Raw genomic sequence first — 115,343 nt, forward strand, 5'->3', positions numbered from 1 at the left:
CATTCCGCCCCTCGCCTGCGTCCTGCCGGGCGGTTCGCCCGGTATTTGGATTGCAGCATGCTCAAGCTGTGAACTGCAGGGCAACCCGACAGCGGCCGCCTCCGCAACCGCAGCGCAAACGGAGCCCGCGACCGGTCAAAAGTCAAGACCGGCAGATAAAGCCAGAGCCACTTCCTCTAAGGCCAGATGCAGCGAGCGGGTGCGCTCCGGTCAGGGCCAAGTGCCGGAAAACCGGACGGATTCTCAGCAGGCTGCCGAGCCGGCCTTGGTGCAATAGAGCCCGTGCAGCACCTCGAGCACGGCGCTGACTTCCTTGCCCTTGAGCGAATAATAAATCGTCTGGGCATCGCGCCGCGTGGCAACCAGGTCGGCATCGCGCAATTTGCGCAGATGGTGCGACATCGCCGGCTGCGAGAGCCCGGCCATGTCCGCGAGCTTGAGAACGCTCTGTTCGCCATCGAGCAGGATGCACAGAATCCGCAGCCGCACCGGTTGCGACAGCATTTCCATCAGCTTCGCCGCCTCGCTCATGCGCGGCTCCATCTCAAGCATGTCTTGTGCATCCAGCATGATCGGCATTCCCGTCCGAGAACATTCGTAATCTCTTATATAAAGAGCCGGGACGCCGTTTTCAAGATTTGGGCGCGCTGGTGGAGTTGCGGATGATCAGTTCGACTTCGAGGATCTTGGTCTCGATCGCCAGGCTGCAGGTCGAGCGAATATGGCCCAGCAGCATTTCCGCAGCCGAGAAGCCGAGCCGGTAGCGCGGCTGGTGCAAGGTGGTCAGCGCCGGAATGTAGCGGCTCGCAATGGCGATGTCGTCAAACCCGACCACAGAGACCTCGTCGGGAACCGGCACGCCGTGCCGGGCTAGCTCGGATATGAAGCCGAAGGCCATCTGGTCGGAATCGCAAAACAGCGCGCTGGGCGGATCGGTCAGCTCGAGCCAGGCAAGGGCGGCGCGGGCGCCGGCATCGAGGCTGAAATCGCCCTGAAACAGATGCCGCGGATCAAAGGCCAGGCCGAGCGAGTCGAGCCGGGCCAGCACGCCGGCGCTTCGGCTGAGCGTCAGCACATTGTCCTTCGGCCCCGAAATCATCCCGATCCTGCGGTGACCGAGCCCGGCCAGGTGCGAAATCGCCAGTTCGCCGCCGCGCGCATTGTTGGCGCGGACCGAGGAAAACTCGCCCCTTGGCGACCATTCGCAGGCGAAAATGATCGGCGGTGCGCCATTGCCGGAGGTCGCCGCCGACAGCACTTCGCCGGGCAGCGACCCATCCAGCGCGATGATGCCGTCGGCGCGGGTGGCGTGCAGATATTCCGAGACCAGATGCGGCTTGACATGCACCAGCTTGGTGTCGACCACAAACATGTTGAAGTCGGCTTTCGATAGCGCCGTCTCGATGCCGGCCAGGATTTCCGAGAAAAACGGATTTCCGAGATTCGGCACCAGAACCACGATCGTGCCGGTGCGCTGGCGCCTGAGGTTTCGGGCCGAGAGATTAACTCTGTAGCCGGCTTTCTCAGCCGCAGCGATCACGGTGTTGCGCGTTGATTCCGCAACGGTTTCCGGCTTGCTCAGGGCCCGGCTGACGGTCGCGGTCGACACCCCTGCAAGCCGGGCGACGTCGGTAATTCTGGGCGCTTTTGGTTCCATGATCGGCGGCAGTCCCGGTTGTGCGCCGCGGCGTGGGATCGCCCTCGGCAAATATCCCTTGACTCCAATTCACATCGCGGTCAACCTTTATGTAATCGATTGCAGCGCAGCATTGCCATGCCCGATGTAATCGATTGAAAACGGTGTGAGGACACCGGTAGGCCCGGGCTGTTGCGGGAGTGCGATGGGGTCGGGAGGAGGCTCAATCCTGGGAGGGAATTCGAATGAACACATTCAAGCTTTTTCTGGCTGGCGCGTCCGCGCTGGCGCTTTCCACAGCTGCAAACGCAACGGATCTGGAGGTCACCCACTGGTGGACATCCGGCGGTGAAGCCGCAGCCGTTGCCGAATTTGCCAAGGCGTTCGACGCCACCGGCAACAAATGGATCGACGGCGCCATTGCCGGTTCCGGCGGCACCGCGCGTCCGATCATGATCAGCCGCATCACCGGTGGCGATCCGATGGGTGCCACCCAGTTCAACCACGGCCGCCAGGCCGAGGAACTGGTCGAGGCCGGCCTGATGCTCGACCTCACCGACATTGCCGAGAAGGAAGGCTGGAAGGATGTCATCCGCCCCTCGAGCCTGCTCGACAGCTGCACCCTTGACGGCCGCATCTATTGCGTGCCGGTCAACATCCACTCGCAGCAGTGGCTCTGGCTGTCCAATGCCGCCTTTGAAAAGGCCGGCGTGCCGGTGCCCAGCAACTGGGACGAATATGCCGCCGCCGCCCCGCAGCTCGAAGCTGCAGGCATCATTCCGCTCGCCGTCGGCCAGCAGCCCTGGCAGACAACACTTGCCTTCCAGGTTCTGCTCGTCGCTCTCGCCGGTCCCGAAGCCTATACCAAGATCTTCGGCGAAAAGGATGCCGAGCTCGCGGCCGGTCCTGAGCTGGCAAAGGTTTTCCAGGCCGCCGACAAGGCCCGCTCCATGTCGGCCGGATCGAATGTGCAGGACTGGAACCAGGCCACCAATCTGGTCATCACCGGCAAGGCTGCCGGCCAGATCATGGGCGACTGGGCCCAGGGTGAATTCCAGGTCGCAGGCCAGGTCGCCGGCACCGACTACACCTGCCTGCCCGGCCTTGGCGTCAATGAGGTGATCCAGACCGGCGGGGACGCGTTCTACTTCCCCAAGCTCGACGATGCAGCCCAGACCGAAGCCCAGGGCGTGCTCGCCTCGGTAATGCTGTCGCCTGAAACCCAGGTCGCCTTTAATCTCAAGAAGGGCTCGCTGCCGGTGCGCGGCGATGTCGATCTGGCCGCTGCCAATGACTGCATGAAGAAGGGTCTCGACATCCTGGCCAAGGGCAACATCATCCAGGCCCCCGACCAGCTGATGTCGCCGGATTCGCTGCAGCAGATCAACGATCTGTTCGTGCAGTTCTTCAACGACACCTCGATCACCGCCGAGGGCGCGCAAAAGACCTTTGTCGACCTCGTCGCTTCTGCCGATTGATCCTGACCGGATCATTCTCGAGCGCTGGTCCTGTCTCGGCCGGACCAGCGCATCTCGATATCATTTGAACTGATGAGCAGGAGAGTGGACGCGATGGCGCGAAACAAACGCCCCTCGAACTGGTTCCGCAACGCCAACGCCAAGATCGCCGCGATCCCGATGATCCTGACCGTGCTGGTGGTGTTCGTCGGCGGCACGCTCTGGACCGTCCTTTATTCCTTCACCAATTCGAAACTGCTGCCGCGCGAAAAATTTGTCGGCTTCGACCAGTATGAGCGGCTGTGGTCGAGCAGCAAATGGCTGATCTCGATCGAGAACCTGGCGATCTACGGCGTGCTGTCGCTGATCTTCGTGATGATCGGCGGCTTTCTGCTGGCGGCGCTGCTGGATCAGAAGATCCGCTTTGAAAACACCTTTCGCACCATCTTCCTCTATCCCTTCGCGCTGAGCTTCATCGTCACCGGTCTGGCCTGGCAATGGATTCTCAACCCGGATTTCGGCGTTCAGAACGTGGTCCGCTCACTGGGCTGGACCAGCTTCGCCTTCGACCCGCTCTACAATTCCGACATCGTCATCTATGGCGTGCTGATCGCCGGGCTCTGGCACGAGACCGGGCTGATCATGTGCCTGATGCTCGCCGGCCTGCGCGGCATTGACGAGGACATCTGGAAGGCCTGCCGCATCGACGGCATCCCGACCTGGAAAACCTATGTCTTCGTGGTCATTCCGATGATGCGCGGCATCTTCATCACCGCGCTCGTGCTGGTCACCTCCGGCATCATCAAGGTCTATGACCTGATCGTTGCCCAGACCGGCGGCGGACCGGGCATAGCCTCGGAAGTGCCGGCCAAATATGTCTACGACACCATGTTCCTGTCGCAGAATCTCGGCCAGGGCTTTGCCGCCTCCACCATGATGCTGCTCACCGTGGTCATCGTTGTCGTGCCCTGGGCCTATCTCGAATTCGGAGGCAAGGGACGCCGTGTCTGATTCCGCATTTACCACGCCATCGGGCGCCCCGATCAGCCAGTCCGTGATCCCGCTTGACGGGCCGCGGGGCCGCAAGCCGCGCAAGCGCTTCACCCGCCGCAACATCATGCTCTACAGCACGCTGATCGTGGTGGCGCTCTATTACCTGCTGCCGCTTTACGTGATGGTCGTCACCTCGCTCAAGGGCATGCCGGAAATCCGCATCGGCAACATCTTCTCGCCGCCGATGGAAGTCACCTTCCAGCCCTGGGTCAAGGCCTGGTCGGAGGCCTGCACCGGGCTCAATTGCGACGGCCTTTCGCGCGGCTTCTGGAACTCGGTGCGCATTCTGGTGCCCTCGGTGATCCTGTCGATCATCATCGCCTCGGTGAACGGCTATGCCATGGCCAACTGGCGCTTCAAGGGCGCCGAAACCTTCTTTGCCATCCTGATTGTCGGCGCCTTCATTCCCTATCAGGTGATGATATACCCGATCGTCATCATCCTGCGCGAAATGGGCCTTTATGGCAGCCTCACCGGCCTGGTTCTGGTCCATACCGTCTTCGGCATGCCGATCCTGACGCTGCTGTTCCGGAACTATTTTTCCTCGATTCCGGAGGAACTGTTCCGCGCCGCGCGCATTGACGGCGCCGGGTTCTGGTCGATCTATTTCCGCATCATGCTGCCGATGAGCCTGCCGATCTTCGTCGTGGCGATGATCCTGCAGGTCACCGGCATCTGGAACGATTTCCTGTTCGGCGTCATCTACACCAAGCCCGATCTCTATCCGATGACGGTGCAGCTCAACAACATCGTCAATTCGACCCAGGGCGTGAAGGAATACAACGTTAACATGGCGGCAACGATCCTCACCGGTATCGTGCCGCTCTTCGTCTATTTCGTTTCCGGAAAACTGTTTGTACGCGGCATCGCGGCCGGTGCGGTGAAGGGATAACAACATGACCAGTGTATCGGTCCGCGACCTGACCCTGAAATTCGGCGCCCTGGAAGTGCTCAAATCGCTGAGCATCGACATCGACGAGGGCGAGTTCCTGGTGCTGCTCGGGCCCTCGGGCTGCGGCAAGTCCACCTTGCTCAATTGCATTGCCGGCCTGCTCGACGTGTCCGACGGCCAGATCATCATTTCCGGCCGCAATGTCACCTGGGAAGAACCCAGCAACCGCGGCATCGGCATGGTGTTCCAGTCCTACGCGCTCTATCCGCAGATGACGGTGGAGGGCAATCTCGGCTTCGGGCTGAAGAATGCCCGCCTGCCCGGGGACGAGATCGCCAGCCGCATCGCCCGCGCCGCCGAAGTGCTGCAGATCGAGCCGCTGCTCAAGCGCAAGCCGGCGCAGCTGTCGGGCGGCCAGCGCCAGCGCGTCGCCATCGGCCGCGCCCTGGTGCGCGACGTCGAGGTGTTCCTGTTTGACGAACCCCTGTCCAATCTCGACGCCAAGTTGCGCGCCGAATTGCGGGTCGAGATCAAGCGGCTGCACCAGAAACTCAAGAACACGATGATCTATGTCACCCATGACCAGATCGAGGCGCTGACGCTCGCCGACCGCATTGCGGTGATGCGCGCCGGCACCATCCAGCAGCTCGACAATCCGCACGAGATCTACAACCGTCCGGTCAATCTCTATGTTGCCGGTTTCATGGGTTCACCGGGAATGAATTTCATCTTCGGCAAGATCGAGGCCGGCGCCAGTCCCGGCTTCCGCTTCGGCGGCCAGACCATCGACTTGTCGAGCTACCCGTTCTCGGGGCCTGCCAGATCCGGGTCCGGCATTTTCGGCATCCGCCCCGAGCACATCGTTGCCGGCGAAGCCGCCGCTGCCGAGCGCTATTCAGCGGAAGTCGAGGTCGATGTTGTCGAGCCGATGGGCGCCGATACGTTGGTCTGGTCGATGCTTGACGGCTGTGAAATCCGCTTTCGCGTCGACGGCCAGACCAGCATGCGCGTCGGCGACCATGTCCGCATCGGTTTCGATCCGGCCCGCGCCAGCGTGTTTGATGCAGCTTCCGAACTTCGTCTCTAATTCCCGCACAGAAAGACAAGGCCATGACCTATTCCTTCCAGCTCTACAGCGCCCGCGATTTCCAGCCATGGGCGGATGTGCTCGCCATGCTCGCCGGGGCCGGCTACCGCCAGGTCGAGGGCTTTGGCGGCGTCTATGCGGACCCGGCCGGTTTCCGCGCCATGATGGATGAAAACGGCCTGTCGATGCCGTCGGGCCATTTTTCCATCGATGCGCTCGAGACCGATCTCGACGGCGTCTTCGCCACCGCGCGAACTCTGGGCATCAGGACCATCTATTGCCCGCATCTGGCCGAGGACCAGCGGCCTGCCGACCGGGCCGGCTGGGAGGCTTTTGCTGCCCGGCTCGAGGCCGTGGGCGAAAGGGTCCGGGCCGAAGGTCTCGGCTTCGGCTGGCACAATCACGCCTTCGAATTCGCAGCACTCGCCGACGGCACGGTGCCGATGCAGGTGCTGCTCGACGAGGCGCCGAGCATCGAATGGGAAGCCGATATCGCCTGGATCATCCGCGGCAATGGCGATCCCGCCGACTGGATCAGCCGTCATGGCAGCCGCATCACCGCCGTCCACGTCAAGGACATCGCGCCGCAGGGCGAATGCGCGGATGAAGACGGCTGGGCCGATGTCGGCCACGGCACCGTCGACTGGACCGCACTGCTTTCGCAGCTGCGTGCCTCCGGGGTGGACCGCCTCTACGTCCTGGAGCACGACAAGCCCTCGGATGCGGCCCGCTTCGCCAGGCGCTCGATCGACTGGCTTGAAGGCAAGGGAGAATAATCGTCATGGCAAAGATTCTTGGCATCGGCATCATCGGCTGCGGCAATATTTCCACCGCCTATCTCACCCTTGCGCCGCTGTTCAAGGGCATCGAGATCCGCGCCTGCGCCGATATCAATTCCGATGCGGCAAAGACCCGCGCCGAGGAATATGGCATTCGCGCCGAAAGCGTCGAGGGCCTGCTGGCGGCGTCCGACATCGACATGGTCGTCAATCTGACCGTGCCGGCCGTGCATTATGCGGTCTCGGCGCAGGTGCTCGATGCCGGCAAGCATGTTTACTCCGAAAAGCCCTTCGTGCTCTCGGTGGAGGAGGGCCGCGATCTTGCCGAGCGCGCCGCCCGGCAGGGTGTCAGGGTCGGCTCCGCGCCCGACACCTTTCTCGGCGGCGCCCATCAGCTGGCGCGGCATCTGGTCGACACCGGGGCGGCCGGCCGCATCACCGGCGGTACCTGCCATGTGCTCAGCCCCGGCATGGAGCACTGGCACCCCAATCCGGATTTCTTCTTCAAGCCCGGCGGTGGCCCGATCCTTGATCTCGGCCCCTATTACATTTCCAATCTGGTGCAGCTGATCGGCCCGGTCGTGCGCGTGGCCGCCATGACCTCGGTTCCCAGCCCGGAGCGCAGGATCACCTCCGAGCCGCGTTTCGGCGAGATGATCACGGTCGAAACCCCGACCACGGTGCACGCCATTCTCGAATTCGCCAATGGAGCGCTGGTCACGCTTGGCGCCAGCTGGGACGTCAAGACCCACGGCCATCGCCCGATGGAGCTCTACGGCACCGAAGCCAGCCTGATCGTTCCGGATCCGAATTTCTTCGGCGGAACGGTCGAACTGATCGAATCCGCCGGCAGCGAGAGCGCGCTTCCGGACTGGGATCATCCTTTCAGCGTGCCCAACCAGGACCACAAGCAGGGCATGATGGCCAATTACCGCACTGCCGGTCTGGCCGACATGGCGCTTGCCATTCTCGAGGACCGGCCGCACCGCTGTTCACTGGAATTTGCACTGCATGTGGTGGACGTAATGACCGCGATCCTTCATTCTGGGGAAACCGGCAAATTCATCGAGCTGACCACCAGCTGTGACCAACCTGCTCCGCTGGGACTCGAGGAAGCAGCTTCACTCCTGAACACGAAAGACTAGCACCCATGTGGACACCTGCATCCAACCGCTATGACACAATGAGCTACCGGCGTGTTGGCCGGTCCGGCCTGAAGCTGCCTGCGATCTCGCTTGGCCTCTGGCACAATTTCGGTGGCGACACGCCGCATGAGCTCAAGCGTGAACTCTGCCGCACCGCCTTCGATCTCGGCATCACCCATTTCGATCTGGCCAACAATTACGGCCCGCCTCCCGGCTCAGCCGAAACCGCCTTCGGCGAAATCCTCAAGACCGATTTCCATGGCCTGCGCGACGAGATGGTGATTTCGTCCAAGGCCGGCTACGGCATGTGGCCCGGACCCTATGGCGAATGGGGCAGCCGCAAATATCTGGTCTCGAGCTGCGACCAGAGCCTCAAGCGCATGGGTCTCGACTATGTCGATATCTTCTATTCGCACCGCTATGATCCCGACACGCCGCTGGAAGAAACCATGATGGCGCTCGATCACATCGTCCGTTCGGGCCGGGCGCTCTATGCCGGGATCTCGAGCTACAATTCCAAGCGCACCAAGGAAGCCGCCGCCATCCTCAAGCAGCTCGGCACGCCCTGCCTGATCCATCAGCCGAGCTATTCGATGATCAATCGCTGGGTCGAGGATGACGGCCTGCTCGACACGCTCGACGAGGAAGGCATCGGATCAATCGTCTTCTCGCCGCTGGCCCAGGGCATGCTGACCGGCAAATATTTGGGCGGCATTCCCGAAGACAGCCGCGCAGCACAGGAAAAGTCGCTCAATGCGGGCTTCCTCAACGAGCGCAATCTCGACAATATCCGGGCGCTCAACGCCATCGCCGGGCGCCGCGGCCAGACCCTGGCGCAAATGGCGCTGGCCTGGGTGCTGCGCGGCGGACGGGTCACATCTGCCTTGATCGGCGCCAGCAAGCCGCAGCAGATCATCGATTGCGTCGGCGCGCTCGACAATGGTGCGTTCACCGAGGCGGAACTCAAGGAGATTGACGGCTACGCGCGCGACGCCGACATCAATCTTTGGGCGGCGTCTTCAGAGCGCAAGGGACCGTCGAGAAAATGACGGCGGCTGGCGTGGGCATATCCGGCGGCTGCCTGTGCGGACAGACCCGCTACCGGGCCGAGGGGCCCGTGCTCTTCTGCCTGCTGTGTTACTGCATGGATTGCCAGAAGGCCTCCGGGACGGGCCATGTCCCGATCATGGGCGTGCCCAGATCGGGCTTTTCGGTGACAGGCCCCGCCATCGCCTCCGCGACCCCCGGCGGCAGCGGCCTGATGGCGGTCAGGAACCACTGCGGCAAGTGTCACAGCCTGCTGTTCGGCACCCCTGAGGCTGCTCCGGACCTTGTCACCATCTATGCCGGGAGCCTCGACACGAACGAGATGTTCGTGCCGGAGAAAGCCCAGTTCACGCGCGCCCGGCAGGCCTGGGACTTAGTGCCTGCCGGGCTGCCCGCCTATCAGGAGGCGGCGCCATGAGCGCGATCATCAATCCGATTCTGCCCGGCTTCAATCCGGACCCGTCGATCTGTCGGGCAGGACCGGATTATTACATCGCCACCTCGACCTTCGAATGGTATCCCGGCGTGCAGATCCATCACTCGACGGATCTGGTCAATTGGCGGCTTGTCGGCCGCCCGCTTGATCGCGCCAGCCAGCTCGACATGCGCGGCAACCCGGATTCCTGCGGCATCTGGGCGCCCTGCCTGTCGCATGCCGACGGCCTGTTCTGGCTGGTCTATACCGACGTCAAGCGGCTCGACGGCAATTTCAAGGACAGCCACAACTACATCGTCACCGCGCCCGACATCGCCGGTCCGTGGTCGGATCCGGTCTATGTCAATTCCTCGGGCTTCGATCCCTCGCTGTTTCATGATGATGACGGCCGCAAATGGTTCGTCAACATGGTCTGGAACCACCGCTCCAACTCGATCGGCGGCAGTCCCAAGCACCCGGCATTCGCCGGCATCCTGGTGCAGGAATATGATGCGCAAGCGGGCAAACTCATTGGTGAGCCGGAGAACATCTTCCAGGGCAGCCCGCACGGGCTGGTCGAAGGCGCGCATCTGTTCAAGCGGAAAGCCTGGTATTATCTCACCGTGGCCGAAGGCGGCACCGGCTATGATCACGCCGTCACCATGGCGCGCTCGCGCACCTTGACCGGCCCGTATGAGCTGCACCCCGACATTTTCCTGATGACCTCGAAGGACACGCCCGACGCGCCGCTGCAGCGCGCCGGCCATGGCCAGATGGTCGAGACACCCGGCGGCGCGGTCTATCACACCCATCTGTGTTCGCGGCCATTGCCCGGAACCCGCCGCTCGCCGCTCGGCCGCGAGACCGGGCTGCAGAAATGCGTCTGGGGCGAGGATGGCTGGCTGCGTCAGGCCCAGGGCGGTCTTGTGCCGGCTTTAAAGGTGGATGCGCCCGACCCGGCCAGCCGCAAGCGGTCCTCAGAGCCGGTGCGACGGACGTTTGATGGCACGGAATTGCCGCCGGAATTCCAGTGGCTGCGCACACCTTTGCCGGAGCGGATCTTTTCGCTCACCGGCTCGGCGCTGCGGCTGATTGCGCGCGAATCCATCGGCAGCTGGTTCGAGCAGTCGCTGGTGGCCCGCAGGCAGGAGCATCTGCATTTCCGCGCCGAGACAACGCTCTCCTTCGCGCCGCAAAATTTCCAGCAGGCGGCCGGACTGGTGCATTATTACAACCGCCACAAGTTCCATTTCCTGGCCGTCACCTGGCATGAGGATCTGGGCCGCGTTCTCACCATCCTGAGCTGCCCCGGAGACTGGCCGGATGGCCGCCTGCAGTTCCCGCTCGATCCGCCGGTGCTGCTGCCGGTCGATGGCGCGGTCGAACTTGCCATGGAGATCGACGGCGCCGATTTGCAGTTCTTCTACAGGATCCCCGGCTCTGACTGGACGCAGGTCGGCCCCGTGCTCGACGCCAGCGTGATTTCTGACGAGGGCGGACGCGGCGAGCATGCCTCGTTCACCGGCGCCTTCGCCGGAATGGCGGCCTTCGACACTTCCGGCGATGCGATTTCCGCCGATTTCACACAATTCACCTATATCCCCGAGGACGCGTGATGCGCAGCGAGTTGTGCATCTATCAGCTCGCCAGCGGCGCGGTGGAACAGGTGCTGGCAACCGGCCAATTGATCGAGGCGCCGAACTGGACCCCGGATGGCGCGTCGCTGGTCGTCAATGGCGATGGCCGCATGTTCCGGGTTCCGCTTGAGGCGCCGGAGCTTCTGCCGATCGACACCGGCCATGCGGTCAATTGCAACAATGATCACGGCATCTCGCCCGACGGCAGCCAACTGGTGATCAGCGATTCGACTGATACCGGCCAGTCCTGCATCTGGGTGCTGCCCATCGCCGGCGGCGCGCCCCGCCGCATTACCGGTCAGGTCCCTTCCTGGTGGCATGGCTGGTCGCCCGACGGCACGACGCTTGCCTATGTCGGCCGTCGCGACGGCAAGTTCGGCATCTACACCATAGAGGTCGAGGGAGGCGACGAGACCCTGCTGATCGCCGGCGGCGGCCATTATGACGGCCCGGATTACTCGCCCGACGGCACCTGGATCTGGTTCAATTCCGACCGCGGCGGCAGCATGGATCTGTGGCGGATACCCGCCTGCGGCGGCGCGGCGGAACAGATGACCGATGACGACCGCGTCAACTGGTTCCCGCATCCCGCACCAGATGGCAACTCGGTGCTCTATCTAAGCTATCAGCCCGGGACAGATGGCCATCCGCGCGACCGCGATGTCGAATTGCGGCTGTTTGATCCGGCCAGCGGCACGGTGCGCCCATTGCTGGCGCTGTTTGGCGGTCAGGGCAGCATCAATGTGCCGTGCTGGTCGCCCGACGGCGCGCGCTTCGCCTTTGTCCGCTACCGGCCGGCAGACGCCTGAAGCCGGCTTACCAGTGCGGCGGCTTTTGCGGCTGCTGCGAGCCGAGTGCTGCTTCCTCGACCTCTTCGAACCGGTTGGTCAGCTGGTCATATTCGTCGCGCAGCCTCTGGGTCAGCTTCCACTGGTCGGCCAGTTGCCGCGACAGATCCTCGATCGCGGTGGATTGATGGGCCACCAGTTCTTCAAGCTTGACCAGGCGCAGTTCCACCGGATCGGTCATTGGGCAATCTCCTCTAGCGTCCGGCGCCAGGTGTCGGGCAGCGGGACAGGGCGTCGTGTGGCGCGATCCACGTAGACATGGACAAAACGGCCATCGGCAAATGCTGTGTCCTCGTCATTGCGAAACAGCGCGATTTTGTAGGTCACCGACGAGCCGCCAAGCCGCGCCACCGCAAGTCCGGCAGCGATCCGGTCGGGAAACATCGCCTCGGCGTGATAGCGGCAACCGGTCTCAACCACCAGCCCGACAATTGCGCCCTTGAGCGGGTCAAGCAGGCCTTTTTCGATCAGCCATTGATTGATGGCGGTATCGAACAGCTGGTAATGCACCACATTGTTCATGTGGCCATACATGTCGTTGTCGGCCCAGCGGGTCTGGAGCTCGGCAAACTCGGCAAAACCGGCGCGCGTGGGAGGTGGAGTGCGTGTCATCGTCGCGCTTTCACCATGCCGCGCGCCGGATCGCAAGCACCCGGGTTGCAATTGTCCCGGACCGGGGCGATGAAAACAAAAGACTGCACAGCCGCTCCCCCAATTGATTCTGGACTTTGCATACAGAACTGTCGAGACTAAGCCAAAGGTCGCGACCGTGACAGGGCGGTGATGACGAACCTGAAAAAAGACGAGGGGCCATGAACGACATTGCCATTGAACTCAAGGGGATCGACAAGAAGTTCGGCCTCGTTCACGCCAACAAGAACATCAATCTGAGTGTTCGCAAGGGCACCATTCACGGAATCATCGGCGAAAACGGCGCCGGCAAATCCACCCTGATGTCGATCCTCTACGGCTTCTACCAGGCCGGCAGCGGCGATATTTTCATCAAGGGCAAGAAGACCGTGATCCGCGATCCCAACGCGGCCATTGCCGCGGGCATCGGCATGGTTCACCAGCATTTCATGCTGGTCGAGAATTTCACCGTACTGGAAAATGTCATGCTCGGTGCGGAAGAAAGCCAGATCCTGACAGCAGGCATCGGCAAGGCGCGGGCGGAACTCAAGCGCCTCGAACATGAATACGAGCTCGAGGTCGATCCCGATGCGATTATCGAGGAGCTGCCGGTCGGCATCCAGCAGCGCGTGGAAATCCTGAAGGCGCTTTATCGCGGCGCCGAGATCCTGATTCTCGACGAGCCCACCGGCGTCTTGACCCCGGCGGAGGCCGATCACCTGTTCCGCATTCTCGAGCAGCTCAAGTCGCAGGGCAAGACCATCCTGCTGATCACCCACAAGCTGCGCGAAATCATGGCGGTTACCGACGAGGTGTCGGTGATGCGGCGCGGCGAGATGGTGGCGACCCGGACTACGTCAGAGACCTCGGTGGAGGAACTGGCTGAACTCATGGTCGGCCGCCACGTGTTGCTGCAGGTCGACAAGGGCCCTGCCACGCCCGGCGAGGTGCTGCTGTCGGTGGAAAATCTCAGCGTGCGCGACAGCCGCGGCGTCGACATGGTCAAGAATGTCTCCTTCCGAGGTCCGCGCCGGCGAGATCGTCGGCATCGCCGGCGTTGCCGGCAACGGCCAGTCCGAATTGCTGCAGGCCATTTCCGGCATTCGCCGCGCGGTCAAGGGCAAGGTGCTGCTGCAGGGCGAGCCGATCCACGTCACCGGCAAGGCCGATGCGGCGGAGCTGCGCCATCGCGGCATGGCCCATGTTCCCGAAGACCGGCAGCACATGGGCCTGGTGCTGAAATTCGACGAGAGCGAGAACTCCATTCTCGGCTATCACGACGATCCGAAATATCTCAACGGCGTGTTTCTCAACATGGATGCGATCCGCAAGGACGCGGTCGACAAGATCGAGAAATACGACATCCGTCCGCCCAACCCGCGGCTGAAGACAGCCAATTTCTCCGGCGGCAACCAGCAGAAAATCGTGCTGGCGCGCGAGATGGAGCGCGATCCCGCCGTGCTGATCATCGGCCAGCCGACCCGCGGCGTCGATGTCGGCGCCATCGAGTTCATCCACAAGCGGATCATCGAGATGCGCGACGCCGGCAAGGCGGTGCTGCTGGTCTCGGTCGAACTTGACGAAATCCGCTCGCTATCGGACAGGGTGCTGGTGATGTTTGACGGCCGCATCGTCGGCGAGCGCTCGCCTGATACCGGCGAAGGTGAACTCGGCCTGCTGATGGCCGGTGTGGAAGATGCCAAGGAGGCAGCGGAATGAGTGCGCCCTATGCAAAATTGCCCGCATGGGTGGACTACGGACTGATTCCGCTGATCAATCTCGTCGTGGCCTTTCTGGTCGCGGGGCTCGTGGTGCTGGCTGTCGGCCAGAGCCCGCTGCGCGCCGCAAGCCTGCTGATCGAGGGCGCCTTCGGCTATGGCGAAGGCATCGGTTTCACGCTTTACTATGCCACCAATTTCATCTTCACCGGCCTTGCGGTCGCGGTCGCCTTTCATTGCGGCCTGTTCAATATCGGCGGCGAGGGCCAGGCCTATGTCGCGGGTCTCGGCGTGGTGCTGCCCTGCCTCTGGCTTGACCAGTTCGCCCCCTGGTATGTGATCTTTCCGGTCGCCATCCTCGGCTCGGCGCTGGCCGGCGGGGCCTGGGCGCTGATCCCGGGCTGGCTGCAGGCCAAGCGCGGCAGCCATGTGGTGATCACCACCATCATGTTCAATTTCATCGCCTCGAGCCTGATGGTCTATGTGCTGGTTGATGTGCTCAAGCCGGCCGGTTCGATGGCGCCGCAAACCCGCAAATTTGCCGAAAACGGCCAATTGCCGCGGATGGACTGGCTGCTCTCGCCCTTCGGTCTCGATATCGGCGGCGCGCCCTTCAACCTGTCATTCCTGCTGGCGCTGGTTGCCGCCTTTGTCGTCTGGCTGGTGATCTGGCGCACCAAGCTTGGCTATGAAATCCGCACCATGGGCCACAGCCCCTCGGCCGCCGTCTATGCCGGTATCCGCGAACACCGCATCATCATCATCACCATGATGATGTCGGGCGCGCTGGCCGGCATGATGGCGCTCAACCCGATCATGGGCGACCAGCATTCCATGCAGCTCGATTTTGTCGGCGGCGCCGGCTTTGTCGGCATTGCCGTGGCGCTGATGGGCCGGTCGCATCCCGCCGGCATCATCCCCGCAGCCATCCTGTTCGGCATGCTCTACCAGGGCGGCGCCGAGATCTCCTTCGAGATGCCGGAGATTTCCCGCGACATGATCACCATCATCCAGGGCCTTGTAATCCTGTTTGCCGGTGCGATGGAAAACATGTTCCGGCCGGCCATCACCACGTTTTTTGCAACTCTGGGGTCGGTCCGTGCCGACAAGCCCCAGCCGGCGGCTGAGTAGACCCATGGAATATTTCGACACGCTGATCGTCATTTTGCAATCGACCGTGCGGGTTTCCGTGCCGCTGATCCTGGCGGCACTGGCCGGGCTCTATTCCGAGCGCGCCGGGATCTTCGACATCGGGCTTGAAGGCAAGATGCTTGCCGCGGCCTTTGCCGGCGGCGCCGCGGCCTCGGTCTTTGGATCGGCCTTTATCGGGCTTCTGGCCGGGATCCTGGTCTCGGTCTGCCTGGCACTGGTGCATGGCTTTGCCTCCATCACCCAGCGCGGCAACCAGATCGTCTCCGGCGTGGCGATCAATTTCATCGCGCTTGGCGCCACCGTGATCCTCGGCCAGGCCTGGTTCCGCCAGGGCGGCCGCACGCCGCAATTGCGCGATGGCGAGCGCTTCACCACCGTCGAACTGCCCTTCGCCGCCGAAATCGCCGATATTCCGATCCTTGGCTCGATCTATTCCAACCTGCTCTCGGGGCATTTCCTGCTGACCTATCTGGCCTTTGCGCTGGTGCCGATCACCTGGTGGGTGCTCTACCGCACCCGTTTCGGCCTGCGGCTGCGCGCAGTGGGCGAAAACCCCGGCGCGGTCGATACCGCCGGCATTTCGGTGATCTGGATGCGCTACCGCGCGGTGATCTGCTGCGGCATTCTCTGCGGCATTGCCGGCGTCTATCTGTCGATGGCCATGACCGCCGGCTTCGTCAAGGGCATGACCGCGGGCAAGGGCTTTATCGCGCTGGCAGCATTGATCTTCGCCAAGTGGAAGCCGGTCAATGTCATGTTCGCCTGCCTGCTGTTCGGTTTTCTCGACGCGATGTCGATCCGCATGCAGGGCAATGAGCTGCCCTTCATCGGCGCGGTGCCGGTGCAGTTCATGCAGGCGCTGCCCTATATCCTGACGGTGGTCTTGCTGGCCGGATTCATCGGCAAGGCCATCCCGCCGCGCGCCGGTGGCGTGCCCTATGTCAAGGAGCGTTGAGATGGCCCGGGATCTGTTTGAAGCCGCACGCGAGGCCATGGCGAAGTGCCACGCGCCTTACTCGAAATTTCCGGTCGGTGCGGCGATCCGTGCCGCGGATGGCTCGATCCATGCCGGCGCCAATATCGAGGTGATCGCCTTTCCGGAAGGCTGGTGCGCCGAAACCACGGCGATCGGCCACATGGTCATGGCCGGCTCGACCCGGATCCGCGAAGTGGCGGTGATCGCCGAAAAGCTCGATCTGTGCACGCCCTGCGGCGGTTGCCGGCAGAGACTGGCCGAATTTTCCGACGCCGACACGCTGGTGCATCTGTGCGATGCCGAGGGCGTGAAGAAAACCCTGCGGATGGACGAGTTGCTGCCCTATGCGTTTGAAACCAAGGTGCTGGGATGAATGCGGCTGTTGATGTGCTGACCGACCGGCTGCGCGGCCTGATGCCGCGCCATGCCATCGTGCTGGGCTCGGGCCTCGGATCGCTGGTCGAAACCGTCACCGACCCCGTGCGCATCCCCTATGGCGACCTGCCCGGTTTTCCGGCAAGCGGCGTTTCCGGCCATGCCGGCGAGATCGTCGCCGGTCACATCGGCAAGACGCCGGTGATCGTGCTGTCAGGCCGGGTGCATTATTATGAACATGGCCAGGCCGATGCGATGCGGGCGCCGCTGGAGGCCTTGCAGGGCATTGGCGTGACCAATCTGTTCCTGACCAATTCGGCCGGCTCGCTGCGCCAGGACATGCCGCCGGGATCGGTGATGCGGATTTCCGACCACATCAATTTCTCCGGCGCCAATCCGCTGTTCGGCGAGCCCAGCGACCGTCGTTTCGTCGGCATGACCAGCGCCTATGATCCGGCACTGGCCTTGCGGCTCGAGGCAGCGGCCGCGGCGACCGGAACCGTGATGCATGAAGGCGTCTATATGTGGTTTTCCGGCCCGAGTTTCGAAACCCCGGCGGAAATCCGCATGGCGCGCGGCCTGGGCGCCGACGCTGTCGGCATGTCGACGGTTCCCGAAGTCATCCTCGCCCGCTTCCTCGGCATGAAGGTGGCGGCGGCCTCGGTGATCACCAATTACGGCGCCGGCATGACCGGCGGCGAGCTGAGCCACCAGGAGACCAAGGACATGGCTCCGGTCGGCGGCCGCCGGCTTGCTTCAATCCTGACACACGCCATCGGAGATCTGGCATGAGTACCAAAACCGTTGAAGCGGCGGCGGCCGGACGCGAAGCCCGGGGGTCGCAACTTGTTTCGCTTGCCCCGTCGCACGCGCGCAATGCCGGCACCGAGTTCCTGCCGGCGATGTTCGAGAACATGTCGGTCAACCTGTCGGCAACCGAACGCCGCGTCTCGACGCTGACCACTCGCCGCACCGTGAAGAAGAGCTGGCAGGCTGCCTGGCTGATCCGCGCCATCGAATGCATCGATCTGACCACGCTGGCCGGCGACGACACGCCCGGCAAGGTCGAGCGGCTCTGCGCCAAGGCGCGCAATCCGCTGCGGGCCGATCTGGTCACGGCGCTGGGCCTGGAAGATTACGGCCTGACCACGGGCGCTGTCTGCGTCTATCCGATGATGGTCGCCACCGCGGTCAAGGCGCTTCAAGGCTCCGGCGTGCCGGTCGCCTCGGTGGCCACCGGCTTCCCCGCCGGTCTCACCCCGATGCCGCAGCGGCTGGCCGAAATCACCTATGCCGTGGGCGAGGGGGCCGATGAAATCGACATCGTCATTTCGCGCCGCCATGTGCTCACCGGCAACTGGACGGCGCTTTATGACGAGGTCCGGGCCATGCGCGAGGCCTGTGGCGAGGCCCACATGAAGGCCATTCTGGCCACCGGCGAGCTCAAGACCCTGTCCAATGTCTACAAGGCGTCGATGGTCTCGATGATGGCCGGCGCCGATTTCGTCAAGACCTCGACCGGGATGGAAGGCGTCAACGCCACCTTGCCGGTCAGCCTGACCATGGTGCGCGCGGTGCGCGACTATCTCGACCTCACCGGACAGATTTGCGGCTTCAAGCCGGCCGGCGGCATCCGCACCACCAAGGATGCCATCGCCTGGCTGATCCTGATGAAGGAAGAGCTCGGCAATGACTGGCTCAAGCCGGACCTGTTCCGCTTTGGCGCCAGTTCGCTGCTTGGCGATATCGAGCGCCAGATCGAACACAATGTGACCGGCCGCTACGCGTCCGCCGACCACCACGGCATGGCGTGAGGAGCATATGATGAACAAGATCAGGGACATTCTCAACACGATGGACTACGGACCCGCGCCGGAAGACAGCAAGGATGTGCGCGCCTGGCTCGCCAGCCACAAAGCCGGCTTCGGCCATTTCATCGGCGGCGCTTTCACCAAGCCCAGGGGCGAGACTTTTGAGGTCCACAATCCGGCCAACAGCGAAAAGCTCGCCGATGTCGCCATTGCCGACGCCAAAGACATCGACAAGGCGGTTGCTGAAGCCTCCAAGGCGCTGAAGAAATGGCAGGCACTGTCGGGCAACCAGCGTGCCCGCCACATCTATGCGCTGGCCCGTCACGTGCAAAAGCACGCGCGCTTTCTGGCGGTCCTCGAAACGCTCGACAACGGCAAGACCATCCGCGAAACCCGCGACATCGATATCCCGCTGGTGGCGCGGCATTTCTATCATCACGCCGGCTGGGCCGAACTGCGCGACACCGAATTTTCCGGCTACGAGGCAGCCGGTGTCTGCGGCCAGATCATCCCGTGGAATTTCCCGCTGCTGATGCTGTCGTGGAAAGTGGCGCCGGCGCTCGCAGCCGGCTGCACCGTGGTGCTCAAATCAGCCGAACACACACCGCTGACCGCGCTGGCATTTGCCGAAATCTGCGTCGAGGCCGGGCTTCCGGCGGGCGTCTTCAATCTCGTCAACGGCGCCGGCGACACCGGTGCGGCGCTGGCCGCGCATGATGATGTTGCCAAGCTGGCTTTCACCGGCTCCACCGCCGTTGGCCGGCTGCTGCGCCGCCAGACCGCCGGATCGGGCAAGAAACTGTCGCTTGAGCTCGGTGGCAAGTCCCCCTTCATCGTCTTTGACAATGCCGATATCGACGCGGCGGTCGAAGGCGTGGTCGATGCGATCTGGTTCAATCAGGGCGAGGTCTGCTGTGCGGGGTCGCGCGCCATCGTGCAGGAAGGCATTTCCGCCCGCTTCCATGACAAGCTGCGCGCCCGGATGGAAAAGCTTCGCATCGGCAATCCGCTCGACAAGTCGATGGACATGGGTGCCGTTGTTGCACCGGTGCAGATGCGTGAGATCACCGCCAAGGTCGAGGCCGGGATCGCCGAGGGCGCCACGATGTGGCAGCCAAGCTGGGCGAAAAGCTTCGAGAATGCCGATGGCTGCTTCTTCCCGCCGACGCTGTTTACCGATGTGGCGCCGTCCTCGACCCTGGCGCAGGAGGAAATCTTCGGGCCCGTGCTGGCTTCGATGACCTTCCGTACCCCGGGCGAAGCGGTGCAGCTTGCCAACAATTCCCGCTATGGACTGGCGGCATCGGTCTGGTCGCAAAATCTCGACGAGGCCTTTGATGCGGCGCGGACGCTCAAATCCGGCATTGTCTGGATCAACTCGACCAATCTGTTCGATGCCTCGGCCGGCTTCGGCGGCTACAAGGAAAGCGGTTTCGGTCGCGAGGGCGGCCGCGAAGGCATGCTCGAATATCTGGTGCCGACCTGGCAGAAAAAGGCCAAGGCCTTGCCCGAAAGCGAGCCGGTTCCGGCGCCCGTACCCGGCCTTGGCAGCGACACCGCCGCGCTCGACCGCACGGTGAAGCTCTATGTCGGCGGCAAGCAGGCCCGTCCGGATTCGGGCTACTCCTATCCGGTCACCGGCAAGGGCGGCAAGCATCTGGCCGAAGTCGGGCTCGGCAACCGCAAGGACATCCGCAACGCCGCCGAGGCGGCGCACAAGGCGTCCGGCTGGAGCGGCATGACCGGCCATGCAAGGGCGCAGGTGCTCTATTTCCTGGCCGAGAATCTCGAACTGCGTGCCGATGAGTTCGCCGCCCGCCTGGCTGACGCCGGCGCTTCGTCCTCGGCCGCCAGGCGCGAGGTCGAAGCCTCCGTCGCACGGATCATGCATTACGCGGCCTGGGCGGACAAATATGATGGCGCGGTGCGCGCGCCCGACAAGCGCATGCTGACACTGGCGCTCAACGAGCCCTGGGAGGTGATGGGTCTGTCCTGCCCCGATGAGGCACCGCTGCTTGGCTTCGTCTCGCTGGTCATGCCGGCCATTGCCATGGGCAATCGCGTCGTGGTGACGCCATCGCCGCGTCAACCACTGGCGGCCTGCGATTTCTACCAGGTGCTCGACACTTCCGATGTGCCCGGCGGTGTGGTCAACATCGTCACCGGCGATCGCGACACGCTGGCCGACACCATGGCCAGGCATGATGACATTGCAGCACTTTGGTATTTCGGCGGCGCCAGCGGAACCGAACTGGTCGAGCGCGAATCGGCGGGCAACCTGAAGGCGGTCTGGGCCAACAATGGCAAGGCGCGCGACTGGTTCGATGCCGGACAGGGCCAGGGCGAGGAGTTTCTGTTTCGCGCGGTCCGGATCAAGACAATCTGGACGCCGTTCGGCGTATAGGACGGATCATGCTTCCTCAGGAAATCATTCGGACCAAGCGCGACGGCAATGAGCTCGATCCGGCCGATATCGCCAGCTTCGTCCGCGGCCTCACCGATGGAAGCGTCAGTGAAGGCCAGGTCGCGGCTCTGGCCATGGCCATCTTCTTTCAGGGCATGAGCCGCGCCGAGGCGGTGGCGCTGACTTTGTCGATGCGCGACTCGGGCGAGGTCCTGTCCTGGCCCGAACTCGACCGTCCGGTGGTCGACAAGCATTCGACCGGCGGCGTTGGCGACAATGTCTCGCTGATGCTGGCGCCGATCGCAGCCGCCTGCGGTCTCGCCGTGCCGATGATCTCCGGCCGCGGCCTTGGCCACACCGGCGGAACGCTCGACAAGATGGAATCGATCCCCGGCTACACGGCGATGCCGGACAATGCCCTGTTTCGCAAGGTCGTCGGCTCCGTTGGCTGCGCCATCATCGGCCAGACCGGCAATCTGGCGCCCGCCGACAAGCGCTTCTACGGCATCCGCGATGTCACCGCGACGGTGGAATCGGTTCCGCTGATCACCGCCTCGATCCTGTCCAAGAAACTTGCCGCCGGACTGGGCGCTCTGGTGCTCGATGTCAAATGCGGCAATGGCGCCTTCATGGACAATCCCGAGCGGGCACAGGAGCTGGCACGCTCGCTGGTTGAAGTGGCCATCGGCGCGGGCATGCCGACCTCGGCGCTGGTCACCGACATGAACCAGCCGCTGGCCAGTGCGGCCGGCAATGCGGTGGAAGTCATCAATGCCGCCGATTTCCTCACCGGCAAGGCCCGCGACAGCCGCCTGCAAGAGGTGACGCTGGCACTCGCCGCCGAAATGCTCGTATCGGGCGGCCTGGCAGCCAATTCCGACGAGGCATTTGTCCGGGCGCTGAGCGCGCTGGAAGACGGCAGCGCCGCCGATCATTTCAACCGCATGGTTGCAGCACTCGGCGGACCATTGGATTTTTTGGCTGACCCGGAAAAGCATCTGCAAAAGGCGCCGCTCGTCGCGGTCTGCACAGCGCAGCGCGAGGGCTATGTGACAGGCTATGACACCCGCGGCATCGGCCTCTGCGTCGTCACGCTCGGCGGTGGCCGCACCCGTCCCAGCGATCCGGTCGACCATGCCGTCGGGCTCACCGGCCTGCTGCCGATCGGCACACGGGTCGAAAAGGACACGCCGATTGCCATGGTGCATGCCCGGACCGAGGATCAGGTGACGATGGTGCGGGCGCAATTGCGCGGCGCAGTTCAGATCAGTGAAGCCGCAACTGCCGCCTCAGCGGTCATTCTCGGCCGCCAGGGCTGACCGGCCGGAGCAGGCGTCAGTTGATCAGTTCGAGCTTGTTGTTGCTGACCTGATAGGTGCGAAGCTTCGACATGAAGCTCATGCCGATCAGGGTGGCCGACAGCGCCGAATCCGTCAGCACGAAGGCCTCGACATTCTTGATCGAAACCGCGCCGACTTCGATGCGGTCGATCATCACCAGCGCTGCATTGGTCAGACCGTTGGCGGTGCTGACCTGATGATTGAAATCGGAGGCTGCCAGGCCCAGGCCGATGCTGCGGGCCGTCGACTGGTTCATCGCGACATAGGTTGCGCCGGTATCGATCATGCCGCGCACATGGCGGCCATTGATATGGAAATCGGCGGAAAAATGGCCGTCCTTGTTCATCGGAATGCTGGCGGTTCTGACACCGCTGGCATAATGCGCCAGCTGTCTTGCGGCGACCTCCTTTTCGGGAGGCTCGACCGGCGTCGCCGTTGCAGCTTCCAGACCGGCGTCCTGCGGCAGGAACGCGTCAAGATCCTGGGCATAGTAGGGCAGGCTGGAGACCGCCAGCACGGCACAGCAGATATAAAACAGATTCCTGAACATGCCGGTACTCCGAGGTGACCGGACCATTCAACAGCTTAACGCCTAACGGCGAGTGAATCGGCCCCGGCTTTGCCGCGACGACCGGCATGGAAGGTTAACAGGATCCAAATGCCTGGAGCGTGTTCCGAAAAGTGGGAACCGGTTTTCGGATGCAAGATCTACTTGGTGCCGTACATACGGTCGCCGGCGTCGCCCAGGCCGGGAACGATATAGCCCTTCTCGTTGAGATGGCTGTCGATCGAGGCCGTGTAGATCGGCACATCGGGATGGGCCTCCTGGAAATTGCGGATGCCTTCGGGGGCGGCCAGCAGGCACAGGAAGCGGATATTCTGGGCGCCGCGTTCCTTCAGCTTCTCAATCGAGGCGATGGAGGAATTGCCCGTGGCCAGCATCGGGTCGACCACGATCACCAGCCGGTTGCTGACATCTTCGGGCGCCTTGAAATAATACTCGATGGCTTCCAGCGTCTCGTGGTCACGGTACACGCCGATATGGGCGACCCGGGCCGATGGCACCAGATCCAGCATGCCTTCCAGCAATCCGTTGCCGGCGCGCAGGATCGAGGCGAAAACCAGTTTCTTGCCTTCCAGAACCGGTGCGTCGATGGCTTCGATCGGGGTCTCGATCCGCTCCATGGTCAGTTCGAGATCGCGGGTCACCTCGTAACACAAAAGCGTTGAAATCTCTCTGAGAAGCCTGCGGAAACTCGCCGTGGAGGTTTCCTTCTTGCGCATGATGGTCAGCTTGTGCTGCACCAGGGGATGATCAATGACCGTAACGCCGTTCATGTTGTCCTGCCTTGAAGCTTTGACCGGGCGTCGCACTGATTTCGACAATCAATGCAGGGGACGCCTGTCGCCTGAAACATCTTCGCCGGCCCCTTGCCGGAGATGTCCGGGAGCGCGGTTTGAACCAGCCCGATTTAGACACCGATTGTCCCGCCCCGGCAACCGCCGCGGCCTGATTCAGTCAAGTTGTCCCAAGAGAATCGCGCGCGTGGGCTCGTCGATGAAGGCCGCCTGGATGGCGGTGCGGGTAAAACCGGTCAGATCGGCCGCATCATAGCCCCAGGCATCCGCCACAAGCTGGTATTCATGGCCGATGGAGGATCCGAAATGCGGCGGGTCGTCGGAGTTCAGCGTCAGCTTCACCCCGGCGCGCCGCAAATGGTCAAACGGGTGGCTGGAAATGTCCGGATAGACCTTCAGTGCCAGGTTCGACCCCGGGCAGGCTTCCAGCACCACGCCCTGCTCGGCAATCCGCCGGACCAGCGCCTCGTCCTCGGCAGCGCGCACCCCGTGGCCGAGCCGCGAGGGACGGACATGATTTAGTGCGTCGCGCACGCTTTCGGCGCCGGCAAGCTCTCCGGCATGGATGGTGATGCCAAGCCCGGCATCGCGGGCGATGTCGAAGGCGCGGGCGAAATCGGCCACCTTGCCGAAGCGTTCCTCTCCGGCCATGCCGAATCCGGTGATCAGCGGATGCGGTCGCATGCTCGCCAGCCGGGCGGCGGCCTCGACCTTTTCCGCCCCGAGATGGCGCACTCCGACAATGATCATCCGGCACTCGATGCCGCTCGACAGTTTCGCCTGGGCAATGCCATCCGCCAGCCCGTCGAAATAGGCTCCCGGTGACAGGCCGGCAGCAACCGCGTGGTCGGGGGAGACGAAGATCTCCGCATAGATGGCGTTTTGCGCAGCAATGCCTTCGAGATAGGTGCGCGCCAGCAGCGCATAGTCTTCCTCGCTGCGAAACAGTGTGGCCGCGCCGTCATAGGCCACCAGAAATTCGGTGAAATCGGACCAGACATAGCTGTCGCCCTTGATGAAGCCCGAGACATCGGCGCCGTACTTCTGCGCCTGTTGCCGGACCAGCGCCGGCGAGGCGGCGCCCTCGATATGGCAGTGCAGTTCCGCCTTTTTCACATGTTGTGTCACAGGAAGCTCTTTCCATTGGCTGTCGCGGGCAGCCCCAGATGCTTTGCCAGCGTGGCGCCGATATCGGAGAATGTGGTGCGAACCCCGATGTCGCGCGGGGCGACGCCGGGGCCAAATCCCAGGATCGGCACCCGTTCGCGGGTGTGATCGGTGCCGCGCCAGGTCGGGTCACAGCCGTGGTCGGCGGTCATCAGCACCAGGTCGCCCGGTTTCAGCAGCTTGGCGAAACGCGGCAGCATCTCGTCCAGCGCTTCGAGTGCTGCGGCATAGCCGGCGACATCGCGGCGGTGGCCGTAGAGCATGTCGAAATCGACGAAATTGGTGAACACGAGATCGCCGTCGCCGGCATCCCGGGTGGCCTGCAGCGTGGCCTCGAAAAGTGCTGCATTGCCGCTGGCCTTGCGCAGATCGGTGACGCCCTGATGGGCAAAGATGTCGCTGATCTTGCCGACACCGAACACCCGGTGACCGCTGTCCTTGACCTGGTCGAGCAAAGTCGGTCCGGGGGCGGAACCGAGAAATCGCGGCGGTTGCCGGTCCGGTCGAAGCCGGTTTCGGCCGATCCCACGAAAGGCCGGGCGATCACCCGGCCGATATTGAGCGGATCGACAAGCTTGCGCACGATCTGGCACAGCTCGATCAGCCGTTCCAGGCCGAAACTTTCCTCGTGGGCGGCGATCTGGAACACGGAATCGGACGACGTGTAGCAGATCGGCTTGCCGGTCTGCAGATGCTCGACGCCGAGCCGGGAGATGATCTCGGTGCCCGACGCGTGGCAATTTCCCAGGATGCCCGGCAGTTCGCCCTCTTCGACGATTGTGTCGACCAGCTCGTCGCTGAATGCCGGCCCGTCATCGGGGAAGTATCCCCACTCGAACATCACCGGCTGGCCGCAGATTTCCCAATGTCCCGACGGCGTATCCTTGCCGCGGGATATCTCGCTTGCCGCGCCGTGCAGCCCGCGTGGCCGGGCGGTGCGTGACCATCCCGCCGGCATGTCGCCACAGGCCGCCTGCGCCGCCGAGGCAAGCCCCAGCGCCTGCATGTGCGGCAGTGACAGGGGGCCCTCGCGCAGTCCCGGGCGGTCTGCGAGACCGGCGGCGCATTGCTCGGCAATATGCCCCAGCGTGTTGGCGCCGAGATCGCCATAGGTTTCGGCATCGGGGGCTCCGCCAATGCCGAAGGAATCAAGTACAAACAGGAAGGCACGCGCCATGAAGCAATCTCCGAGGGAGGCACAGGTTAGCCGGAATCGAACGTCACCGGAAGGGACGAAGCCTGCCCCGGCGCGGTAACTTTGTTTTCACCCGGTCCGTGCGGTTTCGCCCGATTGTGATACTGATTCTTCATGTTTGCGATCAAGCCTGCTGCCCGAATTGCCGCCACCCTGGCCAGCCGCTCTGCCCGCCTGCTTCGCGGGGCCGGGCTGGGGGCCGCTCTGGGCATGGCCGGCGCCGCACAGGCCGATTACCGGGAAAGCGTTGCGGTGCTGCGGATTGGTCTGGTTGAGGCCCATTCTGCGGTGGCGGACCCGCTCAAGCTGGAGGCGGTGCGCCATGCATTCGCCTCCGGCACTGGGAATCCCTGTCGAGATCGTCAGGATGGGCAGCTATGCGGCGCTGATCGATGCGCAGGCCAGCGGCCGGGTCGGTTATGCCATCCATTCCGCCCGCTCCTTCGCTGCCACCGAAGTCGTCTGCGGTTGTGTCCGGGCCTTTCGAAGCCCCGTGGCAGCCGACGGATCAACCGGATTCCGCTCGGTGCTTGTCGTGCGCGAAAGCGATTCCAGGCCGGTCTCCGAGCTCAGGATCGCCTATTCCAGCGAAGAGTCGGTGTCCGGGTGGCAAATTCCCCACCAGGCGATCAGTGCAGGCAGTCTGGCGGCACCGCAGCTTGTCCGCGCCGGCAGCGTCGCCGCGGTGATTGCCATGTATGGGGCAAGTGAAGTCGACGGCTATTTTGCATGGCTGCCGCATGTCCCGGCGGATGCCGGGTCGGATATCGAGCGCCTGTTCGGCGGCTGGAACCGGGCCGGTGTCGAGGCCGGGGATCCGCTGCGGGTGCTGTGGTCGTCCCAGCGCATTCCCTACGGTCCGCACGCCGCGCACAATTCGCTGCCCGACGATCTGGTCGAGGCCCTGGGAGGGTTTCTCGATGACATGCCGACCCGGACGCCGGGATTGCTCGATCTGTTCGAACCGGTCTATGGCGGTGGCTATGTCACGCCGGAGCCCGGCGATTACCGCAATGTCCGGGGTCTCGTAGAAGGCCTCCCAGAGAGCTTCGCCACATCGCAGTCACGCTGACCGCGGGTCACAGATGCGCTAGCATTTTTCGCAGACCACGCTGTCGCCGATGCGCTGGCGCAGATGATAGGTCTTGGTCATGTGGATGGTGCGAAAATCAACCCCCTTCAGACCCGACATGAACAGCATCAGATCATGATCGAACGCGATCTCGGTACGGACAAGAAAGGTGTTCGGAATCGCCAGATCCTGCGGCAGGGTCTGGGTCGAATTAATGGCATAGGGCTTTGTGCCGTCCTCCTGCCAGGACCATGTCACCTTGCCGACGCCTGCGCCATTGATCTCGATTCCCGTGATCTTGAGCTTCAGGCCGTCGGACTGGAACGGCGTCATCACGCTTTCGGCCACATTGAGCATGGACTCGAGAAAGGGCTTGTTGATCGATTCGTCCTGGGTCACCAGATCGGCCACGGTGCTTGCTGCACGTGACAGTTTCTTGTTGACCGACATGGCGATGGAGACTTCCAGCGACCCCATGTACAAGACGATGAGCACCGGCGCGACCAGCGCGAATTCAACAGCGCCGACGCCGGTCCGGTCGCCACGCAGCTTCCGGATTGTCTGGCGCAGTTCAGTCAAAAAGCCCGTCACGACCGTGCTCCCTTTTAATGTCCGCCCGGCTTCATGGTTGGTCTCGCCGGTCACGGGTAGTTCTCGTTGCGAAATGCGGCGGTCGCGACCATCAGATAGTCGCGCGGCATTTCGCCGGCTTTGCGGATGTTGCTGATATAGGGCCGGACAAGATCGGTCATGACCTCCCAGCGGTAATAGGCCCGGACAATGTTGATCGTCTGCGGCCCGCCGGGATCATAGGCAAATCCGCTGTCATCCAGGTCAGCGAACTGGTCGTTGCTCACCTTGGGAATGAAATTGGGGATGTCCGAGAAATCCGCGAACTCGCGGACATCGAGATAGAGCTTCTGATCATCCGGATCTTCTTCGGCAGCGCATTTGATCATCAGGACGATTTCGGCGCAGAACCGGGTGCGGAACTCGTCCTTGTCCAGATAGGTCGCGCGCGCCGGATCATATCCGGTGATCTGGCCGGTCCGGATTTGCCGGCCCATCGTGTCGACGGCGTTTTCCAGCAGCTGCTCGCCGGCAAAGGCAATGAAGGCCTCGATGATGGCGAAGATCAGAATGAAGAAGGGGAATGCCAGCATGGCGAATTCGATCGCCGCCGAGCCGTCCCGCGATCGTCTCAATCGGGCGAACAGCCGGCGCCACCGCTGCTGAGGCGGCGTGTGCAGTTCATTCGCTGGTTTATCGAGATTCATCGTTCGCTCCCGCACATTCGGTGGATCGACGATAGATCAAACTAGTTGAATATTCGTAACGTGGTCCCGGGCAAGATTCTCGGCAGGGTTAATCATCAATAAACCACGCCGATATTTCCCTGCTGGTAAGTATCAGGGTGTTGCCGCAGCCGTCGGGACATGTTCTTCGCAGGATGGCGAGCAGGAATAGACCGACCGGGATGTCTGCTTGAACACGCGAAGCGTGTTGGCTTCATCGACGGAGACCAGGATCCGCTCATCGACGATTGCCGCGCCTTCCTGGTCGAGAATGACCAGATTGGTCGTGCCGTAGGATTTGCCGGTCAGCACGATGGTCTGCGGATCTGACACCGTGACATCGGCCACGTCGGAATTGCCGATGATGACCTTGCTGATTGTGCGGTCGAGCTTGAGAATACGTGCGTGATCCATGAAGACCCGGATGACATCATCGGCCGCATGGGCCGGAAGCGCCGACATCGTGGCAAGAGCCAGGCCGCATGCGGCGTGCATGAACCGGCGTAAAACTGGATGGGAGTGGGGCATGCCGTTTCCTCGGGATTTCGGATGTGGCCCCTAAAATCGCCTAGTTTGGTGAACGAAGCCTTAAGGCCGCACAATCAGTGCGATTTGGCATCTCACCGCGGATGGTCCGAATCCGGATGACAAACACCCGTTTCTGCGAGCGGGCTATTTGCACTTTATAATAGGAGCGGCAGAACAGGCCGCCCGCGGCAGCTTTCACCTGGCTGTTCTTCATGCAATATGGCATTGTTTCGAAACAGGTGTTCGGCCGTTTCTTATCTTGCTGTTTACTATGACTGCGTTTGAGATGGTGAAAGGTTTTGCTAACCCTGTTCATTAAGCAGTTTGAAAAGTCCCTCTCCTATGATCGTCTCATCCGACCAACCGAAGCGCTGGCGGAGTGCTGAAAAACATAAGTGGATGAAGGAACAAACCCATGAAGAACCTTTTCGAACGTTTCGTACAAGACGAATCTGGCGCCACCGCAATCGAGTACGGTCTGATCGCAGCGCTGATCTCTGTCGCGCTCATCACCGGTGCGTCCACTTTGGGCAACACGCTGAACAACCAGTTCCAGTTCTTGTCCGACACGATGAACAACTCGCAGTAATAACTGCTTCTTGTTGAACAAGCTGATCAATAGGCCGCCTTTAGGGGCGGCCTTTTCCGTTTGCGCGGGAAGCGGTTTTTTAAGGACTGCCATTTAGACTCCTGCCGAACCCAGGAGCGTTGAGATGGTTGAGGCCGCAATTTTCGTGATATTTCCGCTTTGCATCGCCATGGCGGCATTTTCCGACATTCTGACAATGAAGATCCCCAATCGCGTTCCGCTCGTGCTGGCGGCGTCGTTTTTCGTGGTCGCTCCGTTGAGCGGCATGGATCTTGTCACTCTGGGCTGGTCCGTCGCTGCGGCCGTGGCGGTGTTTGCCGGCTGCTTTGCCATGTTCGCCTTCAACATCATGGGCGGCGGCGACGCCAAGATCCTCAGTGCTGCGGCACTGTGGTACGGCTTCAACCCGGAACTGGTTGCCTTTCTCGGCCTCACCGGCATTTTCGGCGGCTTCCTGGCGCTCATCGTGCTGGTGATTCGCGCCAATCAAAACCTGTTGCTGGCTTCGCCACTGCCGATTCCGATGCATTTTTTCCAGGAACGCGCCGGCATTCCCTATGCGGTTGCCATTGGCGCGGCGGCATTCTGCACTTTCTCCCAGACTGAAATCTTCGGCCAGGCGCTCGCCCGCCTGCACTGATGCCAGTTCGAGCATTCGGGGCGGTACACCGCCGGCATGCCGCCGCCGCACCGGCCCGGATGCACGATTTCGCGCGTCTAAAGCGCTGCATCACGGCTTGCCGGCCTCCGTGGCTCTGTCCGTCCGCTCTGCGCTTAAACCGGCCAACTTGCCAGCCTGCAAACAAGATTTGACCGGGTCCGCGTGCCGTCATTTGCCCGGTAGAAGGCAATCAATCTTGCGTTAACCCTGTTTGCTACCGAGTCATTAACTATAATTACACGATTGCACATGCATTCTGCGGCGAGCCTATCCAATACTCGCTTGAGGAAACAGCATGAAACCCGCCCGCGTCGTCATCATGGCAGTGGCAGTCCTGGCAGCCGGACTTGCCGGTTACCTGGCCTTGAGCCTGACCTCACCCACGGTACAGGTCAATGAGATCGCCTCTGCGCCGATCATTGAAAAGATGCCGACCATCGATGTTCTGGTGACAACCGCCAGTCTTCCGGTGGGCGCGCGTCTCAACGAGGAAAACATCGAGTGGAAGGGCTGGCCCGAAGACGGTGTGATCGAAGGTCTGGTCCGTCGCGATGCCCGCCCCGAGGCGATTGCCGAACTCACCGGTGCGGTGGTTCGTCTGCCCATCTTTGCCGGCGAGCCCCTGCGGCCTGAAAAGATCGTCGATTCCTCCTCGCGCATCATGTCGTCGCTGCTTCCGTCCGGCAAGCGCGCCATTGCGACGGAGATCTCGGTGGCCACCAGCGCCGGCGGCTTCATTCTCCCCAATGATCGGGTGGATGTCATCATGGTGCGGCGCAAGACCGCCGACGAGGGATTCCTCACCGAAGTCATTCTGTCCAACATCCGGATCCTGGCCATCGACCAGCGGATCGAGCAGGACGCCGAGGGCAACCGCACAGCGGTCGGAACCACGGCAACGCTCGAGCTGACCCCGGAACAGGCAAAAATCATCACCGTTGCCCAGCAAATGGCCGACCGGTTGACCCTTGCCTTGCGCAGCGTCGCCGATGTCCAGGAACCTGACATCGACGGGGCAAAATATCTACTGAGCGGCGAAGACGGCTCCACGGCCATCCAGCTGATCCGCTCCGGCACCATAACCAAAGTTGGCGCCACCAACTGAAGCGGAGAATGAACGTGCGTCACATTGCAAAATCGCTCCTGTCATCCATCGCCAGCATTGCTCTGGTGGGAACAGTCACGGTCGCAGGCCTGAGCCTGGACCCGTCCAGTGGCCGGCTTCTGCCCGCAGCACAGGCGGCTGAAAGCGTCATCAAGATCAAGGACACCGGCCGCGGCGTCAGCAAGCGGGTCAAGCTCGGGCTGAACAAGGCCATCGTCATTGACCTGCCCACCGATGCCCACGACATCCTGGTCGCCGATCCGGCCATGGCCGATGCGGTCACCCGCACCTCGCGCCGGCTCTATCTGTTCGGCAAGACGGTCGGCCAGACCAACATCTTCATCTTCGGACCGAATGGCGAGGAAATCGTCGCCATCGATCTCGAGATCGAACGCGATGTCTCGGGTCTGCAGGGCCACCTTGCCCGTTTTCTTCCCGATTCCGACATCACCGTCGAGATCATTTCCGATAACATTGTCCTGACCGGCGCGGTCCGCACCCCGCAGGATGCGGCACAGGCGGCACGGCTGGCGGAAATCTTCCTCACCGGCGGTGAGGCGACGACGCGGGTGACGACTGCGACCAGTGAGGGCGGCGACGCTGCCATCAATGCCGAGGCGCGTCAGAAATCCCAGATCGTCAATCTGCTCAAGATCGATGGCGAAGACCAGGTCACCCTGAAGGTGACCATCGCCGAGGTCAGCCGTCATGTTCTCAAGCAGCTTGGCTTCAACTCGTCGATTTCCAATCCCGCAAACGGCGTGTTCGACTTCTCCAACAACAATCCCAGCCCGCTCGGCAAGCCGCTCAGCTCCAACACCTTTGGCCGCCTCGCCGGATCCATCGGCGGGCGCAGCATCGATGCCTATGTCAATGCCATGGAACAGGCCGGCGTGATGCGGACCCTGGCGGAACCGAGCCTGACCGCGATTTCCGGCGAACAGGCGACGTTCTATGTCGGCGGTGAATTCAACCTGGCCGAAAGCCAGAATGTCGATCCTGACACCGGCCAGATCACCTATTCCATCCAGCAGGTCGAATACGGCATCCGGCTCAATTTCACCCCCGTGGTGCTGTCGCCGGGCAGGATTTCGCTCAGGGTTCGCACCGAAGTGTCCGAACCGAGCTTCGAGGCCGCCACATCGCTGGCGGGCGCCGTGCCGCAATCAAACGGCAGCGGAACCCAGCTCGGCATGACATCGCTGTCGATCAAGCGCCGTGAGGCCGAGACCTCCGTTGAACTGCCCTCGGGCGGCTCGATCGTGCTCGCCGGGCTGGTCAGGGACGACATCCGCCAGGCCATCTCGGGCTATCCGGGCCTGTCAAAGCTTCCGATCCTGGGCACGCTGTTCCGCAGCCGCGATTTCGTGCGCAACGAGACCGAGCTGGTCATCATCGCCACGCCCTATCTGGTCAAGCCGGTGGCGCGCAACGAACTGGCCCGGCCGGATGACAATTTCAACGCCGCCGGCGATGGCGCAGGCTTCTTCCTTGGCCGGGTCAACCGGGTCTATGGCCGCATGGAAACCAAATTGCCGCCCGGCCGCTACCACGGCGTTGTCGGCTTTATCTACAAGTGATCAGGAACCTCACCATGTCGAGCAAGATCTCAGTTCCCGTCCATCCTGATCTTCACAAGGTCCGGTCCGCAGTCTTCCCGATGCTGCTTGCGGCAACACTTCTGAGCGGCTGTGCCGGTTGGGGTGGCAAGAGCATTACCGTTGGCGCGGTTCCCGATGATTACCGCATCAACCACCCCATCATCGTCTCCGAGCAGGAACGCACGGTCGATATTCCGGTTGCCACCGGCGACCGCAAGCTGACCATCTCGATGCGCGAAACCGTGCGCGGGGCGGCCAACAATTACCGTTCAAGCGCTTCCGGCGCCATCCGCATCATGGTGCCGGTCGGCTCACCCAATGCCGGCGCCGCCTCGGTGCTGGCAACCCAGGTGGCCGATATCCTGCGCAAGCAGGGCATTCCCGGCGACCGCATCCTGTCGTCGCCCTACCCCGTGTCTTCACCCGATGACGCGGCGCCGATCCGCATCGCCTATCTGGCCATCACCGCCTCGACCAATGAATGCGGCCGCTGGCCCGAGGACATGCTGGCCAACAGCACCGAGAACAAGAACTGGGCCAATTACGGCTGTGCCAGCCAGAACAACCTGGCCGCTCAGATCGCAAACCCGGGTGACCTGATTGCACCGCGCGGCATGACCCCGATCGATGCTGAACGGCGTTCGGAAGTGATCGAGACCTACCGCACCAATGGCGCAAGCCTCGGAAACTGATGAAACGGCCGAAATGCAACGCGCTTTTTGAAGCAGGACAATGCAATGACCAACCTTGATTACCAGCTCGAGCAGGAAACGCAGTCAGAGCACGGCGACATCGATCAGCAGCGCGGCGATTTCGAACGCGTTCGCCCCTTGCCGCGCATTTCGGTGCACGTGTTCTTCGAATCCGAAGGCCTGGCCAAGACCATGGAGCGCTGCTCCCAGGACCGGCGCATGGCCAAGGTCAATCTGCGCATCAATTCCGGCGGCGTATCGGCTGCGGCCAACATGTTCGCCGGCTCTCCGACGCCCAATCTGCTGATCCTGGAAACCCGCGCGGACGCCCAGACCCTGATCGACGAACTCGGCGAGCTCGCCGGCGTCTGCGATCCCGATACCAGGGTGGTCGTGGTCGGTCACGTCAATGATGTGTCGCTGTACCGCGATCTGGTGCGCAACGGCGTCTCCGAATATATCGTCGCCCCGGTCTCCATGGCCGATGTCATCGGCGTGATCTCGACCATCTTCGTCGATCCCGATGCCGCGCCGCTCGGCCGCTCGGTGGCCTTTGTCGGCGCCAAGGGCGGTGTCGGCTCGTCGACGCTGGCGCACAATTGCGCCTGGAGCATTTCCAACCTGTTTTCCAGCGAGGTCATCCTGGCCGATCTGGATCTGGCCTTCGGAACCGCGAATCTCAATTTCGACAATGACCCGACCCAGGGGATCGCCGAGGCGGTGTTTTCGCCCGACCGGCTGGACGAGGTGTTTCTGGACCGGCTGCTGACCAAGTGCTCGGAGCATCTTTCCATGCTCGCCGCGCCGTCCATGCTCGACCGGACCTATGATTTCGACAGCGAGGCCTTCCTGCCGATCCTCGACATCATCCAGCGCAATGCACCGGTCTCGATCCTCGATGTTCCGCATGTCTGGTCCGACTGGACCCGCAAGCTGCTCTGCGCCGCCGACGAGATCGTCATCACGGCTACGCCGGACCTGGCCAATCTGCGCAACACCAAGAATCTGTTCGACACCTTGCGCAAATTGCGCCCCAACGATCATCCGCCGATGCTGATCCTCAACCAGGTCGGACTGGCCAAGCGCCCGGAAATCGCGCCGGATGTCTTCTGCGATCCGCTGGAAATCGAACCGCTGGCCATCATTCCCTTCGATGCGCCGCTGTTTGGCGAAGCGGCAAATTCCGGCCGGATGATCGCTGAATCCTCGGCCAGATCGCCCATCGCCGAATCCTCGGCCCAGATCGCCCATGTCGTCACCGGCAGGGCCGAAGCCAAGAAGCGCAAGAAGGCCGGCCTGGCCTCCCTGATGGGTCTGCTGGGTCGCAAGTAACCGAGAGTCTGGAGTGTACTGAACATGTTCGGCAAACGCAGCAACAATGCACCGGGTAAGCCGCCGCTCGCCGCGGCAGCCAATAAACCTGTCAGTACGGACGCAGCAGCCGCTCCGGCTCCCGAACCCAAGGCGTCGCAGCCTGCTTCCGCAGCTCCGGCTGCAAAACCTGCAGCCTCGCCGCAGCCCGCTGTGGCAAGCGCCAAGGCTGCGCCGCGTCGCGAAGAGCCGCAGACCAAGCGCAAGACGTCTCGCAACGAGGCCTATTACGACACCAAGAGTCAGGTCTTTTCGGCGCTGATCGACACCATCGATCTGTCGCAACTGGCCAAGCTCGATGCCGAAAGCGCGCGCGAGGAAATCCGCGATATCGTCAATGATATCATCACCATCAAGAATTTCGCACTGTCCATTGCCGAGCAGGAAGAGCTGCTTGACGACATCTGCAACGATGTCCTGGGCTATGGTCCGCTCGAGCCGCTGCTGGCCCGCGACGACATCGCCGACATCATGGTCAATGGCGCCGGCATGACCTATATCGAAGTCGCCGGCAAGGTCATGGAGACCGATGTCCGTTTTCGCGACAATGGCCAGCTTCTGTCGATCTGTCAGCGCATCGTCAGCCAGGTCGGCCGCCGCGTCGATGAATCCAGCCCGATCTGCGACGCCCGCCTTCCCGACGGTTCTCGCGTCAATGTCATCGCGCCGCCGCTGGCAATTGACGGCACCGCACTGACCATCCGTAAGTTCAAGAAGGACAAGCTCACGCTTGACCAGCTGGTCAAGTTCGGCGCGATCACGCCCGAGGGCGCTGCGGTGTTGCAGATCATCGGCCGGGTGCGCTGCAATGTGGTGATCTCGGGCGGTACCGGTTCCGGTAAGACGACGCTTCTCAACTGCCTGACGGCCTATATCGATCCCGACGAGCGGATCATCACCTGCGAAGATTCGGCCGAGCTTCAGCTTCAGCAGCCGCATGTGGTGCGGCTTGAAACACGCCCTCCCAATATCGAGGGCGAGGGCGAGATCACCATGCGTGACCTGGTCAAGAACTGCCTGCGCATGCGGCCGGAACGGATCATCGTCGGCGAAGTCCGCGGCCCGGAAGTGTTCGACCTGTTGCAGGCGATGAACACGGGCCATGACGGGTCGATGGGAACGATCCACGCCAACAGCCCGCGCGAGTGCCTTAGCCGCATGGAATCGATGATTGCCATGGGCGGCTTCACGCTGCCTGCCAAGACCGTGCGCGAAATCATCTCCGGATCTGTCGACGTGGTCATCCAGGCGGCACGTCTGCGCGACGGATCGCGACGGATCACCCATATCACCGAAGTCATCGGCATGGAGGGCGATGTGATCATCACCCAGGACCTGATGAAATATGACATGTCGGGCGAAGACGCCAATGGCAACATCATCGGCGAGCACGTCTCGACCGGCATCGGTCGGCCGCATTTCTGGGATCGCGCCCGTTACTACGGCGAAGAAAAACGCCTGGCAGCATCGCTCGATGCGATGGAAAAAATCACCGCGTAAGGAGTATGTCGCGTGTTTGGTGTGGATACAGTGGTACTTGCCATCATCGGCCTGTCCGCGCTCGCAGCGGGCGCCCTGGGCTATGGCGTGCTCTACAGCCGGATCGAGGACGACCGGAAGGCTGAAAACCGCGTCAAACGGGTCAAATCGGCTGAAACCGACCGGAGCAAGGCGACGGCGGCCCGCGACAGGCTGAATGAGGTCAACAAGCGCCGCAAATCCGTCCAGGATTCCCTCAAGACGCTGGAAGAGAAGAACAAGGAAAATGACCGTCGCAATTCCCCGCCGATGAAGGACCGGATCGGTCAGGCCGGGCTCGGGATTTCGGTCAGGCAGTTCTACCTCATCTCCTTCATCTTCGGCGCCATCATGGGCCTGCTTGCCTTTGTCGCCTATGGCAGCCCGCTGGTTGCGGCCGGGGTGATGATCGTCTTCGGCGCCGGCTTTCCGCGCTGGGTTATCGGCTTTCTGCGCAATCGCCGCTTCAAGGCCTTCCTGTCCGAATTTCCCAATGCGCTCGACATCATGGTCCGGTCGATCAAGTCCGGCCTGCCCCTGAATGACGCGATCCGGATGATCGCGTCGGAAGGCCAGGAGCCGGTCCGCACCGAGTTCAAGCGCATCGTCGAAGCCCAGCAGATGGGGCTCAACATGTCGGAGGCCTGTTCGCGGCTCTACACCCGCATGCCGCTGTCGGAAGCCAATTTCTTTGCCATCGTCATCACCATCCAGGCCCAGGCCGGCGGCAATCTCTCGGAAGCGCTCGGCAACCTGTCCCGGGTGCTGCGCGACCGCAAGAAGATGAAGGCCAAGATCAATGCGATGTCGATGGAGGCGAAGGCCTCGGCGGCCATCATCGGCGCCTTGCCCTTCATCGTCGCCACGCTGGTCTACCTGACCTCACCTGAATACATCATGATCCTGTTCACAGATTCCCGCGGCCATCTCATTCTCGGCGCATCGGCGGTCTGGATGTCGATCGGCATCCTGGTGATGCGCAACATGATCAACTTCGATATTTAGCGGCGGATGAAATCTGATGTCTGATATTGCCTCTACCCTGACAGATCCGGCCTATCTGGTCCCCTTGCTGGTGGCCGTGGCGGTTTTCGCAACGCTCTACACCATCATGGCGCCCTATTTCGAGCGCGGCGATCTCGATGCTCGGATGAAATCGGCTGCCATTGAGCGCGATGAGATCCGCGCCCGCGAACGCGCCCGGCTCAATGCCGAGCAGTCGCGCGAAAGCACCAAGAATGCCGGGCTCCGGTCGCACAACAACGCCTCCGTGCGCGGCATTGTCGAGCAGCTCAACCTGAAGGATGCGCTGGCCGATGACGCCACCATCGCCAAGCTGCGGGCGGCCGGCTACCGCACCCAGAATGCGCTCAACATGTTTCTGCTGGCGCGCTTCGTGCTGCCCTTCGTGTTTCTTTCGGCCTCGGTCGTCTATGTCTTCGTTCTCGAAAACCTGACCGACAAGCCGTTCACCGTTCGTGTGCTGGCCTGTATCGTCGGCGCCTATGTCGGCTTCTACACGCCGAACCTGTTTGTCTCCAACCAGTCGAAGAAGCGCCAGGCGTCGATCAAGCTGGCCTGGCCGGATGCCCTCGACCTGATGCTGATCTGCGTTGAATCCGGGATCTCGATCGAGGCCGCGATGAAACGCGTGGCCGAGGAAATCGCCGTGCAGTCGACCGCTTTGGCCGAGGAATTCGTGCTGACGACGGCGGAATTGTCCTATCTGCAGGACCGGCGCGTGGCCTTCGAGAATCTGGGCAGCAGAACCGGGCTGGAGACCGTCAAATCGGTCACCCAGGCCCTGATCCAGTCCGAACGCTACGGCACGCCCATCGCCCAGGCCTTGCGCGTCCTTGCCGCCGAAAGCCGGGACCAGCGCATGAACGAGGCCGAGAAGAAGGCCGCGGCCCTGCCGCCGAAGCTGACCGTGCCGATGATCCTGTTCTTCCTGCCGGTGCTCATCGGCGTGATTCTCGGACCGGCAGCGATCCAGGTCGCCGATAACTTCTAGGCGGGCCGCGATCTGAACCTCGCCCCGGGTGTGACGACGCCAGGATCAGCCAGCGGCAATGCTGCTGCCCGGTCGCGGCATTCTGACCGGGCAACGACTTGACCAAAGCCGTTGCCACCGCCCGATCATCCGGCCGCCATGACTGTCATTTTCCAGGGCCTGATGTGCCATCAAAAAACGCCACGTTCGGTTGAACGTGGCGTTTGCTGTATCATGCATTTAAGCTCTCTCGCTTGAGAGTCTCAGGTATCCTTGAGCTTGTTCCAGGCATTCTGCTGGGTCAGCATGGCGCGCAGATAGGTGATGTTGGCGCTGGCCTGTTCGGCGGAAATTTCCGCGCTGGCAATTTTTTCGGCCTCGTCGAAACGGCCCTGAAGACCGACGACCAGGGCCAGGTTCTGCCGGACCCGGCTGTCGGCGCCGGGCTGCCGGATGGCCGAAGCCAGATAGGATTCGGCGGTCTTGAGATCGCCCTGCAGCACATAGGACATGCCGAGATTGGACAGGATCGAGGATTCATTGGGCTGCAGATCCAGCGCCTTGCGGTAGCGGGCGCGCGCGGTGGCGGGGTCCCCGAGCTGGTCGTGGATCGCGCCTTCCGCGGAAAGCAGCTGCCAGTCGGGACGGTCCGGGGTCTGGGCCCGCTGGATCGCGTCCAGTGCCTTTTCGAGCTGGCCCGCGCCGGCCAGCGCCTTGCCATAGGCTGCAAGCACCGCGCGGTCGGTCGGATTGTGGATCGCCACCTGCTGCATCACCGCCAGCGCCTGTTCGGAACGGCCGCCCATGGTCAGCACCGAGGCGTATTTCATGCCGACGGATGCGTCCTTGGGGTTCTTGTCATAGGCCCTGCCAATGGTATCGGCCGCCGAATGCAGCTCGGCCGCATTCATGGTCTCGAGCGGCTTGTTCATCGACGGGATCGAGCCGGTGGTCAGCCTGCCCTTGGACGCGCATCCCGCAAGCGAGATGCCGAGCGCGGCAATGCAGACTGCGCTGAGCAGCCGCCGCGGGAGGAGTGCACGTGAAGGGGTCGCTGACATGGCCTGGTCCCGTAAACTGAGGTGCGTGGCGGCCCGGCAGGGGTGGCGCCACAGTCTTCGTTCAAGCAATAATCTGTTAACCCTAATCAAGAGTTAACATCTGATTCTCCGCCGGCCTGCCGCGGAGAGCCCAAGGAGAAAAATGTCGCCCTATGCCAGGATTGACCGCCCGTCGCCCTTCGCACCCAGTTCCGCCCAGGCGCTGCCCGTCTGGGCGGTGACACGAACCGACATCGAGAACGGCCATCTTGACGAGGCGGCCCTTGCCTGGGCTGCGGCGGCCGGATTTCAGGCGGCGGAAGGCGTGCTGCTGCTGGTGCCTGACCGCCAGGGCAAGCTGTCGGGCGCGCTGTTCGGGCTGGGCGAGGAGGGCGAGTGCCATCCGCTTCTCGGCGGCAAGCTCGCGCGCACCCTGCCCGAGGGCGACTGGCGCATTGCCGCCTCGTCCATTCCGGGCGATGTGATGGCGCTGGCGTTCGGCATGGGCGCCTACCGGTTCGAAAGCTACCGCAAGCCTTCGCCGGACGGGCCGCGGCTGGTGATTCCGGAAGGGGCGGACGCTGCTGCCATCGAGCGCACCGTCACCGCGGTCGGCCTTGCGCGCGATCTCGTCAACACGCCTGCCAACGACATGGGACCCGACACGTTGGAAGCTGTGTTCCGCGGATTGGCCGATCACTACCAGGCCAGGGTGACTGTCATTGCCGGCGATGACCTCGTCTCGCAGGGCTTTCCGATGATCCACGCAGTCGGTCGCGCCGCGCAGGAGGCGCCGCGGCTGCTCGACATGCGCTGGGGCAAAGAAGGCGCGCCCAGGATCACGCTGGTGGGCAAGGGGGTCTGCTTCGACACCGGCGGCCTCGATATTAAGCCGGCCTCCTCGATGCTCAACATGAAGAAGGACATGGGCGGTGCGGCCAATGTGCTGGCGCTGGCCATGATGATCATGGATGCCGGGCTGCCGGTCGATCTGCGCGTGCTCGTTCCGGCGGTGGAAAATTCGATTTCGGCCTCGGCATTCCGGCCCGGTGACGTGCTGGTGAGCCGCAAGGGCCTGAGCGTGCAGATCGACAACACCGATGCCGAGGGGCGCCTGGTCCTGGCCGACGCGCTGGCCTTTGCCTGCGAGCAGGATCCCGGCCTGCTCATCGACATGGCAACGCTTACCGGTGCCGCAAGGGTGGCGCTCGGCCCCGATCTGCCGCCGTTCTATACCGATGATGATCAGCTGGCCGGCGAGCTGACGACCGCGTCGGCACAGGTCGTCGACCCGCTGTGGCGGATGCCGCTGTTCAAGCCCTATGAAGCCGACGTCAAGGCCCGGATCGCCGATCTGACCAATGCGCCGGCCGGCGGTTTTGCCGGCTCGATCACCGCGGCGTTGTTTCTCAAGCGCTTCGTTGCGCCGGGGACAAGCTGGGCACATTTCGACATTTTCGCCTGGACGCCAAAGGACAAACCGCATGCGCTGACCGGCGGCGAGGCCCAGGGCATCCGCGCCCTGTTCGACGTGATCAGCACCCGCCATCCGGCCTGACCAGAGACGGGGGCTGCACCGGCGCCGACTTGCGCCTTGATTCGGTTTCGGTCAATGTAAACCGGTACCGTAACGATACAGGCCGCCGCTATGTCACTTGACCTCAGGCCCTCGGATGCGCTCGGGCTGTGGCACGCCGCCACGCTGGAGCATGTGCGCGTGATCGGGCCCGATCTGACCATCCGGCAACTGGCGATCCTGCTGCACATCTACCTCGCGGCGCCGCCGCACACGGTGCGCGGGCTCGCCGCCACGCTTGGGGTCACCAAGCCGGTGATCACCCGGGCGCTCGACACCATGGGCCATATGGGGCTGGTGCGCCGGGTGCGTGACGAGCGCGACCGCCGCAATGTCATCATCAAGCGCACGGTGGAAGGCGCGCTCTTTGTCGAAAGGCTCGGCGACATCATCATCGCCGAAGGCCGCAAATTGTCGCTGGCAAAGGATCAGACCCATGAGTGAGACACTGGACCATCGGCTGCACGCCTACCGGGACGACCTGGCCGATAGCCGGCTCAGGGGCCGGGTCGAGGCCGCGCGTTTTGCCGACGGCACGCCGGGCGAGGTGATCCTGCCGGTGGCCCCGCTGCGTCCCCGGCCCGATGACAGTTGCAGCATGGATAGCGAGGCGCTTTTCGGAGAGGCGCTGACCGTGTTCGACCGCCGCGATGGCTGGGCCTGGGTCCAGCTCGCAGTGGACGGTTATGTCGGCTATCTGCGCGAAGAGGCGATCAGGGAAGGCTCGACTCCGGCCACCCATCTGGTCTCGGTGCCGCGCAGCTTTGTCTATCCCGGTCCGGACCTGCGCTTTCCGCATCTCATGGCTTTGTCGATGGGCAGCCGCGTCACCGTGACCGGTGCGGCTGAGACCCGCGCAACCCCCTATTCAGTTTTGAAAGATGGTTCTGCCATCATCGCCACTCATCTGCGACCGATAACCGAAATTGCAGCGGAAGACGCCGTCTCGGTCGCCACCCGGTTTCTGCACACGCCTTATCTCTGGGGCGGCCGCTCGGGCTTCGGCATTGATTGTTCGGGTCTTGTGCAGATGGCGCTGGCCATGACCGGCAAGCCGGCGCCGCGCGATTCCGACCTTCAGGCGGCAAATCTCGGCCATGCCATCGATCCCGGGACGGATGGCCTGCAGCGCGGGGATCTGGTGTTCTGGAAGGGCCATGTCGGCTTTGTCGAGGACGAGCACACGCTGCTCCACGCCTCCGGCGGCACCATGTATGTGACCCGTGAACCGCTGCGCGAGGCCATCGACCGCATCGCCAGGCTCTACAGTCTGCCGACTGGCTATCGGCGGCCTTGATCCGGCTCAGTATCCGGCCGCGCGGTCGACCAGATTGACCAGCGGCTCGCCGCGCTCATAGGCGTCCATCTGGCGCACAATCGGCCCGATCAGCGATGACGCCATCGAGGCTGCGGCTGCGTGCGGGGTCAGCGTCACCTTCGGATGGGTCCAGAACCGGCTTTCCGGCGGCAGCGGTTCCTGCTGAAATACATCAAGCGAGACGGCTGACAACAGACCATCATCAAGCGCAGACAAAATATCGGCTTCGTTCTGCAGCCCGCCGCGCCCGGCATTGATCAGCACCGGCGCGCCCAGCGGCCCGCGCCGGGTCATTCTTGCAAACAGATCGCGGTTGAGGATTTCGCGGGTGTCGTGTGTCAGCGGCAGCAGCACCACGAAGATATCGGCTGAGGCCAGAAACGCATCAAGGCCCTGCGCGCCGGCATGGCAGGCAACGCCTTCGACCTGTTTTGCGGTCCGCGACCAGCCGGAAACCTTGAAGCCCATCACCTGCAGCTTGGCGGCTGCATCACGGCCGAGCTCGCCCAGCCCCATGATGCCGACGGTCAGATCGGCGGCGGCGGCCTGGGTCTTGTCCTCGAGCCAGGTCCGGTTCGCCTGCTGCGCCCGGTAGCGCGGCCCGTGTCGATGGTGGTCAAGCACCTGCCAGATCACATATTCGCTCATCCGGGTGGTCAGGTCGGGCGACACCACGCGCACGATCGGCACATCGGGCATGCTGGTGTCGGAAAACACGTGATCGACACCGGCGCCGAGCGAGAAGATCACCTTCAGATTGGGCAGTTTCGACAACAGGCCCTTCCGCTGCTTCCACACCACCGCATAATGAATGCTGGGATCGGCCTCGCCCTCCGGCTCCAGCGTCACCGCGCGGTCCGGTGCGGCCCCGGCCAGTTCCTCGATCCACTGCTGCGACGACCAGCCGGTCGGGGCCAGCAGGATGCGGCCTGTGTCGGTGCGGTTGTCAGTCATGAAGTTGCCTATTCGCTGATCACGGCGCTGTCGACGGCTTCGAGATTGAAGGCCGCTGCCATCAGCGCTTTGGTGTAGTCGGTTTCCGGATGGTCGAAGATCTTGTCCGCCGTGCCCTGCTCGACCACCTTGCCGGCGCGCATGACGATCACGTCATTTGCCAGTGCGCGCACCACTTTCAGGTCGTGGCTGATGAACAGATAGGCCAGATCATGCCGCTTCTGCAGATCGCGCAAGAGATCGACGACCTGCGCCTGCACGCTCATGTCGAGCGCCGAGGTCGGCTCGTCCAGCATCACGAAGCGGGGTTTGAGCACCATGGCGCGGGCAATCGCGATGCGTTGCCGCTGGCCGCCGGAAAATTCATGCGGATAGCGCCAGCGGGTCGAGGCGTCGAGCCCGACTTCCTCCAGCGCTTCGGCAACCCGGCGGTCGCGGTCGCGCGCCGAAAGATCCGCGGCATGGATCGCCAGCCCCTCGCCAACGATGTCGGCAATCGACATGCGCGGGCTCAGCGATCCGAACGGGTCCTGAAACACCACCTGCATCGAACTCCTGAGCGGCTTCATCTCCTTGAAGGATCGCTCATGCAATGCCAGCTTGTTGAAATAGATCTCGCCCTCGCTGCGGATCAGACGCATCAGCGCCAGCCCCAGCGTGGTCTTGCCCGACCCGGATTCGCCGACGACGCCGAGTGTCTGGCCCGATTTGAGCGACAGCGACAACCCGTCCACCGCCTTGACGTGATCGACGGTGCGCCTGAGAAACCCCTGTTTGACCGGAAACCAGACCTTGATGTCCTTGGCCCGCATCACTTCGGGCGCGGCCTCGTTGCGCTCGGGCGGCTGGCCCTTGGGCTCGGCGGCAAGCAGGTGCTTGGTATAGGCGTGCTGCGGATTGGCGAAGATCTCCGCCGTCGGCCCGGTCTCGACAATCCTGCCGTCCGTCATCACGCAGACCCGGTCGGCAAATTTGCGGACAATGCCGAGATCATGGGTGATGAACAGCATCGCCATACCGTGCTGGTTTTTCAGATTGCTCAGCAGCGCGAGGATCTGCGCCTGGACCGTGACATCGAGCGCCGTCGTCGGTTCGTCGGCGATCAGCAGTTCCGGGCGGTTGGCCAGCGCCATGGCAATCATTACCCGCTGCCGCTGACCGCCGGACAATTGATGCGGGTAGGAGGCCAGCCGCTTTTCCGGATCGCGGATGCCGACCTGGTCGAGCAGTTCCAGCACCTGCCGCCGGGCTTCGTCCGGCTTGATCGGCTGGTGCAGGTGCAGGATTTCCGAAATCTGCTTTTCCACCGACTGCAGCGGATTGAGCGAGGTCATCGGCTCCTGGAAGATCATGGTGATGTCGTTGCCGCGCACGTCGCGGATCACCTGTTCCGGCGCCGAGAGCAGGTCCCGGCCCTTGAACAGGATCTTGCCGGAGGGGTGGCTGGCCGCCGGATAGGGCAGCAGCCGCAGCACCGAGAGCGCCGAGACCGACTTGCCGGAACCGGATTCGCCCACCAGCGCCACCGTCTCGCCGCGCCTGATGTCGAAGGAGACATGATCCACCGCCGTCTGGCTTTCGCCGGACTGGTGGAACTCCACCGAGAGATCGCGCACCGACAGCAGCGGCTCGCCGGTCCGGTCTGTCACACTGCTCATCGGAAAGTCTTTCGCGGGTCGAAGGCGTCACGCGTCGCCTCGCCGATGAAGATCAGCAGCGACAGCATGATCGAGATGGTGAAGAACGCCGTCATCCCCAGCCAGGGCGCCTGCAGGTTGCGCTTGCCCTGGGCGATCAGTTCTCCCAGCGAAGCCGATCCCGGCGGCAGGCCGAAGCCGAGGAAGTCGAGCGAGGTCAGCGTCGTGATCGAGCCAGACAGGATGAAGGGCAGGAAGGTCAGCGTCGCCACCATGGCGTTGGGCAGCAGGTGCCTGAACATGATGGTGGCATTGCCGACCCCGAGCGCCCGGGCGGCGTTGACATATTCGAAATTGCGGGCGCGCAAAAACTCCGCCCGCACGATGCCGACAAACGAGACCCAGGAAAACAGCAGCATGATGCCGAGCAGGATCCAGAATCCCGGCGGCAGCACCGCGGCGATGATCAGCAGGATGTAGAGCACCGGCATCGAGGACCAGATCTCGATGAAGCGCTGCATCAACAGGTCGGTCCAGCCGCCGAAATAGCCCTGCACCGCGCCGGCGGCGACACCGATCAGCGCCGAGAAGATGGTCAGCGTCAGGCCGAACAGCACCGAAATCCGGAACCCGTAGATCATCCGCGCGGTGACATCGCGGGCTTGGTCGTCGGTGCCGAGCCAGTTCATGTTGCCCAGCGTGCAGCCCGGATCCTCGTCCTTCAGCGGATAGGCGGAACAGGCGACGCCGTCATCGAGCAGCCAGAACGGGGCCGTCGGCGCCGAATGCGGAATATAGGAATTGGCGGTGGTGTAGGAATAGCGGATCGGTGGCCAGATCATCCAGCCATTGTCCTTGATCTCGTTCTGGATGAAGGGATCGCGGTAATCGGTGCGTGCCAGGAACCCGCCGAATTTCTCCTCCGGGTAGTCGATCAGCACCGGATAGAGGATCTCGCCCTTGTAGGAGGCCAGGATCGGCCGGTCATTGGCGATGAGTTCGGCCATCAGGCTGGCGATGAACAGGAACAGGAACAGCCACAGCGACCAGTAGCCGCGCCGGTTGGCCTTGAAATTGGCCCAGCGCCGCTTGTTGGTCGGCGACAGCCAGCCCTTCGGCCGGCCGTTGACATCATAGGTCTCGGGATTGCTGGAAGCCGTCACGCTCATCCGACATCCCTTTTCTCGAAGTCGATGCGCGGATCCACCCAGGTATAGACCAGGTCCGAAATCAGCCCGACGATCAGGCCCATCAGCGAGAAGATGAACAGCGTCGCAAAGACCACCGGATAGTCGCGCCGGATCACCGATTCAAAGCCCAGCCGGCCCAGCCCGTCGAGCGAGAAGATCGTCTCGATCAGCAGCGATCCGGAAAAGAAGGCGGAGATGAAGGCGCCGGGAAAGCCGGCAATGATGATCAGCATCGCATTGCGAAACACATGCCGGTAGAGCACCTGGCTTTCGGTCAGCCCCTTGGCCCGCGCCGTGGTGACATATTGCTTGCGGATTTCATCGATGAAGGAGTTCTTGGTCAGAAGCGTCGTGGTGGCGAATGCCGCCAGCGACAATGCGATCAGCGGCAGCGCCAGATGCCAGAAATAGTCGACGATCTTGCCGAACAGGCTCAGCTCGGCGAAATTGTCCGAGGTCAGGCCGCGCAACGGAAACCAGTCGAAGAACGAGCCGCCGGCAAACATCACGATCAGCATGATGCCGACCAGGAAGCCGGGCACCGCATAGGCGACGATGATCAGACCGGAGGTCCAGACATCGAAGCGCGAGCCGTCCGACACCGCCTTCTTGATCCCCAGCGGAATCGAGATGATGTAGGACAACAGCAGGATCCAGACCCCGAGCGAGATCGAGACCGGCATCTTCTCGATGATCAGGTCGAGCACATCGATGCTGCGGAAATAGCTCTCGCCGAAGTCGAAGCGGATATAGTCCCACATCATCTTGCCGAAGCGCTCGAGCGGCGGCTTGTCGAAGCCGAACTGGGCCTCCAGCTTGGCGATGAATTCGGGATCAAGCCCCTGTGCGCCGCGATATTGCGAGGATGCGGAATCGCCGAAATCCTGCTGGGCGGTGCCCATCGTGTCGCCACCGCCGGAAATCCGGTCGATTGCCGAATCGCCTTGCCCGGTCAGCTCGGCAATCACCTGCTCCACCGGTCCGCCGGGTGCAAACTGGATCACCGCGAACGAGATCGCCATGATGCCGACGACGGTCGGAATCATCAAAAGCAGCCGGCGAAGGATATAGGTGCCCATCAGGCCGCTTTCCTGTCTGCCGCAGTGCGCGCGTCATCTGTGCTGGATGGTGGTGTGGTCAATTTTCGCGTCCTTCCAGCCGGATTCTCCGGAATCCGGCTGATTCGTCTCTTTCTCATACAGAATCGAATGTTGCATGGGGTGCAAGGCCGAATGCGCGTCAATTCGCTTCGCTGGACCACCAGACCGAGGGGAATCCCAGCCCGTAATAGGGAAGCTCCTCGGGGTGGGCCAGGGACTTGCGATAGGCCACCTTGACCGCGTCGCTGTAAAACAGCGGCACCACGTAATGATGCGCCAGCAGCACCCGGTCGAGGGCTTTGACGGCCGCGGTCTTCTCCGCGCGGTCCTGGGCGAAGATCACCATCCGGATCAGTTCGTCGACCGCCGGATCGGATATTCCGGCATAGTTCCGCGACCCTTCGCGATTGACCGAGGCCGAGCCCCAATAGCCGGCCTGTTCATTGCCCGGGTTGAGCGATTGCCCCCAGACGTTCCAGATCATGTCATAGTCGAAGCTTCTCACCCGGTTGGTATATTGCGAAGCATCGACCGTGCGGATGCGGGCATCAAAGCCTATTTTCCGAAGGCTGGCGACATAGGGCAGCACCGATCGCTCGAGCGAGGGGCTCGACAGCAGGATCTCGATCTCGAAGGGCTCGCCGGTGGCGGCATCGACAAGCGTGCCGTCCCTGAGCGCATAGCCGGCTTCCTGCAGCAGCGTCAGCGCCTGGCGCAGATTTGCCCGGGTCCTGGTCGGGTCGCCGCCAACCGGGTTGGTAAAGGGCGTGGTGAATACCTCGGCGGGCACCTTGTCTCCGAGGCTTTCGAGGATTTCCTTCTCGCGGCCTTCCGGCAGGCCGGAAGAGGCGAGCTCCGTGCCCCAGAAATAGCTGTCGACCCGCGCCAGCGCGTCAAAGGCCAGATTGTGGTTGAGGTCCTCGAAGTCGAAGGCGAAATTGAGCGCCCTGCGCACCCTTGCGTCCTTGAACTTGTCGCGGCGCATGTTCGGCACCATCGCCTGCATGATGCCGACGGCGCGAAGCGGATTCTCGATCTCCTCGAGGATGACGTCGCCACTTTCGACCGCGGGAAAGTCATAGGCAGTGGCCCATTTGCTGGCCGAGTTCTCCTGGCGGAAATCCACGGTGCCCGCGCGGAATGCCTCGAACTCGACATTGGCGTCGGTGAAATAGACATATTCGATGGCGCCGAAATTGTTGTGGCCGACATTGACGTTGAGATCCTTGCCCCAATAGTCCTCGCGCAGCTCGTAGCGGATGGTCGATCCGGCCTTGAACGCCGCGATCCGGTAGGGCCCCGACCCCATCACCGGCTCCAGCGTTGTGCGCGCGATATCACGCGCATTGCCGGCCGCGTCGGTGCCTTCCCACCAATGCTTCGGCAGCACCAGGATCTGGCCGAGAATCTGCGGCAGTTCGCGATTGTTGTTCTCGTCAAACAGGAAGGTCACTTCCCGCTCGGCGGTCTTTTCGGCGGAGACGACATGGGCATAGTAATTGGCTTGCAGCGGGTTGAGTTCCTTGGCCTTGTCGAAACTGAACACCACATCCTCGGCAGTCACCGGCATGCCGTCGGCCCATTTGGCTTCGGCGTGCAGCCGGAATGTCACCTTTGAAATGTCATCGGGAAAGGCGATGCCTTCGGCCAGCAGGCCATAGGACGAGGACACCTCGTCTTCCGAGGATTTCATCAGCGTGTCGAAGACCAGGCCGAGCCCGGCGGCCAGCTCTCCCTTGGACAGGATCGGGTTGAAGCTGTCGAAGGTGCCTTCCTCCGCCAGTTTCAGCGTGCCGCCCTTGGGCGCATCCGGATTGACATAGTCGAAGCGCGCAAAGCCTTCTTCATATTTCGGCTCGTCGATCATCGCCGTGGCATGCTGCCAGACCTGTTCCTCGGCGGATGCAAGGGTTGCAGTGCCGATCACTCCGGCCAATGCGAAAGCGGGGGCGAGAACGGATGCGGCCAGCATGGATGCGGCAATGCGGATGGTCATGGGTGCGGGGCCTCCTGAGAAAACGCGTTCGGACAAGAATAGGCCACTTCTACGGCACTTGCAGGGCATGATCAAAAAAACCGTGCAGCGCCGACAAAAAAAGCCGGGCACGAGGCCCGGCTTTCCAATTCAATGCAGCGACGTTTTATTCGCTCGGCGCGGCTTCCGCAGCCGGCTCTGCCGCAGGTTCGGCAGCGGGCTCGGCCTCGGCGCCCGCATCGGCAGCGCCTGCCTCGGGCAGCGGCGCCGGCGTATCGCCCAGCGTGCGAAGATAGGCGATCAGGTCAGCCCGTTCCTCGATCTTCTTGACGCCGGCAAAACCCATCGCGGTGCCTTTGATGTATTTCTTCGGTGCAGCGAGGAATCCGCTCAGATGCTCGTAATCCCAGACCACGGAACCGCCTTCGGCAAATTCGACCATGGCATTGGAATATTTGAACCCCTCATGGGCTGCGACCGGCCGGTTGACGATGTCCCACAGGCCCGGGCCGACCTTGTTGGCGCCACCGGCTTCATTGGTGTGACAAGCGGCGCATTTCTTGAACACGCCTTCGCCGCGTGCCGGGTCGGCGCTGGCCAGCAGCGACGCGATCAGTTCCGGTGCAGCCTCTTCAGCCGGCGCGCCGGCGTCGTCACCACCTTCGGCAACCTCGATCAGAAAGCCTTCGGTTTCCGGTTCTGCTGCGTGGTAAATCCCTTCCGACACGATGGAAAGAGTCATCAGAACAAACAGAACACCGAGAAAAGCGCCTGCTGCCGAGTTGAAATATGAGGAGTTCATGTTCCGTCGCTCCGTTTCGGTCCGGCGTCCCGCGCTGTTTTCAGCAATGTCCGAACCAGTCTTGAAATCGCGCGGAACCTATGTCTTTTGCAAGTTCGTTGCAACACCGTTTGTAACGACGGCCATGAGACTTTTTGACACTTGTGCCGAATAACCCGAGGAAGAGACCCCCATGGCAGAAGGCCCGGAGCATACGCTCGTCATCATCCCGGCCAGAATGGCCTCCACCCGCCTGCCCGGAAAACCGCTGGCCGATATCGGCGGAGAGCCGATGATTGTCCGGGTGGCGCGGCAGGCAACCCGTGCCGCTGTCGGTCGTGTGGCCGTCGCCACTGATTCGCGCGAGATTGCCGATGCGGTCGAGGCGGCAGGCTTCGAGGCGGTGATGACCCGCGCCGACCATCCCTCGGGATCCGACCGGGTGTTCGAGGCGGCGATGAAAATGGATCCCGAGGCGCGCGCTCGTGTCATTCTCAATGTCCAGGGCGACATTCCCGCCATCGAGCCCGAAGCCATCCGCAAGTCCGCGCTGCCGCTTCTGACCTCCGCGGCCGATCTCGCCACGCTGGCGGTGGAAATTTCCGACGAGGCCGAGAAAACCAATCCGAGCATCGTCAAGGTGATCGGCACGCCGATCGGCGAGGGGCTGTTGCGGGCGCTGTATTTCACCCGCGCCAACGCCCCTTATGGCGACGGACCGCTCTACCACCACATAGGTCTTTATGCCTGGCGCCGCCCGGCGCTTGAGCGCTTTGTGGCGCTGCCGCCGTCACCGCTGGAACGGCGCGAATCGCTCGAGCAATTGCGGGCGCTTGAAAACGGCATGCGCATCGATGTGGCCATCGTTGACTCCGTTCCCCTCGGTGTCGATACTCCCGCCGATCTCGAACGCGCCCGCCAGATCCTGGCAGCCAAATAGGCACGCATTTCTCAAAACGGACCCCTATCATGACCGCTCCCACCAACCGCATCGCCTTCCAGGGCGAGTTTGGCGCAAATTCAGACATGGCCTGCCGCGACATGTTTGCCGACATGGAGCCGTTGCCTTGCGCCACCTTCGAGGATGCATTCAACGCTCTCTCCCAGGGAGACGCGGATCTGGCGATGATCCCGATCGAGAACACCATCGCCGGCCGGGTGGCCGACATCCACCACCTGCTGCCCGAATCGAAACTGCATATCGTCGGCGAATATTTCATGCCGATCCATTTCCAGCTGATGGTCCTGCCGGGAGTGGACAAATCCGAAGTCCGCACCGTGCACAGCCATGTCCACGCGGTCGGCCAGTGCCGCAAGATCGTCCGCGCCAATGGCTGGAAGGCCGTGGTCGCCGGCGACACCGCCGGTGCTGCGCGGCTGGTCTCGCAAAGCAATGACCGCACCATGGCGGCGCTGGCGCCGCGGCTGGCCGCAGACCTTTACGGTCTCGAGATCCTCGAGGAAAATGTCGAGGACACCGAAACCAATGTCACCCGTTTCGTGGTGCTGTCGCGGGAGGCCAGGATTCCGCCGCGCCCGGTGGCGGGCGAGGTGGTCGTCACCACCTTCGTCTTCAAGGTCCGCAACATTCCGGCAGCGCTCTACAAGGCGATGGGCGGTTTCGCCACCAATGGCGTCAACATGACCAAGCTGGAAAGCTACCAGATCGGCGGCAAGTTTTTCGCCACCCAGTTCTATGCCGACATCCAGGGCCATCCCGACGAGGCGCCGGTGGCGCGCGCTCTGGAAGAGCTTGGCTATTTTTCCAAGGAACTGCGCATTCTCGGCGTCTATCCGGCGCATCCGTTCCGGCTGGTGCAAAATGGCACCCACGCCGAAGAGGCCGAGGGCTGAGCCACCGGCGCATTTGTCAGTGAGCAACCCTGTCGGGAAGCCGCGGCTTTACTTGCCCCAGTCCAGCCAGTCGCGCATCAGCCGGTGCGCGATGGCGCCAGGCGGCGGAGCCGAGGCGTTTTCCTCGCCCAGTACGCTGGCCAGCATCGCCTCGGTTTGGGCGCGGTCGAACCAGCGGCAATCCTCGAGCTCGGCGGTGTCGCGGGCAATTTCCAGGCTTTGCGCCTCGGCATAGACCCCGATCATCAGGGTATGCGGCATCGGCCAGGGCTGGCTGGCATGGTAGCGCACCCGCCCGACCCTGATGCCCGATTCCTCCAGCGTTTCCCGCCGCACCGCGTCTTCCATGGTTTCGCCGGGTTCGATGAAGCCTGCCAGGCATGAAAACATGCCGGGCGGAAAATGCGGACTGCGACCAAGCAGGCAGCGGTCGCGGGCCTCGTCGACCACCAGCATGATGCCGACCGGGTCGGTGCGCGGAAACACGGTGTGGCCGCACGCCGTACATTTGCGCCGGTAGCCACCCGCTTCCGGGGTCATCGGCCCGCCGCAGACACCGCAGAACCGGTGCACGAGCGCCCAGGAGACAAGGCTGGTGCCCTGCGCATAGGCGCCGAGCGTTTCCTCGTCGACCAGCGCCTGGCGATAGACCGAGCGGGTATCGATCGCCTTGAAGGGCTCGGGCAGGTCGTCGGGCGCGACGCCCACCGGCATGGCGATGCGCGCGGCATTGGTGTCGGTCCAGCCGATCAGGATGGCGTCGGCATTTTGCGGATTGAGCGCCGCAAGATCCTCCGCCGCCAGCAGCCCGACCGGCGCTTCGCCATCGATCCGCATGGCCAGCCGGCCCTGGGTGATGGCGAAATAGCGCGTTGCCGGGTCCCTGAGCGCATCGCCGAGCTCGGTTTCGGTGCGGTGTTCGGAGCGGCGGTCGAGCCGGTTGCCGGAAAAAGCCGTCAGACGGCTGGCTTCGCCATGAGGAGCATCATGGTCAAACAGGGAAAATGTCATAAATCAGAGGGCCTCAAGCAGTCTTTCGGTAAATTCGGCGCGGGCGTCCGGGTTCCAGGCGCAGGCGTCGCCATGCCCCCAGACCGGACCGGGCCAGGCGGGATCGCCTTCGTTGCGGGCAATGATGTGAAGATGGAACTGACGCACCTGATTGCCGAGCGCGCCGACATTGATCTTGAGACAGCCCGTTGTCTGTTTCAGCGCCTTGGCGGCGATGGCTGTCTCGAAGGTCAGCATGGTCTGGTCCAGCGGCGTCATGTCGAAAATCTCCGAAATGCCGCTCCTTTGCGGCACCAGCAGCACCCAGGGCCAACGGCTGTCCAGCATCAGTCTCAGCTGGCACAAACCCAGCTTGATCAATAATTTGGAGTCGCGGTCGAGGCGCGGATCGATAACAAAATCAGACATTGGCTATACCGCCGGACACAGTTGAGTGCAAACTCTAGCAGTTTTTTCAGGCTCTGGCTTGCTTTTGCCTGAGTGATTGACGATATGTGCGGTGGGAGGTTGGTGGTGGACGAGCCACTCGCCAACCGGGTCAGGTCCGGAAGGAAGCAGCCCTAACGAGCCAGGCACGGGTCACCGTGCCAGCCTCCCACCCTTTTGCCCGCGCCATTTCAGTGGCAGCCCCCGTCATTGACGGGGTTCGACCGGGGTGCAAACATTCAATTTGAATGGCCATCGGGCCAGCGCGAGGGCGGCACGAGGATCATGGACGACATCACCGGCACCAACACAGCCCCCACGGGCACAGCCCCTGAGGCCAAGGCGCCGTACCGGGTTCTGGCACGGAAATATCGTCCCAGGGATTTCACCGATCTCATCGGCCAGGAGCCGATGGTCCGCACGCTCACCAATGCCTTTTCCACCGGCCGCATCGCCCAGGCCTGGATGCTGACCGGTGTGCGCGGTGTCGGCAAGACCACCACGGCGCGGATCCTGGCGCGGGCGCTGAATTATCAGACCGCCGAGATCGACCAGCCGACCATCGACCTGACCGTTCCGGGCGAACATTGCCAGGCGATCATGGAAGGCCGCCATGTCGATGTCATCGAGATGGACGCCGCCTCGCATACCGGCATCGATGATATCCGCGAGATCATCGAGCAGATCCGCTATCGTCCGGTGTCGGCGCGCTACAAGGTCTACATCATCGACGAAGTGCACATGCTTTCCAACCAGGCCTTCAACGGCCTGCTCAAGACATTGGAAGAGCCGCCGGCGCATGTGAAGTTCATCTTCGCCACCACCGAGATCCGAAAAGTTCCGATCACCGTGCTGTCGCGCTGTCAGCGCTTTGACCTGCGCCGGATCGATTCGGCCCTGCTTGTTGCCCATTTCAAGAATGTCTCCGATCAGGAAGGCATTTCGATCGATGACGAATCGCTGGCCATGATCGCCCGCGCCGCCGAAGGCTCGGTGCGTGACGGCCTGTCGCTGCTCGATCAGGCCATTGCCCATGGCGGCGGCGCGGTCGACGCCGAAGCCGTCCGCTCGATGCTCGGTCTGGCCGACCGGTCGCGCATTGTCAGCCTGTTCGGATCGCTGATGACCGGCGACGTCGCGGCCGCGCTGGCAAATTATCGAGACCAGTATGATTCGGGCGCCAGCCCCTCGGTGATCCTCACCGATCTGGCCGATTTCACCCATCTCGTCACCCGGCTCAAATTCGTGCCGCAGGCCGGTGAAGATCCTTCCTTGACCGAAACCGAACGCCTCAATGGCGCCGATTATGCCAAGACCCTGTCGACCGTGATCCTGTCGCGGGTCTGGCAGATGCTGCTCAAGGGCATCACCGAAACCGAGACCTCGAGCCGGCCGGCAGCCGCCGCGGAAATGGCCCTTATCCGGATCGGCCATGCCGCCAGCCTGCCCTCGCCTGAGGATGCGGTGAAGGCATTCCAGAATTCCGGCGGCACATCATCCGGCGGAGCTTCGACCAGTGGCGGTGGCTCGTCTGGTGGCGGTGGCGCCACGGCCCGCGCCGTCGGCGAACGCCGCATGCCGCAAGGCGGCGGTGGCGGCCAGCCGGCAATGCGGCTTGCCCATTCCGCCGAGCCCACGGTCGCCGCGCCGGCCGTTGCCGAGCCGGTCGAGGAGATCGCCGTCACGTCGCTGGAAGACATGGTGGCGCTGGCCGAGAAATTCCGCGACATCGCCATGAAGGTGCAGATCCGCACCGGTGTGCGGCTGGTCCGCATCGAGCCGGGCCGTCTCGAGATCAGCCTGACTCCCGAGGCAAGCCCCAGCCTGCCGGGCGAACTGATCAAGAAGCTGGCGGACTGGACCGGGGCGAAATGGATCGTGACGCTGAGCCGCGAGGAGGGCGCTCCGACGCTGTCCGAACGCGAGACCGCCAAGCGCGAGGCCCTGGTCAGCGACGCCCGCCAGGACCCCGATGTCGCAGCCATTCTGGCAAAATTTCCAGGTTCCCGGATCACCGATGTGCGCATTGCCGTCACCGAGGAGGAGATCCTGGCCGATACGGTGCTGACGCCGTCCGAGGATGGCGACATCCTGCCGGATGAAACCGATCCCGACGACGATTCCGATTGACCGGCGCGCCGGTGCCGCAGGCTTGCGCCACGGCACCGGGTCAGCGCCGCCAGCCAACATTCAAACAAGGAGAGTGTGATGAAAGACATCATGGGCATGATGGGCAAGATCAAGGACATGCAGTCCAAGATGGAGCAGATGCAGGACGAACTGGCGGCCCTCGAATGCGAAGGCGTTGCCGGTGGCGGCATTGTCTCCGTGCGCCTGTCGGGCAAGGGCCAGATGCTGGGCCTGAAAATCGATCCGTCGATGTTCAAGGAAGACGATGTCGAGATTCTCGAGGATCTCATCGTCGCCGCCCACAATGACGCCAAGGGCAAGCTCGAAACCACGGTGGCCGAACGCACCAAGGAACTCACCGCCGGTCTGCCGATTCCTCCCGGCATGAAGCTGCCATTCTAGGCCTGCCGGCCGAGATCGGAGAACAAGATGCAGAAGCGTGTAACCGGGCCGGAGATCGAGCGCCTGATCCAGCTGCTGGCGCGGGTTCCCGGGCTGGGGCCGCGATCGGCGCGCCGTGCCGCGCTGCACCTGATCAAGAAGAAGGACCAGTTGATGGGGCCCCTGGGCCTGGCCATGAACGAGGCCTTCGACAAGGTCCGCATCTGCTCGACCTGCGGCAATGCCGACACCTCCGATCCCTGCACGGTCTGTACCGATCCGACCCGCGACCAGAGCGTCATCATCGTCGTCGAGGATGTCGCCGACCTGTGGGCTCTGGAACGCGCTGCGGCGATGAATGCCGGCTATCATGTGCTCGGCGGCACCCTGTCGCCGCTTGATGGCATCGGTCCAGACGACCTGTCGATTGCAGGCCTGGTCGACCGGGTCGCCAAGGGCGAGGTCCGCGAGATCCTGATTGCCGTCAATGCCACCGTCGAGGGCCAGACCACCGCGCATTACATCACCGAGCAATTGTCCGGCTTCGACATCAAGGTCACCCGGCTGGCCCATGGCGTGCCGGTCGGCGGCGAACTCGACTATCTCGACGAGGGCACGCTGGCCGCGGCGATCCGGGCGCGCACCGCCTTTTGAGGGGTGGGCCGCCCCGGACTCTGCTCCTTGCGGGTTTGCGGTAGGGGCACCCTGAACGCGCCATTTTCCTGACGTGCTGCCCGGGTTAGATTGCTCCCATGATTCGCACCCTGATTCTTGCCTTTGCCCTCCTCTTCGCCGCGGCTCCGTTCGCGGCCACCTCCTCGCATGCCGCCACCCGGGCCGGCGTCGAGGCCCAGTTCCGGCAATGGCTGGAGACTGATCTTTGGCCCGAAGCCAGGCGCGCCGGCGTCTCCAAACCGGTCTTCGAAAGCGCTTTTTCCGGCATCAGTCTCGATTGGGATCTTCCCGATCTTGAGCCTCCGGGTTTTGCCAAGCCCAAGCAGCGCTCCCAGAGCCAGGCCGAATTTCGCAGCCCCGGCGCCTATTTCGATGAAAAACGGCTTCAGGGCCTTGCGGCTTCGGGCCGCTCCCTGATGGCAAAACACGCCAGCACGCTGCGCAAGATCGAGGACCGCTACGGTGTTCCGGCATCGATCATCGTGGCGATCTGGGGCCGCGAGTCCGGCTTTGGCCGGGCCAAAATCCCCCATTCCGCAGTGCGGGTGATTGCCACCAAGGCCTTCATGTCGACGCGGCCCGAGCTGTTCCGCAAGGAAATCCTCGCAGCACTCAAGATCCTTGAGCGCGGTGATGTGTCCGCTTCGGCGATGAAAGGCTCCTGGGCCGGCGCCATGGGCCAGCCACAATTCCTGCCGTCGAGCTATCTCGATCATGCGGTCGATTTTGACGGCGACGGCAAGCGCGACATCTGGAACTCGACCGCCGACTCGCTGGCCTCTATCGCCAATTATCTGGCCCAGTCGGGCTGGGTGCGCGGCCGCGACTGGGGCTTTGAAGCGGTGATCCCGGAAGGCGTCACCTGCGCACTTGAGGGCCCCGACCGGGCCCGGCCGATCAGCGCGCTGACCGATATGGGCATCATCCGCATTTCCGGACGGCCCTTTCCCGAACATGAACGCCGCGCGGCGGGCATGGTGCTGGTGCCAGCCGGAACCTATGGCCCGGAATTCGTGGTGACGCCGAATTTCTATGTGATCAAGGAATACAACAATTCCGATCTCTACGCCCTGTTCATCGGCAATCTCGCCGATCGCATCGGCCATGGCGGCAGCGCTTTCGTGACGCCCTGGGGCAAGACCGGTTCGATGCTGCGTTCCGACATCGCCAGGCTGCAGGCATCGCTGGAAAGACAGGGCTATGATGTTGGCGGCGCCGATGGGCTGCCTGGCTACAAGACCCGCCGGTCGATCGGAGAATGGCAGGCCAGGACCGGCCAGAAGCCGACCTGTTTTCCGACACCGCAATTGCTTGGCGCGCAAAAATAGGCGATTTGCACGAGACGACAATCAAGCAAGCTTGGCGGGTGGAGCCAGAAAACATGAGTAAATTTGTCAACAAATTCAGATGGCTGTGCCACTGCCAAAGTTTTGCCGATCACCGGCGAAGAGCAGGCGCGCATTGATAAAGTGACGAAAAGCTGTATGTTTACCCGGCTGAGTGGAACCTGGATTTCGGCGCAATCTCCTGATAAGTAATTCGAGTTGAAGAGACGCCAAACTGTGGTGCAATCGCAAACCCTTCCAGTATTTGTCATCAACCTCGCACGCAGCGCCGATCGTATGGCGGAGGTCCGCGCCAGCGCGCCTGACGCCGGCGTAACGCTGATCCGCGTGGACGCCGTTGACGGCCGCACCGTGCCCGCGGGTGACTGGGTGGATGTCGATGTCCCGGAATTTCACCGCCAGAACGGGCGGAAACTTCTGCCCGGTGAATATGGCTGCTACCGCAGCCATATTCTGGCGCTCGAGACCTTCTGCGAGACCGGCGAGCCCTATGGCGTGATCATCGAGGATGACGTGCTGCTTGATGCCCGGTTTCCGGGCCGTGTCCGTTCCATCATTGAGGCCTATCCCGAACTTGATGTCGTCAAGCTCGTCAATCACCGCGCCGTCGGCTTCATTCATCACGTCTCCACGGCAGAAGGCGACGATCTCGGCCGGACCGCCTTCGGCCCTCAGGGGTCGGCTGCGGCCTATCTTGTCTCGCGTGATGCCGCGCAACGGCTTGTCGTTGCCCTGCGGACCATGCAGCTGCCCCGGGATGTCGCCCTTGAACGGTATTGGTCGAGCGGCATCAATCTTCTCACTGTTCAGAGCAATGTTCTGGAATTTTCCAGCTTTCGCAGCCAGACCAATATTTCCGTCGATCACGAGAACACCAAGTTTCCGAAATGGCGGCGGCTTCCCACCGCCTATGCGCGGACATGCGATCACATCGGCCGGTTTTTCCATGCGCTGACCGGTCCGGAAGGGCGCCCGGTCACCCCGTTCCAGCCGGCCGGCGGTCATTACGGCCGGCATTCCGCCGCCGCCCTGATTGCCGGCATCGCAATCCTCCTGTTCATTTCACCGATCTGGTGGGAGAGCGACCTCTATCGCTTCGTCGGGCTTGCCTTGGTGTCATGGGCGCTGGTGATCTATTACGCAAAGGATGCCGCCAGCGGCAACCGGATCCTGATCGGATATGGCGGTCTGCTTTGCCTTGCCTGGGCGCTTTATGCCGCGGCGCGTTTCGGCCTGGATCTGATGCTGCATCCGGAAAATGGCGCCGGCTCGGCCGAGGGCATCTTCATGTTGTCGATCGCCTATCCCACCTTCGGATACGCCCTGTGGCGGTTTTGCCGCTATCCATTCGCTGTCGTCGTGGCCGTTGTCGTGATCAGCCTCGGCGCGCTGATCGCCTCGACAGATTATGCGGCCCTGTCGGAAGGCGTTCTGGCGACGACATTTGCCCATAACAACACCATCCATGCGGCCAATGCATCAGGTTTCATGCTGATCTTCGCGGTCTGTTTCGCCGATCATCTCTTCGCCAGACCAGATCTCGGCGGCAAGATCAGGCCGGTCCTGCTTGTCGTGGCCGCGGCAACGGGCGCGCTGGCTTTCATCAACATTCTCGGCCTCGAATCCAAGGGCGTCTGGCTCGCCCTTGCCGTGGCACTTCCGGTGCTGATCCTCGGCATGGTGTTTCGCGACTGGCGCCAGGCATCGAAGATCAGCGGACGGACGATCTTTCTTGTCCTCGTCCTCGTCCTTGGTGTCGGCATCGGCATCAGCCAGTTCGGCCATGCGCTTCTCAACAAGGCCGGCGGCACCACCCTGGTCGCCCTGACAATGCTCGACAAGGTCCTCCACGGGCAGGGCCTGCTCGCCGTCATGAATGAGATGTCATCCTCCCCCGATGTCCCGGGAAGCGCCCAGCAGCGGCTGATATTGTGGACCAATGCCGCCTCGATCTGGCTCGAAAGTCCCTGGTTCGGCGCGGGCATCGGATGGCGGTCCATCTGGCAGGAAAGGCAGGCTTCCTTCGGTCTGGGCTACGATATTTTCCACAATGGCTATATCGAGATCCTGGTGCGCTACGGCCTCTTCGGACTGGCCGCCTATGCCGCGATGCTCGGCTTTGCCGTGCGCAAGGTCTATCTTGCGGCCCGGCTCAAACTGGTGGGCGCGTCGGCGTTCAACTGCTATCTGACGGCGCTCGTCTATTTCCTGGTGTCCAACCTGTCCAACTCGAATATTCGCCTGGCCATCGGCGAATCCTATCTCTGGTTTGCGGTCGGTTTCGGGTTTTACTGCGCCTATCTGTTGCAGGAAAACGGCATCGAACGACCGAAGACCCTGATCTGAGCCCGGCCTTCCCGTCCTTCCGTGGTTAGCGTCCTGCAGCTGCGTGTCAAAACCCGGAATGGCCGCGTCCGCGCCGGGTGGCCCTGGCCAAGATCCCCGTTTCGTCATCAATGGCCGTCGCAAGCATCCGGCGGCTTCTGTGGTCTGAACCGGGAAAATGAATGGATTGTCTTGCCGAATCGAGGTTGCAATCACCGGCTGTTCCCCCCAAATCAGACGAGGCGATTCCCGGCTGCTTTGCCGGCAAGATACATATGGAGAACGAGATGATTGAGAAGCGTGAATTTTACATCAACGGCGCCTGGGTTTCGCCCGTGTCCGGCCGTGACTGCGACGTCATCAATCCCTCGACCGAGGAAACCTGCGCGGTGATTTCGCTCGGCGGCACCGAAGACACCAATGCGGCTGTCGCGGCCGCCAAGGCCGCCTTTGACAGCTGGTCGCGCACCGATCCCGAAACCCGTCTCGGCTATGTCAGGAAGATCCGCGACATCTATGTCGAGCGCGCCGAAGACATGGCGCAGGCGATCAGCCTGGAAATGGGCGCGCCTATCGACATGTCCCGCGATGACCAGGTCACTTCGGGAACCTGGCACATCGACAATTTCATCACCGCCTTCAAGGACATCGAATTCATCCGCCCGCTCGGGCCGCATGCCCCCGATGACCGCATCGCCATGGACCCGATCGGCGTGGTCGGACTGATCACGCCGTGGAACTGGCCGATGAACCAGGTCACGCTGAAGGTGATCCCGGCGCTGCTTGCCGGCTGCACCATGGTTCACAAGCCGTCGGAAATCGCGCCGCTGTCGTCGATCGTCTTCGCCGAAATCGTCCATGCCGCGGGCCTGCCTGCCGGCGTGTTCAACATGGTCAATGGCGATGGCGTCGGTGTCGGCACGGACCTGTCGACGCACACCGATGTGGAAATGATCAGCTTCACCGGCTCGGCGCGCGCCGGCATTGCCATTTCCGGGGCCGCGGCCGACACGCTCAAGCGCGTCTGTCTCGAGCTTGGCGGCAAGGGCGCCAATGTCATCTTCGCCGATGCCGATGCCAAGGCGGTCGAGCGCGGCGTCCGGGCCTGCTTCAACAATACGGGCCAGAGCTGCAATGCACCGACCCGCATGCTGGTTGAGCGCCCGGTCTATGATGAGGCCGTGGAAAAGGCCATTGCGGCGGCTGCTAAGGTCAAGGTCGGTCCCGCGAACCAGGCTGGCGACCACATCGGTCCCGTGGTCTCGGCGCAGCAGTTCGACAAGATCCAGGGCCTGATCCAGAAGGGCATCGACGAAGGCGCCAGGCTGGTGGCAGGCGGACTGGGGCGGCCCGAGGGCTTCAACCGCGGCTACTTCGTCCGCCCGACGATTTTTGCCGACGTCTCCAACGACATGACCATCGCGCAGGAAGAGATCTTCGGGCCGGTGCTGTCGATCATTCCGTTTGACGACGAGGAAAATGCCGTCGAGATCGCCAATGACACCATCTACGGCCTGACCAATTATGTGCAGAGCCAGGATGGCGCCAAGCGCAACCGCATGGCCCGCCGCCTGCGCTCGGGCATGGTGCAGATGAACGGCAAGTCGCGCGGCGCCGGCTCTCCCTTTGGCGGCGTCAAGGCTTCGGGCCGGGCCCGCGAAGGTGGCGTCTGGGGCATCGAGGAATTCCTCGAAGCCAAGGCGATTTCCGGCTGGGCCAGCGACGCCGACTGACCCGATCCGATCCCATCACGGCCCGCTTCTCACCGGAGCGGGCCGTTTTCGTCTCAAAGCCCGGTGGCTTATAGGGTCACGATGGCATTGCCGATCAGCTGACCGCTTTCCACGGCCTGATGCGCCGAAGCCACATCATCGAGCGCAAAGGTCCTGGCCACGATCGGCGTCAGGGCTCCCTCGGCCAGAAGCGCGTTGATGTCCCTTATCGCGTCGGATTTGGCCGCATCCGACATTGAATAGACATAGACCGGCTGAAGACAGATGTTGCGGAACGCCAGCGGAAAGAACGGCAGCGCCGGGTTCACATCGCTCGCCGAGGCATAGGCGCCGACCGTGGCGTTGAAGCTCAGCGTTCGCGGGTAGAGATTGATATGCGCCGCCAGATCCACCTCGGCGACATGGTCGATCCCGTCAGGCCCAGCCAGTTCGGTGATCCGCGCCTCCAGGTTTTCGGTCCTGTAATTGATGATGGCGTCCGCTCCGGCCTGGCGCGCAACAGCGGCTTTCTCGTCGGAACTCACCGTTGAGATGACGCGCGCTCCCATTGCCTTGGCGATCTGGATGGCCGAATGTCCGACCGCGCCCGCGCCACCCGTCACCAGCACCGTCTTGCCTGCCACCGGCCCGGCCCACAGCACGGCCCGGTGCGCCGTCATCGCCGGCACACCAAGGCAGGCGCCGGTCTCGAAGCTGGCCTGATCGGGCAGCGGAGCAGCAAGCGCTGCGGGCACGCAGGCATAGTCCGCGGCAGTACCATTGGTGCCCTGCTTGACCCCATCGGCCGACCGGTTGACGTTGTAGAGCCAGACACGCTCGCCGACGCGGCTGCCGTCGACACCGTCGCCGACGGCTTCGATGATGCCGGCGCCGTCATTGTGGATCATCACCCTGTCGGCCACCATCGGACCTTGGGCGCCGCTGCGGGTCTTGACGTCCGACGGGTTGACGCCCGACGTCTTCATCGCAACCAGGACCTTTCCCGGTCCGGGCACTGGCCTGTCGGCCTCGGCCAGGAAAAGTGTATCGGCGGCAGGTCCGCGGTCCGTGCAATATATGGCTTTCATCGAAATCTCCCTGTTGGCGAATCGGTGGCTGCAGCGCGCAGGCACGACCATCGCCGGTCCGTTTCCATGCGACCGCTTGCCAGGCGCCGGAGGAATGGTCTTGTGCGCAGCATAGATACCGATCGGGCGTTCAAGGGCAAGCCTGTCCGCCGGCAGCGGCCTTGGGAAAAGAGCCGCGCCGGCGCATGATTCCCCTTTTATAAAAACCGTCCAGACGGTATGTTTGTGCCATGACAACCCGCCCCACCCGCAAGAACAATCCTGAAGCGTTGCGCGCAAAACTGCTCGACTGCGCGGCCGGAACCATCATCGAACATGGTCTGCCGGCGCTGACCCTGGAAAATGTGGCGCGCCAGGCCGGCGTCTCCAAGGGCGGCCTGCTGCATCATTATCCGGGCAAGGATGCGCTGATCGACGGTCTGTTCGAGCAGGTCGTCACCTGGTTCGGCGGCCTGATCGAAGCGGCTCTCGAGCCCGACGAAACCTGTCATGCACGATTCTCCCGAGCCTATCTGCGGGTCATTGCCGGTCTCGACATGGCCCGGCCCGAGGAAAAGCGCCTGTCGGTGCTGATCCTCATGCTCAGCTCCGATCCGCGCTATTGCACCCGTTGGAACAGCTGGGTCGAGGCGCGGCTTGACGATCACCGCCTGACCGACGGCACGCCGCTGGCGCGCAGCCTGCGATTGGCGGCCGACGGGCTCTGGCTGTCCGATCTCGGCGGCGGACCGGATTCCGGCCCCGAGACGCGGCGCGAAATCCTGCAATTTCTTCAAGACCTTGATGCCTTGCCCGCGCTGCGTGGCGGCGGATCCCCCAGCGGAGAGCGATGACATGCCGTGGATTTTTCTGGCGATCGCCATCACCGGCGAAGTGGTCGCAACCACCGCGCTCAAGGCGTCGGACGGTTTTACAAAATGGAACTATGGCAGCCTCTCGATCATCGGTTATGCCGTTGCCTTCTATTTCCTGTCGATCGTGCTCAAGACCATGTCGGTGGGAATCGCCTATGCGATCTGGGCCGGCGCCGGCGTTGCCATGGTGACGCTTATCGGCATTTTCCTGTTCGACCAGAAACTCGATCTCTATGGCTATCTTGGCATCGGCCTGATCGTTTCCGGCGTTGGAGTCCTCAACCTGCTCTCAAAAACCTCCGCGCATTGATTGCCTGAAACATCGCCCGGAGCCCTGGCTTCCGGCCGGTGCCTGAGCGGCTGTGCCGCAAAAGCCCCGGGGATCCAGGGCGGAAGCCAGGCTGCACAGGTGCGCGCCGCAGGGGAACCATCCTACCACCCTGGCGTTGAGGGTGGACGATCACATCTGTTGATTCGGAGCGCTGTTTGCGGATCCCGAAAGAGGTCCGGCGCCGCGCGAACAATATCACTGGAAGGGTATTTTTACCCTATTGCGAGGCATCGGCCGTTTCGGCTTAGTCGCCACGCTCTACGCAATCAGCAGGTGGCCATGGCCAAGGAAACCCCCTTTCACATCGTGACGCGTTCGATGCTTGATGCATGGCTGCAGACCAGTCCGGATCAGGCGGTCACGCCCGAGCTGGTCTATAACGACGTCATGGACAGGCTTTCGATCAAGATGCGCCTGACGGTGATCTCGATTTCGGGTGACGACCCTCTGGGCTGGCACATGCAGCCGGTCCGCCATTCCGGTTTCGTCTCGCGGATACTGGACATCAACAGCATTTTTGCCGGCGGCCCGCTCGGCGAGTTCAATGACCAGACCTATATGCGCGATGCCGTGATTCCGCGTTTGCAGCAGGTTTTTCAGACCCAGCAGCCCTGCATGGAGCTGGTCAAGACGAAGCTTTTCGGGGTCAGTCTCGGCTATGACCGCATTCTGATTCCCCAACGCAACACCGGCCGCCCGGAATGGATCATATCCTCATCCTGTGCCCGGTTTCTTCTCAGCCCGCCGCGGCGGCAGCAAAGGCTCGACGCCGCCGACGAGGCCATCGTGCAGCTGCTGATCGAGGGGGCGACGGCGAAGGAAATCGCCGTGATGCTGACGGTGTCCCACCGGACCGTCGAGCACCGGCTCGACCGCCTGAAGGAGCGGTTCGAAGCCCGCAACACGGTGCATCTCGTGGCGATGCTGATCGCCGCGCATCTGGACCGTCCCGGCTATGGCGATTCGCACGGCTAGGCGGGTTGCCAGCAGGCCCGGTGCCGCAACCTCCGCGGGCTGGCTTTGCTGGGCTCGGGGCCGTTAGGCACTGCCGGCACGGCAAAGCCGCGCGGACATCTGCCAGTACCGCCGGAGCCCCGGTTTTCCCTGCCGCCACAAGAGGTTGGGCGAGCGGAAAGCCCGTCGCCCGGTATTTCTACCCTGTCACTTTGCTTTGCTTGTTAACCATTTGTGAACCATAACAGCAGTGAGCAGCTTAGGCCTCTTTGGTGGTTTCATGGTGTCCATTTCTTCAGTGCCGAATCTTCGCGTGCGGGTGTGACGAGCATCCTCACAAACACGTCAGCCATGGCTGCCCTGCAGAGCCTTCGCATCATTGCGACGGATCTTTCGCAGTCGCAGAACCGCGTCAGTTCCGGCTTGCGCGTGCAGAGCGCGTCGGACAACGCCGCCTATTGGTCGATCTCCACCACCATGCGCTCCGACAGCCAGGCGCTGTCGACCGTAACCGATGCGCTGGGACTGGCCGCTTCCCATGTCGATGTCGCCTATCTGGGCCTGACCTCGGTCATAGAGGTGCTGGACGCGTTCAAGGCGAAGCTGGTCGCTTCGAAGGAACCGGGCGTCGACCGGGGCAAGATCCAGACCGAACTCGACCAGTTGAACCGTCAGGTCCACAGCATTGCCAAGTCGGCCAGTTTCAACGGGGTCAACTGGCTCAGCACCAGCATTGCCGAGATTCAGGACGCCGATACCAACAAGACCTCGATCGTTTCCTCGTTCGGACGCGGCACCTCAGGTATCGGTTCGGTTCGAACCATGGATTTCCATCTCTCGGAAGTCTCGCTGTTCAACAGCACGGGGGGCGGCTTGCTGGAAGCGGATCCCCGCGATGTCAAATCGATCGCCGGTATGCGCCTGAACGACAGTTACAACAGTGTCAGCAGGTGGTCGACCTCCAACACCGACACCGGGTCTCGCGCCTATACACAGTTCAGTTTCTCAGGGCCGCTCACCTTCGACGACCCGGCTGACAGGATCAGTTTCACTGTCACGGTGGATGCGGACGACCCGGCCACCGGCGTGCCGCCGCCCTACAATCCCGGCCATACCACCACGGTGGTGATCGACCGGGCGACGCTCGACGCGGCCAATCCCGGTTTGAACGGGGTGATCGAGACCAACACCGACTATGCCCAGGTGCTCAATCACGCGCTCGGTCAGGCCAATGCCGGTGCGTCCGTCCATGCCAGCCATAAGCTTTGGGACGCCAGCATCAAGGGCTTTGTCCACGACCCGGTGAGGATGTCGCTTTACACCGATGAGAATCGCAGCCTCGGCCTGGACGGCTCCTATGTCGAGATCAGCAATTTCAGCTCTACGGTCGGAAGCGGCGGTTTCGGCAATGTTGCCGATTTCGGAACGCGAGCTCTCCATGAGCTCACCTTCAACTCCTTCACCATGTACAAGAATGGTGAAAGCGAAGACGGCATCGAGATCAATTTCCGCTTCTCGGTGAACGGCGAGCCCTCAACAAGCCATTCCTTCAACCGCACCTATGTCAATGACCTGCTCGGCAAGGACAGCGGCGAGGTGGAGACCGTTGCGGAGATGGTCATCCTGCTGCAGTCGCTGATCCAGCCGGACTGGCCCGATGTCATCATCGAGGACAATGGCGCCGGCAAGGTCAGCATCAAGTTGGATCCGAATGTCGATCGGCTTTCGGGTTTGCAGACAAGTGTCTCCTTTACCGGCATCAGCGTCAGCATCGAGCCGCTGGTGACCATGGATTTCGACACCATCGACATCGTCGCCCAACCCGAACTGACCGACAGCTATATCGGCTATCTCGATGCGGCCACGGCCAAGATCATCGACGGGGCCGCTGCCCTGGGCGCGCTGCGCTCCCGGATCGAGATCCAGTCGGAATTCACCAGGACCCTGATCGATTCGCTCGACAAGGGCGTCGGCCGGCTCGTCGACGCTGACATGAATGCGGAATCGGTAAGGCTCAAGGCCTTGCAGGCGCAACAGGATCTCGCCACCCAGTCGCTGCAGATCGCCAACTCCTCCCCGCAGGCCATCCTCTCGCTGTTCCGGTAACGGCCAAGCAGATCCACCACTCCCCGCTGAACCGCACCGGTAAGGTTTCCGGCCCGCGCAAAGACGCGATCCCATATGTCAGGGCTCGATGAACGGCCTGCTGGCCGATGCAGAAAATGCAATGCTTGCAAGGCGACGATGGCGGAGAGAGAGGGATTCGAACCCTCGAGACGGTTCCCCGCCTACACACTTTCCAGGCGTGCGCCTTCGACCACTCGGCCACCTCTCCGCATATCCGTCTGACGGGCAAGTACCCGGACATGCCGGCCGCTGTCAAGGCGGTCGCCCTGCCGAAAAATCATGGGCCAAAAGCGCCACAAATTCCCGGTCCGGATCGGGCGGCACTATAGCCAAGACGCCTTGCTTGGCAACCGCTATTTGGTTCCGGCCCGCACATTGTCGGATCTGTGCCGCCGCAGCGTGCCGATCAGCCTTGCTGCCATGGCCGGAACCGGCCCCGGGTGCCGGGTCCGTGCTGTTCGAATCGCCGGCGCCGGATTGATCTTGTGTGGCGCTGGCGCGCGGCAACTTGCCATTGCGCCGCGGAGGTGGGGGCTTTATGTCACAGGGGCTGCATGGCTGCCGCGCCGCGCCTGTGCGGCGGTCATGCCGGTGTCTGAGCCTGGTGTCTTTGCGGAGGGTTGCATGCGGTTTGTCGCACGGTTTTTCAGTCTTGTGTTCCTGGTCTTTGCGGTGATTGCCGGACTGGTCGACGCGATCCAGTCGGTGGCCGCCGGCAGGCCGGTGCTGACCCCTATGATGGAGAGCTGGGCCGGCAACAGTCCCGACACGCTGGCGCTTGTCGAGCAGAGCTTCGCCACCTATCTGCCCGCCTGGGTCTGGGATCCCGGCGCGGTCTGGCTGCTGGCGCAACCGGCCTTCGCCGTGTTCCTGATGTTCTCGCTGCTGTTCTATCTGGCCGGTTACCGCCGTGCCAAGCCGGCCGGCCGCTTCGCCGCCTGAACGGCAAAACCGGGCGCGCGCGGGGGTGCGAGGCTTTTGCACAACGGCCCGTGGCAGCGGCCGCCGGCGGGCCGCCGGGTTGACGTAACGGCAACCGGTTTCTGCCGCGAACAGGTCAAATCGGCGTTGGATTTTTGCCCAAAGCCATGCAAGGATGCGCGCTTCCGGCCCCGCAAAGCCGGCAAAATTCCGCAGGTCTGCCCATCCGGGCATGCGGGAGGACCCCTAAAGATCAACACGTAACCTACAGGGCTGCACATCATGAAACGCACGCTTTTGAGCTTCCTCGCAATGGCCGCGATGTCCGCGACCGCCATGGCCGCCGACATCAAGCCGGCAATCATCTATGACCTCGGCGGCAAGTTCGACAAATCCTTCAACGAGGCTGCCTATGGCGGCGCCGAGAAATTCAAGACCGAAACCGGCATCGACTATCGCGATTTCGAAATCGCCAATGATGCCCAGCGCGAACAGGCGCTGCGCCGCTTTGCCAAGGACGGCAACAACCCGATCGTCATGGCCGGCTTCTCCTGGGGCTCCGCGCTCGAGAAGATCGCCGACGAATATCCCGACACCGATTTTGCCATCATCGACATGGTGGTGGACAAGCCCAATGTCCGTTCCGTGGTCTACAAGGAACAGGAAGGCTCCTACCTGGTCGGCGTGATGGCCGCCAAGGCCTCCGAGACCGGCACGGTGAGCTTCATCGGCGGCATGGACATTCCGCTGATCCGCAAGTTCTCCTGCGGCTACAAGGGCGGCGTGCTGGCCGCAAATCCCGAAGCCAAGGTGCTTGAAGCCATGACCGGCACCACGCCGGATGCCTGGAACGACCCGGTCAAGGGCGGCGAGATCACCAAGTCGCAGATCGACCAGGGCTCCGATGTGGTCTATGCGGCCGCCGGCGGTACCGGCATCGGTGTGCTCCAGACCGCCGCTGACGCCGGCAAGCTCGGCATCGGCGTCGATTCCAACCAGAACGGCCTGCAGCCCGGCAAGGTGCTGACCTCCATGGTCAAGCGCGTCGATGTTGCCGTCTACAACGCCTTCATGGATGCCAAGAACGACGCCTTCACCTATGGCTTCAGCTCGCTCGGCCTGGCCGAGGGCGGCGTTGATTACGCCATGGACGACAACAATGCACCGCTTGTCGACGAAGACATGAAGGCGGCTGTGGAAGCGGCCAAGGCCGACATCATTTCCGGCAAGGTCACCGTCCACGACTACATGTCCGACAACAACTGCCCTTACTGAGGCAGCAAGCGGCCTTCGGGCCGGACCGAGACTTCAGGCGGCCGGGCGACATCATGCCCGGCCGTTTTGTTGCGCGCGGCGCCGCAGGCGCGTTATAGAGCATGACACACAGGGACCTTTTCAGCATGGCCGAAATCCGCACCCACCAGGGCGACATTTCCGACGCCGCAATGGCGCTTTACACCGGCGACATCGCCATCGACACCGAGACGCTGGGGCTGGTGCCGCGCCGCGACCGGCTCTGCGTGGTGCAGCTCTCGCCCGGCGACGGCTCGGCCGACGTGGTCCAGATCGCCGGGGGCCAGGCGCATGCGCCCAATCTGGAGACGCTGCTTGCCGATCCGGCCCGGCGCAAGCTGTTCCATTACGGCCGCTTCGACATTGCCGTGCTGTTTCATGCCTTCGGCGTCACCGCGGCGCCGGTGTTCTGCACCAAGATCGCCTCGCGGCTGTGCCGCACCTATACCGACCGCCACGGCCTCAAGGACGTCACCCGCGAGCTTCTCGGCGTCGAGCTGTCCAAGCAGCAGCAATCCTCCGACTGGGCCGCAGAGACGCTGACCACGGCGCAGCTCGACTATGCGGCGTCCGATGTGCTGCATCTGCATGCGCTGACCGAGAAACTCACCGCCCGGCTGCTCCGCGACGGGCGCCAGGCCCATGCCGAGGCCTGTTTCGAATTCCTGCCCACCCGCGCCAAGCTGGATCTGCTCGGCTGGGAGGAGACGGATATCTTCGCCCACAGCTGAGCGGATTGGATGTCGGGGACAGCGACTGTCTTGGTTCAGGTTACGACATTTGTGTGTTTGTATCCCTCCATGGCTGGCCTGACTTGCACATCTGATTGAGGATGATGAGCATTTTCCGGATGACGGCGATGAGGACGACCTTGCCCGGTTTTCCCTTCTTCTTGAGCTTGTCGTGATATGCCTTCATGGCGGGATTGAACCGGATGGCGACAATGGCAGCCATGTAGAGCTGGCTTCTGAGCCATGACCTGCCGCCCTTGATCCTTCGAACGCCGCGCAGGGCGCCGCTGTCATGCGCCATTGGGGCCACCCCGACCAGAGCGGCAATCTGTCCGCGGTTGAGCTCGCCCAGTTCAGGCAGTTCGCCAACGAGGCTTGCGGCGACCTTCGGACCGATGCCCTTCATCGACTGCAGCAGGGTAAAGCGCTGCTTGAGTGTGTCATCCCGTGCGATTTCGGTTTGAATCTCTGTCATGACATCGTTCTGTTCGCGCCTGAGCCAGTTGATGTGCACCTGACAGCGTCGTTTGAGCCTTGCGTCGCTCATCGCCTGCATCCGGTTGGTCTCCATGACGATCATCTTGGCAAGCTGGCGGCGGCGGTCATTGAGCCCGGCAAGTGCGGAGTTCTTTTGCTGTGCCAACGACTTGACGCGCGGGTTGGCCTTCTGGCCGTGGAGTGCCAGCATGAAGGCGTCGATCTTGTCAGTCTTGGCGAGTAGCCCCAGACCCTGGGCGAAGCGGCGCGCCACCAGCGGATTGACGACGGCCACCGGCAGGCCGTTCTCGGCAAGCGCGATTGCCAAAGCCTGTTCGTATCCCCCGGTTGCCTCCAAAACGATGGCCCTGACCGGATACTTGCTGCTCAGCCTGACGATCTGCTCAAGCCCCTTGGGCGTGTTGGCGAAGCGGTCACGCAGGGGCGTCTGGTCGGTACCGTCACCGATGAGGCACAGGTCCAGCCAGGCTTTGGAGACGTCGATGCCGATCCATGCGGATGGCGTTTGAAATGAAGCAGTGTTTGGGTGTAACATTGAAGCGGCCCTTACTCATGGTTCGAGCTCGGGATGTCGGTCAAAACATGGCCCGGCTCATGCGACTGTTCGGGTTCAAAAGAGCAAGGCGGTGCGGCCTCGCTGTCCCCCGATCTGTCGGCAAAACCGCCGCCGATCCGTTTACATAGGGTCTGCACCGCCTCATTGCTCTGCGGCCATGCTACACCAAGGCCAGCAAACACAGAATGTCAGTCAGAAATCCCAATTGCTGCGACATGAGTTTACTTTTGGAAATGTGCCTGCTCCCGTGGGCGGTGCGAAATGTAAACTGTCCCCTCACGGCCTTTTCAATTTGCCGTCATACCAAAACGATTCCGCGCGAAAATTTTCGCCGGGGTGTGAAAGAATTCGGTCCGGAGGGCCGCACGCGGGCTTTGCCTCTGGAAATGGTAGTATTGGGTGGCGCAGCACGCGCGCGGCCCGAGCATCGCCGGATGATGTCCGCATCCGACAGGCGGTTCCTCGCATCCTCGGGGTTTTACGCCCGCCCGGATTGCTCCGGCCACAGCCTGGACCGGCCGCGGGAGATGGTTTTCGTGGTCCGACACGTCTTTCCGTCTCGGGAAATCCGCCACAGGCCCGTTCCGGTGCTGCAGTCTATCTCGCCCGAGGGCGGGATCTGCCGTGAGGCAGGATCTGCCCGAAGGCAGCATGACTGCAAGCCCAGCCCGGTGGCTGGCTTGGCCGGTTTTTATCAACCGGCTGCCAGCGGAGCCACGATGGTCACCGCCTCCTTCCGCGATCTGCCGCACGTTCCGGCACACCCCGAAAGGCCTTCCTCCCACCTGGTCCAGCACGTTCACGTTCCATCCGGCAGCGGGAGCACGCTGATGATGGCACGGGGCTGCGGGATGTGGAAAAAAGGTCGGAGAATATTGATGGGATGGACAGGGCGCTGTGCCAGATTGCCGTCATGCCGGACCCCGATCCGGCATCCAGCGGGCGAGCGTCCGCGAGCCGGTAAACTCCTGCGGCATCAAGGTTTTTGGCAAGACGCTCTCCCGCGTCCGCAGAAGCGGACGAAGCTGGATCCCGGCTCGGGGGCCGGGATGACGAAGCGAGAGAGCGGCGTTCGATCTTGCGGTTTTTCCCCGTCAATTCAGCAATTGCAGCGCCCGATCTCCCCCTGGTGGGGGAGATGTCGGTGAAACCGACAGAGGACGGTATGGTGCGTTTTATACCGACAGCGCAGTGTTCGCTGAGGCGCAGATTTTTGCGCGATGGTGCGGCGCGCAGCTCTCCCCCTCGGTGGGGAAAATACGAATTTCAGCATCTTGGCGCCGGCCAAGTGTCGGAAATTCCAAGAGAGGGCGCCGGTTTCAGTGCCCGAAATTGTCCCCTCACTTGCGATTTCTAGCACTTGGCTGAAGCCAAGGCGCTGAATTCGCTTTCTCTCCCACAAGGGTAGAGAAGGAACTTTTGGTTTTTGGCAAGACGCTCTCCCGCGTCCGCAGAAGCGGACGCAGCTGGATCCCGGCTCGGGGGCCGGGATGACGATTGAGAGGGAGCGGCGCTCAATCATAGCTCTTTTCCCCCGACAATTCGGTATTTGCACTGCGGCCAATCTCCCCCCTTGTGGGGGAGATGTCACCACAGGTGACAGAGGGGGGTAAGGTCTCGGTCAACACTGCGCTGTCGGCATAAAACGCAACATGCCCCCCTCTGCCCTGTCGGGCATCTCCCCCGCAAGGGGGAGATTGGGTGCTTTCGGCGAGGGCTTTAAACCGTCTATCCGGTCTATTCTGGAAACGCCCTATCCGGTTTGGGCAACACTTCCTCCTCTCCCGCACCAAGGGGGAGAGGAGGAAGCCGCGGCTGCCCACCCATCAAAAAACCCGCCGGATCGCTCCGGCGGGTTTCGTATTTCAACGTCAGATCCGGGAAGGATCAGTCGTCGTTGTTCTGCTTCTTCAGGGCTGCGCCCAGAATGTCGCCGAGCGAAGCGCCCGAGTCGGACGAGCCGAACTGTGCGACGGCCTGCTTCTCTTCGGCGATTTCCAGCGCCTTGATCGACAGACCGACCTTGCGGTCCTTCTTGGAGAAGTTGGTGACGCGGGCATCGACCGTCTGGCCGACCGAGAAACGCTCGGGGCGCTGCTCGTCACGGTCACGCGACAGATCCGAACGGCGGATGAACGAAGACAGGTCTTCGTGATCAACCAGAACCACTTCGAGACCACCATCGGTGATCGCTGTCACCTTGGCAGAGACGATGGCGTTCTTGCGCAGATCGCCCGAAGCGGCGGCGTCGCCGATCGAGTCCTTGCCAAGCTGCTTGATGCCCAGCGAGATGCGTTCCTTGTCGACATCGACGTCGAGCACGACGGCCTTGACCATGTCGCCCTTGTTGAACTCCTCGATGACCTGTTCGCCCGGACGGTTCCAGTCGAGATCGGAGAGGTGAACCATGCCGTCGACATCGCCGTCGAGGCCGATGAACAGGCCGAATTCGGTCTTGTTCTTGACTTCGCCTTCGACTTCGGTGCCTGCAGGATGGGTCTGCGCGAACACTTCCCGGGGATTCTCGAGCGTCTGCTTGAGGCCGAGCGAAATGCGGCGCTTGTTCGGGTCGACTTCGAGAACGACGACGTCAACTTCCTGCGTTGTCGACAGGATCTTGCCGGGATGCACGTTCTTCTTGGTCCAGGACATTTCCGAAACGTGGATCAGGCCTTCGATGCCCGGCTCCAGCTCGACGAATGCGCCGTAGTCGGTGATGTTGGTGACGGTACCGGTGATGCGCTTGCCGGCAGGGTACTTGACGCCGATACCATCCCACGGATCGCTTTCCAGCTGCTTCATGCCCAGCGAGATGCGGTGTGTGTCCTGGTTGATCCGGATGATCTGGACCTTGACGGTCTGGCCGATCGACAGGATCTCGGACGGATGGTTGACGCGGCGCCATGCCATGTCGGTGACGTGCAGCAGGCCGTCGATGCCGCCAAGATCAACGAACGCACCGTAATCGGTGATGTTCTTGACCATGCCTTCAACGGTCTGGCCTTCTTCGAGGTTCTGCACGATTTCCGAACGCTGTTCGGCACGGCTTTCCTCGAGAACGGTCCGGCGCGAGACAACGATGTTGCCGCGGCGCTTGTCCATCTTGAGGATTTCGAAAGGCTGCGTGATGTGCATCAGCGGAGTGACGTCGCGGATCGGACGGATGTCCACCTGGCTGCGTGGCAGGAAGGCCACGGCGCCGTCCAGATCGACGGTGAAGCCGCCCTTGACCTGGTTGAAGATGACACCTTCAACACGCTCCTGCGCATTGAATTTTTCTTCGAGACGGATCCAGCTTTCCTCGCGGCGAGCCTTTTCGCGCGACAGCATGGCTTCGCCCAGCGCGTTTTCGATGCGCTCGACATAGACTTCGACTTCGTCGCCGACCTTGAGCGTGCCGTCCTTCGACTTGGCGCCGAATTCCTTCAGCGGCACGCGGCCTTCGACCTTGAGACCGACGTCGATGATGGCGACGTCCTTCTCGATGGCAATGACGATGCCCTTGGCAACATAGCCTTCGGCAAGGTCCTGCGTGGCAAGCGATTCAGCAAACAGCGATGCGAATTCGTCTGTCATGGATTCAGTGTTAGGCATGAATTCTCCTGGCGACCGCGTAATCATGGTGCGGTCGGATGCGCCTGGTTGGTGTTGGTCGGACCGGCGATGCCTGTCTGCCCCTGACCTTGATGAAGGCGGGGCAAATACGGCGCGGGACAAGCTCGCTGGTGTCAGTTCAGCGTTCGAGCGCAGCATCCACGAGAATACGGGCGGCTTCGAACGCGGTTTCTATACTCATTTTGGTTGTATCTAGCAAGTGCGCATCCGCTGCCGGCCTGAGCGGCGAATCGGCGCGTTCGCTGTCGCGTGCATCGCGCTTGACGATGTCGGCCAGAATCCCCTCCAGATCCGAGCTTGCGCCGCTGGCCCGGATCTCGTCATGACGCCGCCTTGCGCGGACTTCCGGGCTGGCGGTGACATAGAACTTGATCAGCGCCTGCGGGCACACCACCGTGCCGATGTCGCGGCCATCGAGCACCGCGCCGGGCGCAGTGGCGGCAAAGGCCCGCTGGGCCTCGACCAGGGCGCGGCGCACCTTCGGCATCACCGCCACCTTCGAGGCGGCCTCGCCGATCTCGTGGGCGGACAGCACCGCGCGGTCGAGATGTCCCAGATCAAGCCCGAGGGCGACGTCGGCCGCCAGTTCCTCGTCATCAAGCGGCAGGCCGCGATCGAGCAGCGCCTTGGCCGTGGCCCGGTAGGTGAGCCCGGTGTCGAGATGATTGAGGCCGTAATGGCTTGCCAGTTGCCGCGACAAGGTGCCCTTGCCGGCGGCTGCCGGTCCATCCACCGCAATGACGGTCTGCGAAGTGTTTCTGGTCATCGGGAATGCCTCATCTGTCTGTCAGTCCGCCGTAATCGGCCACCATATCCGCCATCTCCGTGTCTCCGTCGGCCGTCAGCCCGGCGTGAACGCCGCGCCGGTCGGCCTCGGACCGGTTCTGGCTGACCTTCCATTTGCCGGTGAGTTGCGCGGGCGCAATCTCGATGCCGACAATGCCGCGCAACTGCGCCGCCACGAATTTTTCCGGCGCGTCCTCGACCTGCCATGGGGTCTGCCGGCGGGCCTCGTGGCGGCTGGTCAGGTCGCGCACCTGCCGGCCCAGCCAGTCGGCCGTCTCGTGCACGCTGGCCCGGCCGCGGGCCTGGACCATGGCATAGTTCCAGGTCGGCACCACCTTGCCATGCTCGGCCTTGGAGACATACCAGGAGGGTGTCACATAGCTGTCGAAGCCCTGAAACACCACCAGCACCTCGGCGCCCTCGCCGATATGGCGCCATTGCTCATTGGCTTTCGAAAGATGGGCGCGCAGCGTGGTGACGCCATCGGTGACGGAGACCAGGAACGGCACCGGATTGGCCAGCACGCCCGACGGCGAGGTCAAGATCAGCAGGCCGAGCGGATGCGCGGTGATCAGCGCCCGCAACACGGTCTCGTCGGTCTCGGCAAAATTCGGCGGCAGATACATGGCGCCTAGTCCTTGATTGCAGATGGCATGCGCGGGCTCATTTGCGCTTTATTCCGATGGTGACATTCTCGAGATGGCGATAGGGCTCGCGGGCAAACAGGGTGTCGTCGTCAAGCCAGGCCAGCAGCATGTCGAAGGCGTCGACGCCCCAGAACACCTCGTGCCCCGTGGCCGTGGCGCAGGCAAAGCTCGGCACGCCGAAGACGCCGCGGGCGATCGCCTGCTCGGTATTGGCCCTCAATGCGGCCTTGGCGGCGTCGTCAGTGGCGAGCGCCAGCGGCAGCCCGAGTTCTGCGGCGAAAGCGGCAAGCTCATCCTCGGTGTCGGGCGCCCGTCCCTGGCCGAAGACAAAGCCGAAGCCGCGCCGGACCGTGTCGAGATCGGCGTCGGAGCCCGCCAGCAGCCGCAGCGCATTGAGCGGATTGAACGGATGGCGCGGCGGAAAACGGATGTCGACGCCATGCTGCTTTCCCAGAAACACCGACTGGCGGTAGGTGTGCAGCCGCTTGGCCGAAATTTCCGCCGGTCCGCGCTGGCCCCAGTGATTGAGGATCGCCCCGAGCAGCACCGGCACCGGCCGCACCGTCACACCGGCCGGCAATTCACCAAGCCGCGCCAGCGCCACATGGGCGAAAGGCGAGATCAGGTCGTAGCAGAAGTCGATGTTGCGGGCGGTCATGGCTGGCTTATCTCCGCGCCCAGGCCGGTCATCCGGGCGATGAAATCGGGATCATGGGCGGCGAGGGCCGCGGCATCGTCAATCGTGACAGCATGCTCGCTGGCAAACCCCATGACAAGAAAGCTCATGGCGAGGCGCGGATCGGGACCGGTGGCGACGACCGCGCCGCCGGCCTGGGCGCCCAGGCCGCGGCCGCCGGGCCGACCGCGCAGCGACAGCCCTCCGGGCCCCTCGCTGCAGTCGACCCCGGTGAGTGCGAGGCCGCGGGCAAGAGCAGAGAGCCGGTCGCGCTGCTCCGGCGGCAGGTTTGCGGGGACGGGCATCCGGGTTTCACCTTCGGCAAAGCTCGCGGCGATCGCCAGCGCCGGATAGTCCGCGATCATCGCCGCCGCATGCTCGGCCGGCACGGAGGTGGCGGTGAGCGCCGAGGCGCGGACGCGCAGATCGGCCACCGGCTCGCCGACGGACTGGCGCGGGTCGAGGATCTCGATATCGGCGCCCATGTCCTGCAGCGTCCGGATCAAGACGTTAAGGGCCGGGGTCATCAGCACCGTGTCGATGGTGATATCGGAGCCCGGCACGATCAGCGCCGCCACCAGCGCAAATACGGCCAGCGAGGGATCGCCGGGCACATTGATGATCTGGCCGGCCAATGCGCAGCGACCTTCAAGCCGGGTGATGCGGGCGCCATCGGCGCCGGTTTCGACCGCCAGGCTGGCGCCGAAGCAGGTCAGCATGGTCTCGAGGTGATCCTGGCCCGGGCTCGCCTCGGTGACGCTGGTGATGCCGGGAATGTTGAGCCCGGCCAACAGCACCGCGGTCTTGACCCCAGTGTCACCGCCCGGCACGGCATGGCTGATAGGGGCAGGCGCGCGCGGGCCGCGCAAGGTGAGCGGCAGGCGGGCGCCGGTTGCGCAGCGGATCTGGGTGCCGATCTGCCGCAGGGGCGCGAGCAGCCGGTCCATCGGCCGCTGCGACAGCGGCGCCGCGCCGGCAAAGCCGGTGTCGAAATCATAGCTGCCGACCAGCCCCATGACCGGCCAGCAGCCGCTGCCGGCGGGGCCGAAATCGAGCGGCGCGTCCGGGGCCAGCAGGCAGCCATTGCCGACGCCCTGGATGATCCACTCGCCGTTTCGCCTGCGCATGCCGGCGCCGAGCGCCTGCATCGCCGCGGCGGTGGCCAGCACATCGTCATTTTCAATCAGGCCGGTGATCCGGGTCTCGCCGCTGGCCAGGCCGCCGAGGATCAGGCAGAGATGGGAGATCGAAGTGTCGCCGGCCGGACGGATGCGGCCCGAGAGCGCCGGGCTTGATGCGGCGCGGGCTGGGCGAATGGATGCGGCTGCGTGGCCCATGGCAGTATTTCCGGCTGTTTTGCTCTGGACAGGCCCGGGATCCGGCCTCTGTGCCCGGCTGACTAGCACAGGCTTTGGGGGGCGTCATCCGGATTGGTTGAATATTTGATGAGAATGGCTTTGACAGCCGCGCTCAACATCATTATGGGGACCGGACCCGCCGAACCGGGAAGCCGGGCTTGCGAGCCTGAACCTTCCTGACATTTCAAGAGGCTTCGATTGTGGCAAAACCGGAACTTGGAACAAAACGCGTTTGCCCCGAAACCGGGCGCAAATTCTATGATCTGAATAAGGATCCAATTGTGTCGCCCTATACGGGCAAGACCTACCCGACTTCATTCTTCGAGGAAACGGCGAAAGTGGCCGTGATGGCGAAGGCGAAGGCGGAGAAGAAAACCGACGACGACGATGAAGATGATGTACCCGAGGTCGAGGCAGAATCGGCCGATGTGGAGATCGTCTCGCTTGAGGAAGCCGACGAGGATGCCAAGAGCACCGGCAAGTCCGATGATGTGCCAGACATCGACGATGATGATGATGTCGAACTCGACGATGACGATGATGACGACACGTTTCTGGCCGATGACGACGACGACGATGACGATGATGTCAAGGATATCATCGGCGTCAGCGACGACGACGACGACCAGTAGGTGAATTTCAGTCGCGGCCCGAAAAAACAGCTTTTTTCGGAAACTGCAAAATGGATTGAAATTTCATCTTGATCTTGTGCGGCTGCAGACGTATGAAGCCGCACTTGCCAACCACGGATCAGTGGTTGGCCACTCGCAGGGATTGAGGCCGACCGTCAATCCTTCGCGTCCCGGGGCCATAGCTCAGCTGGGAGAGCGCCTGCATGGCATGCAGGAGGTCAGCGGTTCGATCCCGCTTGGCTCCACCATTTCCTTTTTCCGCCTGATGTGCAGCTCACGGGGTGAGCCAAAACTGTCCGATTCGCATTGCCGCCTGGCTTGCGCCATAAAGACCGGTTTCAGGTCTTTGATGAGTTATTGCGCCGATTCTATCGATCAAAATATTGTGGTGTTTTGAGCTATAGAAAGGAGTCCTATAGCTCATCACTCTGTGGTATGAATTGATCATACTTTGTGGTGTCCAGTTGAAAAAGGGTCTATCATGGACAAACGAACCATCAGCCTGCCGAACGAGCATGCGGACTATATCGACCAGAAGGTGAATTCCGGTGATTACGCCTCGGCCAGCGAAGTGGTTCGCGCCGGGCTGCGCGCCTTGCAAGAGCGCGACCGCGCCATCGAAGAATGGCTGCGCAATCAGGTTGCCCCGGCCCATGATGCGATGCTTGCGGACCCGTCGCGCGGCATTCCGGCACAGTCGGTTTTTGACGACGTCCGCGAACGGCACGCCCAAAAGACAAATGGCTCCCGGTGAAACGGCGCGACGTCGTCTTTGCGCCGGAAGCGCGCGCAGATGTGCTGGCTCTGTATGACTGGATCAGCGCCAAGGCTGGGTCCGGGATCGCGATCGATTACATCGAGCGAATTGAACGCTTTTGCAACGGGCTCGATCTCGCATCTGAACGCGGTCATTCCCGTTATGACATCCGGTCAGGGTTGCGCGTAGTCGGTTTCGAAAAGCGCATCACCATCGCATTCATTATTTCTGATCATAAGGTCACCATTATGCGCCTGTTTTATGGTGGGCAGAATTGGGAAAATGATGTGTGATCCTGGTCCGTGCCACCTGGTTGCGCCTTGCCGTACAGATCTCGCAATCGGCCAGTTTTACTGCCTCTGACCGATCAGCGGCATCCCGGCTGGCGGTGCCAGCGCAACCTCAGCCTGCAGCTTCGGCAAGGTTCTGATAACCACACCATAATCAATCACCGGTGAAAAACCGGCGAACCTTACGGGTTTTACCGGAAATCAAGTGTTTGTGTCCTAAGCCGGGTTCGACTGAAGAGGGGAACCCGACCATGGATGCTGTGAGCGACAACCGGCACGTGCCGCTTTGTATCGATCTCGATGGAACGCTGGTTGCCACCGACACGCTCTGGGAAGGGCTGGTCTCGGTGCTGATCAGGCGGCCATGGCTGATATTCGCAGCCGTGGCCTGGGCGCTGTCGGGCAAGGCTGTGCTCAAGCGCGAGGTGGCGGCCCGCTACCAGAGCACGGGCGGCGACTGGCCCTACCGCGCCGAGGTGATCGAGCGGATCAAGCTCGCCCGCGAGGCAGGCCAGCCGGTGTGGCTGGTCACCGGTGCGGCCGAATCCACCGCCCAGGCGATTGCCGGCCATCTCGGCCTGTTCGACCGTGTGCTGCATTCCTCCGACAGCGAAAACCTGACCTCGCGCCGCAAGCGCGAACGCCTGATCGGGCTGTGCGGCGACGGCGGATTCGACTATGCCGGCAACAGCCGCGACGACATCGCGGTCTTTGACGCGGCGCGGCGCGCCATCATCGTCGCGCCCGACACCGCCGCCCGGCGCTGGGGCAAGCAGCACGATGCCGAAATGCTGCCCTTGGCCCGGATCTCGCCGCTGGCGATCCTCAAGTCGATCCGGGTCCACCAGTGGCTCAAGAACGTGCTGATCGCGGTGCCGCTGGTGCTCAACCACGAATATGCCGTGGCCGGGCTGGTGCTCGCCGTCTGTGCCGCCTTCTTCTCGTTCAGCTTCCTGGCTTCGGCCGTCTACATCATCAATGACATCGCCGATCTGGCCAATGACCGGCAGCATCCGCGCAAGCGGCTGCGCCCGCTGGCCAGCGGCGCGGTGTCGATCCCGGTGATCAGCTGGGCCGCCATTGCGCTGGTGATGGCGTCGGTCGGGCTGGCCAGCCTGTTGCCGCCGCAGTTCTGGGGCGTTCTGGCGCTCTATGCGATGATCACCACCGCCTATACTTTCGTGCTCAAGCGCAAGCTGCTGGTGGATGTCTTCACCCTGGCCGGGCTCTACACCGTGCGCATCATCGCAGGGGCTGCGGCGACCGGGGTCGAGCTGTCTTTCTGGCTGCTGGCATTCTCGATCTTCTTCTTTCTCAGCCTGGCGCTGGTCAAGCGTTTCGTCGAACTCGACGAGCTCGCCGACGACAATGCGACGCAGCTCAAGGGACGCAGCTATGTGGGCGGTGACAAGGACATGATTGCCCAGGCGGGCGTGGCCTCGGCCTTCTCGGCGGCGATGGTTCTTGCGCTTTATGTCGACAGCAAGGAAGTCGCCTCGATGTATCCGCAGCCGGCGCTGCTGTGGCCGCTGTGTCCGCTGATTCTCTACATGCTGCTCAGGATCTGGATCCTGGCGCGGCGCTCGCAGATGCACGAGGATCCGGTGGTGTTCATCATGCGCGACTGGCGCAGCCAGATCACCACGGTGGCGGGCGCCTGCCTTGTCATCCTGGCGACATGGAAGATGTGATCCGGATGGGCGCCGAATTCGAAAGCTGGGGCCGGGTGGTGCGCCATCCGCGCACCAAGGCGCCTGCCTCCGGTTTTTCGCGGGACGTGCCGCAGGGTTTTCTGGCTTTCGGCAATGGCCGGTCCTATGGCGACAGCTGCCACAATGACCGCGGCCGCCTGATCGCCATGCGGCCGGGCGCCGCCATCAGCGCCTTTGATCCCGAGACCGGCATCCTGACCGCCGATGCGGGCGTGCTGCTGTCGCAGATCCTGGCGCTGGTGATGCCGCACGGTTTCTTTCTCGAGGTCACGCCCGGCACGGCGCAGGTCACGCTTGGCGGCGCCATTGCCAATGATGTGCATGGCAAGAACCATCATCACCGCGGCACATTCGGCGGATCGGTGCTTTCTTTCGTGCTGCTGGGCAGCGACGGCGCGCGCCGGACCTGTTCGCCGGACAGCCACACGCCGCTGTTTGAAGCCAGCATCGGCGGCATGGGGCTCACCGGCATCATCGAAACCGCCACCATCCGGCTGATGAAGGTCCCCTCCGCCAATGTCCGCCAGACCGCCTTCCGGTTTGAGTCGATTGACGGCTATTTCGACGCGATCGACGAGATTGATGCCGCGCATGAATATTCCGTGGCCTGGATCGACCAGCTGGCGCGCGGGCCGCGGCTCGGCCGCGGCGTGCTGATGGCCGGTGATCATGCCGAGGATGGCGGAGCGGCGCGCGCGCCGTCGGCGCCGCGGCTTTCGGTGCCGGTCGCTCCGCCGGTCAATCTGCTCAACCGGCTGACGCTGAAGGCCTTCAACGGGCTCTATTATGGCCGCGCGCCCGCACAGCCGGCGACGAAGATCGTGCCCTGGGCCTCCTATTTCCATCCGCTGGATGCGATCAGCGGCTGGAACCGGCTCTATGGCCCGCGCGGGCTGTTCCAGCACCAGAGCGTCTATCCCGCGGCCAATGCCCGCCGGACCACGATCGCGCTGATCGAATGCGCCCAGAATCATGGCGCCGCCTCCTTCCTGACCGTGCTCAAGCGCTTTGGCGATTTTGCCTCTCCGGGTCTGATGTCGTTTCCGCGTCCGGGCTTCACCCTGACGCTGGATTTCGCCAATTCCGGCGAGGCGACACTCAAGATGCTCGATGCGCTCGACGACATCGTGCTTGAGGCCGGCGGTGCGCTCAATCCCTACAAGGACCAGCGCATGTCGCCGGAAATGTTTGCGGCCTCGTTTCCGCAGTGGCGGCAGATGGAAGCGATGCGCGATCCGGCGGTGATGTCGGATTTCTGGCGCCGCACGGCGATGGTTCTGGCGCGAGACGAAGACCTGGCGCACCGAAGCGAGCAGGCCGCCCACGCCTGAGAGGCGCTGATCCTGCTTGCCAGGCCCGGCCCTTGCAAGTAACCCGGACCATGCACAGCGACTGAGGCCGGCCCGCTCCGGCCCAACCCCGAAGGCCACAGCCATGTCCCGTATCTGCATTCTCGGCGCCGGCGCCTGGGGAACTGCACTGGCCACCGCCTTTGTTGGGCAGGGTCACGCGGTGCGGATCTGGGGCCGAAACGCTGAGACCTGCGACGAGATCAACCGGCAGCACACCAATCGCGCCTATCTCGGCGAGGCGAAGCTGCCCGAGGACCTGCAGGCCACGCCCGACATGGCGCAAGCCGTGACCGGCGCCGAAATCGTGCTGTTCGTCGCCCCGGCACAGTCGACCGGCGCGGTTGCCGCCAGCATTGCTGCGCATCTGGCGGCCGATGCGGTGCTGATTGCCTGCGCCAAGGGCATCGACAACCGCACCGGCCAGATGCAGAGCGAGGTCATCGCCGCGCAATTGCCCGATCATGCGATCGGGGTTCTCTCCGGCCCGAGCTTTGCCGCCGATGTGGTGCGCGGCCTGCCGACCGCGGTGACGCTGGCAATGCCGGAGCAGGAAGCGGCGCAATCGCTGGCGCAGAACCTGTCGGGCGGCGCGGTGCGGCTTTATGCATCGGATGACATAGCCGGCGTGCAGATCGGCGGATCGCTGAAAAACGTCATGGCGATTGCCGTCGGCATTTGCCGCGGCGGCGGCATGGGCGCCAGCGCCGAGGCTGCGCTGATCACCCGTGGCTATGCCGAGCTGGTGCGGCTTGGCGTGGCGATGGGGGCGCGGGCCGAAACCCTGCTCGGGCTGTCGGGCCTGGGCGATCTGGTGCTGACCTGCTCGTCGGAACTGTCGCGCAATTTCGCCTATGGCATTGCCGTCGGCCGCGGCGAGGATGTCTCCGGCCTGAAGCTGGCCGAGGGTGTGCATACGGTGTCCATCGCCAATGACATTGCCGACCGGCACGGGATTTCCTGCCCGGTGATGCAGACCGCCGGCATGGTGCTGTCGGGTGCGATGTCGGCTGAGGAGGCGCGGATCGCGCTGATGTCGCGCCCGGTCAAGGCCGAACACCCGGAGCGCCGGGAGTAAGCCGCGTGTCACCGGCTTCGGGTAAGGTCCCGGCTTTTATCTGCAATCAATCCGCAGGATTGCCCGGAGGGTGAGAGGAATTTTCACCTTTTCCGGTTTTAATCCGGTCAAATCAGGTCAATCGCTGAAAGGCCGCGGCAAGCGGAGCATTTTATGGGCTCAAGCCACACCATCACGCCCGTCATCCTGTGCGGCGGCGCAGGGTCCCGGCTCTGGCCGATGTCGCGGGATTCGAAGCCGAAACAGTTTCACCGCCTGGTCAATGACAAGACCCTGCTGACCAACACGCTGGAACGGGTCGATTTCCGCGGCGAGGGGCTGCGCTATCTGCCCACCCGCATTGTCGGCGGGGTGGGATTTGAATCGCTGCTGGTCGAACAGGGCGAAACCGGCAGTGTCGAAGTCGAGCGCTATGTGCTTGAGCCGCTGATTCGCGACACCGCGGCTGCGATCGCGGCGGCGATTGCCGATCTGGCCGAGAGCGATCCCGAGCGGATGGTGCTGGTGCTGCCGTCCGACCACCAGATCTCCGATGTCGCAGCCTTCTTCGATGTGATCCGCACCGGGGCGCAGGCGCTGGCCGCACGCGGCGGCATCATGACCATCGGCATTGCGCCCACCCGGCCCGAAACCCAATATGGCTATATCGAGCGCGGCGAGGGCGACGGCCCGGTCTATGACGTGTCGCGCTTTCGCGAAAAACCCGATCTCGAAACCGCCGAAAGCTTTCTGCGCTCCGGACGGTTTTTCTGGAACGGCGGCATCTTCATGTTCCGCGCCGGCGAGATGGGCGCCGAGCTTGCCCGCCAGCAACCGGAAGTCTGGGCCCAGGCGAAACTCGCCGTCGAACGCGCCGAGGTGGAAGGCAAATGCTACCGGCTCGATGCCGAGGCCTTTGCCGCCAGTCCGAAGATCTCGATCGATTATGCGGTGATGGAAAACGCCCCGCGCATCGGCGTGGTGACTGCGAGCTTCGACTGGAATGACCTGGGCTCCTGGAACCAGCTGCATGACGGCTCGCCGCTTGACGAGAGCGGCAATGCCCGCTTTGGCGATGTGCTGACCATTGATGTCTCCAACAGCTATCTGCGCTCCGAGGACCGGCTGCTCGCCGTTGCCGGGCTCGACAACATCATCGTGGTGTCGCAGCCCGATGCGCTGCTGATCGTGCATCGCGACAAGTCGCATCTGGTCAAGGACATTGCCGGGCGGGTCAAGCAGAGCGGCGAGTGGCCGCCGCTGGCGGTGGCCCATTCGGGCCGGCCGGTGCCCTCGTCGCGGCTGATCCGCAAATGGCTGTTCGACAAGGCGCTGCCGCTCTGGGCCGGCGCCGGCGTCGATCGCGCCCATGGCGGCGTGTTCGAGGCGCTCAATCATGACGGCAGCCCGGCCGATCTCGGCCACAAGCGGCTGAGAGTGCTGGCCCGGCAGATCTATTGCTACGCCAATGCCGAGCTGCTGGGCTGGGAGGGTGACGCCCGCGCCGTGCTCAGCCATTGCTTTGCGACCCTGACCCGCACCGGCTGGCATGATGATGGCGGCTGGATCCACCTGTGGAACCCCGACGGCACGGTGAAGGATCCGCAGCGCGACACCTATGACCAGTGTTTCGTGCTGCTGGCGCTGGCCTGGCTGTGGAAGGCGACGAAATGGCCCGAGGCGCGCGAATGGGCCGAGCGCACCATCGCCTATATGGATGATCACCTGGTCGATCGCGCCAATGGCGGCTTTTACGAATCGAGCCTGCGGCTCGACTATCGCCGCGCCAATCCGCACATGCATTATCTCGAGGCGATGCAGGCCTGGTACGAAGTCACCGGCGAGCGCGCCTTTCTCGACCGCGCTCAAACGGCGGTGGATCTGTTTACTTCGGTGTTCTTCGATCCCGAAAGCTGGAGCGTCACCGAGCATTTCGAGCGCGACTGGTCGGTGCGCCAGGACAAGCCGGCCCGGGTCGAGCCGGGGCATCATTATGAATGGGTCTGGTTGCTGTTGCGCCAGGCACGCTTCGCCGACCAGCCGCAGCTGAAGGAATATGCCCGCAAGCTCTATGCCACCAGCCACGCCTTCGGCCATGCCCGCGGCACCGATGCGGTGTGTGATTCGATGGCGCCGGACGGCTCGGCCATGATTGGCACGGCGCGGCTATGGTGCCAGACCGAGGCGCTCAAGGCCGGGCTGCTGGCCCGCGCCGAAGGCCTGCCCGGCGACGAGACGCTGTTCATCCGCATGCTCGACGTGATCTTCAACCGCTATCTGGTCACACCGGCCGAAGGCGGCTGGTATGATCAGATCGACCCCAATGGACGGGTGATCTCCAAGGACATGCCGACCAGCACGTTTTACCATGTGTTCTGTGCGCTGGTGGAATATCTCAGGCACGAGGACATGCTGCCCTGATTTTCGAGGGTGGCACTGCGGGCGCGACCGGGCCGGACATTGCATCGAGACGGCGTCATCAATGGGAGAGACAATCATGGCCGCCAAATTCGGCACCAGCGGGCTTCGCGGCCTGGTCGGGGATCTGACCGACGGCACCGCCGCCGCGCATGCGGGCGCCTTTGCGCGCCATCTCCGGCGCTCTGACAGGGTGAGCGCGGGCGCGCCGGTGTTTGTCGGGCGCGATCTGCGTTCCTCCAGCCCGCAGATCAGCGGCCAATGCGCCGCGGCGCTGGTGGCCGAGGGGCTGGAACCGGTCGATTGCGGCGTGCTGCCGACACCGGCGCTGGCGCTGCATGCCATGGCCAGGGGGCTGCGGCGCTGATGATCACCGGCTCGCACATCCCCGATGACCGCAATGGCGTCAAGTTCTACCGTCCCGACGGCGAGATCGACAAGGAGGACGAGGCGGCGATTTCGGAGCTTGCGCCGCAGCTCCGTGCCGCAGCGCTGCCGGCGCCGAAAGGCCTGCGCGACGACACGGATGCGGCCACCGACGCCTTTGTCGATCGCTATCGCGGCTTTGCCGACAACGGGCTGCTGTCCGGCCTGCGCATCGGGCTCTACGAGCACAGCTCGGCAGCAAGCGGGGTGCTGGCGGATATTCTTGAAGAGGCCGGCGTCGAGGTGGTGCGGTTGGGCAGGTCGGATGTGTTCGTGCCGGTCGACACCGAAGCCGTGTCGGACGAGACCCGGGCGCTGGTCGCCGGCTGGGTCGGCAGTCACCGGCTCGACGGTCTGGTCTCTGCCGATGGCGACGGCGACCGGCCGCTTGTCGCCGATGAAACCGGCCAGGTGCTCAGGGGCGATGCGCTGGGGCTGATCACGGCGCGTTATCTTGAGGCCGATGCGGTGGTTACGCCGGTCACCTCCAATTCCGGCATCGAAAGCCGCTGCCAGGCCCAAGTCCTTCGCACAAGGGTCGGCTCGCCGCATGTCATTGCCGGCATGGCGCAGGCGCTGGCTGCCGGCTGCAAGCGGGTGATCGGCTTCGAGGCCAATGGCGGCGTGCTGACCGGCAACGAGATCGAGGTGGGCGCGGCCAGGCTCGCAGCGCTGCCGACGCGCGACAGCGTGCTGCCGATTCTCTGTGCGCTCGCCGCGGCCCGGTCCCGGGGCGAAAGCCTTTCGGCCCATGTCGCCGGTCTTGGCCTGCCGGTGGCCGTCAGCGCCCGCATCGAGAGTTTTCCCACCGCCAAAAGCCGGGCGCTGGTCGCCAGCCTGTCGGAAGATGCGGCTCTGCGCGCCAGCTTCTTCGAACCGGCCGGAGCCGTGGCGGCGGTCGATCTGACCGACGGTCTCAGGGTGACGCTCGACACCGGCGCCATCATCCATCTGCGCCCCTCGGGCAATGCGCCGGAAATGCGGGTCTACAGCGAGGCTGCAACCCGGGCCCTGGCCGAAGACCTGGTGACACGCACTATCGCGCGGGTTGCCGAAGTTTCCGGCGGTCCTGCGGAATAGGGGTGATGGCGGTTGTGACTTTGGCTGCGGCTTCTGTCCACGATTTCGCCGCAAAGCACAGGCCTGTCTCCGGCCGCATGGCGGCCCGGTCCTGCGTGCGCCGGAAAGAGAAACTTGCCACACCGAACGTGTTGACAGTTGTGTGATAAGACCTCACACAGCGAGGATGGGTGATGTTGAACCTGACAGCAGCGAAATATTTCCTGGAGGTGGCGCGGCTGCGGTCGATCCGCCTGGCCGCGGACCGGTTGCATGTGGCGCCATCCGCGATCAGCCGTCAATTGTCCAAACTGGAACATGAATTCGACGTGCAGCTGCTCGAGCGCCATTCGGGTGGCATCCGGCTCACCGCCGCGGGCGAATTGCTGACCCGGCATCTCGCCATGGTCTTCAACACGATCGATGTTGCCAAGGGGCAGATCTCCGATCTCAAGGGTCTGCGCAGCGGGCAGGTGTCGATCGCCACCGTCGAGGGCGTGTCCGGGCCGTTCCTGTCCGACAACATCGCCACCTTCCGGCAGGATTACCCGTCAATCGATTTTCGGGTCCGCATCCGCGGCCGGGAAAGGGTGCTGGAAGCGCTCGAACAGCATTTGTGCCAGATCGGCTTCATCTATGACCATTTCTCCCATCCCTCCCTGGAGACCATGGGCAAGTGGCGCCAGCCGCTGCTGGCGCTGGCCCGCCCGGATCATCCCCTTGCCGACGGCCGTCCCCTGCAGCTCAAGGATCTGGTGCCGGTGACATGCGTGCTTCCCGATGACGGCTTCGGAATCCATCATCTGGTCAAGCGCGCCTTTGCCAAGCTGGGCGCCACGCCGAACACGACACTGGTGGCGGACCAGTTCCACTTTCTCATCGCCCATGCGGTGCGCACAAACGCGATCGTCTATCTGCCGCTTCAGGCTGCGCTGTCCGAGGTGCAGGCGGGCCAGATCGTGCCGCTTAACCTCGAGTGCAAGGACTTCGATTACCGCTATATCTATGCCGTCGTCCGCCGGGACCAGCAGCTTGCGCCAGCGGCATCCGCGTTTCTGCGTTTCATCCTGGCGGAATTCCAGGCGGGCGAGAAATCCGACGCGGAGCTGCTGGCAAAGCTGCGTGGAAATCAGGCGTGAAGTTCGATGGTGATGTCGGCCTCGACCGGCGCGTTGAGGCCGAGCTCGTGCTGGGTCAATGCGGCGCGGGCATGTTTGCCGTTGTCTTCACCCCATAGGGCGACAAACAGATCGGACGCGCCATTGAGCACAAGATGGGGTTCGGCAAAACCGGGCGCGCAGGAGACATAGCCGATCATCTTGACGATCCGCTTGACCCGGTCGAGATCGCCCAGCACCTTCTTCATCATCGCCAGATGGTTGATCGCCATCAGACGGGCAGATGCGTAGCCCTCCTCGATGGTCAGGTCGGAGCCGACCTTGCCGACATAGGGCAGCACATCATTGTCGTTTTCGTCCGGCTGCGTGCCCAGCGTTCCGGAGGTGTAGAGGATGTTGCCGACGACAACGCCGGGCAGATAGTTGCCGATCGGCTTGGGGACCCGCGGCAGGATGATTCCCATTTCTTTCAGGCGGCCTTCGGTCTGGTGGGACATGTGATGCACTCCTCGTTTCAACTGGCGTGAAATTAGCCGGAACCGGCCGCGGAGGGAGCGCGAAACATGCAACACTGCTTTGCCGAAACGGCAACGCGTAACTTTGATCGGCCCCTGATGTCCTGTTTAAATCCAGCAAAAACAACAAGATGAGAGATCCGCGTTGTGGCGGTGTCAAAACCCGGTCGTCTTGCCGCCTTATTTCGGCGCTGGCGTTTTCCGGCGCCGCTCATAAGGTTTGGACTTCACGGAACGAGAAAGTGGCGTCTTGAAACATCAGTCCCTTGCCCAGATCGCGCAGAATCTTCGACAGCACAAGCTTTCGGCAGCCGAGCTGGTTGCCAAAGCTGTTGCCGGCTTCGATTCATCGGAATCCGTTGTCCACGCCTACAAGCACTGGGCGGGCACGCAAGCCGCCCGGCAGGCTGACGCGGTCGATGTCTTTTTCGAGGCCGGCCAGGATCACGGACCGCTGATGGGAATGCCCGTGTCGGTCAAGGATCTGTACGGCGTGCCGAACATGCCGGTATTTGCCGGCACCGACACCGCCTTTGCCGAGAGCTGGCAAGCTCCCGGTCCCCTGGTGCAGTCGGTGATCTCGCAGCTCGGCATCGTCATGGGCAAGACCCACACGGTCGAGTTCGCCTTTGGCGGCATCGGCACCAATCCGCATTGGGGCGCGCCGGTCAATCCGTGGTCGGGCAAGGATGCGCCGCGCGTGTCGGGCGGTTCGAGTTCCGGCGCCGGCGTATCGCTGGCCCAGGGGTCGGCCCTGGTTGCGCTGGGAACCGACACGGCAGGCTCGGTCCGGATCCCGGCCGCCTTTACCGGCCAATGCGCGCTCAAGACCACCCATGGCCGCTGGTCCACCCAGGGCATCGTGCCCCTGTCCCCGTCGCTTGATACGCCCGGCGTGCTGTGCCGCACCGTCGAGGATCTGGCCTTTGCCTTTGCCGCCCTTGATGGCAGCGACAAGGACCCGGTCGGGCCGCGCGGGCTTTCGGGGCTGCGCATCGGTGTCATCGAGAATGTGGTCTGGGACGAGATCGACCCGACCATCGCCGCCAACACCGAAGCCGCGCTTTCCACGCTGGAAGCCAAGGGCGCGATCGTTTCCGGGCTCACGCTGCCCGGCGTTGACGCGGTGCTGGAGATCTTCCGCCAGGGCGGACTGGCGGCTCCGGAGCTGCGCAGCTTCATGGATGCCGATTGTCCCGACCGCATCACCCGGCTTGACCCCATGGTGCGGGCCCGCGTCGAGGGTGCGGACCAGATCTCATCGACCGAATATCTGCGCCGCCGCGACGTGCTGGCAAAGACCGGGCGGGACGGCCTGTCGGTCTTTGACCGGTTTGATGTGCTGCTCTCGCCAACGGTTCCCGTCAGTGCGCCCTTGCAGTCTGACATGACCGACGGCGCGGCCTACCGCACCGCCAACATGCTGGCCTTGCGCAACACGGCCATCGTCAATCTGTTTGGCTGGTGTGCCCTGACCCTGCCTTCGGGCATTGACGGCAATGGCATTCCATCCGGAATCCAGCTGATCGCCCCACCCATGCAGGAGACGCGTCTCCTGGCGATCGCGCTCGGCGTCGAAGCTGCTGTCGGCCGTGCGCCGGAGCTGCTTGGCCGGCCACCGCTTCTTTCATCCGCAACCTGACTCAAACACCACCTACAGGAGACACCATGTCCATCAAAACACTTGGTCTGACCTTGGCGACAGCGCTGACCTTCAGCTTCTGCGGCGCAGCCTACGCCGCTGATTTCACCTTCACCTTCGCCCATGTGCTGACCGAAGACACCCCCAATGCCCGCGCCGCCGTGCGCTTCAAGGAAGAAGTCGAGGCCAAATCCGACGGCCGCATCGAGATCAACATCCGCCCTGCCGCGCAGCTCGGCGGCGATGTGGAAATCATCGAACAGACACAGATGGGTCTGGTCCACATCTCCATTCCGCCGACCGGCAACCTGGCCAACTTCAATGAGAAGATGTACCTGTTCGACCTGCCGTTCCTGCTCAGCGACAATGAGGCGATGAAGCGCGTTCTCGACGGCGAAGTCGGAACCGAACTGCTCGGCACGCTCGGCGGCAACAATCTGCACGGCATCGCCATGTGGGGCGCAGGCTTCCGTCACATGACCAACAATGTCCGTCCGATCAATGGCCCGGAAGACCTCAACGGCATCAAGATGCGCACATTGCAGGCGCCGACCATCCTGTCGACCTACCGTGCCTATGGCGCCAACCCGACCGCGATGGCCTATGTCGAAGTCTATAACGGCCTGCAGCAGGGCGTTGTCGAAGGCCAGGAAAATCCCCTCGCCAACATCAACTCGATGCGCTTTCATGAAGTGCAGAAATACATGACGCTGACCGGCCACGCCTATCACACCTATGCAGCCGTCATGAACAAGCAGGCCTGGGAAAGCCTGCCGGAAGACCTGCAGACAGTGGTCGAGGAAGCAATGATCGTCGGCCGTGATGCGGCGCGTGAATACACCAATGAAGACGAGGCCCGCATTCTCGACGCAATCAAGGACCAGATCGAAATCCAGGAACTGTCCGAAGAGGGCCGCGCTGCATTCATCGAGGCATCCAAGCCGATCTATGATGAATTCCGTCCGAAGGTTTCGCCTGAGCTGATGGACAAGGCGCTCGCCGCCTCCAAGGGTTAATTCACGTGAAGGGGGCTGGTCTATGATCGAAGGATTGAACCGCATTGTCGACTGGATTGAAAATGTCTCGGTCACCTTGCTCATTCTGACCGCAACGGTTGTCGCCATCGTGCAGGTTATCGCGCGCTATGTCTTCAACAACTCGCTGTACTGGTCGGAGGAACTGATCCTCTATTCGCTGATCACCATGAGCTTTCTGACCATGGGCATGGGGGTGCGTTACGCCTCCCATATCAGCGTCGAGGCGGTCTATGCGATCGCCAGCCCCCGCATGACCCGCGCACTCCAGATCGGGGCTGCCAGCCTCGGTCTGATCTTTGCCGGCGCGTTGATCTATTACGGCAGCAAGCTGTCGATCAACACGTCGCGCATGGGGCAGCTGTCGCCCGCGATGCGCGTACCTGTCGGCTATATCTACATGATCATTCCCCTTGCAGGCAGCTTCATGGTGTTGCGGTACCTGCTGATCATGCAGTTCCTTCTGACCGGGCGCGACTATGTCGCGCCGCAGGTCGACATCAAGACAAGCTGAGGCCGCCACCATGTTATCAGCCCTTGTTCCGGCCTTTTTCGGCCTGTTGCTCTTCGGCCTGCCGATCTTTGCGGCGCTCGCCCTGTCCGTCGGGCTGGTGTTCTATTTCTGGAGCGGAATAGACCCCGTTGTCGTGCCGATGCGGATGTTCTCCGGCATGAACAACTTCTCGCTCATGTCGATCCCCTTCTTCATTCTCGCAGCCGAACTGATGCGCATCGGCGGATTGTCAGACCGTCTCATCGGCCTCGCCCGGGCGTTGATCGGCTGGCTGCCCGGCGGCCTTGCTGCCGCCGCCGTGGTCGCCTGCCTGATGTTCGGATCGATCTCCGGGTCGAGCCCGGCCACGGTGATTGCCATCGGTGCGATCATGTATCCGGCGATGGTCTCGGCCGGCTATGACAGGTTTTTCTCGATCGGGCTGATCACCACGGCGGGCACATTGGGTCCGATCGTGCCGCCGTCGATCGCGCTGATCATCTACGGCTCGGTGACCGGAACCTCGGTGGGCAAGCTGTTTGCGGCCGGCCTGCTTCCGGCCCTGCTGATCGGCGGAATCCTGATCATCTATGCCTGCGCCTATTCGCTGCGCAAGGGCTATCCGCGCGATGCATTCCCGACGGTCAGCAGCGTGCTTGTTGCCTTCAAGCGTGCCGCCTGGGGTCTGGGCCTGCCGGTGATCCTGCTGGGCGGCATCTATACCGGTGTCTTCACCCCGACCGAATCGGCGGCCACCGCCTGTCTTTACGGCTGGTTTGTCGGCGTCGTGGTCTACCGCACCATCTCATTGAAGGGCATGCTGATCGTGCTGCGCAACACCGGTCTGATCTCGGGGCCGCTTCTGCTGATCACTGCCGGCGCCTCGGCCTTCTCCTGGCTTCTGGCCAGCACCGGAGCGCCATCGCAACTGGCGACCTATATCCTCTCGGGCACCGAAAATCCGGTGATCGTGGTGGCGCTGTTCAACCTGATCCTGCTGATCGCCGGCTGTTTCCTCGACAGCGCCTCGGCAATCATCATTCTCGGGCCGCTGATGCAGCCGATTGCCGCCCAGGTTGGCGTCGATCCGATCCATTTCGGCATCATCATGCTGGTCAATCTCTCGGTCGGCATGCTGACGCCGCCGGTGGGGCTGAACCTGTTCGTGGCGATGGGGGTCGCCAAGATGACGCTGTTCGAGATTTTCCGCGCAGCCATCCCGACCATCCTGCTGATGGTGGTGGCGCTGATCATCCTGTCCTATGTGCCGCTGTTCAGCATGTGGCTGCCCAACCTGATGTACTGACCAATCGGCTCTGATGCTGATTGCGGCAGACCTGCCGTGACCGGATCCCCGGGCGCCATTGCCGGCGCCCGGATGCTGGGCAGCGCGCCCGCTTCACGAGGCTGGCCGGCGCGATCCGCACCCTGATTCTGATCGTGCCGGCATTTTGTGCGTTGCACAATTTCCGCAATTGCGCAGAATGCGGCGATGACTGACCGGCTTCCCTCTGTGCTGATCATTGATGAAAACGCCACCCGCGCCTCGATCATCGAGGCGGGACTGGCGGCGGCCGGGCACAGCCAGGTGATGGTGATCAACGAGATGCACGGCATCGCCGCCAAGATCGCCCTGCACGAACCGGACGTGATCGTCATCGATCTGGAAAACCCCAACCGCGACATGCTCGAAAGCATCTTTCAGCTGTCGCGGGCGGTGAAACGGCCGATCGCCATGTTTGTCGACCGCTCCGACACCGAAGCCATGCAATCGGCCATTGATGCCGGGGTTTCGGCCTATGTGGTGGACGGGCTGCGCCAGGAGCGGGTCAAGAGCATTCTGGATATGGCCATCAGCCGCTTCAACGCGTTTTCGCGGCTTGAGCGCGAACTGAAAGAAGCCCGCGGCGCGCTCGAGCAGCGCAAGGTGATCGACCAGGCCAAGGGGCTGATCATGACATCGCGCGGGGTCGACGAGGACGCCGCCTACAAGCTGCTGCGCAAGGCGGCGATGAACACAAACCGCAAGATCGTCGATGTCGCCGAAAGCCTGGTGATGTCGGCGCGGTTGCTTGGGGATGAGGGCAAGTAGATGATCACGGAACTCAGCGCCGGGTTTTTGCCCCTGACCGACAGCGCCATCCTGATTGCCGCGAAGGAGCGCGGCTTCGCCGAGGCAGAGGGCATTGCGCTCAACCTGGTGCGCGAAACCTCCTGGGCCAATGTCCGCGACAAGCTGGCCGTCGGTCAGTTCGAGATTTCCCATGCGCTGGCGCCGATGCCGATAGCCGCCAATCTGGGGCTCACCCCGTTTGACACGCGGCTGATCGCGCCGATGGCGCTCGGCCTTGGCGGCAATGCCATCACGGTGAGTACTGCGCTGCTGGCAAAGATGCAGGACGAGAGCGGATTCCTGGGCCTTGATGCGGAAGCTGCCGGGCGGGCCCTTGCAGATGTCGTCGCGGCCGGCCGGTCGGGCGGTGACAAACTGCTGCAATTTGGCGTGGTGCATCCGTTCTCCGGGCACAATTTCGAACTGCGCTACTGGCTCAGCGCCTCGGGCATCACCCCGGACAGTGATATCGAGATCGTCATCCTGCCGCCCTCGCTGATGGCGGACGCGCTGGCCTCGGGTCAGATCGACGGCTATTGCGTCGGTGAACCGTGGAATTCGGTCGGCGTCGCCAGAGGCGCAGGCCACATCATCACCACCAAATCCTCGATCTGGGCCTCGAGCCCGGAAAAGGTGCTGGCCGTGCGGGAAGACTGGGCCGGCGAAAATGCCGAGACGCTTCATGCCCTGTTGCGCGCGCTCTACCGCTCGGCCGAATGGTGCGGCCAGCCCGAAAATCATTCCGAGCTCGCCGCACTTCTGGGCTCGCCCGCCTATCTTGGCCAGCCGGCCGAGTTCATCCTGCCGGCGCTGGACGGCTCCATCCTCGGGGCGTCGCCCCCAGGCGGCGGGCGCGATTTCTTCCAGCCGCATGCCCGCGCCGCGACCTTTCCCTGGCAGAGCCACGCCCTGTGGTTCTATTCGCAAATGGTGCGCAGCGGGTATGTCGGCCATTCCGCAGCACACGCAGAGATCGCGCGTCAAAGCTACCGGCCGGATATCTACCGCGCGGTGATGACCGGGATCGGCGTGCCGGTGCCGTCCGCGAATTCCAAGGTGGAAGGCGCGCTCAAAGAGATGGTCGCGGTCGGCGCCTCCTCGCAATTCCTCTATCTCGGCCCGGACGGTTTCTTCGACGGCGCGGTCTTCGATCCTGACCGGCTCGATGCCTATATCGCCAGCCAGACCGCATGACCCGACAGGGGCAGAATCCAAATCTGTCTGTTTTTTAGCCTTTGATTTATGCTGCTTTGCACAATGCATGCGCAGCCGCCAAAGGCATCCGCATTCCCGCGCCTTTCCCAACCGATTGATTTCATAAGTAATAATCAGTTTTCGTCAAACTGGCACGCCCATTGCATTACCTTGGACAGCTTTCCACGGCTGAAATCAGGTCCAATGACGGACCCACTTAGGCAACGCCGCCAAATCGAAGTTACCCGCATCCTCCCGCGGCACTTCGATTTGGCGGCTTTTTTGTTGCGGTCACACGACACCGCAAAAGGAGACAGGAATGACCATGACATTCACACGGCGCACCGCTCTTGCTCTCAGCGCGCTGGCCCTGGCGTCGGCCACCATGCTGACTCCCGGCCAGGCCGAGATGCTTGAGGTCGAGAAGGACGAGCTGAAATTCGGCTTCATCAAGCTCACCGACATGGCACCTTTGGCGATCGCCTATGAGAAGGGCTATTTCGAGGACGAGGGCCTGTTTGTCACGCTGGAGCCGCAGGCCAACTGGAAGGTGCTGCTTGACCGGGTGATTACCGGCGAACTCGACGGCGCCCACATGCTGGCAGGCCAGCCGCTGGCCGCGACCATCGGCTTCGGCACCAAGGCCCACATCGTCACTCCGTTTTCCATGGACCTCAACGGCAACGGCATCACCGTGTCCAACGAGGTCTGGGAGCTGATGAAGCCGCATCTGGAAAGCGGTCCGGACGGCAAGCCGGTGCACCCGATCAAGGCCGACGCGCTGAAGAAGGTGGTCGACAAGTTCAAGGCCGAGGGCCGCCCCTTCAACATGGGCATGGTGTTCCCGGTCTCCACCCACAATTACGAATTGCGCTACTGGCTTGCCTCGGGCGGCATTCACCCCGGCTTCTATTCGCCGTCCGATGTTTCCGGCCAGATCGGCGCCGATGCGCTTTTGTCGGTGACGCCGCCGCCGCAGATGCCGGCGACGCTCGAGGCGGGCACCATTGATGGTTATTGCGTCGGCGAGCCCTGGAACCAGGCTGCCGTATTCAAGGGCATCGGCGTGCCGGTGATCACCGATTACGAGATCTGGAAGAACAATCCGGAAAAGGTCTTCGGCCTGACCAAGGAATTCACCGAGGAAAACCCCAACACCACGCTGGCTCTGACCAAGGCGCTGATCCGCGCCGCCAAATGGCTTGACGAGAACGACAATGCCAACCGGCCCGAGGCCGTCGAGATCCTGGCCCGGTCGGAATATGTCGGGGCCGACGCCGAGGTTATCGCCAATTCGATGACCGGCACTTTCGAATACGAGAAGGGCGACAAGCGCGAGGTTCCCGACTTCAACGTGTTCTACCGGTATTTTGCCACCTATCCCTATTATTCGGATGCGGTCTGGTACCTGTCTCAGATGCGCCGCTGGGGCCAGATTTCAGACGCCAAATCGGATGAGTGGTTCGATGAGACCGCCAAATCGGTCTATCTGCCGGACATCTATCTCAAGGCCGCGCGCATGCTGGTCGAGGAAGGCCATGTCGCTGAAGCCGACTTCCCCTGGGACAGCGATGGCTACCGCGCGCCGACCCCTGCCGCCGATATCATCGACGGCATCGCCTATGACGGCAAATCCCCCAACGCCTATCTCGACAGCCTGACCATCGGCCTCAAGGGCGATGAAGTTGCCGGCGGCTGAGGCCTCTCCCGACACTCCGGAGCGCCTTGCCGGGCGCTCCGCACCTGATTGTCTTCTCACAAGGATCTGAAACGATGGCAAACGCCACCGATACCGCACCAATCGACCTCAGCGGCCGCGAGAAAGTCTTCTCCGCCATCACCAAGGCCAGCGGCTGGCTCGATGCACTGGGCTTTTCATGGCTGGTCCCGATCCTGCGCATGATTGCCGGCGACAGCCCGCGGACGCAGCTCCACGAGCTCAAGCGCGTGCTGCTCATCCCGCTGCTGGGCATTCTGGCCTTTGTCGTTGCCTGGGGTGTGCTGGCGCCCAAGGTGCAGACCTCGCTTGGCGCGGTTCCCGGACCGGTGGAAGTCTGGGAGCAGGTTGAAAACCTGTGGGACGACCACGTCCGCGAACGGGAAAAGGCGGCGCAGTTCTACGAGCGACAGGACCAGCGCAACGAGAAGCTGGTGGCCGCCGGCAAGGAGCCGAAATTCCGCACCTATACCGGCAAGCCGACCTATTTCGACCAGATCATCACCTCGCTGTTCACCGTCGGTCTCGGCTTCGGCATCGCCACGCTGATCGCGGTTCCGCTGGGGATCGGGTCGGGATTGTCGAAAACCTTCAACGGCGCGATCAACCCGCTGATCCAGATCTTCAAGCCGGTGTCGCCGCTGGCCTGGCTGCCGATCGTGACCATGATCATCTCGGCCACCTATGCCAATCCCTATGACTGGATGCCGAAATCGCTGCTGATCTCGGCGGTCACCGTCACGCTGTGCTCGATGTGGCCGACACTGATCAACACCGCCCTTGGCGTGGCCTCGGTCGACAAGGACCTGATGAATGTCGGCCGCGTGCTGCAGCTGCCGACCTCGCGCACCATCACGCAAGTTGTGCTGCCCTCGGCGCTGCCGCTGATCTTCACCGGATTGCGGCTGTCGCTCGGCGTCGGCTGGATGGTGCTGATCGCGGCCGAAATGCTGGCGCAGAATCCAGGCCTCGGCAAGTTCGTCTGGGACGAATTCCAGAACGGCTCGTCGCAGTCGCTGGCCAAGATCATGGTCGCTGTGCTGACCATCGGCATCATCGGCTTCATGCTCGACCGGCTGATGTTTGCCCTGCAGCGCGCCTTCACCTTTTCGGCCAACCGCTAGGGGATTGCGATGACCATTCTCGAAATCTCCGGCCTGTCGAAATCCTATGGCGAAGGCGAAACCCGCACCGAGGTGCTGAGCAACATCAACCTGAAGGTCGCGGACGGTGAGTTCATCGCCATCGTCGGCTTCTCGGGCTCGGGCAAGACAACCCTGATCTCGCTGCTGGCCGGGCTGATCGCGCCCGACGAGGGCGGCGTGATCTTCAAGGGCACCGAAATCGACGGCCCGGGACCCGAACGCGGCGTGGTGTTCCAGTCCTATTCGCTGATGCCCTGGATGACGGTGGCCGGCAATGTCAGCCTCGCCGTCGACAGTGTCTTCAGGAAAAAGTCGCGCGCCGAGCGGGCCGCCATCGCCGACACCTATATCGACATGGTGGGGCTCAGCCATGCCCGCGACCGCAAGCCGGCGGAACTGTCGGGCGGAATGCGCCAGCGTGTGGCCGTTGCCCGGGCGCTGGCAATGCGGCCGGAAGTGCTGCTGCTTGACGAGCCGCTGTCGGCGCTTGACGCGCTGACCCGCGCCAAGCTGCAGGACGAGTTCGCCGACATCTGCCAGAAGGAAAAGAAGACCATCATCCTCATCACCAATGATGTCGATGAGGCCATTCTACTGGCCGACCGGATCATCCCGCTCAAGCCGGGTCCGAACGCGACGCTCGGCCCGGATTTTCCGGTCAATATCGCGCGGCCACGCAACCGTGCCGACATGAATTCGGATACGGATTTCATCCGATTGCGCGGCGAGATCACCAGCTATCTGATGGAAGTCGGCGCCGAACGCGGAGCCGAGGACGAGCGCGAAATCCGCCTGCCCAACATCGTGCCGATTTCGCTCGGTAAGCAGAAGCTGCCGAAGGCCTATCTCGAGGCGTCAACCGCGCTGAAGGATGACAACTATCTCGAATTCAGCCAGCTCAAGAAGGTCTATCCGACACCGAAGGGGCCGCTGACCGTTGTCGACGGCTTCGAGATGAAGATGAAGAAGGGCGAATTCACCACGCTGATCGGCCATTCCGGCTGCGGCAAGTCGACCGTGCTGTCGATGGTGGCGGGCCTCAACCCGATCACCGAAGGCGCAATCATCCTCGACGGCAAGCACATCACCGAGGCCGGTCCGGACCGGGCGGTGGTGTTTCAGGCGCCGTCGCTGATGCCGTGGCTGACGGCTTACGAGAATGTCGCGCTGGGCGTCGACCGGGTCTACCCGAATGCGACCGGGGCCGAGCGCAACGACGTGGCGGAATACTATCTGCAGCGCGTTGGCCTGATTGATTCCATGCACCGCGCCGCCTCGGACCTGTCTAACGGCATGAAGCAGCGGGTCGGCATCGCCCGGGCCTTCGCATTGTCGCCCAAGCTGCTGCTGCTTGATGAACCCTTCGGCATGCTCGACAGCCTGACACGCTGGGAGCTGCAGGATGTGCTGATGGATGTGTGGAAACGCACCCAGGTCACGGCCATCTGCGTCACCCATGATGTCGACGAGGCGATCCTGCTGGCGGACCGGGTGGTGATGATGTCGAACGGGCCCAATGCGAGGATCGGCAATGTCATGGAGGTCGATCTAGAGCGTCCGCGCTCGCGCAAGGCGCTGCTCAATCACCCTGACTACTACGCCTACCGCGAAGAACTGCTTGAATTCCTCGAAGCCTATGAGGGCGGCGCCAATCCGTCCGAGGCACAGCTGAAATCCATTTCTCAAAAACGGTCCGAACGGGTCGCCCGCCAGAAAAGCGCGGCCACCCGTCTGACCGCAGCGGAGTAAGCTCATGACTGAGAAACAAAAGCTTGTCGTCATCGGCAATGGCATGGCCCCGGGGCGGATGCTCGAGCATCTGTTCGAGACGGCGCCTGATGCCTATGACGTGACCATCTTCAACGCCGAGCCGCGCGTCAATTACGACCGCATCATGCTCTCGCCTGTGCTCTCGGGCGAGAAGAGTTTTGAGGACATCATTATCCACGGTGACGGCTGGTACGTCGACCATGGCGTCATGCTCTACAAGGGCCACAAGGTGGTCGAGATCGACCGTGAGGCGAAGACCGTCCGGTCCGAGCATGGCGAGGTTGCAGCCTACGACAAGCTGGTGATCGCCACCGGTTCGGCGCCCTTCATCATTCCGGTTCCGGGCCACAAGCTGCCCGGCGTGCTGACCTATCGCGATCTCGATGATGTCGACGCGATGCTGCTTGCGGCCCAGTCGCGCGGCAAGGCTGTGGTCATCGGCGGTGGATTGCTCGGACTTGAAGCCGCCGCGGGACTGAAAGAACGCGGCATGGATGTCACCGTCATCCACCTGATGCCGTCACTGATGGAGCGCCAGCTCGATCCCGCCGCCGGCTACCTGCTCGAACAGGAGCTCGTAAGCCGCGGCATCAAGGTGATCACCAAGGCCAGCACCAAGCAGATCCTTGGCGAAGCCCGTGTTGAAGGCATCGAGCTCGAGGACGGCACCATTATCCCGGCAACGCTGGTGGTGATGGCGGTCGGCATCCGGCCCAGTGCTGCGCTGGCGAAGGAAGCCGGGCTCTCGGTCAATCGCGGCATCGTGGTCTCCGACCACATGCAGACCAGCGATCCCGACATCTATTCGGTGGGGGAATGCGTCGAGGTCAACGGCAATGTCTACGGGCTGGTCGCACCGCTCTACCAGATGGCGGAAGTTGCCGCGGCCCATCTCAGCGGTGACACGGGCAAGCGTTTCGTCGAGACCTCGACGGCGACCAAGCTCAAGGTCACCGGCATCAATCTCTATTCCGTCGGAGACTTCGCCGAGGCCGAGGGCCGGGAGGAGATCGTGCTGCGCGATGCCGCCGCCGGGGTCTACAAGCGGCTGGTGCTCAAGGACAACAAGATCCTTGGCGTGGTGCTTTATGGCGAAACCGCCGATGGCGCCTGGTTCTTCGATCACCTGAAGAAACAGATCGACATTTCGGAGATGCGGGAATCACTGATCTTCGGCCAGGCCTATCAGGGAGGGTCCCCCATGGACCCTATGGCAGCCGTTGCAGCCTTGCCGGATGATGCGGAAATCTGCGGCTGCAACGGCGTTTGCAAGGGAAAGATCACCACAGCCATCACCTCGAAGGGGCTGACGGGCCTTGATGAGGTGCGCGCCCACACCAAGGCCTCCGCATCCTGCGGCACCTGCACCGGGCTGGTCGAGCAGCTGCTCGCGCTGACCCTGGGGGATGCGTACAACCCGGCGGCGGTGACGCCGATGTGCGGCTGCACCGGGCTCGGCCATGACGACGTGCGCCGCCTGATCAAGGCCAAGGAACTCAAGACCATTCCGGCGGTGATGCAGGAGCTGGAGTGGAAAACCTCCTGCGGCTGCGCCAAGTGCCGTCCGGCGCTCAATTACTACCTGGTCTGCGACTGGCCGGATGAATATGCCGATGACTATCAGTCGCGCTTCATCAACGAGCGCGTCCACGCCAACATCCAGAAGGACGGCACCTATTCGGTGGTGCCGCGGATGTGGGGTGGCATGACCTCGTCGACCGAGTTGCGCGCGATTGCCGATGTGGTCGACAAGTTCGACATTCCGGCGGTCAAATGCACCGGTGGTCAGCGTATCGACATGCTCGGCATCAAGAAGGAGGATCTCCCGGCAGTCTGGGCAGACCTCGGCAAGGCCGGTTTTGTTTCGGGTCAGGCCTACGCCAAGGGGCTCAGAACCGTCAAAACCTGCGTCGGCACCGACTGGTGCCGGTTCGGCACGCAGGATTCCACAGGACTCGGCATCAAGCTGGAAAAATTCATGTGGGGCTCCTGGACCCCGGCGAAGCTGAAGCTGGCTGTTTCCGGTTGCCCGCGCAATTGCGCCGAAGCCACCTGCAAGGACATTGGCGTCATCTGTGTCGACAGTGGCTACGAGATCCATTTCGCCGGTGCTGCCGGTCTCGACATCAAGGGCACCGAGATCCTCGGTAACGTGAAGACCGAAGACGAGGTGATGGAACATGTTGTCGCGCTTGCGCAGATGTACCGCGAGCAGGGCCGCTATCTCGAGCGCATCTACAAATGGGCCAAGCGCATCGGTCTCGACGAGATCCGCGACCAGATCATGCAGCAGCATGACAAGCGGAAAGGCTATTACGAGCGTTTCGTCTTCAGCCAGAAATTCGCTCAGGTCGATCCCTGGTCGGAACGGGTGTCAGGCAAGGACAAGCACGAGTTCAACCCGATGGCGACACTCAGCCTGGAGGCAGCGGAATGAACGCGATGACACAGGCATGGGTTCGGGTCGGCAGCATCAACGACATCCCGCGGCGCGGCGCGCGCTGTGTGAAAAGCGGCGAGATGAGCATCGCCATCTTCCGCACCGCCGACGACCGGGTGTTTGCGCTCGAAGACAAGTGCCCGCACAAGAACGGGCCCTTGAGTCAGGGCATCGTCCATGACGGCTGCGTCACCTGTCCCTTGCACAACTGGGTCATCAGCCTCGAAACAGGGACTGCGCAAGGGGCTGATGAGGGGCAAACCATGTCGATCCCGGTGCGGCTTGACGGCGACGAGATCATTCTCGGCCTCGGTCCAGCGAAATGACCGCCGGCCCGGCCCGCACGGTCAAGACCACCTGCCCCTATTGCGGGGTGGGCTGTGGAGTCCTGGCGACCCTGGAGGAGGGTGGCGCCGTCACGATTAAGGGCGACCCGGACCATCCCGCAAACCTGGGGCGGTTGTGCTCCAAGGGCTCGGCGCTGGGCGAAACCGTCGATCTCGATGGACGGCTGCTGTTTCCGGAGGTGGGCGGCAAGCGTGCATCCTGGGACGCCGCACTCGATCTCGTGGCGTCCACCTTCTCCGAGACGATCGCGGAGCACGGGCCGGACAGCGTGGCCTTCTATGTCTCGGGCCAGATCCTCACCGAGGATTATTACGTCGCCAACAAGCTGATGAAGGGCTTCATCGGCTCGGCCAATATCGACACCAATTCCCGGCTCTGCATGGCGTCCTCCGTTGCCGGCCACCGCCGCGCCTTTGGTTCCGACACGGTGCCGGGAACCTATGAGGATCTGGAGCTTGCCGATCTGGTGGTGCTGACCGGGTCGAACCTCGCCTGGTGCCACCCGGTGCTCTACCAGCGCATCGCCGCAGCCAAAGCCGCACGTCCGGAAATGAAGATCGTCCTCATTGATCCGCGCCGGACAATGACCGCCGACCTTGCCGACCTGCATCTGGCCATTGCGCCCGATGGCGATGTCAGCCTGTTTCTCGGCCTGCTGGCGCATCTTGCCGACAACGGGTTTGTCGATGAGGCCTATGTCAAATCCCATACCAGCGGGATCGATCAGGCGCTGGAGAGCGGCCGCGCTCAAAGCCCGGCCGATCTGGCCGCGCAAACCGGGCTCGATACCGCCCAGCTCGCGCAGTTCTACGGGCTCTGGGCCGGGTCCGAGAAAGTGGTCACGGTCTACAGCCAGGGCGTCAACCAGTCGCGCAGCGGCACCGACAAGGTCAATGCCATCCTCAATTGCCATCTCGCGACCGGCCGCATCGGCAGGCCGGGCATGGGCCCGTTCTCGGTGACCGGCCAGCCCAATGCCATGGGCGGCCGCGAAGTGGGCGGTCTTGCCAACACGCTCGCAGCCCATATGGAGATCGAGAACCCTCAGCATCGCGACCGGGTGCAGCGCTTCTGGAACTCGCCGAGGATTGCGGAAACAGCCGGGCTCAAGGCCGTCGACATGTTCCAGGCGGTGGCGGACGGCAGGATCAAGGCGATCTGGATCATGGCGACCAACCCGGTCGATTCCATGCCCGATGCGGTTGCGGTCGAGGCAGCGCTTGCAGCCTGTCCCTTCGTGGTCGTGTCGGACATCATGGTGGAAACCGATACGATCCGGCATGCGGATGTGAAACTGCCGTCGCTCGGCTGGGGCGAAAAGGACGGCACGGTGACCAATTCCGAGCGCCGGATCTCGCGCCAGCGCGCCTTCCTGCCCGCGCCGGGCGAGGCCAGGGCCGACTGGTGGCAGATGACTGAGGTCGCCAGTGCGCATGGGCCATGTCACGGCGTTCGATTTTCCCAATGCGGCATCGGTGATGCGCGAATATGCGGCGCAGACAGCGTTCGAGAATGAGGGCACGCGCGATCTCGATATCGGGGCGCTCGCGGGCATGGAAGATGCCGCCTATGAGGAGCTTGCGCCGTTCCAGTGGCCAAGGCCGGCTGATGATCTCTCGCTTGCCTCCGACACGCGCTTCTTTGCCAATGGCGGTTTCTTCACGCCCGACCGGCTCGCCCGCTTCGTCGCGGTTGTGCCACCCGGCAAGGCGGCCAAGGATGACAGGCACGCCTTCACGCTCAACACCGGCCGCATTCGTGACCACTGGCACACCATGACCCGGACGGCGAAAAGCCCGCGCCTTTCCGCCCATATCGCCGAACCCTTTGCCGAGATTCATCCGGCAGACGCCAGGGCCTTGGGCATCGGAAAAGCAGATCTGGTCAGGGTTGCGAGCGCGCGCGGCGAGATCGTGGTGCGGGCGCTGATCACCGACCGCCAGCAACGCGGCCATGTCTTCGTGCCGATGCACTGGACCGATCAATGGGCCTCGAACGCACGGGTCGACCGGCTCGTGGCACCGGTGGTCGATCCGGTTTCCGGACAGCCTGCCCTGAAGAACACGGCGGCCGGCCTGGCGAGATATGCAGCCTCGCAGTATGGCTTTGTGGTCAGCCGCAACAAGCCGGTGCTCGAGGCCGCAGCCTATTGGGCGATCGCCCACAGCGCCGGCGGCTGGCGGGCGGAATTTGCGCTGGCGGAAGATCATGATGAAGTTCAGTCCTTCATCCCGGCAGCTCTCGGAATTGATGCGGGCACGCCGCTGCTCTCCTTCACCGATCCCACCAACGGGGTGACCCGCCATGCCGCCTTCGACGGCACCTCGCTCTTGGGCGCGGTCTATCTGTCGCGGCAGCCGGTCACGGTGTCGCGCAGCTGGGCCGCCGATCAACTCGAGCAGGACTATGCCAATCTGTCCTCGCGCTGGCGCATCATCGCCGGCCGCCCGGCCAATGACATGCCCGACAAGGGCGCCATCGTCTGCGCCTGCATGAATGTCGGCGTCAACGACATCATCGGTGCGGTGCGCGGCGGCTGCGGCAGTGTCGACGCCGTCGGCCGCGCCACCAGCGCCGGCACCAATTGCGGCTCCTGCAAAGCGGAAATCAAGGTGATACTCGATGAACATCAGATCATTGCAGCCGAATAAGTCCCGGCGCGGCCCGGCACGCCACGAGCGGATGGCGCCGCTGGCCACATTGCCGGTGTTCTACAAGCTTAAGGGCAAGAAGGTGCTGATCGCCGGTGGCTCCGAAGCGGCGGCCTGGAAGGCGGAACTGCTCGCCGCAGCCGGCGCGGAGGTGCATGTCCATGCCGAGCGGCTTGATCCGGTCTTCGCCGATCTCATCGCAGCACCTGCGGTGTCCGGCGCCTATGTCCGGCACCAGAGGCCCTGGTCGGCGCAAAGCTTTGTCTTGATGCAGATCGCCATCTGTGACGCGGAGAGCGAGGGCGAGGCGCAGGCATTTTACTGTGCGGCGCGGGCCGCGGGCGTGGCCGTCAATGTGATCGACAGACCGGCCTGGTGCGAGTTCCAGTTCGGCTCCATCGTCAACCGCTCACCCGCCGTCATTGCCATTTCGACCGACGGGGCAGCGCCCATTCTCGGCCAGGCGATCAGGCGCCGGATCGAGACCCTGCTGCCGCCGGCGCTGGCAGCCTGGGCGCAGCTGGCGCAGACCATCCGCAAGACGGTCAACGACCGGCTGGCGCCGGGGCCGCAACGGCGCGCCTTCTGGGAGTTCTTCGTTGACCGTGCCTTTGGCGCCGAGCCGGAGCGGCATGCAGCGCAGGAGATGCTGCGGCAGGCAAGGGTGATCAGGACGGCGGGAACGCGGGTCGCGGGCAGGGTGACGCTGGTCGGCGCCGGGCCGGGGGATGCGGAGCTTCTGACCCTGAAGGCGGTTCGCGCGCTGCAGGCCGCCGACGTGATCCTGTTTGATGATGGTGTCTCCGGCGAGGTGCTGGAACTGGCCCGCCGCGAGGCCCGGCGCATGCTGGTGGGCAAGGGCGGCGGCCGCGACAGCTGTGACCAGCACGACATCCACGCCACCATGATCGCGCTTGCAAAGGCGGGCAAGCATGTGGTGCGGCTGCAGGGCGGTGATCCGGTGATCTCCGGCCAGACCGGCCAAGACCTCGCCAGGCTTCAGGAGCAAGGAATTGCCGTCACCATCGTCCCCGGCATTGCCTCTGCCGCGGCGATACCGGCAGACGTCGCGGCCGCGCCGCCGCCTCGCGTTGCTGCCGGCCACAGCCGCAACAGCGCTGTGTCCTGAGACCGGGCTGACCCGGCCTCGGTCAGGCCAAGGGCCTCGGTGACTTCCGTATCAGGCCGGCCCAGCCGCCTGCGCTGGACGACATTGAGGGTCGGGCGCCCGAATTGGTCCGGGACAAGCCCTTGTTCAAGCGGGCCGGTGCAGGGGTCAGCGTTGCCGGGATCATCATGCTCGTGCGGCGGTGGCAACGGGTGGGTCGGCCTTGAGCCAGTTTCTGGCTGTGATGAAGCTGACCAGGTCGGCCTCCGGCATCGGACGGGCGAAATGGAAGCCCTGCAGCGAGTCACAGCCGATATCGCGGAGGATTTCAACATGGCGGGCGCTTTCCACGCCCTCGGCGCAGACTTCGATGCCCTGCGATTTTCCGATGTCGACGATGGAGCGGATCAGCCGCCGCTGCTGTTCGCTGCGCACGATCGGCGCGACCAGCTGGCGGTCGATCTTCAATCGTTGCGGGCTCAGCCTGATGAGGCTGACAATGGAGGCATGGCCCGAGCCGAAATCGTCGATATCGATGTCGATGCCCATCTTGCGGATGCCGTCGATATTGAAGGAAATGATGTCGTTGCTTTCGTCCAGAAAGATCGATTCCAGCAGTTCGAACGAGATCCGGCCGGGCTCTATCGGCAGCGATCTGAGCGTGTCGATCAGCTTCTCGTCGCCCAGCCTGCGGGCTGACACATTGACGGAGAGCTTCGGAACGCCGAGCCCGATCTCGTCCCACCGTGCTAGATCGACGAGCGCGCGCTCAAGAATGGCGCGGTCGATATTGCTCACGGCATTCAGATCCTCGGCGACGGGCAGGAACTTGTCCGGAGTCAGCAGCCCGCGCTGCGGATGGTTCCAGCGCGCCAGCGCCTCGACGCCGATGACCTCGAGGCTGCGGGCATCGAATTGCGGCTGGTAGAAGGGGACGAATTCGCCCCGTTCAAGCCCGTTGAGAATGTCGTCGGCGCATTGCTTGCTGAAGATCACCTCGGCCTGCAGCTCTTCGGTGAAATAGGCCGCGCAGTTGCGCCCGTTGCGCTTGGCGCGGTAGAGCGCGATGTCGGCATTGATCAGCAGCTGCCCCGGATCGATGCCGGCGCCAGCCACGGCAATCCCGATGCTTGCGCCGGTCCGGCATTCCTTGTTGTTCCACAGCATGGGCCTGCCGGCGCTGCTGATGATCTGCCGGATCAGGCGCTGGAGCTCGTCATTGCCGAGCGCCGCGGGCAGGACAATGACGAATTCGTCACCGCCGATCCGCGCCACCATGTCGGTTTCGCGCACCGTGGCTTTCAGAAGGTCGGCGATATGGCAAAGCATCGCGTCGCCGGCGGCGTGCCCCATCGTGTCGTTGATCTGCTTGAAGCGGTCGAGATCGATATGCAGGATCGTGAGATCAGAGGCCGCTGCGGCGTTGCTTGAAGAGTGCGACAGCTTTTCATCCAGACAGCGCCGGTTCGGCAGGCCGGTCAGGGAATCGTGCAGGGAGGCGAATTCCATGTTCGCCCTGGCGATTTCGAGATCGCTGTTGCGTTCCTCGGCAAGCTGATTGGCAAACCGGAGCGCGTCGGCGCGTTGCACGTCAACCGTGATGTCCCAATTGACCCCCATGATGGTCTCGCGTCCATCGGCATTGGTGAGGAAGCGTCCATAGCTGCGGATATGGCGGCACTCGCCCGCCTGGGTCATGATCCGGTATTCGCAGGTGTAGTCGGAGCGGCTCGCCAGGGCCGCCTCGCATGTCGCCAGGGTCGCCTCGCGGTCATCCGGATGCACCAGATCCACCCAGGCCGTGGCCGGCTGCCGTGTCGTCGGGTTGCTGGCCACGCCGAATATCTCGCAGGTGCGCGCGTCCCATGTGGGCTGCATGGTTTCGATGTCGGTCTCCCACACGCCCACCCGGGAGGTGCTCAGCGCCAGTTCCAGCCGCCGCGACACCGCGGCGAATTCCATTTCCCGCTGCTTGAATTCGGTTATGTCGGTGTCCGTGCCGATGATCCGCTTCGGTCGGCCGTCGGCCTGCCACTCGATGCAGCGGCCGCGCGCCAGAATCCAGATCCATTCGCCGGTCCGGCTTCTTTCCCTGTAGACATAGGTCACATCCTCCAGCTCGCCGGAGTTCTGCTTGCGGACGGTCTCGCTGACATGCTCGAGGTCTTCGGGATGGATCTCCTTGAGCCACTGGTCATAATCGCCGCTGACCGGCTCGGTCTCCGGAATGCCGCGGATCCGCTTCCAGGTGGATGAAAAGAACCATACGGAATTCTCGTAGTCGAAATCCCACACGCCCTGGTCGGCGCTCTCGAGCGCGAAATTCCACCGCTCCAGCGCCTCGATCGCGGCCGCTTCCGCGTGTTTCTGCTTGTCTATGGCGGTGATCTGGGCCGCATAGGCCGGGCTGCCCGGCCCGCGCAGGCCCGGCAACAGTGATACCGAGCCGATGATCCAGATCGTGCTGCCGTCGCGATGCAGGTAGCGCCGTTCCGCGGTGTAGGAGCGTTCGCCCGTAGTCAGCAGCGACAGCAATGTCTTTGTCGCGATCGGCCTGTCATCGGCGTGGATCAGGCAGTCGAGGCTGCGGCCGATGAGTTCGGCGCGAGCATAGCCCAGCAGATCGCACAATCCGCGGCCGACATCGACGATCCTCAGTTCCAGATCGAGAAGCAGAATGCCCACAGCGGCATTGCTCATCACCGCTTCCAGAAGGTTCTCGGTGGCCGGGTCTGCCGCAACGGGCATGGATCTGGACAGTGTTGCAGACTTTCTCATGGCCCCATCTGTAACGGCCAAAAGGTAAATATTGCTTCCACCTCGGCCCGGGCCGGAATGAACTTGAAACCGGAGTGCGGTGCGGCTGCGGGGGCAGGGTGAATGGCATTGAAGGCCGGTTCCCTGTCGGTGCTGCCGACCGGCGTTGCGCGGTCGCAGGGACACCCAAGCGATCTTCCGCTTTCAGATCCGGCCGGGGCCGGGTACCGTCATTTCCGTGTCAGCACCGTCACCCGAGTTTGTATCAAGGCCCTGTTTCATGTCCCGTCTCAACATCGAACAACTGCGCACATTCCTCGAGGTTGTGCGCCTGGGCGGGGTGCGCAAGGCGGCGCAAAGCCTCAGCATCACCCAGCCCGCCGTCAGCGCCAGGATCAAATCACTTGAGGACTCGCTGGCGGTCGAACTTTTCTACCGCAACTCAGGCGGCCTGACCCTGACCAAGCGTGGCGAAATGCTGATCCGTTATGCCGAACAGTTTGAACATCTCTCCGAACAGGTGACGGCCAACATCATTTCGCCCGACGCGATCGAGCAGCAGCTTCGCCTCGGCGTCGCAGAAACCGTGGCGCAATCCTGGTTGCCGGATTTCGTCTCTGCGCTGCACCACCGGTTTCCGAAGGTGGAGATCGAGATCGATGTCGATGTCTCCACCAATCTGCGCGAACGGCTGCTCGACCGCGAGATCGACCTTGCCATCCTGCTCGGCCCGGTGTCGGAAGCGACGATCAGCAACATCATGCTGCCCGGCTTCGACATGGCCTGGTACGTGGCCGCGCAAACCGGCAGCCCGGACGGCGATGATGGCGCCCTGATCGCCACCCGGCCGGTGATCACATTCGCCCGCAACACCCGTCCCTATCGCGAGCTCAAGCGCGCCTTGTTCGAACGGGTGGGACCCAGGGTGCAGATTTTCTCGTCCTCGTCGCTGTCGGCCTGTTTCCGGCTGGTCGAGGCCGGGCTGGGGGTGGCGGCCTTGCCGAAAATCCTGGGTCTCGACCCGGTGGCGCGCGGGGCCCTGCGTACCTTCGATCCGGGCTGGTTGCCGTCGCCGCTGCAATTCACCGCATCCTATCTCGGCGACCCGAAAAGCCACGTCGTGGAAGTCGCGGGACAGCTGGCGCTGGCCACGGCGCGCAGCCACAGTGATAAAAATATGTGATCAACAATTCCAAGTATTTTCGATTTGATTTGATTGGCCTTGCCTGCGACGCTGCCGGTGTCACGCCCCTTGCCGGAAGATGTAAAACCTGATGCCAAGCTCCCGTATTACCATTGCCGTCGACATCGGTGGAACCTTCACCGACCTGGAGTTCCGCGATTCCAGCACGGGTGCCGCCCACAGTCTGAAGTCGCCGACGACCCCGGACAACCCGGCGCGCGGCCTGACCGACGCCATCGCACTAGCGGGCGCGCGGTTCGGCTTCACCACCGCCGATATCGGCCTGATCCTGCATGGCACGACGATTGCGACCAACGCCGTTCTCACCCGCGACCTGCCCGCCGGTGCCCTGATCACCACCGAGGGCTTCGAGGACGTGCTCGAAATCGGGCGTCATGCCCGCAGCGACATCTATGCCTTGCGCGGCCCCGACCGCAGCATCCTGGTCCCCCGCCGTCACCGGTTTGGCGCGCCGGGTCGCATTGCCGCGTCAGGCGAGGTTGTGCGTGAGATCGATATGACGGCACTGGACGCGATGATCGACCGCGTGGCCGCCTCTGGCGCCAAGGCGACAGCCATCTGTCTGCTCAATGCCTATGCCAACCCCACCCAGGAAATTACCATCCGCGACCGGCTGCTGGCGCGTTGTCCAGACATGGCCGTGTCCTGCAGCCATGAGGTGTCGCCCGAAATCCGCGAATTCGAGCGGACGGCAACGACCGTTTTGAACGCTCTGCTCGTTCCCGTCATCGCCCGCTATGTCACCGCTTTGCGCGCACGGTTGACCGAGGCGCAGATCGCCGCTCCGGTCTATCTCATTCAGTCCAATGGCGGGGCGATCAGCCTTGATGCGGCGGTGCAGGCGCCGGTCAAGCTGCTGCTCTCAGGCCCCTCCGGCGGTGTTCTGGCAGCACAAAAGCTGGCCAATACGCTCAAGACTCCGGATGTCGTCGGCGTTGATATGGGCGGCACAAGCTATGATGTGGCGGTTGTGGCCGGCGGCGAACGCACGGTGGTCACCCAGGGCGAAATCGACGGGTTGCCGGTCCGCGTTCCCATGGTGGAAATGAACACAATTGGCGCGGGCGGCGGTTCGATCGCCTTTGTCGATCCCTCGGGCCGGCTGCAGGTCGGGCCGCGCAGTGCGGGAGCCGTGCCGGGGCCGGTCTGCTACAACCGCGGCGGCACCGAGCCGACGGTCACCGATGTGAACCTGATCCTCGGCCGGTTGGACCCGGCCACCTTCCTGGGTGGACGCTTTGCGCTTGATCTGGATGGCGCGCGGGCTGCATTGCGCGACCGGATCGAACAGCCGCTTTCGCTGACGCCGGATCATGCCGCGGCTGGTATCCTTGCCGTGGTCAACGCGAAACTTGCCGCCTCGATCAAGTTTTCGCTGTTTGCCAAGGGGCTTGATCCCCGCGATTTCGCGCTGATGAGTTTTGGCGGGGCCGGCGGCCTGCACGCCATCGAGGTGGCCGAAGAACTCGGCATCACGCGAGTGATCTTTCCCCGCGATCCATCGACCTTTTCCGCCCACGGCATCCTGTTTTCCGACATCCAGCACGATCTGTCGCGCACCGAGATCCTGCCGCTGGCGTCCGAAAGCCTGCCGGCCCTCAATGCAATGGCTGACGATCTGCGCACACGCGGCAGTGCGCTGCTGGATCAGGACAAGATGCCCGAGGACAAGCGCATCCTCACCCTCACTGCCGATCTGCGCTATCGCGGGCAGGCGTTTGAACTGATGACCGCCGTGCCCGACGGTCCCTTGAGCGTGGACACCCTTGCCATCCTGCGCGCGCGTTTCGAGGATCAGCATCGCCAGCGCTTTTCCTTCGATGACCCGAAGGAGGCGGTCGAGCTTGTCACCTTGCGGCTGACCGCGATCGGAGTGCTGGGTGACACGAATCTGCCTGCGGTCGCTTACGCCCCCAGCGAAACCGCCCCTGTCACCCGCCGGCCCGTGCATGTGGATGGTGCCTGGTTTGACACGCCGGTGCACCGTCAGCTTTCGCTCGCACCCGGCACTACTGTGACCGGCCCGGCCATCATCGAACAGGAATACACCACCCTGCTGATCCCCGGCCGCTGGACCCTGACCATGGCCGCGACCGGTGACATGACCGCAAGGAAACAGCCATGACCCGCCCCGATCCCGTCCTTCTGGAAATCGTCTCAGCCGCGCTCGTATCGGTGGCCGAGGAAATGTCGGTTACCGTCTGGCGCACATCCCGGTCGACCACCGTGCGCGAGTTGCTCGATTACTCCACCGCCGTGTTTGACGGCCAGGGCCGCAACGTCGCCCAGGCGGCGCGCATGCCGGTGCACCTCAATTCGATGGAGCTGTGCCTGCACCACATCGCCGCCCACCATATTCCGCTCGACGAATGGCGCGACGGCGAAGTGATCGTGACCAACGATCCCTATTGCGGTGGCCAGCATTTGCCGGATTTCATCGCGTTCAAGCCGGTGTTCAGGGATGGTCGGCGCATCGCCATCACCTGTGTGCTGATCCACCATGTCGATGTCGGAGGCGGTGCCGCGGGCGGCTACAACGCCAAGGCGGTCGAGGTGTTTCAGGAAGGCTTGCGCCTGCCGCCGGTGCGGATCGTGCGCGATGGCAAGATGCAGGAGGACCTGTTCGCCACCATCCTGCAAAACGTCCGCGAGCCGGAAACATTCCGCGGCGATTTTCTGAGCCAGATCGCTGCACTCGATGTCGGCGCGCGGGCGATGCTCCGGCTGGCTGACCGCTATGGTGTCGAGGCACTCGACGAGATCGGCGGGGCACTGCTCGACCACGCCGAACACGAGATGCGCAACGCGCTTCAAGCCTTGCCCGATGGCACCTACTCCGCCGAGGATTTCGTCGATGGCGACGGCATCGAAGACGGCGCCAAGCGGATCTCGGTCGCCCTGACGATCAAGGGCAGCGACATTGCGCTCGATTTCGCCGGCACCTCAGACCAGGCCAAGGGCCCGATCAACGCCACCATGGCGACAACAACCTCGGCCGTCTATTACGCCGTGATCGCGGCCTGCGGCGTGACCGCAACGGTCAATGCCGGCTGCTACCGGCCGATCACCGTGACCGCGCCCGAGGGATCACTGGTCAATGCCAGTTTTCCCGCGCCCGTTTCGATGCGGATGCTGCCGGGACACAAGATCGCCACCGCCGTGCTGCGCGCCTTTGCCCAGGTGATGCCGGATCGCATTCCGGCGAGCTATTACGGCACCACCTTCAATCACGCGGTCAATATCCGCCACGCCGACGGCCGCCGTCAGGTCTATTTCGATTCCGAACTGGGTGGCTGGGGCGCGCATCCCGAACGCGACGGACCGAACGGTCTCGCCGCCGGCTTTCACAATGGCCAGAACACCCCGGTCGAAATGATCGAGGCGCTGTTTCCGCTGCGCTTCACCCGCTATGGCCTGGTGCCGGGCTCGGGTGGCGCCGGCCGCATGCGCGGCGGCCTCGGCATCGTGCGCGAATGGGAATTCCTGGCCGAAAGCGGCTTGCTCAACTCGGCCTTCGATGCCTTCGAGTCCCTGCCTTACGGGCTGGAAGGCGGCGAACCCGGGCGTGGTGGCAGCCTGAGCGTGACGCGCGATGGCGTGACCACGCCTCTGGCCGCCAAGACCATCGGTCATGCCCTGCGCCCCGGCGACATCGTGCGGATGGAAACGCCGGGCGGTGGCGGCCATGGCGATCCGTCGCTGCGGGATGCAGAGGCAATCGCCGAGGATCAGGCCGATGGCTATGTCTGATCTCGGCGACTGCAGTGTCAGCGGTTTAAACGACGCCCTGAGCGGCAGCGCAGAAGCGTTTGACCTGAGCCAGACATTCGGGCCCGGTGAGGTAAGTCCCCGCAGGGATTGCATATTCGGCGCAACATCTGCGAAGGTCTGCAAAGGTCGGCTCTTGCCTGATCGGCTTTGCACCTTGGGAGACCGGAAATGACCGAACCACTGCCACAACGAGTGTCGCGCTGGCTGGC

98 protein-coding genes, 2 tRNA genes, 1 other RNA gene and 4 pseudogenes (2 of these 105 only partly in view) are annotated in these 115,343 nt (G+C 63.1%); 74 read left to right on the forward strand and 31 right to left on the reverse strand.

Features of this window, described 5'->3' with window-relative positions; genetic code table 11:
- The 3 genes from OEG82_RS02550 to OEG82_RS02560 form a co-directional block, all read right to left on the reverse strand.
- Positions 1-3: the start of a molybdopterin oxidoreductase family protein gene (locus tag OEG82_RS02550; RefSeq protein ID WP_267610906.1), read on the reverse strand. Its footprint begins 2,850 nt before the window's first position; only the first 3 of its 2,853 coding nucleotides appear in the window; its start codon is at positions 1-3; the stop codon falls past the left edge of the window.
- Positions 4-243: 240 nt separating this feature from the next.
- Positions 244-570 (reverse strand): ArsR/SmtB family transcription factor, encoded by a 327-nt coding sequence (locus OEG82_RS02555; protein WP_267610907.1) that lies wholly within the window; start codon positions 568-570, stop codon positions 244-246.
- 61 nt (positions 571-631) lie between these two features.
- Positions 632-1,657, reverse strand: coding sequence for a LacI family DNA-binding transcriptional regulator (locus OEG82_RS02560; protein ID WP_267610908.1), 1,026 nt, complete (start codon positions 1,655-1,657; stop codon positions 632-634).
- 224 nt (positions 1,658-1,881) lie between these two features.
- Here OEG82_RS02560 and OEG82_RS02565 point away from each other — a divergent pair, with 224 nt between their 5' ends.
- From OEG82_RS02565 to OEG82_RS02610, 10 genes are all read left to right on the forward strand, one after another.
- Positions 1,882-3,114, forward strand: coding sequence for an ABC transporter substrate-binding protein (locus OEG82_RS02565; RefSeq protein ID WP_267610909.1), 1,233 nt, complete (start codon positions 1,882-1,884; stop codon positions 3,112-3,114).
- 93 nt (positions 3,115-3,207) lie between these two features.
- Positions 3,208-4,104 carry a carbohydrate ABC transporter permease gene (locus OEG82_RS02570; protein ID WP_425497519.1) on the forward strand — a complete coding sequence of 299 codons (897 nt, stop codon included), beginning with the start codon at positions 3,208-3,210 and terminating at the stop codon, positions 4,102-4,104.
- Between the two features lie 106 nt (positions 4,105-4,210).
- Entirely contained in the window at positions 4,211-5,038 is an 828-nt protein-coding gene (locus tag OEG82_RS02575; RefSeq protein ID WP_425497622.1) for a carbohydrate ABC transporter permease, read from the forward strand.
- Positions 5,039-5,042: 4 nt separating this feature from the next.
- Positions 5,043-6,125 (forward strand): ABC transporter ATP-binding protein, encoded by a 1,083-nt coding sequence (locus OEG82_RS02580; RefSeq protein ID WP_267610910.1) that lies wholly within the window; start codon positions 5,043-5,045, stop codon positions 6,123-6,125.
- A gap of 23 nt (positions 6,126-6,148) precedes the next feature.
- The gene (locus tag OEG82_RS02585; RefSeq protein ID WP_267610911.1) at positions 6,149-6,901 is read left to right on the forward strand and encodes a sugar phosphate isomerase/epimerase family protein; all 753 of its coding nucleotides are present in this window, start codon (positions 6,149-6,151) and stop codon (positions 6,899-6,901) included.
- Between the two features lie 5 nt (positions 6,902-6,906).
- Entirely contained in the window at positions 6,907-8,049 is a 1,143-nt protein-coding gene (locus OEG82_RS02590; protein WP_267610912.1) for a Gfo/Idh/MocA family protein, read from the forward strand.
- Between the two features lie 5 nt (positions 8,050-8,054).
- Entirely contained in the window at positions 8,055-9,098 is a 1,044-nt protein-coding gene (gene mgrA / locus OEG82_RS02595) for an L-glyceraldehyde 3-phosphate reductase (protein WP_267610913.1), read from the forward strand.
- Entirely contained in the window at positions 9,095-9,514 is a 420-nt protein-coding gene (locus OEG82_RS02600) for a GFA family protein (protein WP_267610914.1), read from the forward strand. Before mgrA ends, OEG82_RS02600 begins: the two co-directional genes overlap by 4 nt.
- Positions 9,511-11,127: a glycoside hydrolase family 43 protein gene (locus OEG82_RS02605; RefSeq protein ID WP_267610915.1), complete on the forward strand. Its 1,617-nt coding sequence runs from the start codon at positions 9,511-9,513 to the stop codon at positions 11,125-11,127. Before OEG82_RS02600 ends, OEG82_RS02605 begins: the two co-directional genes overlap by 4 nt.
- Positions 11,127-11,957, forward strand: coding sequence for a TolB family protein (locus OEG82_RS02610; RefSeq protein ID WP_267610916.1), 831 nt, complete (start codon positions 11,127-11,129; stop codon positions 11,955-11,957). The genes OEG82_RS02605 and OEG82_RS02610 overlap by 1 nt, the downstream gene beginning before the upstream one ends.
- A gap of 7 nt (positions 11,958-11,964) precedes the next feature.
- Here the strand turns inward: OEG82_RS02610 and OEG82_RS02615 are convergent, their stop codons facing one another.
- Together OEG82_RS02615 and OEG82_RS02620 are read right to left on the reverse strand one after the other, a co-directional pair.
- Positions 11,965-12,177, reverse strand: coding sequence for a SlyX family protein (locus tag OEG82_RS02615; protein WP_267610917.1), 213 nt, complete (start codon positions 12,175-12,177; stop codon positions 11,965-11,967).
- Positions 12,174-12,608, reverse strand: a complete 435-nt coding sequence (locus OEG82_RS02620; RefSeq protein ID WP_267610918.1) for an acyl-CoA thioesterase — start codon at positions 12,606-12,608, stop codon at positions 12,174-12,176. Before OEG82_RS02620 ends, OEG82_RS02615 begins: the two co-directional genes overlap by 4 nt.
- 200 nt (positions 12,609-12,808) lie before the next feature.
- On the opposite strand from OEG82_RS02620, the pseudogene OEG82_RS02625 reads away from it, so the two are divergent.
- The 8 genes and pseudogenes from OEG82_RS02625 (at position 12,809) to deoA (ending at position 22,381) form a co-directional block, all read left to right on the forward strand.
- Positions 12,809-14,345: pseudogene (locus tag OEG82_RS02625) on the forward strand (ABC transporter ATP-binding protein).
- Positions 14,342-15,475 (forward strand): ABC transporter permease, encoded by a 1,134-nt coding sequence (locus OEG82_RS02630; RefSeq protein WP_267610919.1) that lies wholly within the window; start codon positions 14,342-14,344, stop codon positions 15,473-15,475. The pseudogene OEG82_RS02625 and the gene OEG82_RS02630 overlap by 4 nt, the downstream one beginning before the upstream one ends.
- A gap of 4 nt (positions 15,476-15,479) precedes the next feature.
- Positions 15,480-16,451, forward strand: a complete 972-nt coding sequence (locus OEG82_RS02635) for an ABC transporter permease (RefSeq protein WP_267610920.1) — start codon at positions 15,480-15,482, stop codon at positions 16,449-16,451.
- A 1-nt stretch (position 16,452) separates the two neighbouring features.
- The gene (locus OEG82_RS02640; protein WP_267610921.1) at positions 16,453-16,845 is read left to right on the forward strand and encodes a cytidine deaminase; all 393 of its coding nucleotides are present in this window, start codon (positions 16,453-16,455) and stop codon (positions 16,843-16,845) included.
- On the forward strand, positions 16,842-17,639 hold the full coding sequence (locus OEG82_RS02645) for a purine-nucleoside phosphorylase (RefSeq protein WP_267610923.1): 798 nt from the start codon (positions 16,842-16,844) through the stop codon (positions 17,637-17,639). The genes OEG82_RS02640 and OEG82_RS02645 overlap by 4 nt, the downstream gene beginning before the upstream one ends.
- Before the next feature lie 110 nt (positions 17,640-17,749).
- A complete protein-coding gene (gene deoC, locus OEG82_RS02650; RefSeq protein WP_267614834.1) occupies positions 17,750-18,661 on the forward strand; it encodes a deoxyribose-phosphate aldolase in 912 nt (303 codons plus the stop codon).
- Positions 18,662-18,671: 10 nt separating this feature from the next.
- The gene (locus tag OEG82_RS02655; protein ID WP_267610924.1) at positions 18,672-21,062 is read left to right on the forward strand and encodes an aldehyde dehydrogenase family protein; all 2,391 of its coding nucleotides are present in this window, start codon (positions 18,672-18,674) and stop codon (positions 21,060-21,062) included.
- An 8-nt stretch (positions 21,063-21,070) separates the two neighbouring features.
- Positions 21,071-22,381 (forward strand): thymidine phosphorylase, encoded by a 1,311-nt coding sequence (gene deoA, locus OEG82_RS02660; RefSeq protein ID WP_267610925.1) that lies wholly within the window; start codon positions 21,071-21,073, stop codon positions 22,379-22,381.
- 16 nt (positions 22,382-22,397) lie between these two features.
- Here deoA and OEG82_RS02665 read toward each other — a convergent pair whose 3' ends face one another.
- From OEG82_RS02665 to OEG82_RS02680, 4 genes and pseudogenes are all read right to left on the reverse strand, one after another.
- Positions 22,398-22,952 (reverse strand): TIGR02281 family clan AA aspartic protease, encoded by a 555-nt coding sequence (locus OEG82_RS02665; protein ID WP_267610927.1) that lies wholly within the window; start codon positions 22,950-22,952, stop codon positions 22,398-22,400.
- A gap of 158 nt (positions 22,953-23,110) precedes the next feature.
- The gene (gene upp, locus OEG82_RS02670) at positions 23,111-23,740 is read right to left on the reverse strand and encodes a uracil phosphoribosyltransferase (protein ID WP_267610928.1); all 630 of its coding nucleotides are present in this window, start codon (positions 23,738-23,740) and stop codon (positions 23,111-23,113) included.
- Positions 23,741-23,917: 177 nt separating this feature from the next.
- Entirely contained in the window at positions 23,918-24,889 is a 972-nt protein-coding gene (locus OEG82_RS02675; RefSeq protein ID WP_267610930.1) for an adenosine deaminase, read from the reverse strand.
- A pseudogene (locus tag OEG82_RS02680) lies at positions 24,886-26,105 on the reverse strand (phosphopentomutase). The gene OEG82_RS02675 and the pseudogene OEG82_RS02680 overlap by 4 nt, the downstream one beginning before the upstream one ends.
- 340 nt (positions 26,106-26,445) lie before the next feature.
- On the opposite strand from OEG82_RS02680, the gene OEG82_RS02685 reads away from it, so the two are divergent.
- Positions 26,446-27,195 (forward strand): phosphate/phosphite/phosphonate ABC transporter substrate-binding protein, encoded by a 750-nt coding sequence (locus tag OEG82_RS02685; RefSeq protein ID WP_267610931.1) that lies wholly within the window; start codon positions 26,446-26,448, stop codon positions 27,193-27,195.
- Between the two features lie 18 nt (positions 27,196-27,213).
- Here OEG82_RS02685 and OEG82_RS02690 read toward each other — a convergent pair whose 3' ends face one another.
- The 3 genes from OEG82_RS02690 to OEG82_RS02700 form a co-directional block, all read right to left on the reverse strand.
- Positions 27,214-27,786: a TadE/TadG family type IV pilus assembly protein gene (locus OEG82_RS02690; RefSeq protein ID WP_267610933.1), complete on the reverse strand. Its 573-nt coding sequence runs from the start codon at positions 27,784-27,786 to the stop codon at positions 27,214-27,216.
- 50 nt (positions 27,787-27,836) lie between these two features.
- Positions 27,837-28,472 (reverse strand): TadE/TadG family type IV pilus assembly protein, encoded by a 636-nt coding sequence (locus OEG82_RS02695; protein WP_267610934.1) that lies wholly within the window; start codon positions 28,470-28,472, stop codon positions 27,837-27,839.
- Between the two features lie 132 nt (positions 28,473-28,604).
- On the reverse strand, positions 28,605-29,018 hold the full coding sequence (locus OEG82_RS02700; RefSeq protein WP_425497520.1) for a pilus assembly protein N-terminal domain-containing protein: 414 nt from the start codon (positions 29,016-29,018) through the stop codon (positions 28,605-28,607).
- 415 nt (positions 29,019-29,433) lie between these two features.
- Between OEG82_RS02700 and OEG82_RS02705 the strand changes: the two genes are divergently transcribed.
- From OEG82_RS02705 to OEG82_RS02745, 9 genes are all read left to right on the forward strand, one after another.
- Positions 29,434-29,607, forward strand: coding sequence for a Flp family type IVb pilin (locus OEG82_RS02705; RefSeq protein ID WP_267610935.1), 174 nt, complete (start codon positions 29,434-29,436; stop codon positions 29,605-29,607).
- 124 nt (positions 29,608-29,731) lie between these two features.
- Complete coding sequence (locus tag OEG82_RS02710; protein ID WP_267610936.1) at positions 29,732-30,247, forward strand: A24 family peptidase; 516 nt, start codon at positions 29,732-29,734, stop codon at positions 30,245-30,247.
- A 316-nt stretch (positions 30,248-30,563) separates the two neighbouring features.
- Positions 30,564-31,373: a Flp pilus assembly protein CpaB gene (gene cpaB / locus OEG82_RS02715; protein ID WP_267610937.1), complete on the forward strand. Its 810-nt coding sequence runs from the start codon at positions 30,564-30,566 to the stop codon at positions 31,371-31,373.
- Between the two features lie 14 nt (positions 31,374-31,387).
- The gene (locus tag OEG82_RS02720; RefSeq protein WP_267610938.1) at positions 31,388-32,953 is read left to right on the forward strand and encodes a type II and III secretion system protein family protein; all 1,566 of its coding nucleotides are present in this window, start codon (positions 31,388-31,390) and stop codon (positions 32,951-32,953) included.
- Positions 32,954-32,967: 14 nt separating this feature from the next.
- Positions 32,968-33,666: a CpaD family pilus assembly protein gene (locus tag OEG82_RS02725; RefSeq protein WP_267610939.1), complete on the forward strand. Its 699-nt coding sequence runs from the start codon at positions 32,968-32,970 to the stop codon at positions 33,664-33,666.
- A gap of 45 nt (positions 33,667-33,711) precedes the next feature.
- Positions 33,712-34,998, forward strand: coding sequence for a CpaE/TadZ family protein (locus tag OEG82_RS02730; protein WP_267610940.1), 1,287 nt, complete (start codon positions 33,712-33,714; stop codon positions 34,996-34,998).
- A 24-nt stretch (positions 34,999-35,022) separates the two neighbouring features.
- Positions 35,023-36,537 carry a TadA family conjugal transfer-associated ATPase gene (locus tag OEG82_RS02735; RefSeq protein ID WP_267610941.1) on the forward strand — a complete coding sequence of 505 codons (1,515 nt, stop codon included), beginning with the start codon at positions 35,023-35,025 and terminating at the stop codon, positions 36,535-36,537.
- A 12-nt stretch (positions 36,538-36,549) separates the two neighbouring features.
- Entirely contained in the window at positions 36,550-37,560 is a 1,011-nt protein-coding gene (locus tag OEG82_RS02740; protein WP_267610942.1) for a type II secretion system F family protein, read from the forward strand.
- A 13-nt stretch (positions 37,561-37,573) separates the two neighbouring features.
- On the forward strand, positions 37,574-38,569 hold the full coding sequence (locus OEG82_RS02745) for a type II secretion system F family protein (RefSeq protein WP_425497623.1): 996 nt from the start codon (positions 37,574-37,576) through the stop codon (positions 38,567-38,569).
- Positions 38,570-38,811: 242 nt separating this feature from the next.
- Here the strand turns inward: OEG82_RS02745 and OEG82_RS02750 are convergent, their stop codons facing one another.
- On the reverse strand, positions 38,812-39,609 hold the full coding sequence (locus OEG82_RS02750) for a tetratricopeptide repeat protein (protein WP_267610944.1): 798 nt from the start codon (positions 39,607-39,609) through the stop codon (positions 38,812-38,814).
- 142 nt (positions 39,610-39,751) lie between these two features.
- Between OEG82_RS02750 and OEG82_RS02755 the strand changes: the two genes are divergently transcribed.
- The 3 genes from OEG82_RS02755 to OEG82_RS02765 all read left to right on the forward strand — a co-directional run bounded on the left by OEG82_RS02755 (position 39,752) and on the right by OEG82_RS02765 (position 42,461).
- Positions 39,752-41,146 carry a leucyl aminopeptidase family protein gene (locus OEG82_RS02755; protein WP_267610945.1) on the forward strand — a complete coding sequence of 465 codons (1,395 nt, stop codon included), beginning with the start codon at positions 39,752-39,754 and terminating at the stop codon, positions 41,144-41,146.
- Positions 41,147-41,236: 90 nt separating this feature from the next.
- Positions 41,237-41,608: a MarR family transcriptional regulator gene (locus OEG82_RS02760; protein WP_267610946.1), complete on the forward strand. Its 372-nt coding sequence runs from the start codon at positions 41,237-41,239 to the stop codon at positions 41,606-41,608.
- Positions 41,601-42,461: a C40 family peptidase gene (locus OEG82_RS02765; protein WP_267610947.1), complete on the forward strand. Its 861-nt coding sequence runs from the start codon at positions 41,601-41,603 to the stop codon at positions 42,459-42,461. The genes OEG82_RS02760 and OEG82_RS02765 overlap by 8 nt, the downstream gene beginning before the upstream one ends.
- A 6-nt stretch (positions 42,462-42,467) precedes the next feature.
- Here the strand turns inward: OEG82_RS02765 and OEG82_RS02770 are convergent, their stop codons facing one another.
- The 6 genes from OEG82_RS02770 to OEG82_RS02795 all read right to left on the reverse strand — a co-directional run bounded on the left by OEG82_RS02770 (position 42,468) and on the right by OEG82_RS02795 (position 50,140).
- The gene (locus OEG82_RS02770; RefSeq protein WP_267610948.1) at positions 42,468-43,436 is read right to left on the reverse strand and encodes a 2-hydroxyacid dehydrogenase; all 969 of its coding nucleotides are present in this window, start codon (positions 43,434-43,436) and stop codon (positions 42,468-42,470) included.
- 8 nt (positions 43,437-43,444) lie between these two features.
- Positions 43,445-45,094: an ABC transporter ATP-binding protein gene (locus OEG82_RS02775; protein ID WP_267610949.1), complete on the reverse strand. Its 1,650-nt coding sequence runs from the start codon at positions 45,092-45,094 to the stop codon at positions 43,445-43,447.
- On the reverse strand, positions 45,091-46,242 hold the full coding sequence (locus OEG82_RS02780; protein WP_267610950.1) for an ABC transporter permease: 1,152 nt from the start codon (positions 46,240-46,242) through the stop codon (positions 45,091-45,093). The genes OEG82_RS02775 and OEG82_RS02780 overlap by 4 nt, the downstream gene beginning before the upstream one ends.
- Positions 46,239-47,342: a microcin C ABC transporter permease YejB gene (locus tag OEG82_RS02785; RefSeq protein WP_267610951.1), complete on the reverse strand. Its 1,104-nt coding sequence runs from the start codon at positions 47,340-47,342 to the stop codon at positions 46,239-46,241. The genes OEG82_RS02780 and OEG82_RS02785 overlap by 4 nt, the downstream gene beginning before the upstream one ends.
- A 160-nt stretch (positions 47,343-47,502) precedes the next feature.
- On the reverse strand, positions 47,503-49,359 hold the full coding sequence (locus OEG82_RS02790; RefSeq protein WP_267610952.1) for an extracellular solute-binding protein: 1,857 nt from the start codon (positions 49,357-49,359) through the stop codon (positions 47,503-47,505).
- Between the two features lie 145 nt (positions 49,360-49,504).
- Entirely contained in the window at positions 49,505-50,140 is a 636-nt protein-coding gene (locus OEG82_RS02795; protein WP_267610953.1) for a c-type cytochrome, read from the reverse strand.
- 172 nt (positions 50,141-50,312) lie between these two features.
- Here OEG82_RS02795 and OEG82_RS02800 point away from each other — a divergent pair, with 172 nt between their 5' ends.
- A complete protein-coding gene (locus OEG82_RS02800; RefSeq protein WP_267610954.1) occupies positions 50,313-51,059 on the forward strand; it encodes a 3-deoxy-manno-octulosonate cytidylyltransferase in 747 nt (248 codons plus the stop codon).
- Between the two features lie 29 nt (positions 51,060-51,088).
- Positions 51,089-51,973: a prephenate dehydratase gene (locus OEG82_RS02805; RefSeq protein WP_267610955.1), complete on the forward strand. Its 885-nt coding sequence runs from the start codon at positions 51,089-51,091 to the stop codon at positions 51,971-51,973.
- A 48-nt stretch (positions 51,974-52,021) separates the two neighbouring features.
- Here the strand turns inward: OEG82_RS02805 and nudC are convergent, their stop codons facing one another.
- A complete protein-coding gene (gene nudC, locus OEG82_RS02810) occupies positions 52,022-52,984 on the reverse strand; it encodes an NAD(+) diphosphatase (protein WP_267610956.1) in 963 nt (320 codons plus the stop codon).
- Positions 52,985-52,987: 3 nt separating this feature from the next.
- Positions 52,988-53,392, reverse strand: coding sequence for an HIT domain-containing protein (locus OEG82_RS02815; protein ID WP_267610957.1), 405 nt, complete (start codon positions 53,390-53,392; stop codon positions 52,988-52,990).
- Between the two features lie 94 nt (positions 53,393-53,486).
- Between OEG82_RS02815 and ffs the strand changes: the two genes are divergently transcribed.
- From ffs to OEG82_RS02850, 7 genes are all read left to right on the forward strand, one after another.
- Positions 53,487-53,583, forward strand: an RNA gene (gene ffs, locus OEG82_RS02820) — signal recognition particle sRNA small type.
- A 112-nt stretch (positions 53,584-53,695) separates the two neighbouring features.
- The gene (locus OEG82_RS02825; RefSeq protein ID WP_267610958.1) at positions 53,696-55,540 is read left to right on the forward strand and encodes a DNA polymerase III subunit gamma/tau; all 1,845 of its coding nucleotides are present in this window, start codon (positions 53,696-53,698) and stop codon (positions 55,538-55,540) included.
- A 78-nt stretch (positions 55,541-55,618) separates the two neighbouring features.
- The gene (locus tag OEG82_RS02830) at positions 55,619-55,942 is read left to right on the forward strand and encodes a YbaB/EbfC family nucleoid-associated protein (RefSeq protein WP_267610959.1); all 324 of its coding nucleotides are present in this window, start codon (positions 55,619-55,621) and stop codon (positions 55,940-55,942) included.
- A 27-nt stretch (positions 55,943-55,969) separates the two neighbouring features.
- Positions 55,970-56,575: a recombination mediator RecR gene (gene recR / locus OEG82_RS02835; protein ID WP_267610960.1), complete on the forward strand. Its 606-nt coding sequence runs from the start codon at positions 55,970-55,972 to the stop codon at positions 56,573-56,575.
- 98 nt (positions 56,576-56,673) lie between these two features.
- Positions 56,674-57,924: a lytic murein transglycosylase gene (locus OEG82_RS02840; protein WP_425497522.1), complete on the forward strand. Its 1,251-nt coding sequence runs from the start codon at positions 56,674-56,676 to the stop codon at positions 57,922-57,924.
- A 237-nt stretch (positions 57,925-58,161) separates the two neighbouring features.
- Positions 58,162-60,288 (forward strand): O-antigen ligase family protein, encoded by a 2,127-nt coding sequence (locus OEG82_RS02845; protein WP_267610961.1) that lies wholly within the window; start codon positions 58,162-58,164, stop codon positions 60,286-60,288.
- 266 nt (positions 60,289-60,554) lie between these two features.
- Positions 60,555-62,000 (forward strand): aldehyde dehydrogenase family protein, encoded by a 1,446-nt coding sequence (locus OEG82_RS02850; RefSeq protein WP_267610962.1) that lies wholly within the window; start codon positions 60,555-60,557, stop codon positions 61,998-62,000.
- 68 nt (positions 62,001-62,068) lie between these two features.
- On the opposite strand, the gene OEG82_RS02855 is transcribed toward OEG82_RS02850, so the two are convergent.
- Complete coding sequence (locus tag OEG82_RS02855) at positions 62,069-63,067, reverse strand: NADPH:quinone reductase (RefSeq protein WP_267610963.1); 999 nt, start codon at positions 63,065-63,067, stop codon at positions 62,069-62,071.
- 230 nt (positions 63,068-63,297) lie between these two features.
- Here OEG82_RS02855 and OEG82_RS02860 point away from each other — a divergent pair, with 230 nt between their 5' ends.
- From OEG82_RS02860 to OEG82_RS24285, 4 genes are all read left to right on the forward strand, one after another.
- Complete coding sequence (locus OEG82_RS02860) at positions 63,298-63,900, forward strand: TetR/AcrR family transcriptional regulator (protein WP_267610964.1); 603 nt, start codon at positions 63,298-63,300, stop codon at positions 63,898-63,900.
- Position 63,901: 1 nt separating this feature from the next.
- Positions 63,902-64,231: a DMT family transporter gene (locus OEG82_RS02865; protein WP_267610965.1), complete on the forward strand. Its 330-nt coding sequence runs from the start codon at positions 63,902-63,904 to the stop codon at positions 64,229-64,231.
- 300 nt (positions 64,232-64,531) lie between these two features.
- Positions 64,532-65,227: a helix-turn-helix transcriptional regulator gene (locus OEG82_RS02870; protein WP_267610966.1), complete on the forward strand. Its 696-nt coding sequence runs from the start codon at positions 64,532-64,534 to the stop codon at positions 65,225-65,227.
- Positions 65,228-65,527: 300 nt separating this feature from the next.
- Positions 65,528-67,312: a flagellin N-terminal helical domain-containing protein gene (locus OEG82_RS24285; protein WP_425497523.1), complete on the forward strand. Its 1,785-nt coding sequence runs from the start codon at positions 65,528-65,530 to the stop codon at positions 67,310-67,312.
- A 139-nt stretch (positions 67,313-67,451) separates the two neighbouring features.
- Here OEG82_RS24285 and OEG82_RS02885 read toward each other — a convergent pair.
- Positions 67,452-67,541 (reverse strand) — tRNA-Ser (locus OEG82_RS02885).
- A 416-nt stretch (positions 67,542-67,957) separates the two neighbouring features.
- Between OEG82_RS02885 and OEG82_RS02890 the strand changes: the two genes are divergently transcribed.
- The 3 genes from OEG82_RS02890 to OEG82_RS02900 all read left to right on the forward strand — a co-directional run bounded on the left by OEG82_RS02890 (position 67,958) and on the right by OEG82_RS02900 (position 70,278).
- Entirely contained in the window at positions 67,958-68,275 is a 318-nt protein-coding gene (locus OEG82_RS02890) for a hypothetical protein (RefSeq protein WP_267610967.1), read from the forward strand.
- Between the two features lie 261 nt (positions 68,276-68,536).
- Complete coding sequence (locus OEG82_RS02895) at positions 68,537-69,529, forward strand: BMP family lipoprotein (RefSeq protein WP_267610968.1); 993 nt, start codon at positions 68,537-68,539, stop codon at positions 69,527-69,529.
- Positions 69,530-69,654: 125 nt separating this feature from the next.
- Positions 69,655-70,278, forward strand: coding sequence for a ribonuclease D (locus OEG82_RS02900; RefSeq protein WP_267614838.1), 624 nt, complete (start codon positions 69,655-69,657; stop codon positions 70,276-70,278).
- Between the two features lie 40 nt (positions 70,279-70,318).
- On the opposite strand, the gene OEG82_RS02905 is transcribed toward OEG82_RS02900, so the two are convergent.
- The 6 genes from OEG82_RS02905 to OEG82_RS02930 all read right to left on the reverse strand — a co-directional run bounded on the left by OEG82_RS02905 (position 70,319) and on the right by OEG82_RS02930 (position 78,393).
- A complete protein-coding gene (locus OEG82_RS02905) occupies positions 70,319-71,311 on the reverse strand; it encodes an IS110 family RNA-guided transposase (protein WP_267610969.1) in 993 nt (330 codons plus the stop codon).
- A gap of 1,908 nt (positions 71,312-73,219) precedes the next feature.
- The gene (gene rpsA / locus OEG82_RS02910) at positions 73,220-74,926 is read right to left on the reverse strand and encodes a 30S ribosomal protein S1 (protein WP_267610970.1); all 1,707 of its coding nucleotides are present in this window, start codon (positions 74,924-74,926) and stop codon (positions 73,220-73,222) included.
- 139 nt (positions 74,927-75,065) lie between these two features.
- Entirely contained in the window at positions 75,066-75,713 is a 648-nt protein-coding gene (cmk, locus tag OEG82_RS02915; RefSeq protein ID WP_267610971.1) for a (d)CMP kinase, read from the reverse strand.
- Positions 75,714-75,723: 10 nt separating this feature from the next.
- Positions 75,724-76,359, reverse strand: coding sequence for an FMN-binding negative transcriptional regulator (locus OEG82_RS02920; protein WP_267610972.1), 636 nt, complete (start codon positions 76,357-76,359; stop codon positions 75,724-75,726).
- 37 nt (positions 76,360-76,396) lie between these two features.
- Positions 76,397-77,038 carry a 2-hydroxychromene-2-carboxylate isomerase gene (locus OEG82_RS02925; RefSeq protein WP_267610973.1) on the reverse strand — a complete coding sequence of 214 codons (642 nt, stop codon included), beginning with the start codon at positions 77,036-77,038 and terminating at the stop codon, positions 76,397-76,399.
- Entirely contained in the window at positions 77,035-78,393 is a 1,359-nt protein-coding gene (locus OEG82_RS02930; RefSeq protein WP_267610974.1) for a 3-phosphoshikimate 1-carboxyvinyltransferase, read from the reverse strand. The genes OEG82_RS02925 and OEG82_RS02930 overlap by 4 nt, the downstream gene beginning before the upstream one ends.
- A gap of 221 nt (positions 78,394-78,614) precedes the next feature.
- On the opposite strand from OEG82_RS02930, the gene OEG82_RS02935 reads away from it, so the two are divergent.
- The 10 genes and pseudogenes from OEG82_RS02935 to OEG82_RS02980 all read left to right on the forward strand — a co-directional run bounded on the left by OEG82_RS02935 (position 78,615) and on the right by OEG82_RS02980 (position 89,253).
- Positions 78,615-79,046, forward strand: a complete 432-nt coding sequence (locus OEG82_RS02935; protein WP_267610975.1) for a TIGR02300 family protein — start codon at positions 78,615-78,617, stop codon at positions 79,044-79,046.
- Positions 79,047-79,218: 172 nt separating this feature from the next.
- Positions 79,219-79,294: transfer RNA gene (locus tag OEG82_RS02940), tRNA-Ala, on the forward strand.
- A 233-nt stretch (positions 79,295-79,527) separates the two neighbouring features.
- On the forward strand, positions 79,528-79,800 hold the full coding sequence (locus OEG82_RS02945) for a type II toxin-antitoxin system ParD family antitoxin (RefSeq protein ID WP_267610976.1): 273 nt from the start codon (positions 79,528-79,530) through the stop codon (positions 79,798-79,800).
- Positions 79,797-80,096, forward strand: coding sequence for a type II toxin-antitoxin system RelE/ParE family toxin (locus OEG82_RS02950; protein WP_267610977.1), 300 nt, complete (start codon positions 79,797-79,799; stop codon positions 80,094-80,096). The genes OEG82_RS02945 and OEG82_RS02950 overlap by 4 nt, the downstream gene beginning before the upstream one ends.
- Before the next feature lie 248 nt (positions 80,097-80,344).
- On the forward strand, positions 80,345-81,784 hold the full coding sequence (locus OEG82_RS02955) for a UbiA family prenyltransferase (protein ID WP_267610978.1): 1,440 nt from the start codon (positions 80,345-80,347) through the stop codon (positions 81,782-81,784).
- Between the two features lie 5 nt (positions 81,785-81,789).
- Positions 81,790-83,136 carry an FAD-binding protein gene (locus OEG82_RS02960; protein ID WP_267614839.1) on the forward strand — a complete coding sequence of 449 codons (1,347 nt, stop codon included), beginning with the start codon at positions 81,790-81,792 and terminating at the stop codon, positions 83,134-83,136.
- A gap of 103 nt (positions 83,137-83,239) precedes the next feature.
- On the forward strand, positions 83,240-84,232 hold the full coding sequence (locus OEG82_RS02965) for an NAD(P)H-dependent glycerol-3-phosphate dehydrogenase (protein ID WP_267610979.1): 993 nt from the start codon (positions 83,240-83,242) through the stop codon (positions 84,230-84,232).
- A gap of 153 nt (positions 84,233-84,385) precedes the next feature.
- The gene (locus OEG82_RS02970; protein ID WP_267610980.1) at positions 84,386-86,632 is read left to right on the forward strand and encodes an AGE family epimerase/isomerase; all 2,247 of its coding nucleotides are present in this window, start codon (positions 84,386-84,388) and stop codon (positions 86,630-86,632) included.
- A 76-nt stretch (positions 86,633-86,708) separates the two neighbouring features.
- Positions 86,709-88,135, forward strand: a pseudogene (locus tag OEG82_RS02975) (phosphomannomutase).
- A 173-nt stretch (positions 88,136-88,308) separates the two neighbouring features.
- Positions 88,309-89,253: a LysR family transcriptional regulator gene (locus OEG82_RS02980; protein WP_267610981.1), complete on the forward strand. Its 945-nt coding sequence runs from the start codon at positions 88,309-88,311 to the stop codon at positions 89,251-89,253.
- Here OEG82_RS02980 and OEG82_RS02985 read toward each other — a convergent pair.
- Positions 89,244-89,729, reverse strand: a complete 486-nt coding sequence (locus OEG82_RS02985; protein ID WP_267610982.1) for a RidA family protein — start codon at positions 89,727-89,729, stop codon at positions 89,244-89,246. The genes OEG82_RS02980 and OEG82_RS02985 overlap by 10 nt on opposite strands.
- A gap of 268 nt (positions 89,730-89,997) precedes the next feature.
- Here OEG82_RS02985 and OEG82_RS02990 point away from each other — a divergent pair, with 268 nt between their 5' ends.
- From OEG82_RS02990 to OEG82_RS03050, 13 genes and pseudogenes are all read left to right on the forward strand, one after another.
- On the forward strand, positions 89,998-91,389 hold the full coding sequence (locus OEG82_RS02990; protein WP_267610984.1) for an amidase: 1,392 nt from the start codon (positions 89,998-90,000) through the stop codon (positions 91,387-91,389).
- A gap of 26 nt (positions 91,390-91,415) precedes the next feature.
- Positions 91,416-92,405, forward strand: coding sequence for a TRAP transporter substrate-binding protein (locus OEG82_RS02995; RefSeq protein WP_267610985.1), 990 nt, complete (start codon positions 91,416-91,418; stop codon positions 92,403-92,405).
- A 22-nt stretch (positions 92,406-92,427) separates the two neighbouring features.
- Positions 92,428-92,937 carry a TRAP transporter small permease gene (locus tag OEG82_RS03000; protein ID WP_267610986.1) on the forward strand — a complete coding sequence of 170 codons (510 nt, stop codon included), beginning with the start codon at positions 92,428-92,430 and terminating at the stop codon, positions 92,935-92,937.
- A 10-nt stretch (positions 92,938-92,947) separates the two neighbouring features.
- Entirely contained in the window at positions 92,948-94,222 is a 1,275-nt protein-coding gene (locus OEG82_RS03005; RefSeq protein WP_267610987.1) for a TRAP transporter large permease, read from the forward strand.
- 186 nt (positions 94,223-94,408) lie between these two features.
- Complete coding sequence (locus OEG82_RS03010) at positions 94,409-95,008, forward strand: ANTAR domain-containing response regulator (RefSeq protein ID WP_267610988.1); 600 nt, start codon at positions 94,409-94,411, stop codon at positions 95,006-95,008.
- A complete protein-coding gene (locus OEG82_RS03015) occupies positions 95,009-96,223 on the forward strand; it encodes a CmpA/NrtA family ABC transporter substrate-binding protein (RefSeq protein WP_267610989.1) in 1,215 nt (404 codons plus the stop codon). It begins immediately after the preceding gene.
- Positions 96,224-96,542: 319 nt separating this feature from the next.
- Entirely contained in the window at positions 96,543-97,922 is a 1,380-nt protein-coding gene (locus OEG82_RS03020; protein WP_267610990.1) for a CmpA/NrtA family ABC transporter substrate-binding protein, read from the forward strand.
- Positions 97,923-97,996: 74 nt separating this feature from the next.
- A complete protein-coding gene (locus OEG82_RS03025) occupies positions 97,997-99,064 on the forward strand; it encodes an ABC transporter permease (protein WP_267610991.1) in 1,068 nt (355 codons plus the stop codon).
- Between the two features lie 9 nt (positions 99,065-99,073).
- Positions 99,074-100,834 (forward strand): ABC transporter ATP-binding protein, encoded by a 1,761-nt coding sequence (locus tag OEG82_RS03030; protein ID WP_267610992.1) that lies wholly within the window; start codon positions 99,074-99,076, stop codon positions 100,832-100,834.
- Between the two features lie 4 nt (positions 100,835-100,838).
- On the forward strand, positions 100,839-103,292 hold the full coding sequence (gene nirB / locus OEG82_RS03035) for a nitrite reductase large subunit NirB (RefSeq protein ID WP_267610993.1): 2,454 nt from the start codon (positions 100,839-100,841) through the stop codon (positions 103,290-103,292).
- 5 nt (positions 103,293-103,297) lie between these two features.
- The gene (nirD, locus tag OEG82_RS03040) at positions 103,298-103,621 is read left to right on the forward strand and encodes a nitrite reductase small subunit NirD (protein ID WP_267614840.1); all 324 of its coding nucleotides are present in this window, start codon (positions 103,298-103,300) and stop codon (positions 103,619-103,621) included.
- Positions 103,618-106,294, forward strand: a pseudogene (locus tag OEG82_RS03045) (nitrate reductase). The gene nirD and the pseudogene OEG82_RS03045 overlap by 4 nt, the downstream one beginning before the upstream one ends.
- A complete protein-coding gene (locus OEG82_RS03050; RefSeq protein ID WP_324288925.1) occupies positions 106,266-107,423 on the forward strand; it encodes an SAM-dependent methyltransferase in 1,158 nt (385 codons plus the stop codon). Before OEG82_RS03045 ends, OEG82_RS03050 begins: the two are co-directional and overlap by 29 nt.
- 165 nt (positions 107,424-107,588) lie before the next feature.
- On the opposite strand, the gene OEG82_RS03055 is transcribed toward OEG82_RS03050, so the two are convergent.
- The gene (locus OEG82_RS03055; RefSeq protein ID WP_267610994.1) at positions 107,589-110,180 is read right to left on the reverse strand and encodes a sensor domain-containing protein; all 2,592 of its coding nucleotides are present in this window, start codon (positions 110,178-110,180) and stop codon (positions 107,589-107,591) included.
- A gap of 259 nt (positions 110,181-110,439) precedes the next feature.
- On the opposite strand from OEG82_RS03055, the gene OEG82_RS03060 reads away from it, so the two are divergent.
- From OEG82_RS03060 to OEG82_RS03075, 4 genes are all read left to right on the forward strand, one after another.
- Complete coding sequence (locus tag OEG82_RS03060) at positions 110,440-111,342, forward strand: LysR family transcriptional regulator (protein ID WP_267610995.1); 903 nt, start codon at positions 110,440-110,442, stop codon at positions 111,340-111,342.
- 91 nt (positions 111,343-111,433) lie between these two features.
- Positions 111,434-113,488 carry a hydantoinase/oxoprolinase family protein gene (locus OEG82_RS03065; RefSeq protein ID WP_267610996.1) on the forward strand — a complete coding sequence of 685 codons (2,055 nt, stop codon included), beginning with the start codon at positions 111,434-111,436 and terminating at the stop codon, positions 113,486-113,488.
- Positions 113,485-115,113 (forward strand): hydantoinase B/oxoprolinase family protein, encoded by a 1,629-nt coding sequence (locus tag OEG82_RS03070; protein ID WP_267610997.1) that lies wholly within the window; start codon positions 113,485-113,487, stop codon positions 115,111-115,113. The genes OEG82_RS03065 and OEG82_RS03070 overlap by 4 nt, the downstream gene beginning before the upstream one ends.
- Positions 115,114-115,302: 189 nt before the next feature.
- Positions 115,303-115,343, forward strand: partial view of a TRAP transporter small permease subunit gene (locus OEG82_RS03075; RefSeq protein WP_267610998.1) — the 5' end (the start) only. 535 nt of this gene lie beyond the right edge of the window; 41 of the gene's 576 nt are visible here — the first part of the coding sequence; its start codon is at positions 115,303-115,305; its stop codon lies beyond the right edge, outside the window.

Origin of the sequence: Hoeflea ulvae (assembly GCF_026619435.1) — a bacterium.
Classification (GTDB): domain Bacteria; phylum Pseudomonadota; class Alphaproteobacteria; order Rhizobiales; family Rhizobiaceae; genus Hoeflea; species Hoeflea ulvae.

Coding starts and splice junctions, on each gene's coding strand:
- OEG82_RS02555 (WP_267610907.1), bottom strand. CDS start 570: ATGCTGGATGCACAAGACATGCTTGAGATGGAGCCGCGCATGAGCGAG.
- OEG82_RS02560 (WP_267610908.1), bottom strand. CDS start 1,657: ATGGAACCAAAAGCGCCCAGAATTACCGACGTCGCCCGGCTTGCAGGG.
- OEG82_RS02565 (WP_267610909.1), top strand. CDS start 1,882: ATGAACACATTCAAGCTTTTTCTGGCTGGCGCGTCCGCGCTGGCGCTT.
- OEG82_RS02570 (WP_425497519.1), top strand. CDS start 3,208: ATGGCGCGAAACAAACGCCCCTCGAACTGGTTCCGCAACGCCAACGCC.
- OEG82_RS02575 (WP_425497622.1), top strand. CDS start 4,211: ATGCTCTACAGCACGCTGATCGTGGTGGCGCTCTATTACCTGCTGCCG.
- OEG82_RS02580 (WP_267610910.1), top strand. CDS start 5,043: ATGACCAGTGTATCGGTCCGCGACCTGACCCTGAAATTCGGCGCCCTG.
- OEG82_RS02585 (WP_267610911.1), top strand. CDS start 6,149: ATGACCTATTCCTTCCAGCTCTACAGCGCCCGCGATTTCCAGCCATGG.
- OEG82_RS02590 (WP_267610912.1), top strand. CDS start 6,907: ATGGCAAAGATTCTTGGCATCGGCATCATCGGCTGCGGCAATATTTCC.
- mgrA (WP_267610913.1), top strand. CDS start 8,055: ATGTGGACACCTGCATCCAACCGCTATGACACAATGAGCTACCGGCGT.
- OEG82_RS02600 (WP_267610914.1), top strand. CDS start 9,095: ATGACGGCGGCTGGCGTGGGCATATCCGGCGGCTGCCTGTGCGGACAG.
- OEG82_RS02605 (WP_267610915.1), top strand. CDS start 9,511: ATGAGCGCGATCATCAATCCGATTCTGCCCGGCTTCAATCCGGACCCG.
- OEG82_RS02610 (WP_267610916.1), top strand. CDS start 11,127: ATGCGCAGCGAGTTGTGCATCTATCAGCTCGCCAGCGGCGCGGTGGAA.
- OEG82_RS02615 (WP_267610917.1), bottom strand. CDS start 12,177: ATGACCGATCCGGTGGAACTGCGCCTGGTCAAGCTTGAAGAACTGGTG.
- OEG82_RS02620 (WP_267610918.1), bottom strand. CDS start 12,608: ATGACACGCACTCCACCTCCCACGCGCGCCGGTTTTGCCGAGTTTGCC.
- OEG82_RS02630 (WP_267610919.1), top strand. CDS start 14,342: ATGAGTGCGCCCTATGCAAAATTGCCCGCATGGGTGGACTACGGACTG.
- OEG82_RS02635 (WP_267610920.1), top strand. CDS start 15,480: ATGGAATATTTCGACACGCTGATCGTCATTTTGCAATCGACCGTGCGG.
- OEG82_RS02640 (WP_267610921.1), top strand. CDS start 16,453: ATGGCCCGGGATCTGTTTGAAGCCGCACGCGAGGCCATGGCGAAGTGC.
- OEG82_RS02645 (WP_267610923.1), top strand. CDS start 16,842: ATGAATGCGGCTGTTGATGTGCTGACCGACCGGCTGCGCGGCCTGATG.
- deoC (WP_267614834.1), top strand. CDS start 17,750: ATGTTCGAGAACATGTCGGTCAACCTGTCGGCAACCGAACGCCGCGTC.
- OEG82_RS02655 (WP_267610924.1), top strand. CDS start 18,672: ATGAACAAGATCAGGGACATTCTCAACACGATGGACTACGGACCCGCG.
- deoA (WP_267610925.1), top strand. CDS start 21,071: ATGCTTCCTCAGGAAATCATTCGGACCAAGCGCGACGGCAATGAGCTC.
- OEG82_RS02665 (WP_267610927.1), bottom strand. CDS start 22,952: ATGTTCAGGAATCTGTTTTATATCTGCTGTGCCGTGCTGGCGGTCTCC.
- upp (WP_267610928.1), bottom strand. CDS start 23,740: ATGAACGGCGTTACGGTCATTGATCATCCCCTGGTGCAGCACAAGCTG.
- OEG82_RS02685 (WP_267610931.1), top strand. CDS start 26,446: ATGCATTCGCCTCCGGCACTGGGAATCCCTGTCGAGATCGTCAGGATG.
- OEG82_RS02695 (WP_267610934.1), bottom strand. CDS start 28,472: ATGAATCTCGATAAACCAGCGAATGAACTGCACACGCCGCCTCAGCAG.
- OEG82_RS02700 (WP_425497520.1), bottom strand. CDS start 29,018: ATGCCCCACTCCCATCCAGTTTTACGCCGGTTCATGCACGCCGCATGC.
- OEG82_RS02705 (WP_267610935.1), top strand. CDS start 29,434: ATGAAGAACCTTTTCGAACGTTTCGTACAAGACGAATCTGGCGCCACC.
- OEG82_RS02710 (WP_267610936.1), top strand. CDS start 29,732: ATGGTTGAGGCCGCAATTTTCGTGATATTTCCGCTTTGCATCGCCATG.
- cpaB (WP_267610937.1), top strand. CDS start 30,564: ATGAAACCCGCCCGCGTCGTCATCATGGCAGTGGCAGTCCTGGCAGCC.
- OEG82_RS02725 (WP_267610939.1), top strand. CDS start 32,968: ATGTCGAGCAAGATCTCAGTTCCCGTCCATCCTGATCTTCACAAGGTC.
- OEG82_RS02730 (WP_267610940.1), top strand. CDS start 33,712: ATGACCAACCTTGATTACCAGCTCGAGCAGGAAACGCAGTCAGAGCAC.
- OEG82_RS02735 (WP_267610941.1), top strand. CDS start 35,023: ATGTTCGGCAAACGCAGCAACAATGCACCGGGTAAGCCGCCGCTCGCC.
- OEG82_RS02750 (WP_267610944.1), bottom strand. CDS start 39,609: ATGTCAGCGACCCCTTCACGTGCACTCCTCCCGCGGCGGCTGCTCAGC.
- OEG82_RS02755 (WP_267610945.1), top strand. CDS start 39,752: ATGTCGCCCTATGCCAGGATTGACCGCCCGTCGCCCTTCGCACCCAGT.
- OEG82_RS02760 (WP_267610946.1), top strand. CDS start 41,237: ATGTCACTTGACCTCAGGCCCTCGGATGCGCTCGGGCTGTGGCACGCC.
- OEG82_RS02765 (WP_267610947.1), top strand. CDS start 41,601: ATGAGTGAGACACTGGACCATCGGCTGCACGCCTACCGGGACGACCTG.
- OEG82_RS02770 (WP_267610948.1), bottom strand. CDS start 43,436: ATGACTGACAACCGCACCGACACAGGCCGCATCCTGCTGGCCCCGACC.
- OEG82_RS02775 (WP_267610949.1), bottom strand. CDS start 45,094: ATGAGCAGTGTGACAGACCGGACCGGCGAGCCGCTGCTGTCGGTGCGC.
- OEG82_RS02780 (WP_267610950.1), bottom strand. CDS start 46,242: ATGAGCGTGACGGCTTCCAGCAATCCCGAGACCTATGATGTCAACGGC.
- OEG82_RS02785 (WP_267610951.1), bottom strand. CDS start 47,342: ATGGGCACCTATATCCTTCGCCGGCTGCTTTTGATGATTCCGACCGTC.
- OEG82_RS02790 (WP_267610952.1), bottom strand. CDS start 49,359: ATGACCATCCGCATTGCCGCATCCATGCTGGCCGCATCCGTTCTCGCC.
- OEG82_RS02795 (WP_267610953.1), bottom strand. CDS start 50,140: ATGAACTCCTCATATTTCAACTCGGCAGCAGGCGCTTTTCTCGGTGTT.
- OEG82_RS02800 (WP_267610954.1), top strand. CDS start 50,313: ATGGCAGAAGGCCCGGAGCATACGCTCGTCATCATCCCGGCCAGAATG.
- OEG82_RS02805 (WP_267610955.1), top strand. CDS start 51,089: ATGACCGCTCCCACCAACCGCATCGCCTTCCAGGGCGAGTTTGGCGCA.
- nudC (WP_267610956.1), bottom strand. CDS start 52,984: ATGACATTTTCCCTGTTTGACCATGATGCTCCTCATGGCGAAGCCAGC.
- OEG82_RS02815 (WP_267610957.1), bottom strand. CDS start 53,392: ATGTCTGATTTTGTTATCGATCCGCGCCTCGACCGCGACTCCAAATTA.
- OEG82_RS02825 (WP_267610958.1), top strand. CDS start 53,696: ATGGACGACATCACCGGCACCAACACAGCCCCCACGGGCACAGCCCCT.
- OEG82_RS02830 (WP_267610959.1), top strand. CDS start 55,619: ATGAAAGACATCATGGGCATGATGGGCAAGATCAAGGACATGCAGTCC.
- recR (WP_267610960.1), top strand. CDS start 55,970: ATGCAGAAGCGTGTAACCGGGCCGGAGATCGAGCGCCTGATCCAGCTG.
- OEG82_RS02840 (WP_425497522.1), top strand. CDS start 56,674: ATGATTCGCACCCTGATTCTTGCCTTTGCCCTCCTCTTCGCCGCGGCT.
- OEG82_RS02850 (WP_267610962.1), top strand. CDS start 60,555: ATGATTGAGAAGCGTGAATTTTACATCAACGGCGCCTGGGTTTCGCCC.
- OEG82_RS02855 (WP_267610963.1), bottom strand. CDS start 63,067: ATGAAAGCCATATATTGCACGGACCGCGGACCTGCCGCCGATACACTT.
- OEG82_RS02860 (WP_267610964.1), top strand. CDS start 63,298: ATGACAACCCGCCCCACCCGCAAGAACAATCCTGAAGCGTTGCGCGCA.
- OEG82_RS02865 (WP_267610965.1), top strand. CDS start 63,902: ATGCCGTGGATTTTTCTGGCGATCGCCATCACCGGCGAAGTGGTCGCA.
- OEG82_RS02870 (WP_267610966.1), top strand. CDS start 64,532: ATGGCCAAGGAAACCCCCTTTCACATCGTGACGCGTTCGATGCTTGAT.
- OEG82_RS02890 (WP_267610967.1), top strand. CDS start 67,958: ATGCGGTTTGTCGCACGGTTTTTCAGTCTTGTGTTCCTGGTCTTTGCG.
- OEG82_RS02895 (WP_267610968.1), top strand. CDS start 68,537: ATGAAACGCACGCTTTTGAGCTTCCTCGCAATGGCCGCGATGTCCGCG.
- OEG82_RS02900 (WP_267614838.1), top strand. CDS start 69,655: ATGGCCGAAATCCGCACCCACCAGGGCGACATTTCCGACGCCGCAATG.
- OEG82_RS02905 (WP_267610969.1), bottom strand. CDS start 71,311: ATGTTACACCCAAACACTGCTTCATTTCAAACGCCATCCGCATGGATC.
- rpsA (WP_267610970.1), bottom strand. CDS start 74,926: ATGCCTAACACTGAATCCATGACAGACGAATTCGCATCGCTGTTTGCT.
- cmk (WP_267610971.1), bottom strand. CDS start 75,713: ATGACCAGAAACACTTCGCAGACCGTCATTGCGGTGGATGGACCGGCA.
- OEG82_RS02920 (WP_267610972.1), bottom strand. CDS start 76,359: ATGTATCTGCCGCCGAATTTTGCCGAGACCGACGAGACCGTGTTGCGG.
- OEG82_RS02925 (WP_267610973.1), bottom strand. CDS start 77,038: ATGACCGCCCGCAACATCGACTTCTGCTACGACCTGATCTCGCCTTTC.
- OEG82_RS02930 (WP_267610974.1), bottom strand. CDS start 78,393: ATGGGCCACGCAGCCGCATCCATTCGCCCAGCCCGCGCCGCATCAAGC.
- OEG82_RS02945 (WP_267610976.1), top strand. CDS start 79,528: ATGGACAAACGAACCATCAGCCTGCCGAACGAGCATGCGGACTATATC.
- OEG82_RS02955 (WP_267610978.1), top strand. CDS start 80,345: ATGGATGCTGTGAGCGACAACCGGCACGTGCCGCTTTGTATCGATCTC.
- OEG82_RS02960 (WP_267614839.1), top strand. CDS start 81,790: ATGGGCGCCGAATTCGAAAGCTGGGGCCGGGTGGTGCGCCATCCGCGC.
- OEG82_RS02965 (WP_267610979.1), top strand. CDS start 83,240: ATGTCCCGTATCTGCATTCTCGGCGCCGGCGCCTGGGGAACTGCACTG.
- OEG82_RS02970 (WP_267610980.1), top strand. CDS start 84,386: ATGGGCTCAAGCCACACCATCACGCCCGTCATCCTGTGCGGCGGCGCA.
- OEG82_RS02980 (WP_267610981.1), top strand. CDS start 88,309: ATGTTGAACCTGACAGCAGCGAAATATTTCCTGGAGGTGGCGCGGCTG.
- OEG82_RS02985 (WP_267610982.1), bottom strand. CDS start 89,729: ATGTCCCACCAGACCGAAGGCCGCCTGAAAGAAATGGGAATCATCCTG.
- OEG82_RS02995 (WP_267610985.1), top strand. CDS start 91,416: ATGTCCATCAAAACACTTGGTCTGACCTTGGCGACAGCGCTGACCTTC.
- OEG82_RS03000 (WP_267610986.1), top strand. CDS start 92,428: ATGATCGAAGGATTGAACCGCATTGTCGACTGGATTGAAAATGTCTCG.
- OEG82_RS03005 (WP_267610987.1), top strand. CDS start 92,948: ATGTTATCAGCCCTTGTTCCGGCCTTTTTCGGCCTGTTGCTCTTCGGC.
- OEG82_RS03010 (WP_267610988.1), top strand. CDS start 94,409: ATGACTGACCGGCTTCCCTCTGTGCTGATCATTGATGAAAACGCCACC.
- OEG82_RS03015 (WP_267610989.1), top strand. CDS start 95,009: ATGATCACGGAACTCAGCGCCGGGTTTTTGCCCCTGACCGACAGCGCC.
- OEG82_RS03020 (WP_267610990.1), top strand. CDS start 96,543: ATGACCATGACATTCACACGGCGCACCGCTCTTGCTCTCAGCGCGCTG.
- OEG82_RS03025 (WP_267610991.1), top strand. CDS start 97,997: ATGGCAAACGCCACCGATACCGCACCAATCGACCTCAGCGGCCGCGAG.
- OEG82_RS03030 (WP_267610992.1), top strand. CDS start 99,074: ATGACCATTCTCGAAATCTCCGGCCTGTCGAAATCCTATGGCGAAGGC.
- nirB (WP_267610993.1), top strand. CDS start 100,839: ATGACTGAGAAACAAAAGCTTGTCGTCATCGGCAATGGCATGGCCCCG.
- nirD (WP_267614840.1), top strand. CDS start 103,298: ATGACACAGGCATGGGTTCGGGTCGGCAGCATCAACGACATCCCGCGG.
- OEG82_RS03050 (WP_324288925.1), top strand. CDS start 106,266: ATGAACATCAGATCATTGCAGCCGAATAAGTCCCGGCGCGGCCCGGCA.
- OEG82_RS03055 (WP_267610994.1), bottom strand. CDS start 110,180: ATGAGAAAGTCTGCAACACTGTCCAGATCCATGCCCGTTGCGGCAGAC.
- OEG82_RS03060 (WP_267610995.1), top strand. CDS start 110,440: ATGTCCCGTCTCAACATCGAACAACTGCGCACATTCCTCGAGGTTGTG.
- OEG82_RS03065 (WP_267610996.1), top strand. CDS start 111,434: ATGCCAAGCTCCCGTATTACCATTGCCGTCGACATCGGTGGAACCTTC.
- OEG82_RS03070 (WP_267610997.1), top strand. CDS start 113,485: ATGACCCGCCCCGATCCCGTCCTTCTGGAAATCGTCTCAGCCGCGCTC.